At 38.2% G+C, this 115,343-nt stretch carries 111 protein-coding genes (2 of these 111 running past the window's edge); 63 read left to right on the forward strand and 48 right to left on the reverse strand.

The features are described 5' to 3' along the window. Nucleotides 1–143, reverse strand: partial view of a LysR family transcriptional regulator gene (locus tag H9565_RS13425; RefSeq protein WP_215440404.1) — the 5' end (the start) only. It extends 745 nt beyond the left edge of the window; only the first 143 of its 888 coding nucleotides appear in the window; its start codon is at nt 141–143; its stop codon lies beyond the left edge, outside the window. 126 nt (nt 144–269) lie between these two features. Between H9565_RS13425 and H9565_RS13430 the strand changes: the two genes are divergently transcribed. From H9565_RS13430 to H9565_RS13475, 10 genes are all read left to right on the forward strand, one after another. Further along, nucleotides 270–971: an aspartate/glutamate racemase family protein gene (locus H9565_RS13430; RefSeq protein WP_215440405.1), complete on the forward strand. Its 702-nt coding sequence runs from the start codon at nt 270–272 to the stop codon at nt 969–971. A gap of 22 nt (nt 972–993) precedes the next feature. Further along, a complete protein-coding gene (locus H9565_RS13435) occupies nt 994–1,851 on the forward strand; it encodes a LamG domain-containing protein (protein ID WP_215440406.1) in 858 nt (285 codons plus the stop codon). Between the two features lie 270 nt (nt 1,852–2,121). Next, nucleotides 2,122–5,577, forward strand: a complete 3,456-nt coding sequence (locus H9565_RS13440) for an FG-GAP-like repeat-containing protein (RefSeq protein WP_215440407.1) — start codon at nt 2,122–2,124, stop codon at nt 5,575–5,577. Between the two features lie 654 nt (nt 5,578–6,231). Further along, nucleotides 6,232–6,804 carry a Crp/Fnr family transcriptional regulator gene (locus H9565_RS13445; protein WP_215440408.1) on the forward strand — a complete coding sequence of 191 codons (573 nt, stop codon included), beginning with the start codon at nt 6,232–6,234 and terminating at the stop codon, nt 6,802–6,804. Nucleotides 6,805–6,922: 118 nt separating this feature from the next. Next, nucleotides 6,923–7,405, forward strand: a complete 483-nt coding sequence (locus H9565_RS13450) for a cupin domain-containing protein (RefSeq protein WP_215440409.1) — start codon at nt 6,923–6,925, stop codon at nt 7,403–7,405. 33 nt (nt 7,406–7,438) lie between these two features. Then, a complete protein-coding gene (locus tag H9565_RS13455; RefSeq protein ID WP_215440410.1) occupies nt 7,439–8,536 on the forward strand; it encodes an L-dopachrome tautomerase-related protein in 1,098 nt (365 codons plus the stop codon). 133 nt (nt 8,537–8,669) lie between these two features. Beyond that, a complete protein-coding gene (locus H9565_RS13460; protein ID WP_215440411.1) occupies nt 8,670–9,608 on the forward strand; it encodes a cyclase family protein in 939 nt (312 codons plus the stop codon). Between the two features lie 19 nt (nt 9,609–9,627). Next, a complete protein-coding gene (locus tag H9565_RS13465) occupies nt 9,628–10,836 on the forward strand; it encodes an MFS transporter (protein WP_215440412.1) in 1,209 nt (402 codons plus the stop codon). An 8-nt stretch (nt 10,837–10,844) separates the two neighbouring features. Beyond that, nucleotides 10,845–11,786, forward strand: a complete 942-nt coding sequence (locus tag H9565_RS13470; RefSeq protein ID WP_317195443.1) for an aldo/keto reductase — start codon at nt 10,845–10,847, stop codon at nt 11,784–11,786. A 54-nt stretch (nt 11,787–11,840) separates the two neighbouring features. Further along, the gene (locus H9565_RS13475) at nt 11,841–12,800 is read left to right on the forward strand and encodes a TIGR03571 family LLM class oxidoreductase (RefSeq protein ID WP_215440413.1); all 960 of its coding nucleotides are present in this window, start codon (nt 11,841–11,843) and stop codon (nt 12,798–12,800) included. A gap of 1,046 nt (nt 12,801–13,846) precedes the next feature. On the opposite strand, the gene H9565_RS13480 is transcribed toward H9565_RS13475, so the two are convergent. Beyond that, nucleotides 13,847–14,761 (reverse strand): helix-turn-helix domain-containing protein, encoded by a 915-nt coding sequence (locus H9565_RS13480; RefSeq protein WP_073244543.1) that lies wholly within the window; start codon nt 14,759–14,761, stop codon nt 13,847–13,849. A 154-nt stretch (nt 14,762–14,915) separates the two neighbouring features. Here H9565_RS13480 and H9565_RS13485 point away from each other — a divergent pair, with 154 nt between their 5' ends. From H9565_RS13485 to H9565_RS13510, 6 genes are read left to right on the forward strand one after another with little or no spacing between them, the layout of a single operon-like run. Next, entirely contained in the window at nt 14,916–15,698 is a 783-nt protein-coding gene (locus tag H9565_RS13485; protein WP_215440414.1) for a hypothetical protein, read from the forward strand. 36 nt (nt 15,699–15,734) lie between these two features. Next, the gene (locus tag H9565_RS13490; protein WP_215440415.1) at nt 15,735–16,850 is read left to right on the forward strand and encodes an alpha/beta hydrolase; all 1,116 of its coding nucleotides are present in this window, start codon (nt 15,735–15,737) and stop codon (nt 16,848–16,850) included. A 31-nt stretch (nt 16,851–16,881) separates the two neighbouring features. Beyond that, nucleotides 16,882–17,415: a nuclear transport factor 2 family protein gene (locus tag H9565_RS13495; protein WP_084135034.1), complete on the forward strand. Its 534-nt coding sequence runs from the start codon at nt 16,882–16,884 to the stop codon at nt 17,413–17,415. Between the two features lie 20 nt (nt 17,416–17,435). Further along, nucleotides 17,436–17,876, forward strand: a complete 441-nt coding sequence (locus tag H9565_RS13500) for a nuclear transport factor 2 family protein (RefSeq protein WP_215440416.1) — start codon at nt 17,436–17,438, stop codon at nt 17,874–17,876. A gap of 21 nt (nt 17,877–17,897) precedes the next feature. Further along, nucleotides 17,898–18,611, forward strand: coding sequence for a carboxymuconolactone decarboxylase family protein (locus H9565_RS13505; RefSeq protein WP_246560620.1), 714 nt, complete (start codon nt 17,898–17,900; stop codon nt 18,609–18,611). A gap of 13 nt (nt 18,612–18,624) precedes the next feature. After that, entirely contained in the window at nt 18,625–19,098 is a 474-nt protein-coding gene (locus H9565_RS13510) for a cupin domain-containing protein (protein WP_215440418.1), read from the forward strand. A 913-nt stretch (nt 19,099–20,011) separates the two neighbouring features. Here the strand turns inward: H9565_RS13510 and H9565_RS13515 are convergent. The 3 genes from H9565_RS13515 to H9565_RS13525 all read right to left on the reverse strand — a co-directional run bounded on the left by H9565_RS13515 (nt 20,012) and on the right by H9565_RS13525 (nt 21,560). Further along, the gene (locus H9565_RS13515) at nt 20,012–20,335 is read right to left on the reverse strand and encodes a hypothetical protein (protein WP_215440419.1); all 324 of its coding nucleotides are present in this window, start codon (nt 20,333–20,335) and stop codon (nt 20,012–20,014) included. A gap of 131 nt (nt 20,336–20,466) precedes the next feature. Beyond that, nucleotides 20,467–20,805 (reverse strand): hypothetical protein, encoded by a 339-nt coding sequence (locus H9565_RS13520; RefSeq protein ID WP_215440420.1) that lies wholly within the window; start codon nt 20,803–20,805, stop codon nt 20,467–20,469. 428 nt (nt 20,806–21,233) lie between these two features. Further along, the gene (locus tag H9565_RS13525) at nt 21,234–21,560 is read right to left on the reverse strand and encodes a hypothetical protein (RefSeq protein WP_215440421.1); all 327 of its coding nucleotides are present in this window, start codon (nt 21,558–21,560) and stop codon (nt 21,234–21,236) included. Nucleotides 21,561–21,702: 142 nt separating this feature from the next. Here H9565_RS13525 and H9565_RS13530 point away from each other — a divergent pair, with 142 nt between their 5' ends. Together H9565_RS13530 and H9565_RS13535 are read left to right on the forward strand one after the other, a co-directional pair. Next, nucleotides 21,703–22,224, forward strand: coding sequence for a YceI family protein (locus H9565_RS13530; RefSeq protein WP_215440422.1), 522 nt, complete (start codon nt 21,703–21,705; stop codon nt 22,222–22,224). Nucleotides 22,225–22,329: 105 nt separating this feature from the next. Next, nucleotides 22,330–23,292 carry a TerC family protein gene (locus H9565_RS13535; protein WP_215440423.1) on the forward strand — a complete coding sequence of 321 codons (963 nt, stop codon included), beginning with the start codon at nt 22,330–22,332 and terminating at the stop codon, nt 23,290–23,292. 23 nt (nt 23,293–23,315) lie between these two features. Here the strand turns inward: H9565_RS13535 and H9565_RS13540 are convergent, their stop codons facing one another. The 11 genes from H9565_RS13540 to H9565_RS13590 form a co-directional block, all read right to left on the reverse strand. After that, complete coding sequence (locus tag H9565_RS13540; protein WP_215440424.1) at nt 23,316–23,747, reverse strand: hypothetical protein; 432 nt, start codon at nt 23,745–23,747, stop codon at nt 23,316–23,318. A 1-nt stretch (nt 23,748) separates the two neighbouring features. Continuing rightward, nucleotides 23,749–24,003 carry a phosphopantetheine-binding protein gene (locus tag H9565_RS13545; RefSeq protein WP_215440425.1) on the reverse strand — a complete coding sequence of 85 codons (255 nt, stop codon included), beginning with the start codon at nt 24,001–24,003 and terminating at the stop codon, nt 23,749–23,751. Between the two features lie 36 nt (nt 24,004–24,039). Further along, nucleotides 24,040–25,314, reverse strand: coding sequence for a beta-ketoacyl-[acyl-carrier-protein] synthase family protein (locus tag H9565_RS13550; RefSeq protein WP_215440426.1), 1,275 nt, complete (start codon nt 25,312–25,314; stop codon nt 24,040–24,042). After that, complete coding sequence (locus H9565_RS13555; RefSeq protein WP_215440427.1) at nt 25,307–25,759, reverse strand: 3-hydroxyacyl-ACP dehydratase FabZ family protein; 453 nt, start codon at nt 25,757–25,759, stop codon at nt 25,307–25,309. The genes H9565_RS13550 and H9565_RS13555 overlap by 8 nt, the downstream gene beginning before the upstream one ends. Before the next feature lie 13 nt (nt 25,760–25,772). Beyond that, nucleotides 25,773–26,552 carry an SDR family oxidoreductase gene (locus H9565_RS13560; RefSeq protein ID WP_215440428.1) on the reverse strand — a complete coding sequence of 260 codons (780 nt, stop codon included), beginning with the start codon at nt 26,550–26,552 and terminating at the stop codon, nt 25,773–25,775. Between the two features lie 20 nt (nt 26,553–26,572). Further along, on the reverse strand, nt 26,573–27,628 hold the full coding sequence (locus H9565_RS13565) for a type III polyketide synthase (RefSeq protein ID WP_215440429.1): 1,056 nt from the start codon (nt 27,626–27,628) through the stop codon (nt 26,573–26,575). Nucleotides 27,629–27,644: 16 nt separating this feature from the next. Further along, nucleotides 27,645–28,349 (reverse strand): methyltransferase domain-containing protein, encoded by a 705-nt coding sequence (locus H9565_RS13570; protein ID WP_215440430.1) that lies wholly within the window; start codon nt 28,347–28,349, stop codon nt 27,645–27,647. Further along, a complete protein-coding gene (locus tag H9565_RS13575) occupies nt 28,349–29,473 on the reverse strand; it encodes an NAD(P)/FAD-dependent oxidoreductase (protein ID WP_215440431.1) in 1,125 nt (374 codons plus the stop codon). The genes H9565_RS13570 and H9565_RS13575 overlap by 1 nt, the downstream gene beginning before the upstream one ends. Before the next feature lie 85 nt (nt 29,474–29,558). Beyond that, nucleotides 29,559–30,254, reverse strand: coding sequence for an OmpA family protein (locus H9565_RS13580; protein WP_215440432.1), 696 nt, complete (start codon nt 30,252–30,254; stop codon nt 29,559–29,561). Nucleotides 30,255–30,261: 7 nt separating this feature from the next. Continuing rightward, a complete protein-coding gene (locus H9565_RS13585; protein WP_215440433.1) occupies nt 30,262–30,744 on the reverse strand; it encodes a lipocalin family protein in 483 nt (160 codons plus the stop codon). Nucleotides 30,745–30,887: 143 nt separating this feature from the next. After that, entirely contained in the window at nt 30,888–32,864 is a 1,977-nt protein-coding gene (locus H9565_RS13590) for an alpha-ketoacid dehydrogenase subunit alpha/beta (RefSeq protein ID WP_215440702.1), read from the reverse strand. Between the two features lie 129 nt (nt 32,865–32,993). Between H9565_RS13590 and H9565_RS13595 the strand changes: the two genes are divergently transcribed. The 7 genes from H9565_RS13595 to H9565_RS13625 all read left to right on the forward strand — a co-directional run bounded on the left by H9565_RS13595 (nt 32,994) and on the right by H9565_RS13625 (nt 39,772). Continuing rightward, nucleotides 32,994–33,944, forward strand: coding sequence for an isopenicillin N synthase family dioxygenase (locus H9565_RS13595; RefSeq protein WP_215440434.1), 951 nt, complete (start codon nt 32,994–32,996; stop codon nt 33,942–33,944). Nucleotides 33,945–33,946: 2 nt separating this feature from the next. After that, nucleotides 33,947–34,276 (forward strand): translation initiation factor, encoded by a 330-nt coding sequence (locus tag H9565_RS13600; protein ID WP_215440435.1) that lies wholly within the window; start codon nt 33,947–33,949, stop codon nt 34,274–34,276. 119 nt (nt 34,277–34,395) lie between these two features. After that, entirely contained in the window at nt 34,396–35,328 is a 933-nt protein-coding gene (locus tag H9565_RS13605) for a DUF1835 domain-containing protein (RefSeq protein ID WP_215440436.1), read from the forward strand. A gap of 4 nt (nt 35,329–35,332) precedes the next feature. Further along, the gene (locus H9565_RS13610; RefSeq protein ID WP_215440437.1) at nt 35,333–36,205 is read left to right on the forward strand and encodes a nucleoside phosphorylase; all 873 of its coding nucleotides are present in this window, start codon (nt 35,333–35,335) and stop codon (nt 36,203–36,205) included. Nucleotides 36,206–36,260: 55 nt separating this feature from the next. After that, nucleotides 36,261–38,333, forward strand: a complete 2,073-nt coding sequence (ppk1, locus tag H9565_RS13615) for a polyphosphate kinase 1 (RefSeq protein WP_215440438.1) — start codon at nt 36,261–36,263, stop codon at nt 38,331–38,333. Nucleotides 38,334–38,404: 71 nt separating this feature from the next. Then, nucleotides 38,405–39,262 carry a substrate-binding domain-containing protein gene (locus tag H9565_RS13620; RefSeq protein ID WP_215440439.1) on the forward strand — a complete coding sequence of 286 codons (858 nt, stop codon included), beginning with the start codon at nt 38,405–38,407 and terminating at the stop codon, nt 39,260–39,262. Between the two features lie 78 nt (nt 39,263–39,340). Next, nucleotides 39,341–39,772 carry a hypothetical protein gene (locus H9565_RS13625; RefSeq protein WP_215440440.1) on the forward strand — a complete coding sequence of 144 codons (432 nt, stop codon included), beginning with the start codon at nt 39,341–39,343 and terminating at the stop codon, nt 39,770–39,772. Here the strand turns inward: H9565_RS13625 and H9565_RS13630 are convergent. Beyond that, nucleotides 39,762–40,427: a uracil-DNA glycosylase gene (locus tag H9565_RS13630; protein ID WP_215440441.1), complete on the reverse strand. Its 666-nt coding sequence runs from the start codon at nt 40,425–40,427 to the stop codon at nt 39,762–39,764. The genes H9565_RS13625 and H9565_RS13630 overlap by 11 nt on opposite strands. Before the next feature lie 126 nt (nt 40,428–40,553). Between H9565_RS13630 and H9565_RS13635 the strand changes: the two genes are divergently transcribed. The 4 genes from H9565_RS13635 (at nt 40,554) to H9565_RS13650 (ending at nt 44,690) form a co-directional block, all read left to right on the forward strand. Further along, the gene (locus tag H9565_RS13635; protein WP_215440442.1) at nt 40,554–41,066 is read left to right on the forward strand and encodes a DUF3124 domain-containing protein; all 513 of its coding nucleotides are present in this window, start codon (nt 40,554–40,556) and stop codon (nt 41,064–41,066) included. Between the two features lie 79 nt (nt 41,067–41,145). Continuing rightward, nucleotides 41,146–43,320 carry an endonuclease MutS2 gene (locus H9565_RS13640; protein WP_215440443.1) on the forward strand — a complete coding sequence of 725 codons (2,175 nt, stop codon included), beginning with the start codon at nt 41,146–41,148 and terminating at the stop codon, nt 43,318–43,320. A gap of 77 nt (nt 43,321–43,397) precedes the next feature. Continuing rightward, nucleotides 43,398–43,805 carry a thiol-disulfide oxidoreductase DCC family protein gene (locus H9565_RS13645; protein WP_215440444.1) on the forward strand — a complete coding sequence of 136 codons (408 nt, stop codon included), beginning with the start codon at nt 43,398–43,400 and terminating at the stop codon, nt 43,803–43,805. A gap of 99 nt (nt 43,806–43,904) precedes the next feature. Further along, complete coding sequence (locus tag H9565_RS13650; protein ID WP_215440445.1) at nt 43,905–44,690, forward strand: DUF1206 domain-containing protein; 786 nt, start codon at nt 43,905–43,907, stop codon at nt 44,688–44,690. Nucleotides 44,691–44,702: 12 nt separating this feature from the next. Here the strand turns inward: H9565_RS13650 and H9565_RS13655 are convergent, their stop codons facing one another. Next, the gene (locus H9565_RS13655) at nt 44,703–46,028 is read right to left on the reverse strand and encodes a dicarboxylate/amino acid:cation symporter (protein WP_215440446.1); all 1,326 of its coding nucleotides are present in this window, start codon (nt 46,026–46,028) and stop codon (nt 44,703–44,705) included. A gap of 99 nt (nt 46,029–46,127) precedes the next feature. Beyond that, on the reverse strand, nt 46,128–47,198 hold the full coding sequence (gene aroC / locus H9565_RS13660) for a chorismate synthase (RefSeq protein ID WP_215440447.1): 1,071 nt from the start codon (nt 47,196–47,198) through the stop codon (nt 46,128–46,130). Nucleotides 47,199–47,548: 350 nt separating this feature from the next. Between aroC and H9565_RS13665 the strand changes: the two genes are divergently transcribed. Beyond that, nucleotides 47,549–48,412 (forward strand): UDP-2,3-diacylglucosamine diphosphatase, encoded by an 864-nt coding sequence (locus H9565_RS13665; protein ID WP_215440448.1) that lies wholly within the window; start codon nt 47,549–47,551, stop codon nt 48,410–48,412. Between the two features lie 4 nt (nt 48,413–48,416). Here H9565_RS13665 and H9565_RS13670 read toward each other — a convergent pair whose 3' ends face one another. After that, nucleotides 48,417–51,329 carry an FAD-binding and (Fe-S)-binding domain-containing protein gene (locus H9565_RS13670; protein WP_215440449.1) on the reverse strand — a complete coding sequence of 971 codons (2,913 nt, stop codon included), beginning with the start codon at nt 51,327–51,329 and terminating at the stop codon, nt 48,417–48,419. Between the two features lie 87 nt (nt 51,330–51,416). Between H9565_RS13670 and H9565_RS13675 the strand changes: the two genes are divergently transcribed. Both H9565_RS13675 and H9565_RS13680 read left to right on the forward strand, forming a co-directional pair. Further along, complete coding sequence (locus H9565_RS13675; protein ID WP_215440450.1) at nt 51,417–51,935, forward strand: hypothetical protein; 519 nt, start codon at nt 51,417–51,419, stop codon at nt 51,933–51,935. 104 nt (nt 51,936–52,039) lie between these two features. Then, a complete protein-coding gene (locus H9565_RS13680; RefSeq protein ID WP_215440451.1) occupies nt 52,040–53,170 on the forward strand; it encodes a TlpA disulfide reductase family protein in 1,131 nt (376 codons plus the stop codon). 72 nt (nt 53,171–53,242) lie between these two features. Here the strand turns inward: H9565_RS13680 and H9565_RS13685 are convergent, their stop codons facing one another. Next, nucleotides 53,243–54,883 (reverse strand): LVIVD repeat-containing protein, encoded by a 1,641-nt coding sequence (locus H9565_RS13685; RefSeq protein ID WP_215440452.1) that lies wholly within the window; start codon nt 54,881–54,883, stop codon nt 53,243–53,245. 181 nt (nt 54,884–55,064) lie between these two features. After that, entirely contained in the window at nt 55,065–55,715 is a 651-nt protein-coding gene (locus H9565_RS13690; RefSeq protein WP_215440453.1) for a rhomboid family intramembrane serine protease, read from the reverse strand. Between the two features lie 57 nt (nt 55,716–55,772). On the opposite strand from H9565_RS13690, the gene H9565_RS13695 reads away from it, so the two are divergent. After that, entirely contained in the window at nt 55,773–56,660 is an 888-nt protein-coding gene (locus H9565_RS13695) for a lysophospholipid acyltransferase family protein (protein ID WP_215440454.1), read from the forward strand. 274 nt (nt 56,661–56,934) lie between these two features. Here H9565_RS13695 and glmM read toward each other — a convergent pair whose 3' ends face one another. Continuing rightward, nucleotides 56,935–58,323, reverse strand: coding sequence for a phosphoglucosamine mutase (glmM, locus tag H9565_RS13700; protein WP_215440455.1), 1,389 nt, complete (start codon nt 58,321–58,323; stop codon nt 56,935–56,937). A gap of 74 nt (nt 58,324–58,397) precedes the next feature. On the opposite strand from glmM, the gene H9565_RS13705 reads away from it, so the two are divergent. The 3 genes from H9565_RS13705 to H9565_RS13715 are packed head-to-tail and all read left to right on the forward strand — an operon-like array spanning nt 58,398 to nt 61,467. After that, a complete protein-coding gene (locus tag H9565_RS13705; RefSeq protein WP_215440456.1) occupies nt 58,398–58,982 on the forward strand; it encodes an acyl carrier protein phosphodiesterase in 585 nt (194 codons plus the stop codon). Nucleotides 58,983–59,037: 55 nt separating this feature from the next. Continuing rightward, nucleotides 59,038–60,741, forward strand: coding sequence for a gamma-glutamyltransferase (ggt, locus tag H9565_RS13710; RefSeq protein ID WP_215440457.1), 1,704 nt, complete (start codon nt 59,038–59,040; stop codon nt 60,739–60,741). 9 nt (nt 60,742–60,750) lie between these two features. Next, nucleotides 60,751–61,467, forward strand: a complete 717-nt coding sequence (locus H9565_RS13715; protein WP_215440458.1) for a hypothetical protein — start codon at nt 60,751–60,753, stop codon at nt 61,465–61,467. A gap of 6 nt (nt 61,468–61,473) precedes the next feature. On the opposite strand, the gene H9565_RS13720 is transcribed toward H9565_RS13715, so the two are convergent. The 12 genes from H9565_RS13720 to H9565_RS13775 form a co-directional block, all read right to left on the reverse strand. Beyond that, nucleotides 61,474–62,607: an MBL fold metallo-hydrolase gene (locus H9565_RS13720; RefSeq protein ID WP_215440459.1), complete on the reverse strand. Its 1,134-nt coding sequence runs from the start codon at nt 62,605–62,607 to the stop codon at nt 61,474–61,476. Between the two features lie 58 nt (nt 62,608–62,665). After that, complete coding sequence (locus tag H9565_RS13725; protein WP_215440460.1) at nt 62,666–63,112, reverse strand: hypothetical protein; 447 nt, start codon at nt 63,110–63,112, stop codon at nt 62,666–62,668. A gap of 73 nt (nt 63,113–63,185) precedes the next feature. After that, nucleotides 63,186–63,563: a PH domain-containing protein gene (locus H9565_RS13730; RefSeq protein ID WP_215440461.1), complete on the reverse strand. Its 378-nt coding sequence runs from the start codon at nt 63,561–63,563 to the stop codon at nt 63,186–63,188. 11 nt (nt 63,564–63,574) lie between these two features. Then, nucleotides 63,575–64,117 carry a DinB family protein gene (locus H9565_RS13735; protein WP_215440462.1) on the reverse strand — a complete coding sequence of 181 codons (543 nt, stop codon included), beginning with the start codon at nt 64,115–64,117 and terminating at the stop codon, nt 63,575–63,577. A gap of 5 nt (nt 64,118–64,122) precedes the next feature. Beyond that, nucleotides 64,123–64,494 (reverse strand): iron chaperone, encoded by a 372-nt coding sequence (locus H9565_RS13740; protein ID WP_215440463.1) that lies wholly within the window; start codon nt 64,492–64,494, stop codon nt 64,123–64,125. Nucleotides 64,495–64,580: 86 nt separating this feature from the next. Beyond that, entirely contained in the window at nt 64,581–66,296 is a 1,716-nt protein-coding gene (locus tag H9565_RS13745; protein WP_215440464.1) for an amidohydrolase, read from the reverse strand. A 467-nt stretch (nt 66,297–66,763) separates the two neighbouring features. Next, nucleotides 66,764–67,879: a DUF418 domain-containing protein gene (locus H9565_RS13750; RefSeq protein ID WP_215440465.1), complete on the reverse strand. Its 1,116-nt coding sequence runs from the start codon at nt 67,877–67,879 to the stop codon at nt 66,764–66,766. 652 nt (nt 67,880–68,531) lie between these two features. Further along, nucleotides 68,532–68,834: a hypothetical protein gene (locus H9565_RS13755; protein ID WP_215440466.1), complete on the reverse strand. Its 303-nt coding sequence runs from the start codon at nt 68,832–68,834 to the stop codon at nt 68,532–68,534. A 54-nt stretch (nt 68,835–68,888) separates the two neighbouring features. Further along, complete coding sequence (locus tag H9565_RS13760; RefSeq protein WP_215440467.1) at nt 68,889–69,188, reverse strand: hypothetical protein; 300 nt, start codon at nt 69,186–69,188, stop codon at nt 68,889–68,891. 218 nt (nt 69,189–69,406) lie between these two features. Continuing rightward, nucleotides 69,407–69,856, reverse strand: coding sequence for a DUF3997 domain-containing protein (locus tag H9565_RS13765; protein WP_215440468.1), 450 nt, complete (start codon nt 69,854–69,856; stop codon nt 69,407–69,409). Nucleotides 69,857–70,001: 145 nt separating this feature from the next. Further along, nucleotides 70,002–70,880 (reverse strand): DUF5677 domain-containing protein, encoded by an 879-nt coding sequence (locus H9565_RS13770; protein WP_215440469.1) that lies wholly within the window; start codon nt 70,878–70,880, stop codon nt 70,002–70,004. 201 nt (nt 70,881–71,081) lie between these two features. Beyond that, on the reverse strand, nt 71,082–71,879 hold the full coding sequence (locus H9565_RS13775; protein WP_215440470.1) for a GIY-YIG nuclease family protein: 798 nt from the start codon (nt 71,877–71,879) through the stop codon (nt 71,082–71,084). Nucleotides 71,880–72,166: 287 nt separating this feature from the next. Here H9565_RS13775 and H9565_RS13780 point away from each other — a divergent pair, with 287 nt between their 5' ends. Further along, nucleotides 72,167–72,610, forward strand: coding sequence for an META domain-containing protein (locus tag H9565_RS13780; RefSeq protein WP_215440471.1), 444 nt, complete (start codon nt 72,167–72,169; stop codon nt 72,608–72,610). A 133-nt stretch (nt 72,611–72,743) separates the two neighbouring features. Here H9565_RS13780 and H9565_RS13785 read toward each other — a convergent pair whose 3' ends face one another. Then, complete coding sequence (locus H9565_RS13785; RefSeq protein ID WP_215440472.1) at nt 72,744–74,027, reverse strand: serine hydrolase domain-containing protein; 1,284 nt, start codon at nt 74,025–74,027, stop codon at nt 72,744–72,746. A 228-nt stretch (nt 74,028–74,255) separates the two neighbouring features. On the opposite strand from H9565_RS13785, the gene H9565_RS13790 reads away from it, so the two are divergent. The 4 genes from H9565_RS13790 (at nt 74,256) to H9565_RS13805 (ending at nt 77,205) form a co-directional block, all read left to right on the forward strand. Next, nucleotides 74,256–75,467 carry a winged helix-turn-helix domain-containing protein gene (locus H9565_RS13790; protein WP_215440473.1) on the forward strand — a complete coding sequence of 404 codons (1,212 nt, stop codon included), beginning with the start codon at nt 74,256–74,258 and terminating at the stop codon, nt 75,465–75,467. 165 nt (nt 75,468–75,632) lie between these two features. Next, nucleotides 75,633–76,247, forward strand: a complete 615-nt coding sequence (locus H9565_RS13795) for a MarC family protein (protein ID WP_215440474.1) — start codon at nt 75,633–75,635, stop codon at nt 76,245–76,247. Between the two features lie 39 nt (nt 76,248–76,286). After that, nucleotides 76,287–76,664, forward strand: coding sequence for a nuclear transport factor 2 family protein (locus H9565_RS13800; protein WP_215440475.1), 378 nt, complete (start codon nt 76,287–76,289; stop codon nt 76,662–76,664). Between the two features lie 106 nt (nt 76,665–76,770). Beyond that, nucleotides 76,771–77,205, forward strand: a complete 435-nt coding sequence (locus H9565_RS13805) for a GNAT family N-acetyltransferase (RefSeq protein ID WP_215440476.1) — start codon at nt 76,771–76,773, stop codon at nt 77,203–77,205. Between the two features lie 6 nt (nt 77,206–77,211). Here H9565_RS13805 and H9565_RS13810 read toward each other — a convergent pair whose 3' ends face one another. Further along, complete coding sequence (locus H9565_RS13810) at nt 77,212–77,976, reverse strand: XRE family transcriptional regulator (RefSeq protein WP_215440477.1); 765 nt, start codon at nt 77,974–77,976, stop codon at nt 77,212–77,214. 159 nt (nt 77,977–78,135) lie between these two features. Between H9565_RS13810 and H9565_RS13815 the strand changes: the two genes are divergently transcribed. The 7 genes from H9565_RS13815 (at nt 78,136) to H9565_RS13845 (ending at nt 90,046) form a co-directional block, all read left to right on the forward strand. Continuing rightward, complete coding sequence (locus H9565_RS13815) at nt 78,136–79,404, forward strand: putative DNA modification/repair radical SAM protein (RefSeq protein ID WP_215440478.1); 1,269 nt, start codon at nt 78,136–78,138, stop codon at nt 79,402–79,404. Between the two features lie 47 nt (nt 79,405–79,451). Then, nucleotides 79,452–80,225, forward strand: a complete 774-nt coding sequence (locus H9565_RS13820) for a TIGR03915 family putative DNA repair protein (RefSeq protein WP_215440479.1) — start codon at nt 79,452–79,454, stop codon at nt 80,223–80,225. A gap of 188 nt (nt 80,226–80,413) precedes the next feature. Continuing rightward, on the forward strand, nt 80,414–83,254 hold the full coding sequence (gene uvrA, locus H9565_RS13825) for an excinuclease ABC subunit UvrA (protein ID WP_215440480.1): 2,841 nt from the start codon (nt 80,414–80,416) through the stop codon (nt 83,252–83,254). A gap of 170 nt (nt 83,255–83,424) precedes the next feature. Continuing rightward, complete coding sequence (locus tag H9565_RS13830) at nt 83,425–84,111, forward strand: LOG family protein (RefSeq protein ID WP_215440481.1); 687 nt, start codon at nt 83,425–83,427, stop codon at nt 84,109–84,111. An 8-nt stretch (nt 84,112–84,119) separates the two neighbouring features. Next, nucleotides 84,120–86,975, forward strand: coding sequence for a gluzincin family metallopeptidase (locus tag H9565_RS13835; protein ID WP_246560622.1), 2,856 nt, complete (start codon nt 84,120–84,122; stop codon nt 86,973–86,975). A 164-nt stretch (nt 86,976–87,139) separates the two neighbouring features. Next, the gene (locus H9565_RS13840; RefSeq protein WP_215440482.1) at nt 87,140–89,551 is read left to right on the forward strand and encodes an alpha-ketoacid dehydrogenase subunit alpha/beta; all 2,412 of its coding nucleotides are present in this window, start codon (nt 87,140–87,142) and stop codon (nt 89,549–89,551) included. A 120-nt stretch (nt 89,552–89,671) separates the two neighbouring features. After that, nucleotides 89,672–90,046 carry a DoxX family protein gene (locus H9565_RS13845; protein ID WP_215440483.1) on the forward strand — a complete coding sequence of 125 codons (375 nt, stop codon included), beginning with the start codon at nt 89,672–89,674 and terminating at the stop codon, nt 90,044–90,046. 1 nt (nt 90,047) lies between these two features. Here the strand turns inward: H9565_RS13845 and holA are convergent, their stop codons facing one another. Further along, a complete protein-coding gene (holA, locus tag H9565_RS13850; protein WP_215440484.1) occupies nt 90,048–91,049 on the reverse strand; it encodes a DNA polymerase III subunit delta in 1,002 nt (333 codons plus the stop codon). A gap of 26 nt (nt 91,050–91,075) precedes the next feature. Here holA and H9565_RS13855 point away from each other — a divergent pair, with 26 nt between their 5' ends. The 3 genes from H9565_RS13855 to H9565_RS13865 all read left to right on the forward strand — a co-directional run bounded on the left by H9565_RS13855 (nt 91,076) and on the right by H9565_RS13865 (nt 93,492). Next, nucleotides 91,076–91,522: a type I restriction enzyme HsdR N-terminal domain-containing protein gene (locus tag H9565_RS13855; RefSeq protein ID WP_215440485.1), complete on the forward strand. Its 447-nt coding sequence runs from the start codon at nt 91,076–91,078 to the stop codon at nt 91,520–91,522. A 12-nt stretch (nt 91,523–91,534) separates the two neighbouring features. Further along, on the forward strand, nt 91,535–92,536 hold the full coding sequence (locus H9565_RS13860; protein WP_215440486.1) for a glycosyltransferase family 2 protein: 1,002 nt from the start codon (nt 91,535–91,537) through the stop codon (nt 92,534–92,536). 101 nt (nt 92,537–92,637) lie between these two features. Continuing rightward, nucleotides 92,638–93,492, forward strand: coding sequence for an OmpA/MotB family protein (locus tag H9565_RS13865; protein ID WP_215440487.1), 855 nt, complete (start codon nt 92,638–92,640; stop codon nt 93,490–93,492). Nucleotides 93,493–93,575: 83 nt separating this feature from the next. Here the strand turns inward: H9565_RS13865 and H9565_RS13870 are convergent, their stop codons facing one another. Further along, entirely contained in the window at nt 93,576–94,196 is a 621-nt protein-coding gene (locus tag H9565_RS13870) for an L-threonylcarbamoyladenylate synthase (protein WP_215440488.1), read from the reverse strand. A 186-nt stretch (nt 94,197–94,382) separates the two neighbouring features. On the opposite strand from H9565_RS13870, the gene H9565_RS13875 reads away from it, so the two are divergent. After that, a complete protein-coding gene (locus tag H9565_RS13875) occupies nt 94,383–96,308 on the forward strand; it encodes a DUF5018 domain-containing protein (protein ID WP_215440491.1) in 1,926 nt (641 codons plus the stop codon). 125 nt (nt 96,309–96,433) lie between these two features. Here the strand turns inward: H9565_RS13875 and H9565_RS13880 are convergent, their stop codons facing one another. The 3 genes from H9565_RS13880 to H9565_RS13890 form a co-directional block, all read right to left on the reverse strand. Continuing rightward, nucleotides 96,434–98,761: an ATP-dependent helicase gene (locus H9565_RS13880; RefSeq protein WP_215440493.1), complete on the reverse strand. Its 2,328-nt coding sequence runs from the start codon at nt 98,759–98,761 to the stop codon at nt 96,434–96,436. Between the two features lie 195 nt (nt 98,762–98,956). Further along, a complete protein-coding gene (gene ychF, locus H9565_RS13885) occupies nt 98,957–100,051 on the reverse strand; it encodes a redox-regulated ATPase YchF (RefSeq protein WP_215440495.1) in 1,095 nt (364 codons plus the stop codon). Between the two features lie 176 nt (nt 100,052–100,227). Then, entirely contained in the window at nt 100,228–100,581 is a 354-nt protein-coding gene (locus tag H9565_RS13890; RefSeq protein WP_215440497.1) for a 4Fe-4S dicluster domain-containing protein, read from the reverse strand. Between the two features lie 131 nt (nt 100,582–100,712). Between H9565_RS13890 and H9565_RS13895 the strand changes: the two genes are divergently transcribed. The 9 genes from H9565_RS13895 (at nt 100,713) to H9565_RS13935 (ending at nt 109,152) form a co-directional block, all read left to right on the forward strand. Further along, nucleotides 100,713–101,753: an acyl-CoA reductase gene (locus H9565_RS13895; protein WP_215440499.1), complete on the forward strand. Its 1,041-nt coding sequence runs from the start codon at nt 100,713–100,715 to the stop codon at nt 101,751–101,753. A gap of 75 nt (nt 101,754–101,828) precedes the next feature. Then, nucleotides 101,829–102,893 carry a 3-phosphoserine/phosphohydroxythreonine transaminase gene (gene serC, locus H9565_RS13900; RefSeq protein ID WP_215440501.1) on the forward strand — a complete coding sequence of 355 codons (1,065 nt, stop codon included), beginning with the start codon at nt 101,829–101,831 and terminating at the stop codon, nt 102,891–102,893. 98 nt (nt 102,894–102,991) lie between these two features. Continuing rightward, entirely contained in the window at nt 102,992–103,942 is a 951-nt protein-coding gene (locus H9565_RS13905) for a D-2-hydroxyacid dehydrogenase (RefSeq protein WP_215440502.1), read from the forward strand. A 262-nt stretch (nt 103,943–104,204) separates the two neighbouring features. Beyond that, on the forward strand, nt 104,205–104,837 hold the full coding sequence (locus H9565_RS13910) for a DUF937 domain-containing protein (protein ID WP_215440504.1): 633 nt from the start codon (nt 104,205–104,207) through the stop codon (nt 104,835–104,837). Nucleotides 104,838–104,930: 93 nt separating this feature from the next. After that, on the forward strand, nt 104,931–105,389 hold the full coding sequence (locus H9565_RS13915) for a DUF6146 family protein (RefSeq protein WP_215440506.1): 459 nt from the start codon (nt 104,931–104,933) through the stop codon (nt 105,387–105,389). 30 nt (nt 105,390–105,419) lie between these two features. After that, entirely contained in the window at nt 105,420–105,734 is a 315-nt protein-coding gene (locus H9565_RS13920) for a DUF6787 family protein (RefSeq protein ID WP_215440508.1), read from the forward strand. 58 nt (nt 105,735–105,792) lie between these two features. Next, nucleotides 105,793–106,104: a hypothetical protein gene (locus H9565_RS13925; RefSeq protein ID WP_215440510.1), complete on the forward strand. Its 312-nt coding sequence runs from the start codon at nt 105,793–105,795 to the stop codon at nt 106,102–106,104. A 69-nt stretch (nt 106,105–106,173) separates the two neighbouring features. Then, nucleotides 106,174–108,567 (forward strand): TonB-dependent receptor, encoded by a 2,394-nt coding sequence (locus tag H9565_RS13930; protein ID WP_215440512.1) that lies wholly within the window; start codon nt 106,174–106,176, stop codon nt 108,565–108,567. A gap of 27 nt (nt 108,568–108,594) precedes the next feature. Further along, entirely contained in the window at nt 108,595–109,152 is a 558-nt protein-coding gene (locus H9565_RS13935; protein ID WP_215440513.1) for a type 1 periplasmic binding fold superfamily protein, read from the forward strand. 36 nt (nt 109,153–109,188) lie between these two features. On the opposite strand, the gene H9565_RS13940 is transcribed toward H9565_RS13935, so the two are convergent. The 5 genes from H9565_RS13940 to folE form a co-directional block, all read right to left on the reverse strand. Further along, nucleotides 109,189–110,079, reverse strand: a complete 891-nt coding sequence (locus H9565_RS13940; protein ID WP_215440514.1) for a sterol desaturase family protein — start codon at nt 110,077–110,079, stop codon at nt 109,189–109,191. Nucleotides 110,080–110,118: 39 nt separating this feature from the next. Next, entirely contained in the window at nt 110,119–110,607 is a 489-nt protein-coding gene (locus H9565_RS13945; RefSeq protein WP_215440515.1) for a monoheme cytochrome C, read from the reverse strand. Beyond that, nucleotides 110,608–111,828: a sulfite oxidase gene (locus H9565_RS13950; protein ID WP_215440516.1), complete on the reverse strand. Its 1,221-nt coding sequence runs from the start codon at nt 111,826–111,828 to the stop codon at nt 110,608–110,610. Nucleotides 111,829–112,121: 293 nt separating this feature from the next. Then, complete coding sequence (locus tag H9565_RS13955) at nt 112,122–112,427, reverse strand: hypothetical protein (protein WP_215440517.1); 306 nt, start codon at nt 112,425–112,427, stop codon at nt 112,122–112,124. Nucleotides 112,428–112,522: 95 nt separating this feature from the next. Further along, nucleotides 112,523–113,122, reverse strand: coding sequence for a GTP cyclohydrolase I FolE (folE, locus tag H9565_RS13960; RefSeq protein ID WP_215440519.1), 600 nt, complete (start codon nt 113,120–113,122; stop codon nt 112,523–112,525). Nucleotides 113,123–113,296: 174 nt separating this feature from the next. Here folE and H9565_RS13965 point away from each other — a divergent pair, with 174 nt between their 5' ends. After that, entirely contained in the window at nt 113,297–113,989 is a 693-nt protein-coding gene (locus H9565_RS13965; protein ID WP_215440520.1) for an ABC transporter ATP-binding protein, read from the forward strand. A 25-nt stretch (nt 113,990–114,014) separates the two neighbouring features. Continuing rightward, nucleotides 114,015–114,779, forward strand: a complete 765-nt coding sequence (locus tag H9565_RS13970; RefSeq protein ID WP_215440522.1) for a TIGR02757 family protein — start codon at nt 114,015–114,017, stop codon at nt 114,777–114,779. A gap of 28 nt (nt 114,780–114,807) precedes the next feature. Here the strand turns inward: H9565_RS13970 and H9565_RS13975 are convergent, their stop codons facing one another. Continuing rightward, a protein-coding gene (locus H9565_RS13975) for an AraC family transcriptional regulator (protein WP_215440524.1) crosses the window boundary here: on the reverse strand, nt 114,808–115,343 show its 3' portion. Its footprint extends 337 nt past the window's final position; the window shows 536 of its 873 coding nt (coding positions 338–873); the start codon falls outside the window, past its right edge; it ends in the stop codon at nt 114,808–114,810.

The following is a 115,343-nucleotide window of genomic DNA, read 5'->3' on the forward strand; positions in this document are numbered from 1 at the left end:
AAAACCTTAAAGCCTAATCGCTCCTCTAACTCACGTAATTGATGACTTAAAGCTGACTGCGTTAAAAAGAGGCGTTCAGTAGCATTGGCAAGACTACCTTCTTCTGCAATGGTTTTTATTAATCTGAAATATTTTAATTCCATAGGTCAAAGATACAAGACTATTTAGAGCAATGTAGTTGAGAAAATTTCAACCATAACCTCAAAAGTATTCAAATTACTTTCTTATTCAGTGTTTATCATCTAGTTAGTTTTGTCCAAAAGACAGGTATGAAAACAATAGGATTAATAGGTGGTATGAGTTGGGAATCCTCAAAACTGTATTATGAGTTTTTAAATATTAATGTAAAAGATTTATTAGGAGGCTCACATTCAGCAAAAGTTATTATGGTATCTGTAGATTTTTCAGAAATTGAAAAGTTAACGTTTCAAGGTGATTGGAAGGCTATTGGAGAACTTATGAAACTAGCGGCGCAACAGCTAGAAAGGGCCGGAGCAGATATTATTCTACTTTGTACGAATACCATACATTTAGTAAGTCATTATATCACCCAAAATATTACTATTCCTTTTTTACATATCGCTACCACTACTGGTGAGGCTATATGCGACTTAGATTTAAACAAAGTAGGTTTATTAGGCACAAAATTTACTATGGAAAAGGACTTTTATACCAAGACCTTAATAAATGATTTTGGACTTGAAGTCATAATTCCTGAAACAAATGACAGGCAGGTAGTACATGAAATTATTTATAATGAATTGGTAAAAGGACAATTCACAAAAGCTTCAAAACAAAAAGTTATTGAGATTATAAATAAAATTCAAGTTCAGGGCGCAGAAGGTGTTATTCTTGGCTGTACAGAACTGCCAATTCTAGTTTCAGAAATAGATTCTCCAATTCCCACATTTGATACTGGAAAGATTCATGCATATAAAGCTAGTGAATGGAGTGTAAAAAATTTAGTATGAATTTTATAATGAACAAAATAGTATGAAAACAAAGCGTCTTTTATCCGCAGTAGGGTTATTATTTTTACTAGTCACCAACACCACTTTTTCGCAAAATAGTGCTTTAAAGGAGCATGTCCTTTTTTACAGTTCTTTTGATGGTAAAGCAGCTGCAACTATTGCCGTTGGTGATGCAAATATATATACAGCTGAAAATTATAAAGAAGAAGTAAACACTATAAAAGGTTTAAACGATGCTAATGTTGTAATAGCAAAGGGGAAAGGACTTTTTGGAGATGCAATGCACTTTAAAGCAGCAAAAACTTCTGCTGTATTTTATAAGGCCTATAAAAATGTAGGCTACAACAATACATCATGGAGCGGCACTATATCTTTTTGGTTACGATTAGACCCCAATAAAGAACTTCCGCCTCATTATTGTGATCCTATTTGTATTACAGATTCTAAATGGAGTGATGCAGGCTTGTGGGTAGATTTCACAGATCATAATCCAAGACAGTTTAGATACGGAGCCATGGGTGATTTGGTGGTGTGGGACCCTAATAATGATAGTGATGAAACTGATTGGAATAAGCGCACAGTTACAGTAAACCCATCTCCGTTTCAGTCAAAAAATTGGACGCACGTTGCAATGGTTTTTTCCAAGGTAAATACAAAAACAGAGTCTGAATTTAAATTATACTTAAACGGTAAGTTACAAGGTGAAATAAAAGCTATTAATGATCCTTTCACTTGGGACCCTGAAAAAGGTAAAATAATGATGGGTCTTGGTTATATTGGCTTTATGGATGAGCTTGTAATTTTTAATAAACCCCTAGAAGTTAACGAGGTGAACTCTGTTTTCCAGCTGAAAGATGGAATAAAAACTTTATTCAAATAAGAATATAAGCAATGGTCTGTCTTTAAATAATTACTTAAATCCGACGATAGAAGGGGAGGGTAATGTGTGTATGGAACGGGATACTACATTAACTATATCAAAACTAAGAATCAAATTAAATTCATCCTAAGTTTATACTAGTTCGTCGTATATGTAACTAATTATCAATAGCACCCATATATATTTTCTATTTTAGTGGCAATCGAGATTGTCAATTTTAATCGAAAATTTCTTTTTGAAGTCAATTTCAAAAAGTGTTTACTATGCCTAATGAAAAGATTCTTACTCTCCTTTAGTTTTATTTTTTTATTATTATCTCATTCCATTTCACAGACCAATCAAGAGTTTGTTGTTTCGTCTTTGAATCCAACTAATTGTTCTTCCGATGATGGTCGAATTGCGATTAATTTACGTTCATTAGGATCAACCTGCGAAGATATTTTTAATTATCAATCCATTCTAAAGTCTACTACTAAAATAACCGCATATACTACAGCAGATATTAATCAAGATGGGAAGCTAGATATATTATATGCCAACGCCGAAAAGATTGCGGTTCTTTTTAATATTGGTAATGGTCAGTATAATGAAATAATTATTGATGATTCAATTACACGAACTAGTAAAATTGGTTTTTCTGATATTGATGATGACGGCGATATTGACGTAGTTGCTAAACAAAGTTCTTGGAGTTTTTACTATTTGTTAGAAAACGAAACATTCACAGAGTTTGCCCTATATGCTTCAGATGAATACTTTGTCGAGGTTTCGTCTATATTGGCTTCTCCGAAATTTGAAAAAATTGACATTGAAAATGATGGTGATATAGATCGTCTTAGAATAACTACTAACAATTTTGATGATGAACTTGTAGAATTAAGAGAAAACGATGGTTCTGGAAATTATACAGATAGGATACTTTTAGATTTTATAAATAGAGATATTATAGACATTAAAGTCTTTGACTATGAAGGCGATGGGGATGAAGATATATTTCTTTTGTATCGACAAGGCACTACAACTAGTGGAGTGGAGTTTCATTTAAATGACGGTTTTGGAAACTTCGAACGCATAACGGTTTATCGTGAAACAAACCTATATTTTTATGAATTAAAGATTGTTGATTATAATATAGACGGTAAAATTGATATCATCGGAGCAGGCCCAAGCAATATGACCTATATAAATGATATAAATAACACCTTTATACGAAAGGAACTAAAGCCCGTAGAAGGCGTAACCCGTTATTTTGAAATATTTGATGTCGATTTGGACGGTGTTAATGAACCTGTTTATTTTGATGATTATAATATTTATTGGTTTACAGCTATTTGTAGTTCCCGATCCAATAAGTTTAAGTATGAATTTTCTATTGATGGAGGCATTACCTTCCAAGAGAGCAATGTATTTAATCAATTAGGTATTGGCCAATATCAAGTAGTAGCTCGGGAAATATCAAATTCATCTACAATTGGCTACGCTAATAATCCAATTAATTTGACGGAAAATAAGCCCAGTGTAATTAGTATTGATATTACGGACTCCGAATTTTGTGATGACGGCAATGGTAAAATTGCAGTCAATGCTACAAGTTTAAAAAGAACCGATTCTGTGTTTGATGAAGTATTTCACATTGGTGATTATGCATCTAATTATACTGATTTTGATAATGATGGTGATATTGATATTATTGGCATAGATGATAGTCGAGATAACGATGTTGTGTATTGGTACGAAAATCTAGGAAATGGTCAATTTTTTAGACACTTTTTAACTTCTTTACCATGGTTTGATGAAAGTATAGAAAGTGTATTTCCAATGGATATTGATAATGATAAAGACAATGATTTAGTTATAAATCTTGGTGATGGGGAGTATGTAGTTGTCAATGATGGAGAATTCAATTTCGAGAAAAGAGAAATGAATCTTGTAGGCGCCTTTGACAGCCCCATGCCAATTTCAGTGGATATAGATTTAGATGGTGATTTAGATATAATTACAGAAGCAAGTCAATATAATGAATTGGCTTGGCATGAAAACACACTAGATTTTTCATTAGGTTATTTCCATTTCACTAGACATAAGATTTTTACCGGTATATCTGAAATTACAAAAGTAATTCCGATTGATTTTGACAATGACAATGATATAGATTTTGTAGTTTCAACGGAGAATAGAGGAAGTGATGATGTCTTGGGTGGTATTTATTGGTTTGAAAATGATGGAAATCAAAATTTTGAAAGTCATCTCTTAATTTCTGATATTGATGTAACCTTCTTTTTGGTTGAAGATTATCAAGAAGATAATGACTATGATATTTTTTATTCTGCGCCTGACCTAGAAGAAATTAGAATTTTAAAAAATGATGGCAATTTAAATTTTACTGATATTTTAATCAAAGAAATAGATATCACATATTTTGATGTTGATGATTATGATATGGATGGAGATTTGGATATTATTTTAAACCCAAAACAAAACGTGTCTATTCTTCAAAATCAAGAGAATCAGTTGTTTGAATTTATGGTTATTTCGCAAAATGAAAGTGAGTTTTTAAATTTGAGTTTTTGGAATAATACCCTAGTAATGTCTGAAGATTTAGATCATGATGGAGATAAGGATATTTTATTCAATACCAATTATATTTTAAATGAAAGCACATTCACTGAGAGCGATGATGAACTAAGTTATTCAATTGATGGTGGTATTACTTTTCAAAATAATTCAATCTTCAATAACTTGGCCCCTTCGTCTTATAATCTAATTATTAAAAACAATGATTGCTCTTTTGAATATGAAACCCCAATAGTAATTAGCAAGATAGGCGATGTCTGCGATAATAGTGAATCTTTAATCGCTACGGCAACATTAGTAAATTCAATTAGTTGTAATGGATTGACTGATGCCATTATTGAAGGGAAAGCAATAGGCGGAACAGCTCCCTATACGTATAATCTGTTAGATTCAAATAACACATTAGTTAAGACACAATTACAAGGTACCTTTAATGATATTGCTGCTGGTGTTTATAGCCTTCTTATCGTCGATGATAATTCAAAAGAGGCAACTGCAACGGGCATAACAGTAAATCAGCCTAATGTGCTAACTCTCAATATTTCAAAAACCGATGTTTCTTGTAAAGGGGCAAATGATGGTAGTCTAGAAATTATTGTTTCTGGGGGTACAGCACCTTATGAATTCAGCATAAACAGCTCTGCTTTTATTTCTAATAACATATTTGATACCCTAGGTCCATCCGAAAATTCAATCATAGTAAAGGATGCTAACGGATGTACAGAAGAAAGAAAAATTATTATTGTAGAGCTTGATACAGCTGATTTTGATAATGATGGTTTTGGAGATATATGTGATGATGATATTGATGGCGATGGGGTTGAAAATACGATTGACATTTGCTCGGAAACACCCCTTGGGAGTACTGTTGAACCTGATGGTTGTCTCAAAACACCAAATATAGATAGCAGTGTAATACTATTTCCAAACCCTATAGAAAGCGGAGATATTACGATTGCCCTTCCAACTCCATATTCTGGTAATGCACAGTTAGTACTGTTTTCCAATATAGGTACACTCTTAACTAGTTTAACTGTTGAAGTAGTTAATGGCAATCTTATGTTAAATATGGACGGATGGGCATCTGGTGTTTACTCCGTTCGTATAGAAACTACAGAAGAATTATATAATCAAAGAATTATAAAGAAGTAGAGGACATTCTGTGAAAATTTGCAATAACTTATCGCTAATTGATTTAATGACGGATTATAGAACGTTTTTTTCATAATGTACCGCGTTATGTAACTTGAGCTTTGGTTGCAACATACTAATGAAGATTAAAAATCTTTATTATTTCAGCGAGATGGTGCGCGAGCAAAGTTGTTACAATTTTTATTTATTTTTTTCTAAAAACCTTCTTCTCAGAAGGCAATGAAACCGAGGTACGAGGTTCATGAACTCCTTTAAAAGCAATAAACAAGCATCGAGAATAATTATAGTTTACGAATATGAAGAAACATTCCAGTAAAACGGCTTTGACATAATATCAAATACAAGCATGCGCCGTTTTACGACATATACCAATCTGTACTATAATGTTCCGCGTTATGTAACTTGAGCTTTGGTTAAAAGCGAAAGTTATTTTCTAAAGCTTTCTTTATTTTTTTCTTTCTAAAAATTTTCTTCTCAAAAGGTAATGCAACACTTATTAACTGACCGACGATAGGAGGGAGGGCAATGTGTGTGGAATGAAAATGTAATTTTAATGACTGTGTAAAGTAAATTTATGCTCTTTAACTGGTTGTCTATCTAATATAAAATGCAACAATAAATAACATTTCAAATAAAGAAAAGTATTTTTACACTATGGAAGACAAGTTGCAGTTATTAAGACAACATTTTGAAGAAATCGTTTCTTTAACTGATGAGGAGTGGAATTTTGTAAAATCGCACTTTGAATTTAAAAGTCTAAAAAAACACCAATTCTTAATACAAGTTGGGCAGCCTGTAGACTTTGAATATTGGATTATCAAAGGCTTAGTAAAAGCGTATTCCATAGACGAAAAAGGCAAAGAACACATTCTTCAATTTGCCATGGAAGACTATTGGGTAAGCGACCATTGTGCTTTTCAACATCAAGAACTTGGGACTATTTTTGTGGATTGTCTTGAAGATTCTGAGTTCTTCTGTTTGTCTTTAGAGAACAGGGAAAAGATTTGTTTTGAAGTCCCTGCCGTTGCCAATTTCTTCAGGATTAAATCGAACCACGGTTACATCAATCTGCAACAAAGAATCCTGTCATTGCTTACAATGTCCGCAGAAAGTAGGTATGAATATCTTTTAAACAAACTTCCAAAATTAATACAACGCGTTCCTAAAAAACTAATTGCTTCCTATTTAGGCGTATCCAGAGAGACCTTAAGTCGTTTTAACAGCTAAAAGTGACCTAAATCACTTTTCAAGATTGATATACATCACAAAAAATCCGTGATGTATGTCCTCGCACACCCCTTGGTTTTCATAGAATTTTGTATCAAACAATTAAATACAATGTACTATGAAAACTACAAGAACACTTTTTCTATTATTCACAGTAATTGCCATAGGTTTTAACGCCTATGCGCAAGAAGACAAAAGACCATTAATGGGTAACGCCTACGGTATTATCAATATTGATGAATACGTAACGCTACTTCCTAAAAGTCATAATGGTATCATCAAAGACATTAGATTAATAGACCGTGAACACGCAGGTGTAAGAATCTTTAGGTTGTATGACGAAGTGCCTATGCACTACCACGCAAAATCTGATGCTTACCTCTACATTTTAAATGGCAAAGCAGAATTTTTTGTTGCCGATAAAGGTCCTGTTGTTGCAGGAAAAGGCGACTTACTTTTTTGGGGCAAAGGTACAGCACACGGAAACGGAAAAATTTTAGAAGGTCCGTTAGACGTACTCGTTTTTGATGCCATTGCCAGAGACCCAAGCGATGTTATCTGGATAGACCCATCAACCCAAAAGAAATTCTTAGGTAACTAATAAAATCATATTCACTTTTTAAAAACAATAACGATGAAAACAATAACAATTATAAAAACAGTCTTGTTCGCACTTGTAATGAATTTTACACTATTAGCACAAGCACAATTAGAAACGATAACAACATTTCCAGAATCAAGACCAGGAAATATAACCGTCTCTAACGACGGAAGAATATTTGTAACAATGAGCGCCTTAAGTGCTTCAAAATATATGGTGAAAGAAATTTTGCCTAATGGAGAAGCTATTCCGTTTGGAGATAAAGAATGGATAGTAAAACCAGAAAACGGAAGTATAAAAGGTATCAATTCAACCATCGGAATTCAAGCAGATGCTAACGGTATCCTTTGGGTGTTGGATATGGGTAATGTAAAACAAAATCAGGCTCCAAAATTGGTGGGTTTTGATTTGGTAACCGGAAACGTAACAAAAGTTTTTCCTATTCCGAATACGGTATTATCAACAAAACCTTTTTTACAAGATTTTGTGATTGATGTGAAAAACAACACTGCTGTAATTGCCGATATGACCGATGCTATAAATCCGCCAATTGCACCTGCTTTTGTCGTGATTAACTTAGAAACGGGTTATATGAGACGTGTTCTGGAAGGAAATGTATCATTTTTACCTGCTGATGAACCAGTAAAAATTCACGGTAGATTGGTTTCCCACAAAAGAAAAGACGGTACTACCATTCAACCAAGATATCCTTTAAACCCAATTTCTATAGATGACGAAAACAATTTCATCTACTATGGTGCAATGGGAAACACCAAAATTTACTGCATACCTTCTGCTGTTTTAGCGGATGAAAGTAAGCAAGATAGCGACCTGAATAAGTACATTGAGTTTTATGCCAACAAACCAAAATCTGACGGATTTAAAGTAGGTGCAAACGGAAAAGTATATGTAACCGATGTTGAAAATTCAGCCATTGTAGAAAGTACGCCTGCTGGAATGAAAACCATTGCACAGTCTAAAAAGGACCTGTCTTGGCCCGATGGTGTTGCCATACACGGAAACTACTTGTATATCGTAGCAAATCAGCTTCATAATCTTCCTTTATTAAATGAAGGAAAAGATGCCAGTAAACCACCTTACTTGGTGCTCAAAATGAAGCTTCAAGATTAAATAAAATTAAAAGTAAAGTGATGTATGAGCAGTATTAAGTGTGACATAAATCACTTTAAAATGGTGATGTACATCCTCGCACACCCCTTGCATTAATTAGAAATTTGTATAAGAAATTTAAAAACATATTAAAATGAAAACAATAGTAAATACATTAAAAAAAATGACATTGGCAGCTACACTTTTTACTGCTTTAAGTACAAACGCACAACAAGTACCAACGTCACCTTATGGGGCAGACGATGAAATTGGAGCGCTAAACCTTTTGAATGAGGAAACGGTTTTGGATGCCGTAAAATTGGTTAAAAAAGGAAAAGTATACCGCTTAGGAATGGTGGTAAATGCAGAAACTGCAGCCTTCCGCCACAGATACTTTCATATTGAAACGTTACAACCAGAAACTGCTGCTGCAGGTTCTAACAAATTTACTTACGTAGATGACCAGTTAATTGGTTGGACAGGTGTTGGGTCTCAAATAAACGGATTGGCACATTACGGTAGAGACAATGTGCACTACAACGGACATAAAGTTGAAGATTTTTTAACCGTTTCTGGTGTAAAAAAATTAGGTCTAGAAAAATTACCCCCAATTGTTACTAGAGGTGTTGTGTTAGATATGCGCTCTTACTACAATCAAGATATTGTAAAAGAAGGCACTGTTTTTACAGTAGAAGACATTGAAAAAGTAGCCAAAAAACAAGGCATTGAAATCCGTAAAGGTGATGTGGTTTTGTTTTATACAGGATGGACAAAACTAATGGGTAAAGATGATAAACGCTATTTAGCTGGCGGACCTGGGATTGGTACTGAAGCTGCACATTATTTAGGTAAAAAAGGAATTGTAGCAGCAGGTTCAGACAACTGGTCTTTTGAAGCAGTACCACACGAAAATAGCGCACTTTCTTTCCCTGTAAATCAAATGATGGCAACCGAATACGGTGTGCAAGTATTGGAAAACATTCTTGTAGATGAATTGGTTGAGGATAAAGCTTGGGAATTCCTTTTTGTATTGGGTCATCCTTTATATGAAGGCTCTACGCAAGTACAAATAAACCCTGTTGCCATTAAATAACAAAAAACAATTAGAAATTATGGAAACATCAACAATACATAGAGATACCACGGTAGCCAAAAAGAAGAGTCTACCAGCAGCATTATGGGCATTGACCATAAGTGCATTTGCCATAGGAACAACGGAATTTGTAATTGTAGGTTTATTATCTACAGTTGCAAACGACCTAGGCACATCATTAACATCAGCAGGATTATTAGTTAGTTTATATGCTATTGGTGTAGCCATTGGAGCACCCATTTTAACTGCCTTAACAGGTAAAATTCCTAGAAAACAATTACTAATGGGGATTATGTTATTATTTATAATTGGTAACGGATTAGCAGCTATTTCACCAAGCTTTGAGTTGTTGCTATTATCTAGAGTCGTGACAGGTTTTGCACACGGTGTATTTTTCTCTATCGGGTCTACCATTGCAGCTAGTTTGGTGCCTAAAGATAAAAGAGCAACTGCCATTTCTATAATGTTTGCTGGTCTTACTGTAGCTATTGTAACTGGTGTGCCTTTAGGAACATATATCGGTCAGAATTTTGGATGGAGAGCAACCTTTATTGGTGTTGCCCTTTTAGGATTAGTAGGTGCAATAGCTAGTTTGGCTTTGGTTCCTAAAAACATTAAACAATCAGCGCCATTACGTCTTATAGACCAATTAAAAGTGATTAAGAATTCGTCTATTTTATTGGTGCTAGCCATTACCGCATTTGGTTATGGTGGTACGTTTGTCACCTTTACTTATTTAACACCGCTATTGGAAGAAGTAACCGGTTTTTCTTCGGATATGACTAGTGTATTCCTTCTAATTTATGGTATTGCCATCGCGATTGGGAATATCATAGGTGGTAAAGTCTCTAACAACAAACCAGGAAAAGCATTATTGGTAATGTTTGCTTTACAAGCCATAGTGTTGTTTGTGTTATACTTCACCGCTTCTAGTCAGGTTTTTGCCATAGTTACCTTGTTTTTTATGGGAATACTTGCTTTTTCAAACGTACCAGCATTACAATTATATGTCGTAAAAATGGCCGAAAAATATCTTCCTGGAACAGAAGACGTAGCATCTGCTTTAAACATTGCAGCTTTTAACGTCGGTATTGCTATTGGTGCTTATGTAGGCGGAATGGTGGTAGAATCGAGCTTAGGTATTGAAGCAACACCTTGGGTAGGAGGTATTCTAGTAATCGTGGGATTCTTATTGACCTTAGTTTTATTCAAAAAAGAAAAAATATAAATAATATAATGATGACTACATTAAAATTTAGAAATAACGACGAAATGCCAATTTTAGGCTTAGGAACTTTTAGATCTGAACCTAATGAAGTGTACAATGCTGTACTTTCGGCTATTAAAATAGGATACAGACATATAGATTGTGCTGCAGCTTACGGAAACGAAAAAGAAGTAGGTAATGCCATTGCCGATGCGATAAAACAAGGTTTGGTTACGCGTGAAGATTTATGGGTGACTTCCAAATTATGGAATGCTTCTCACGGTGAAGATAATGTGATTCCTGCACTGAACCAGACTTTAGAAGATTTACAGCTAGAGTATCTAGACCTGTATCTTATCCACTGGCCTGTCGCTCTTAAAAAAGGAACGGAAATGCCAGAAAAAGCATCTGATTTTGTTCCATTATCAGAAGTGCCATTAACCAATACTTGGAAAGGGATGGAAGCTGTTTTAGAGCAAGGACTTGCAAAGCATATTGGCGTGAGCAATTTCAATGAGAATCAGTTGAAAGAAATAATAGCGACTGCAGTGCACCAACCAGAGATGAATCAAGTAGAAATGCATCCGTTTTTACAACAGAAAGAATTAAAAGCATTATGCTCGCATTTTGATATGCATCTAACGGCATATGCACCATTAGGTTCGCTTGTAGATAAAAATTCCAAACTACGTTTGTTGGAAAATGAAACCATAAAAACCATTGCCGAGGAAAGACATATGTCGCCTGCACAAGTAGCATTGGCATATACAATGCAACGAGGCATTGCAGTCATTCCTAAATCTACAAATGAAGCACGATTACTTCAGAACCTAGAGACGTTAAACCATACGCTTACAGAAGAAGATATGGCTTTGCTGAAGGCTTTAGATAAAGGACACCGTTTTATAGATGGTAAATTTTGGGAAGTTGAAAACGGACCCTACACTGCAGATAGTATCTGGAATGCTTAATCACATTGTTCATCAGGTGTCTTAACGGATACCTGATGAATTTACACACACACTATGAATCCATTTGATAGACTATACAAGCCAGGTAAAATGACACTTGGCATAGAATTTCCTTTAGATAATGATTGGTCAACCGAAGGAAATCGCAAACGCTTGGAAGACAACAGACCTTTTGGAGTACCCGATATTTCCAATCATTTAGCATTGGCAAAGCAAATTGATGAAGCAGGATTCTCCGCTTTATGGATGCGCGATGTTCCGGTGTACGACCCTAACTTTGGCGATGGTGCACAATTGTTCGATACACTTCCATATTTGGGCTATTTATCTGCCGCTACCAAAAACATTTTGTTAGGTACTGCTGCAATTGTATTACCACTACAGCAGCCTATAAAATTAGCAAAAGCTGCTGCCACCATAGAAAATTTAAGTGATGGTAGACTCTTGTTGGGTTTAGGTTTGGGCGATAGACCTGTGGAGTTCCCAATTTACAATATAGACTATAACAGAAGACCTGAAATCTTTAGAAAAAATCTTGATATCATTAAAGAAGCTTGGAAAACAAACAGTAATTTAAAATCTAAATACGATTTTTTAACTAACGGTATAGAAGTTTATCCTAAACCGAAAAATGACATTCCGCTTGTAATAGCAGGTCATTCCGGACAAAGCATTAATTGGATAGCAAAAAACGCACAAGCTTGGTTTAATTACCCAAGACCGGTTGCCGAAACTTTAGAAAACAGAAAATACTGGTGTAATGCTTTGTACGATGAAGACCAAGCAGCAAAGCCTTATATTTCGGCTATACATTTAAACCTATCTAAAAACGACAATGTGACTTTTAAACCACAGCGCTTTGGTGGCACTGTGGGCATCAACCATCTTACCGAATATTTAAAAGCATATGAAAATGTCGGAGTCAACCATATGGCAATAAACCTTAGAAAATCTGAAACGCCAGTTAGTGAAGCTATTGCTAAAATTAAAGATGTTGTATTAAGGGAGTTTTAGTATTAAAATGAAAACGGCCTAAGAGAATTTTGGTAAAACAGGGCCGAGCGTTAAGAAAAGGTCTAGTAGACCTTTTTAGCGAAGGAGCCAGCCGGCTCGTGGGCCTTTTATCTAAATACTCTATTAAAATGACCAAACAAATAGGGTAGGGGTTTATTAAGAGTTACAATGGATCCTAAAATTTAGCGACCGACCCGTACATTGTTTCCAAAATTATCTGTAAGCCTTGATTTTTTTGTTTCTTTTTTTATCAAGAAAAAAAGATAAATAAAAACCTTGCTGGTTAGCATGTTGAATTCTATTTGACATAATGTTAGAAGTACCTAAAGAAAAGATAAAACAAGACGGGAGGTTAGCAAGGGCTAAGAATTTTGCTCGCAGAGAAAATTTTAGCTGTTGCGGCTAACTGACGAGAATGTCGTAGAAAAAAATCTTGCAGAGATTTCCTCGAATACACGAATTTTAAACAAACCTAAAAGGCAAGCTTTTAAATGGCGTTGGCAAGTGGCGGGAAATTGTGTTTAAATTTAAAATGCGATTAAGCATTTTAGAATTTAAAAAGCAATCGAGCGCTTGGTAGCGGCTATTTTACATAACGGCAAATTATGAGTACAGACGAAAGGTTTGTCGTGAGGGTTGCGGAATTTCTAAGTTTGGAATACATTTTCTTTTGTGTGCAAAATTTTCTTGTAGCGTAAATTAAACAGGTTGACGACCCTGTTGGTAATTCGCTTAAAAGCTACAAATGTGAGGGATATTTTACATAATAGAATTATGACTTACGTTTTTCATTAAACCTTTACGGTATGTTGGCAGCCGCATCATCTTTCTTGAATATTGCTTCAGCTTTTGGGCTAAACCAATATTACAAAATGTATCATAATGTCTTGCGTTATGTAACTTGAGCTTTGATTAAAAGCGAAAGTTGTTACATTCTCTCCATTTTTTTCTTTCTAAAAGCTTTCTTCTCGAAAGATAATGGAACACTTATTAACTGACCGACGGCAGGAGGGAAAGCAATGTGTGTGGAATGATTTTAACCTCAATTAATTAATAGAGGCCCTAAATTCTTTAGGCGAATGCCCTACCTTTTGTTTGAATAGACGACTAAAATGCTGTGGATATTTAAAACCCAATTCATATGCTATTTCACTTACAGATTTGTTAGGGTCAAAGATTTTTTCTTTGCCCACATCAATAAGTTTTATCTGTATATATTCTTGGGCAGATATTCCAGTTTGCTTTTTGACCAAATCACCAAAGTAATTTGAGGACAGATGTAATTGGCCTGCGAAATAGCCAACAGAGGGTAAGCCGTTAGTTTTAGGTTTATCTGATAAAAAATAATCCCTCAATAGCGTATCAAACTTTTCTAAAGCGCCTTTATTGACAACTTCGCGGGTAATAAATTGGCGGTCATAAAATCGTAGGCAGTAATCTAAAAACAACTCTATATTGGTTACGATTAGTTTCTTGCTGTGTTTGTCTATCGGCTGCTCCAATTCAAACTGAATTTTTTCCAACAAACTTAAAATCACTTTTCGTTCTTTAGCCGATAAATGCAAAGCTTCATTACTAGAATAGGTAAAGAAATTAAACTCCTGAATCTTTTTAGCCAAATTAGTGCCCAATAGTAGGTCTGGGTGAAAGAGTAATGCATAGCCTTTGGGAACATAATCTGGGGCGAACCCGCCAAATTCAATGGTTTGGTTAGGTGCCATAAAGACCAATGTCCCTTCATCATAATCATAAGCATTCCCGCCATACATCAATTTACACCCAACAGCATCTTTTAGGAAGATGGCATAGCAACTATAATGAAAACCGTCGTAAGGCATATTGGTGTATCCGCTTTTACTTACGTTGTCAAAATCTACAATACCCACCAACGGATGTAGCACTTCACAATTTCGCAGTTTAAAGTAATCTGCAATGGTTTTTATCTCTAAAATATTCTTCACGACCAATTGAATTTAAAATAAAGATAACCTATTGACTACCATGTAGTCAAACCCTGATCTTAAAATCTGTAATTATGGTATAAACATCCGTTATTTGGGTATTACTCAGCCTTCTTTCTTATCCTAATTTTGTTCTGAAAGAAATTAACCCCTTATGAATAAAGTAGTTACGTTAGTAGTGTCCCTTTTGTTATCAACCATGTACGCACAAGAAAGTGGTTCTGAAAATCACCCTAAATTTCTAGATGATTTTAGGGCTACTGCAAGTATTACCCATAATGGCGTATCATTGGTTCCTTCTTTTTCTTTAGGTAACCCTGCTTTGTTGTTCGATTTAAAGTTTACCAAGGGAAAGCTAAGTTTTGAACCCGATATGCGCTTTTCACTAGAAGGCAAACCATGGACCATGTTGTTTTGGTTACGCTATAAGGCAATTGAAAAAGAAAAGTTCTCGCTTAGAGTAGGCGCACACCCTGGACTCAATTTTAGAACGGTCAATGTAATTCGCAATGGGCAGAATGAGGAACTGTTAGAATCAAGAAGATATATAGGCGCAGAAGTGGTACCCAATTATAAAATAACAGAGCGATTTAGCGTAGGTATATATTATTTATATGGGCGTGGTCTAGATGAAGGTGTAAAAGAGACCAATTTCTTGGTAGTAAATGCTTCCTTTACACAAATACCCCTTTCAAAAACTGTATTTATGAATTTTACGCCACAAGTTTACTATCTTACTTCAGACAAATTAACCGGTTATTATACTTCTGCATTTTTGACCTTGGCGAAAAGAAATTGTCCCTTTTCTTTAACAGCGGTGGTAAACAAAGGAATCAGCACACAAATCTTGCCCGATGACGATTTTACATGGAGCGTGTTGTTGAATTATAGCTTTCCATCATCAGGAAAAGCTAGGAATTTGAAGAGAAAAATATAAAGTATCGATTAAAGATTCCCCAAAAAAAAGTAAATCATGATAAAGCTAAACTATCTATTTGTACTTGGAAGCACATTACTTCTTATTGGCTGTACCGAACAAAGCAAACAGGTAACTCAAAAACCTATAAAGTCTAATGATGTTATCTCTATTCAACAACAGGGTACTTTTGCCGTTGGCGGTACGGTTAAGAAAAGCCCAGGGGAATTTGACCCTATTGCTCACGGAGCATTCAATCCTTCAAATCAAAGTAATGTGGGACAAACGCTTCACGGGGACCATGCTTCGGTTTTATATCAAATTCCTACAGAACCACGTAATCTCCCATTAGTATTTTGGCATGGTTACGGTCAGTCTATGCGTACATGGCAAAGCACCCCAGATGGTAGAGAAGGCTTTCAAAGTATTTTTCTAAAAAAACGTTTCCCTGTATATTTATTAGATCAGCCCAGAAGGGGACTGGCAGGACAAAGTTCAGCACCAAAAACAATTGAGGCAAGAACCGAGGATCAACTATGGTTCGGTATATTTAGAATGGGAGAGGGAGTTAATTTTTATCCAGACATTCAGTTTTCGAAGGATCCCGAAGCTCTAAATCAATTTTTCCGTCGCAGTACTCCAGATACGGGACCTTTAAGTATCAATCTCAATATTGACGCTGTTACCGCATTGTTTGAAAAAATTGGTGAAGGAATACTTGTTACCCATTCCCACAGTGGCGGACAAGGTTGGAGTACCGCTCTAAAGAATGACCACATAAAAGCTATTGTAGCTTACGAACCTGGTAGTAATTTTATTTTTCCTGACAATGACATTCCAGACCCTATCGCTTATGTGGGCGGAACATTAAGTGCCAAAGGTATTCCGGCGGAAGAATTTAAAAAACTGACCAAAATCCCCATTGTAATCTATTATGGGGATTACATTCCTGAAACTGAAGTCGAAAATCCTGGTCAAGATCAATGGCGTGCTGCACTTCGTATGGCAAAGAAGTGGACCAAAGCAGTTAATGATGCCGGAGGAGATGTAAGCTTAGTGGTATTACCTGAAATTGGCATTAAAGGCAATACACACTTCCCCATGTCCGATTTAAACAATCAACAAATAGCCGATTTAATGTATGACTGGCTTAAAGAAAAAGAATTGAATTAAATAATTTAAAGCATAGCTAACACTAAATATTATGAAAAATATAAAGAGAATCACCCTTATTTTAGCCCTCATAGGAACTACTTTTTCAATTGCACAGGAGTCCATTATCCCGAAAGATAAACTAGTAGATACCGTACACGAGAATGAAACGGAATATGATTCCTTAAAAAATACAGATACTATTAAAAAAGAGCTTTTAAAATTATCAAAATACAAATGGCAATGGATGGCAGACAAGGATGTTGATAAATTGGCTGTGCTTTTCCACGACAAATCCAAATTTGTACATATGAGCGGTTCTTGGAAAAAGGACAGGGAACTTGAAATTATTGAATCGGGCAGCATTTGGTATAAAAACGCAGCGGTTCATGATGTTGCTGTGGAAGTATTTGGAGACGATACCGCTGTACTCTGGAATAGAATCACCTTAACTGCCCACGTTCGTGGCAACGATGTTTCTAATGAATTTACAGTAACCGAAGTCTATAAAAAAGAAGCTAATGATTGGAAGCTGCTTGATTTAACCTTTAGCAGTGTGCGCGATACACACAAAATAGAACATTAATAACATAAAAATCAAAAACGATGAACACCAAAATAATTTTAATTGCACTTCTTTCTGTATTCAGCATTGGGCTAACCTTCTCACAAACCTTGGTTGAGCAGGAAATTAAAGAGCTCTCGAAAAACAAATGGCAATGGATGGCAGATAAGGACACCGAAAAACTGGGCCAACTATTTCATGAAAATGCCCAATATGTACATATGGGCGGATATTGGGGCACCGAGCGTGAATTGGGAATTATTAAAAGTGGCGGTATATGGTATAAAGAAGCGATTGTTAAAGATGCTACTGTAGCTGTAACAGGTGATACTGCGATACTTCTTAACACCATTACCCTGGTGGCAGAAGTAGGCGGTAACGAAGTGACCAACCCGTTTGTAGTGACCGAAGTATACCAAAAAATAGGGGGGAGCTGGAAACTGCTAAACCTCTCTTTTGTAAAACAGATGGTTAGGGAATAAAAGAAAGATAAAAGTATGAAAATGAGACTTATAATGTGTTTATTTATTGTTCTTGGATATCAATTGAACGCTCAAAATACTGAAGTAGCTACGGTTCGTTTATCAGAACAAGAAAAGGGTATCATTTTAATTGCTAGTTATACGGCACAGGGCAAGTTGGTAAACCTGAGGGATGCTCTAAACGAAGGCTTGAACAACGGACTTACAATCAACGAAATCAAAGAGGTTTTGGTGCATTTGTATGCCTATGCCGGTTTTCCAAGAAGTATACGTGGGTTGCAAACTTTTTTGGGAGTTTTGGATGACCGAAAAAGCAAAGGAATAATAGATGAAAGAGGAGTGGAAGCATCTCCGATTTCCGAAACACAAGACAAATATGATATAGGCAAGAAAATTTTAGAAAGCCTGGTAGATAGGTCTTTAGACGGACCAAAGCCTGCATATCAAGAATTCTCACCAGAGGTGGACCGATTCTTAAAAGAACATTTATTTGCCGATATTTTTGAGCGCGATGTGCTTAGCCATAAACAGCGTGAATTGGTAACCATATCGGTAATTGCAAGTTTGGGAACCTTAGAGCCCATGTTAAAAAGCCATTTAAATCTTTCGTTAAACGTTGGTTGGCAACAAGAACAATTGCTTCAGTTCACCAAAGTACTAGAAGGAACTACGACGACCGAGAACGCAAAAGCAGCAAAAATTGTACTTAAAGAAGTACTTGATAATCGAAAATAATAATAGTGAAGAGATGAAAATTAATCCCCTATATAGTATATTTTTTATTTTAGCCCTGTTGATTGGTTGCAATGAAGCAAAAGAAATTCATAAGGATGCTGCCTTGTTTTCGAAAGGTGAAAAAATCACCAATGAAAATTTTACGGGCACCGCGTGGCTAAATATGTTGGCTACACCAGATAGTTTAAACACCATGTATGCCGGCTTGGTCACTTTTGAATCTGGCGCACGTACTAACTGGCATTCGCATCCTGCGGGACAAATTCTCATTGTTACCAAAGGTGAAGGCTATTACCAAGAAGAAGGAAAAAGTAAACGTGTGCTTCGCCAAGGCGAAACCATAAAATGCCTGCCCAACATAAAACATTGGCATGGGGCTAGCCAAAATTCCAAATTTGCTCATATAGCAATTTCAAGTCGCGATAAAGGACCCGCGCAGTGGTTTAAACCGGTTTTAGACGAAGAATATAATGGTAAATCTGAATAATTTTCTATTCAAACGTAGTTTCTTAAAATGTTGGTTTTTGAAGTAAACGTTAGGGCCTAAGAGAATTTTGGCAAAACAATAGGCGAGGGGAGCGACCATATTCTAGAGGGTTGTTAATAAGGCTTGTTGCCCAGTATAATGTTTCAAGTAGTTCAAAGCGGTCTTAAGGTTTACAATGCTTTCTAGAATATAGCGCCTGAGCCGTACATTGTTTCCAAAATTATCTGTTTGCCTTGATTTTTTTATTTCTTTTTTTATCAAGAAAAAAAGATAAATAGAAACCTTACTGGTTATAGTGTTGAATTCTATTTGACATAATATTATAAGTACCTAAAGAAAAGCTTCAAACAAGACGTGAGGTTAGCAAGGGCTAAGAATTTTGCTCGCAGAGAAAATTTTTGCTGTTGCGACAATCTGACGAGAATGCTGTAGAAAAAAATCTTGCACATATTTCCTCGAATACTTAAATTTTAAACAAACCTAAAAGGCTAGCTTTTAAATGGCGTTGGCAAGCGGTGGCAAATTGTGTTTAAATTTAAAATGCGTTTTTCAGCATTTTGGAATTTAAAAAGCAATCGAGTGTTTGGCAGCGGCTATTTTACATAACGGCAAATTATAGATACAGCTACGAGGTTGTCGCTGGGGTTCTGAGAATTTGAAATTTTCTGAAAAGTTTATTCTATATTCAAATATTGAAGCTACGTAAATTAAACAAGTTGATGACCCTGTTAGTAATTCTCTTAAAAGCTATGAGCTTAAGGGATATTTTACATAATGTAATTATAGCCTACAGCTATGTGGTTGGTTTCAAATCTAAACATACCAATCTGTACTATAATTTATATTATGTAAAATAGAATATTTTAAACACCACTATCCTCTCGTTCAAACCTCTTGCAACCAAAATATAATGTTATACGCTCTTTACGTAACGGTCCACGTCATTTACGAACACGTCAAAGCCTTGTACGTAGTTTAAGAAGAGACGGTAACAACGCGCTGAGGCATTGGGGTCTTGACGTAACTTTTGGCTAATGTTTTTGTTGGTATCCCGTAAGATTCGGGCTTCGGCTTTTAAATCATCTAAACGCATGAACTGGTCATACGTTTGTGGTTCACACGTATAAGAACATAATTTGGCGTAAAGCTGTGCTACAACCTTTAAATTTCGTTCTAATCTTTGTAATTGTAGTTCCGTGGTTTGAATGTCTTCTTGCCTCGTAAATATTCCTTCCATATCAAACCTAATCTATAGTGTATCCTTGATTTTACCGTCGTCAAAGATACACTACAAACAGGCAGATAAATACTACAAACAATTAATTAACTTAACATTTACATTTGCTTAAAAATCAACCACATAGAGAATTAGTGGCTGGTGCAAATGTCCAGGTATTCGGCCACACCGTCATTTAATCTTCTAAACTCCGTAAGCTGTCTTTTAGCGCGTTCCAAATGAACATTTACGGTTTTACGGGTGTCTTTTAAGGAGTTAATGATTTCACGGTTAGAATGGGTTAAGGAATCCATTGTAGTCCGTAAGGTTTCTATTCGTTCATAAAGCGAATAGGTTTTTGGTTCGCAACGGTAAGAATTGAGCTTGGTGCGTAATTGCACCAAATCTTTTTGGTTGCGTTCGAGTCTTACGACAATAGCATTTTTGTCATTTTCCTCTACTCTTGATGCGGGCTGTTGAGTTGTTGTCATAGGTGCAGGATTTTGGGTTGTTGAGATAAACTGTGTTACTCTAAGTTATAAAAAAAATCCTACAATTTTAGACTTAACTATCATATAATCAGACTTTAACATTAAATTAATGTTCTTTGCTATACTATGTCCTCAGTCCAATTTCAGTTTTTATCCAAAAGTTATTAACAGCTAAACTACTGGTTTCTAGTTGTTCATGACCGTCTTTCGGCAATAAAAATTAACAAATAGCATGGTTTGCTCAAAATCGCATTTTTCAATGCTGAAAGTGTTAAAATTTCATTTCAGACCAAAAGGGACTCAATTTTCACTTCTGGAACTAGCTAAAATTCAGCTTAAAAGGTCAAAAAAGTGAAGTGAACAGCAAAAAATACCCTCATAAAGCAGTGCGCTCCATGAAGGTATTCTAGTTTAGGTGGTTTTTACTCTTAATCTTCGTCTTCAAATTCAATTTCGGCCATGGTCCGGTTCAACCGGTTAGAAAATGGCTCGGTGATCAAATCTTCAAGCAATCGTTGTCTTTTTCGTTCGGAAATATCCAATGTATCTAATATTTCACGTCTACGTTCTGTTTTAGCAATCCGTTCTTCCCTTAATTTCATACGCTCCTCTACGGTTAGGATGGCTTTGGGCTCAAAACGCTCCATAACGGTGTATTTCGTAATCTCAGATTTTTTTTCTTTGATCTCTTGTGCAGACAATCCGCATGTACCTACAAGAACGCAGGCAGCTATCATAAAAAGGGGGTTTTTCATAATTACTTCATATTAGTTCTTTTATAAAGATAGTGATTTACCCAAAACAGTACTATTTTGCACCTCAGATTCCGTTTACAGCGATAAATTTGTTCATATTATCGGTAATTTATACTAACTTATTTTCCAAACCTAGAATATCATGCGTGTCAAATTCATACTACTCCTTGTTGTTGGTCTCTTATTTTTTAATGGTTCGCTTCAGGCACAGGACCAGGTTTCCATCGCTTCGGCAAAAATCAACTTTCATTTTATTTCAAAGGATGTTGAAGGCAGTTTGTCCGGGTTTGAATCTTCTTCCAAAATCTATCCGGAGCGTATAACGGAATCCAGTTTTAAAGGCGCCGTAAAAGTGGAAACCATTAAAACAGGGAATTTCCTCAGGGATTGGTCCTTAAAGAGCGGAAAATATTTTGATGCGGACACCTATCCCACTATTACTTTTGAAAGTACCCAAATTACCAAAACTAGCAACGGGTTTACCGTTACCGGAACACTTACCTTAAAAGGAACCGCTAAAACCATTAGCTTCAACTTTACGGAACAGGCCTCCAAACTCGCGGGGACCACTACTCTATTTTCATCGGATTTTGGAATTGATATTAAAAAGGAGCGCCAAGATAATAAGGTAGATGTGACCTTAACTCTTGATTTGAGCAACTAAATCATTCTAAACTCCGCTTCTTTTGAATTGAATCAAAGGCTTTTGCAAATGCGCCTGAAACGAGTGTGAAAATGAAGTATCTTCGCAGGCGTAAAAATGCATTATATGTGGGTCTGGATTCTTTTTATTGCTTTGATCATTGTTTTTCTTGCGCTGGATTTAGGCGTTTTTAACAAGAACGAACACGTTATTAAAACCAAGGAAGCCGCTATTTGGACTACCGTTTGGGTGTCCGTGGCCATGGCGTTCAGTGGAGTCATTTACTGGCTCTTTAGTCAAGGTCTGGTGGAAAACCCTACCAATCTAACCCCCAATAATGCGGTTCTAAAATACGTTACGGGTTACCTTATAGAACTGTCCCTGAGCATAGACAACGTATTTGTTATTGCGGTTATATTTTCCGCGTTTAAAATTCCCGCATTGTACCAACACCGAGTGCTTTTTTGGGGTATTCTTGGGGCCATAGTTTTTAGAGGGTTGATGATTCTCTTTGGCGTGGCGCTGATTACCAAATTTGAGTGGATTATTTATGTCTTTGGGGTGTTCCTATTATGGACGGCTTTTAAGATGCTTAAGGGCGATGACGAAAACTTTAAACCTAAGGATTCATGGATATTCAAGCAAATTGGAAAAATTTACCCGATAACATCTGACTTTCACGGACATGACTTTTTTGTAAGACTGAAAGGTTTACGTGCCGCTACTCCCCTTTTCGTGGCCTTAGTGGTTATTGAGCTTACGGATGTATTGTTCGCTTTGGACAGTATTCCCGCTATTTTAGCCATCACAGCCGACCCATTTATTGTTTTTAGCTCCAATATTTTGGCCATTCTAGGCCTGCGGTCCATGTATTTTTTGATTTCTAGAATGTTGGAAAAATTCCGTTATATCAATTATAGTTTGGTGGTTATTTTAGCCTTTGTGGGACTTAAAATGTTGTTCTCCCATCAAGTGGAATTGCCGGAATGGTTATCCCTTGCGGTAATATCGGTAGCGTTGCTTTCCGGGATTGCAGCCTCATTATTGATTCCTGAAAAGAAAAAGAAAGGAATAGAACCGGAAAATTAATCAAGAAAGGTTTCAATTGAATATTAAGACCGCTTAAACAGGTTTTTGTACAGCTTTTCTACGGCCCAATTGCCCAAAGGAAAATACAGGGCAAAGAACAATGCCATGCCTAAACTAAAGTTCCGGATACCAAAGAACTGGTCCATAAGATTGTTTGGGTAGGCATACGAAGTTTCAAAATAATACCCACCAAATTCCAGAAAACCCATAGCCACAAGTCCGTAAGCATATTGGATATGAAAAGGGAGATTCCTAAGCAATAAAGAAATGGGAACCATATATAAAATGTAGCAAGTGATTACTTGCCACCAATAGGTGAATTTGGCAATTTCTACCGTGGCTCCAAACCAGTTCATGACCATTCCCCAACTGAAATAAGCAATACAATACAACGCAATTAATCGCTTGTCTGCTAATAATTTAGGTTTCGCCCAATTCCAGAAATCAGATATCATTTTACTTGGTTTCTAGTTTTGCGTCAATAATGGAAAGTGCATCCTTTACCGTTTGCATTTGGTCCATATCGTCATTTTCGAGCATGATATCAAACTCGTCCTCAACGTCCAGAACAATGTCCACCAAATTAGCGGAATTTATATTGAGTTCACTTATGAAATTGCTCTCTAAAGTAATGGCATCTACCGAAACATCTTCGGGCAGATACACCTTTATAATATCCTTGAGTTTATTGTATTTTGTTTCTTCGTTCATGTTGTTAGGTCGATAAAACTGTGTGGACTTCTGGTTTTAGGAATTAAATCGTTTAAAAATAACACAAGCATTTACATCTCCAAAACCGAAACTTGCTTTTGCTAAAACGGTAGGTTGATGTGGAATGGTTTTCTGTGGAATACAATCAGAAGCTATCAGGTCCGTAATTTCCGGGTGTAAGTCCGTACAGTTCACATTTCCAAAGGTTTGAGAGGTGTTAAACTGAAGCAATGCAGCTACACATTCAATACTCCCCGCCGCCGATAAGCAATGCCCGAACATTCCTTTAAATGAATTGATAAAGGGAAAATCACTACCAGAGCGCTCCAAAGCCGTACTCCAGTTGGCAATTTCCAGCGCATCTTTACTCGTAGCCGTCAAATGCCCATTGATCACATCTATATCAGAATTTTGAATGCCAGAATTCCGTACCGCTTGACCAATACAACGTTGTACGGCTTCGCTATTGGGAGCGGTCATAGTACCATCGCCACGTTGGCCGCCACTGTTTACGGCTCCCCCTAATATTTCGGCATAAATCTTTGCGCCACGGGCTTGAGCGCTTTCTAGAGATTCTAGAACTAAGGCCCCTGCCCCACTTCCAGGAACAAATCCTGCAGCACTAGCACTCAAAGGTCTGCTGGCCGCTTCCGGGTTATCGTTATAATTTCTGGGAAGAATACGCATGGCGTCAAAACCTGCCCAGACGTAAGGACCGCTATCGCTACAGCTTCCTACTAACATGCGTTCTGCCTGTCCGTTTGCGATACGCTCATACCCCAATAAAACCCCTTCCGTACCTGTTGTACAAGCGGAAGAGTTGGTGGTAACCTGATTTCCACAGCCCAAAATACCACCCAAATAGGCGCTTACGCCACTTGCCATAGTTTGAACAACGCTAGTACTTCCCAAACGCCGAACGTTTTTGGCATCAATCTGATAAATGGCTTCACGGAATTTATCCACACCCAAGGTGCCGGAACCAAAAATGATACCACTGTCCCAATCTGCTTGCTCCTTTTCAGCAATGTCCAGACCGGCATCTTTCCAAGCATCGGTTCCTGCAATAACCCCGTATATAATACCCGTAGCGCTGAGCCCGCGTAGTTGCAGGGGTGTAAAGTAATGGGATAGAAGTTCATCGCTTACCTCCGGTTTCCCCGCAATCTGACAACCGAACCCCAGCTGTTCCAACTCCGGTTGAAACCGAATGCCACTTTGGCCCGTGGCCATTGCTTCGGTAAAAGCAGCTAATCCAGTTCCGTTGGGAGCACAAACGCCCAGCCCTGTTATAACCACTCTTCTACGCATGGGCACTGGTTTTAAACATTCCGGATATTTCGCCTGTACAGACCAATTTCCCTTCCGTATTATGCATTTTTACAGAACACTTTAATTTATTGAACCTAAAGTATATTTTTTTTGAGGTCACGATTACTTTTTCATTCGGTTTAACCGGTAATAGAAATTCCATTTGTGTACTACTCATACCTATTTGCATTTCTGTTGGTGGCAATTTGGTTTCGTTTTGTAAAAGATAAATTCCCAAGCATACGACTCCTATTTGCGCACAACATTCCGTTAGAATTACACCGGGTGTTACGGGAGCGTCTTTAAAATGCCCTTTATAAAAATATGAATCCTCAAGAAAGGTATAAGTCCCGACCACTCCATTTTCGGTAACCTCTGTCAGTTCATCAACGAACAAAAAAGGTTCTGTGTACGGCAAAACATTGGTTATGTGGTCATAGTTCATAATCTGTCAATTTCTATTGCAAGCTTTCTCCTCCATCAACCTTAATTATAGTTCCGGTGATCCATTTGGCTTCATCCCTGCTTAGCAAATAAACGGCATTGGCCACATCTTCAGGGGTAGTTAAACGATTATGGGGATTACGCTCTAACGCACTTTTTCTTAAGGTTTCACTATTGGGAATCATGGCGAAAGCCTTTGTTTCCGTGGTTCCCGCTTGAATACAGTTGGCCTTTATCCCCTTTGAAGCATATTCCAACGCAATGCTTCGCGTGAGCGCCTCAAGAGTAGCTTTTGCTGCGGAAACAGCGGCATATCCTTCCCATGCCTTGGCACTTCCCTCACTGGTAAAAGCAACGATACGGGCATCATCATCGAATAAATCGGCTTCAAAAATAGCTTTTGTCCAATCATAAAGACTCAATGCCATAGCGTTTAAAGTGATTTCAAAATCTTGATGATTCAAGGTTGTGCTATCATCCGATACCATAGGTTTTAAACTTCCCTTGGCTATGCTATGAACCATCATTTTTATCTTTCCTTTAGTAGAAAGTGCAGTCTTTATGGCATCAATGGTTTCGTTTCTTTTCTCCGCATTTATAGCATCGATATTGAAACTTAGCAATTTAACTCCCCTTGAAGTGATTTCTTGAAAATTAGCGTTAATCTTCTTTAAATCAGACCTTCTATCTCTATGAGCTATAATAATATGAAATCCATGACTTGCCATTTTTTTGGCAGTTGCCAAACCCAGACCACTGCTTCCGCCAAGAATAAGAACCCATTGTTTTGCCATGTTTGATTTTTAAAATTCGTTTACCATTCCAATAGAACACGCTGCGCCGAAAAACCCGGGCCAAAGCTAAGAATGAGTCCTTGGTCGCCTTCCTTAATATCTTTTTCCATAAAGCGTTCCAAGACATACAGAACAGTAGCACTGCTCATATTTCCATACTGACGCAATACTTCCCGGGTATCGTCTATATTTTTTCCCATTGCCCCAAATAGTTCTTCCACCGTTTGCACAATTTTTTTCCCTCCAGGGTGAAAAATCAGATGGTCCACCGCCTCAATGGAGGTACCGTGCTTTTCCAAAAAAGGATGTACAATGTTAGGAAAATGAGCCGAAATAGTCTCCGGTACGGTAACATCCAAAATCATCTTGAGTCCGTGATTGGTCAAATCAAAGCCCATCATGTGCGTGGCATCCGTAAAATGGTACATTTCCCCTCCTTTTATTTTTGGACCTCTGGCATTTTCCTCTGAGGATAAAAGGACACAGGAGGCGCCATCGCCAAAAATAGCGGCACTGACCATGTTCACCATGGAAAAATCATTAAGCTGAAAAGTTGCCGTGGGACTTTCAACTGCGATTACAGCAGCGCGTTTACCTGGATTGGACCTTAAAAAGTTCTGTGCATATATCAATCCTGAAACTCCGGCCGCACAACCCATCTCCGTTACCGGAAGTCGCACTACATCTTGCCTAAGCCCTACATCGTTTATTAAATACGCATCCAACGACGGAATCATAATGCCCGTGCAGCTAACGGTAATGATATAATCCAGTGAATCCGCTGCCCAATCACCGGCTTTTAAAGCCTTTTCCAAGACCTTTTTTCCCAGTTTTTTGACCTCACGCATGTAAATGGTATTTTTTTCCTCAAACGAGGTTGCCGTAAAAACCTCCTCCGGTTTCATAATGCTGTAGCGCTTATCAACCGCCGCTCCTTCAAATATTTTAACGACTTTTCTACGGAAACGGTCTTCTTGACCCGAAAGCCAAAGGTTCACCAAGGGTATTATTTCTTCGGTAGGCTTGCAATAATCGGGCAATTGCTTGACCGTTTTTACTATTCGTACTTCGCTCATATATTTTAGTCGGTCGTTAATGTTGCGCTACCCATACAATTCTAAAAGCCCATTTTTTAGTTATGCTATGTTTCATTTTTGGTAATTCTACTGCAATTGCCTGTAATTCCTTTTTAAGAAATCCACTTTTAATGGAGGTAAGTCCGTCTTTTTTGGCAATATTCGTTCGTATAAAAATAGTGCTAAACAGTTTAAAAAGTTGATATGAAAGTGCACTTCGTTGCAAATCGTTAATAATAAAACCGATTCGGCTCAATTTTGAAAACTGATTTAGAAATTGTGGAATTTCATGGTTTTTAAAGTGATGCATGGTTAAGGTGCAAAGCAAAATATCACACTGTAACTCATCTTGCTTCAGTTCTAAAATATCTTGTTTAACATATTGAATTTCTGGAAATTTAAGGGATTGCTCCCGTGCAATTTCTAGACTCTTTTCATTTAGGTCCACTCCAATACACTCCAAATTAAAATGATGCTTTCGTGACCAAAGAACTAACGTTCTGAGCATGCTTCCATTGCCGCAACCCATATCTAAAATCGTATATGATTTTTTGTTTTTATCCTGTATTAGGCTGTGTACGGCCTGAACAGTTAAATTATTACCATTTAAAAATGAATTGGCACGGTCAATATCCAATAAAACCTTTTTAAGCTCTGTCTGATCTAGGGACAGGTCGTCCATCAACTCGGTTTCAGTACTTCTTTTAGAAAAATCACCCATTATTGAATTGGTTTACCGTGCGTGTTCTTAATCAGTTGTCTCAAAAGCCAAGGTTGTTTTGCAACCAATGTTATGGCCCAATCTGCCAAAGTAGGATTTAGCAATACCAATTGAAGTCGTCTACCCCACCATAATCTTCTTTTAAAAGTACGGTTCCATGCTTTAACATAAGCACGTTCCATTTTCAGACTATCAGTTTCTTTTCCCGTTAAAAAATCATGAATCAGTTCCGAGGCAATTTTAGCGCTATGGATAGCCATGGCCATACCATTACCGCAGAGCGGATGAATTAAGCCCGCTGTGTCTCCACACATAAGCACATGGTCATCTACCTGGTTTTTAGACCGAAAGGAAATTTGGGCAATGGTTAGCGGTTTTTCAAAAAGTGGTTCGGCTTTGCTTAAGAAGTTCTCTATAATGGGATTCTCCCTGACTACCTGTTTATTAAAACGCTCAATATCCTTTTCTTGCTGAAAACTTTTGTACGACGCCAAATAACAGAAATTTACTGCTCCGGATTCGGTTTTGGAGAGTCCACCATAACCACCTTTAAAATTGTGTAAACCGACTTTATCTTCAGGAAAATCATTGAGCTGGTAATGGCATTTAACTGCTAGCCAAGATGATTTTTGTTGTATAAAGTTTCGATTCAATTGCTTATCCAAAGTACTTCTTTTACCATATGCACCAATCGCTATTTTTGAAGTAAAGGTTTTGCTTCTTGATGTAACTATTTTAAATACAGGTTTTTGAAAAATCACAGAAGTTGCGCTCTCAAAAACAAATTCAACTCCTAGTTCCGTTGCTCTTTTATACAACATAGCATCAAATGCATAACGACTGATTCCCGTTCCACCTAAAGGTAATTTAGCTTTTAGCACGGTTCCCATAACCGTCGAAAATTCTAAAGTTTCAATTGAAACCGCCCCAGATTGCTTTAAATCAATTCCTAGACTTTTTAGATACGGAAGCACTTCGTTGGAAACATATTCGCCACATACTTTATGATGTGGATAGGGTTCCTTTTCAATAACCAAAACGCTATGGTCCGCTTTCGCTAAATGAATAGCGGCTGTTAAACCCGCTAAACCACCTCCAACTATAATAACATCATACTGCTCCACTAGGGGAAGATAGTTAATTAAACAAAAAAAATACCGACATGAACTGCCGGTATTTTTATAAAATTATAGGTGAGGGTATCTAATATTAGCCCTTAACTTTTTGTTTTGCTTCTTGTTTCAAAGCTTCACTGGCAACAATAGCAAGTTCTACCCTACGGTTTTTAGCTTTTCCTTCTTTGGTAGTGTTATCTCCTACAGGTTGCATTTCGCCATACCATTTCGTTTCCAAACGGCTTTTATCTATTCCCTGGGAAATTAGGTAATTGGTAACCGATGTAGCTCTTTGCTCGGATAAAGTCATATTATAATCATCCGGTCCGGCACTGTCCGTATGACCTTCTACCAATACGTTAGATTTTGGATAATCCTTCAAGATTTCTGCCAAACTGTTCAATGTAGTTTGCGAAGTACCTTTTACATCGGATTTGTTGGTGTCAAAATAAACACCTGCATCTTCGTTAAAGGTTACATTAATACCTTCACCAACACGGCTCACCTCTGCTCCTGGAATTTCCTCTTCAATACGTTCCGCTTGGCGATCCATTCGGTCTCCAATATAACCACCGGCAACTCCACCAATGGCAGCGCCAAGAATGGCTCCCAATACCGTATTGTTACCGTTACCCACATTATTTCCGATAACGCCACCAATAGCAGCACCACTACCTGCACCTATTACAGCTCCTCTTTGTTTGTTGTTTGAATTTTGTATGGTTTTACAACCTACTACCATGGTCAACGCCATGACGATATATGCTAATCTTAGAATTACTTTCTTCATAATTATTTTATTGTTTTGCAAAATTATATATAACGGAAACCGGACTTCCATCCACGTTTACATCGGACTTTAACGTCATTTGAGAAGGGGTCAATGAAAGAATCTCCAATCGGTATCCTGTTCTTCCGTACAGGTCTTTTTTCTTTTCATCAATGTATTTGAACTGCAATTGATCGTTCCCGTTTTCGTTTTCCAGAACGGACCATCTAATATTTCTTACACCTCCAGCGCACGCACTATTTGAGGTAGGGATGGTGTAACTTCCGGTGCTGTTGTTTTCCAGAAAATACCACGTACTTCCCTCAAAACAGAACCCGTTGGCATCATTAAAAAGCATGGATTTAAAAGAACCTTCACTAGCTTCATAACCTACATTTTCCAGTACCCAGTTACCATTAATGGTCTTGCGTTGTTCGCGCACGTTCTTAGAAAGAGAACAGGAAGTCAAAACTAGTGCGCAAACGAACAGTGCAATACTATTCTTCATCATAATTTTAATTTAAGTTTTGTCTATATACGAGTGGAAATCCTTAAATGTTTCCAACAAACCGTTAAACAAATATTAATACGGACAAAGTTGCTGCATTACAGTTGTTTGGGTTGATGGGAAAAATAAAGATGTTTGCTCAATGACTAATACGCAAGAAGTTCTTTAAGGGCTGTAAGGAATCTTTCTTTGGGTAAGTAATCGTCTTCAAGCTTTTTAGCAAAAGGGATTGGGGTTTCCATACTGGCCACACGCTTTACGGGACCATCTAGATATTGGAACCTATTTTCCATGACCAATGCAGAAATATCACTGGCAATACCTCCAAATAAGCTGTCCTCTTGAAGTATAATCAGTTTTCCTGTCTTTTCTACGGAAGAATACACTGATTCCATATCCAAAGGGGCCAACGTACGAAGGTCAATTAGGTCCGCCGAAACATCAGGACTCTTTTCAAGAGCATCCAATGCCCAATGAACACCTGCGCCATAAGAAACAATGGTTATATCATTTCCTTCTTTTAATAGTGCCGCTTTACCAAAGGGCAATGTATAGTAATCTGCAGGTATGTTCTGGTATACACTACGGTACAAAGCCTTGTGCTCAAAAAAGAGTACCGGATTGGGGTCATTAATAGCTGTAGCCAATAATCCCTTGGCATCGTATGGAAAAGCCGGATAGGCCACTTTTAGTCCCGGGGTCTTGGTAAACCACGCTTCATTAGTCTGGGAATGAAAAGGACCGGCCCCTACATCTCCTCCGCAAGGCATACGGATGACTACATCGGCTTTTTCATTCCAGCGGTAGTGGGATTTGGCCAAATAATTTACAACGGGATTAAAACCGCTACTTACAAAATCGGCAAATTGCATTTCAACAACGGCTTTCATTCCGTTTATGGAAAGCCCCATGGCCGCCGAAACAATTCCTGACTCACAAATAGGAGTGTTCCGAACACGTTCCTTACCAAAAGCATCCATAAAGCCTTCGGTAATTTTAAATACACCGCCATAATCGGCTACATCTTGTCCCATAATGACCAAATTGGAATGTTTCTCCATAGATTGCCGCAATCCTTTAGAAATAGCATCTACCAATCTAATGTGTTCCACCACTTTGCCCGGTTTGGTTTCTTCATATTTAAAAGGAGCGTATACATCCAATAACTCTTGAGCAGGTTCGGATTCAACTTCCTCTTCATCAAAAGCAAGTTTGAGATTTTCGTTTATCTCTGATTCGATTTCATTGCGTAAGGCTTCAATTTTTTCCGAGGTTAGAATACCTTCTTTTAAAAGAAAAGTTTCATAGTTGGCAATGGGGTCTTTCTTGCCCCATTCCGTCATTAATTCCTCGGGTACGTATTTGGTGCCACTAGCTTCTTCGTGTCCACGCATTCGGAAAGTCTTGAATTCCACCAGAACCGGACGCGGATTTTCCCTAAGGTCCGTTGCGATCTCGTTCAATTTGGTGTAAACTTCTAAAATATGATTACCATCAATCGTATACGATTCTATGCCGTAACCCAGTCCCCTATCGGATAGGTTCTTGCAGTTGTATTGTTCCCTTGTGGGTGTTGAAAGTCCGTATCCGTTATTTTCGATACAGAAAATAACGGGCAAATCCCATACAGATGCAATGTTCAGGGCTTCATGAAAATCGCCCTCGCTCGTTCCGCCTTCACCTGTAAAAACTGCCGTGACCGCTTTGTTATTTTTAAGCTTTTCGGCCAGTGCAATTCCGTCTGCTACACCCAATTGCGGACCGAGGTGACTGATCATTCCTATAATTTTATAGTCTTGGGTGCCAAAATGAAAACTACGGTCACGCCCTTTGGTAAATCCGTTCAATTTTCCCTGCCATTGGGAGAAAAGGCGATGCAATGGTATACCGCGTGTTGTAAAAACGGCCAAGTTTCTATGCATAGGAAGAATGTATTCATCATTTTTCAGGGCATTGGTAACCCCCACCGAAATGGCTTCTTGGCCAATACCACTAAACCATTTGGAAATTTTTCCTTGACGTAAGAGAATCAACATTTTCTCTTCTATCATACGCGGCCGCAGAAGGTCCTTGTATAGTTTAAACAAGGTCTCTTCGCTTAAATTCCTTTTATCGTATTGCATAAAATTCTTAAGGTGAAATTGCATTTTGGAAGATAAAAGTAGCAAAAATACCACATCTAGTGTCTGGATTGTTATATTTAATAGTTGGGCATATTTTACTAACTTTGATAAAATTTATAAAGCAACATCATGAGTGCAATACCTAGTGTAGATTTACAGGATTTTGTTTCGGATAGTCCCGAAAGAAAAGAGAAATTCATAAAAGAAATCGGTTCCGCTTTTGAGAATATTGGTTTCGTAGCCCTAAGTGGCCATTTTTTATCAGATGATTTGGTAAAGAACCTTTATGATGAAATTAAAAAGTTTTTCAGCCTTCCACAAGAAGTAAAGGATAGCTACGAGATTGAAGGAATAGGTGGCCAACGCGGGTATACTTCGTTTGGAAAAGAACATGCCAAAGGAAAAAAAGAAGGAGACCTAAAGGAATTCTGGCACTTTGGACAATATGTACAGGATAATCCAAAATTGGAAGCGGAATATCCGGATAATGTTATAGTTAGTGAGTTGCCAACATTTAATGCGGTTGGTAAGGAAACATACCAGATGTTGGAAAAAACGGCTAAATACGTGCTTAGGGCATTGGCCATTCATTTGGATTTGGAGGAAACTTATTTTGATGATTACATAAAGAACGGGAACTCAATTTTACGCCCCATTCATTATCCACCTATAACTTCCGAGCCTAAAAATGCAGTACGTGCCGCCGCCCATGGCGATATTAACCTTATCACCTTGCTTATGGGAGCACACGGTCGTGGACTTCAAGTTAAAAACCATAAAGGCGAATGGGTTGACGCCATTGCCAGGCCCGACCAACTGATGATTAATGTTGGTGACATGCTATCTAGACTTACCAACAACAAATTAAAGTCTACCATACACCAAGTGGTGAACCCTCCAAAGGAGCTTTGGGGCACTTCTAGATACTCCATTCCATTTTTCATGCACCCTATTAGTGAAATGCCGTTAAATTGCCTTGATAATTGTGTTGATGATGCCCATCCAAAACAATTTGAAGATATTACGGCAGGCGAGTTCCTTCATGAGCGTTTAATTGAATTAGGACTTATTAAGGCATAATCATGGATTTACAAGATCAGCTCAAAAACCTTTTTCCAGACCATGAGCCGGAAGAAACGGAAGCTACTCCCCAAGAGAAAAATACTATTTGGCTGCAGGATGACCCCATTATTTGTAAATACGAGAAACGAAAAGGGAAGCCTATTACCATTTTAGAGGGTTATAACGGAGCGGACAGTGATTTTAAAAAACTGGCCAAAGAACTTAAAACCAAATTAAGTGTAGGAGGGTCATTTAAAAACGGTCAAATCATAATACAAGGCGATTATAGAGATAAAATTATGGCGTTGTTAAAAGAAAAAGGATTTGCAGTAAAACGAGTTGGAGGATAACCGGTTTAAATACAGTGTTTTACAATAGAATCAAGACAATTTCGTTATTGTGTTAATTATTTTTGGTTTTTTTTTAATTATAAGTACTTTTAATCTCTAGAACCTAATTCACATCCTACATGAGTTCCCTTTTACACATCACCAACGGAGATAGTTTTACGGAGAGAATAAAATCATTAAAGCTCAAAGGAGATATTATTACCTGGCGCGAGATGCTTTGCGAGGGTAAAACCTTGACCAATGTGGGAAGCGAATCTTTCTGGAAAGCCCGTTTTGAATTCTTAAACAAAAACTACAAGGTGTCCAAGTCATGGTTTATTGAAAAAACCTTGAAAGAATACAGATCCCTTTGTAATCACAAACAACAAGATGAGATTGTGCTCTGGTTTGAGTACGATCTCTTTTGTCAAGTAAACATGATTGCCGTACTCAGTTGGTTGAAGACCAACCGCAAATATGCCCAGATTTCTTTGGTCTGTAGCGGTAAAGAAGACGATACTGATAAAATGTACAGTCTTAATGACTTAACCGATGAGCAATTGCTTAAATTATACAGCAACAAAATTGAGCTATCACAAGACGATATTGAATATGCGGACTATGTATGGCAACTCTATTGTAGTGACAACCCTATAAGATTAGAGAATCTGTCCGATTTTGGCGAATTTCAGTTCAATTATTTGGGGGATGCGGTTCGAACGCACTTACACCGTTTTCCGAGTATTAAAAACGGACTTAATGAAATGGAAAATACCATCCTAAGGCTGGCCGTAGACAAAAAGCCTACCTCAAAAGGTGCTTTTGTTTCTGAAATTCTTCAAAATCAGGGTTTATTGGGCTTCGCCGATACGCAGTATGATAGAGCCTTAGGAAGACTTAAACCTTTATTTTCCTCTTTCAATCCAGTAAGACTCACCAAAAAAGGAAAAGAGATACTGGAGAACAAAACCAGTTACTACTCTTGCATTCAAGACAATGATGTTTATCTAGGCGGTGCCTTAAAATACAATTTCCTTTACAACACCGAAGCTAGTAGAATTTTAAAGCTGTAATAGCATGCAATTAAGCCCCTCTGAGCTTATCCTAAATGCCGACAAGAGCATTTATCACCTTAATTTATTACCAGAAGACATAGCAGAAACCATAATCACCGTTGGCGATCCTGACCGTGTAAGTGATGTTTCCCGTTTTTTTGACACTATAGAAGTGAAAAAAGGGAAACGAGAGTTTCATACCCACACCGGAACGTTAAACGGTAAGCGAATTTCTGTAATCTCCACAGGCATTGGTACGGATAATATTGATATTGTTTTTAATGAATTGGACGCTCTTGTCAATATTGATTTTGAGACGCGTACCTTAAAACCGAACAGAACCGTTTTGGATATTGTTAGAATAGGCACCTCCGGTGCCATTCGTTCGGATATTCCAATCGATTCTTTCTTAATGAGTGAATATGCTATGGGCTTTGATGGTCTTTTGCATTTTTATGACAGTGACTCGGTTCAGGAGCCAGAGGTATCCAAAGCTTTTGTTGAACACACCAATTGGTCCGCTAACAAATCAGTGCCCTATGTAGTGAAATACGACAAAAACCTTGGTGATAAGCTATTTTCAAATCGTATACGATTAGGGGTCACTGTTACCAATATAGGCTTTTACGGACCTCAAAGTAGAGTATTGAGACTAAAACTGAGTGATGAAGGGCTTCAAGATAAATTAGCCTCATTTGAGCACGATGGTATTAAAATCACCAACTTGGAAATGGAAACTTCAGGAATCTACGGCCTGGCAAAATTGTTAGGGCACCGTGCGGTTTCTATGAACTGTATCCTGGCCAACCGGGCTAATGGTGAATTTAGTGCCAATCCTTCCCAATCGGTAAAAGAACTGATTCAATATACCCTGGAAAAGCTAACAAAAGCTTAACTACTTAACACTAAATTTAGATTCTTGAGATAACGATTGGTTATTTTTGTTTTCTATGGAAAACGGAAATTACAAACATCGAGATGTAAATTGGCTATATTTTAATGAAAGGGTGCTGCTGGAAGCTGCAGATCCCACTACTCCCCTTTTAGAACGTTTACGATTCTTGGCCATCTTCTCTTCCAACCTTGATGAATTTTTTAAGGTACGGGTGTCACAGTTACGGCAGTTAAAATCTGTAGATAAAGAATTAAGGCGAAAACTCGTTCTAAAGTCCAATAAGCGACTCAAGAAGATTCTTCGCATCATCGATAAACAACAGCAACGGTTCGGAATTATCATGGAGGCTATATTTAAGGAACTCCATAAGCAGGATATTCATTTTTTAACCGATACTACCTACACATCGGAACAGACTGCCTACCTCAATGCTTATTTTAATAGTATTTCTGCGGATTGTACTCTTTATGAGGCACAAGAAAACCCTAAACTGACAGATGGAGGCTTATATTTTTTTGTGGCTTTGGCCAATGAAACATATTATTTTGTAAAAGTACCGACGGATAGTCATGAACGTTTTATTAAAGTGCCCGGAAAAGGTCATTCATATGTTTTTTTGGATGATGTGGTTCGTATGCATCTGAATCATTTATTTCCGCAAAGCAAAGTGATAGCTAGTCATTCCATAAAGCTATCCCGAGACGCCGAGCTCTACTTGGAGGATGATTTTGGTGATACCCCCTTGGCCGACCAAATTTATGATGCGCTTCACCAACGGCAATCCGGACAACCCACACGATTGCTTTATGACGCGCAAATGCCTGAATCGCATAAGGAAATCATTCAAGAGGTCTTAGGCATTGGTACAATTGATTTGTTTCCCGGTGGGCGGTATCATAATCTTTCGGATTTTTTCAGTTTTGAAAACCCCGTTGAGAATCAAAATTTGACTTACAAGGCTCAACCTGCCTTACCGCACCCGGTTTTATCAACTACCAACGATTTTTTCGGTGCCATTGCAGAGAGAGATCGACTGGTTCATTTCCCATATCAGAGTTTTAGTGTTGTGGAGAATTTTATCGCTGCAGCGGCAAAAGACAATACGGTCACACATATCAAAATTTCCCTTTACCGAATCGCTAAAGCCTCAGTACTTACAGATGCATTGCTCTTAGCGCTAAAGAATGGAAAAAAGGTGACCATTTTTGTGGAGGCCAAAGCGCGGTTTGACGAAAAAAATAACATTGAATGGGGTAAAACATTCGAAGATCATGGAGCTAAAGTTTTCTTTAGTGTCGCCAACATTAAAGTACATTCCAAAATCGCTTTAATTGAGCGTACGGAAAATGACAAGCTTAAACGATATGCATACATTGGTACAGGTAACTTTAATGCCAAGACTTCAAGAATTTATTGTGATCACGGACTTTTTACTGCTCACAATCAGACAACTGAAGATTTGAGTCAAGTTTTCCTAACACTGGAAAGACATTTGATTATCCCTAAACTAAAACGCTTGTTGGTATCACCTTTTAACACTAGAAATGTATTTCTACAATCAATTGAAACCGAAATAAAAAACAGCAAAAAAGGACTGCCCGCCAAAATTACGGCAAAGATGAACAGCCTTGAAGACCGGACCATGATAGATGCACTGTATCGTGCTAGCGAAGCAGGAGTTGAAGTGCGCCTTATAGTCCGTGGGTTTTGTTGTCTTGTTGCAAGACCGGAGAATGAGCTTCCATCTGGGGCTAAACCAATAATAGTGACCAGTATAGTGGATCGTTATCTAGAACATGGCCGCATCTATCTGTTCCACAACAATGGCGAGGAAAAAATGTATATGGGCTCTGCAGATTGGATGACCAGAAACTTAGATAGACGTATTGAAGTACTGACACCCATTTTGGATGAAACCGTTTTTAATCAACTAAAGACTATTTTAGAGTTTCAGATAAACGATACGGTAAAAGCGCGTTTTCAAGATGCGAACGATACAAACAAGCGTGTAGCATCGCAACAAGAAATTCCAATTCGCTCACAATACGCTATTTATGATTATTTAAAAAACGTAAGTGGTTCTGGGACCTTGGTGAACACTCCCCTCGCCTCAACAAACAAGACCTAACCATACTTTTTTACATAGGTCGATGACTTACTTTTTCTTAATTTTACGAATACAAGCACAATCCTTACCATATGAAAACAGTACGAATAATAGGCGTTCCGGAACATTTTAACCTACCATGGCACATGGCTATAGAAGAAGGCGCTTTTGAAGAAAGAGGCATTGACCTTCAGTGGACGGATGTACCGGAAGGCACAGGTAGAATGTGCCAAATGCTTCAAAATGATGAAACGGACTTAGCCATTATTCTTACCGAAGGTCTTGTAAAGAGTGTTACGGAAGGAAATCCTGCTAAAATTGTTCAAGAATACATTTCCACTCCTTTACAATGGGGAATTCACGTGGGTGCTGAAAGCCAATACAAGTCCATAGCCGATTTAAAAGGAACAAAGGCTGCCATTAGCCGTATGGGCAGTGGTAGTCACTTAATGGCCTTTGTAAACGCTCAAAACGAAGGTTGGAGCACAAATGCGCTTCAATTTGAAATTATAAATAATCTGGACGGAGCGGTAACAGCTTTGACCGAGGGGCAAGCCGATTATTTTATGTGGGAACATTTCACCACTAAACCTTTGGTGGATCAAGGTGTTTTTAGACGTCTAGGAGATTGCCCTACACCATGGCCTTGCTTTGTGATTGCCGCAACGCAAAAATTCCTAAACGAGGAAGAGGCCATTTTAAAGCACATTTTAGAGGTTATTAATACGTACACGGTGGAGTTCAAACAAATACCGAGCATAGACCGCAATCTGGCCAATAGGTACGGACAACAGTTGGAAGATATTAAAGAATGGTTAAAAATAACCCACTGGGGACAAACCCAAATAAATACACAAACCATTGAAAGAGTGCAAGATACACTCATCGACTTAAAGTTGATTGATAAAAAACTTAAGACAGACGAACTTTTACAAAGTTTTAGCAGTTAATTACTTGACAGGCAGTTGTATGTGTTTTAATTTTATAAGGAATTGCCGAAACTAAAGTTGAATTAATTCCTAATGAAAATGAAAACAAAACTACGTAGTACAACTCAATTTCTGTCTGTGGTATTATTTTTCTGGGGTGTTCATTTTGCCCAGGCACAGACCTATTACGCTCTACAAATAGACCGGAATATCCGTATGAAAGCAGAGGATATTACAGCTGAATATCAACCTAGTTTGGTCATGGGTACGGAACAGGCTCTGGAATTTCGGAATACCGTGGCCAAATACATAATCAAGAAAAGGTCGGTTGAAAACAATCCTGATATCACAAACGGGCAAAGACGTTATCGCCTAAAACTGTTGTCCAGTCATGAAAGTTCTGAAATGGCCAATGTACTCTACCCCTATCAATGGCAGGAATATTTACGGGTTAAACCCGAAATTCAGCCTTTACCCAATGAAGAGTCCCGATTTGATGATGCTATCGCGGATAATCAGTCTACCAATTAATAGGCTCAAGACCTTCCTTTTTTAGAATTTCGTTGACTTGACTAAAATGCCGGTTTCCAAACCAGTAACCACGATTGGCGCTTAATGGAGAAGGATGTCCGGAGGTTAAAATATGGTGCTTATTTTCATCTATCAACTTGGCTTTCTTTTTGGCAAAACCGCCCCAAAGCAGGAAAATGAGGTCTTGTTTTTCGTTGGATAGCTTTTTGATTACCGCATCTGTAAAGGTTTCCCATCCTTTTTTTTGATGACTACCGGCCTCGTGGGCCCGTACGGTAAGCGTAGCATTGAGCAAAAGCACCCCTTGGTCTGCCCAACGCTCTAAATTTCCGCTTTGTGGATAAGGTTTGCCTAAATCCGTTTCAATTTCCTTAAAGATATTGATTAAAGATGGAGGGTGCGGAATACCATCCTTAACCGAAAAACTGAGTCCGTTTGCTTGATTAGGGCCATGATAAGGGTCTTGGCCAATGATGACCACCTTGGTTTTGTCAAAAGGGCTATGGTCAAAAGCGGCAAAAATGTCCTTTCCCTTGGGATAACACGTGTTTTGAGTATATTCAGCCTTTACAAATTCTATGAGCTGTTTAAAATAAGGGGCGTCAAATTCTTGAGAAAGCGGTGGTATCCAGCTTTTATGTATTTGTACTGTCATTTATTATGATCATTTTTGTATTGTAACGGTAAATAAACTTGTGGCAAGTAGATTTCGCCGTTTTCAAAAATACTTAAAAATTAGAGTGCAAAGACTACGGAAAGTCGGCTTTAAATATCCAGAAAAATGAAAAAGTGTGTTTTATCGCTATTGGTTGTGTCGTTACTATTGAGTTGTATTGAGGATAAAAAGGAAATCAGCTCTATTAATCCTGAAAACTGGTCTAAGCGCAAAATAGATATTAGCGCGAAAGATTCGCTGGAATACGGTAAATCATATTTGTCCGTTTACTCCCAGATTTATAGCATGACAGAGCATAAAACACACAATTTGACCGCCATGGCGAGTTTGCGAAACACAAGTGATAAAGACACAATTTACTTGACCAAGGCCGAATATTTTGATACGCACGGAAAATCGCTTCGCACTTATTTTTCACATCCCATTTACTTGGCCCCAATGGAAACTACCGCCATTATTATTGATGAAATAGATGTTGAAGGTGGTACGGGTTCCAATTTTTTAATCGAATGGAAAATACCAAAAAACTGCCCAGAACCTCTTTTTGAGGGAGTTATGAACTCTACCATGTCCCAACAAGGTCTTTCGTTCACTACACAGGCCAAACGTATTGAATAACAAAGCTTATATATGGCCAAGTCAATAGATTTCACATCTCGCTGCCATTGACTACCTTTGCCGTCGCAATTAAACAAGAATGGCAAATATTCACCCTAAAACGGTACAAGATCTTGAATTTCCCACAGTTTTAAAGCAGGTTTCTGCCCGATGCTCCACGGAATTGGGAAAAGAACGTGCTTTGGAAATAACTCCGATGACGGACAAGGAAACGGTAGAAAATGTCTTGGGACAGACCGCAGAATACTTATCCTCTTTCGTTAACGAAAACCGAATACCACCTCATGGTTTTGATGCAATAAACAAAGAACTACAACTCCTTCGTATTGAAAATACAACGCTTGAGGTGTCTAGTTTTAAGAAAATTGCCACTATCTGTACTACGGTGGCAACCCAGAAAAAGTTCCTCAAAAAATTTAAGGAATACTATCCACTGCTTTTTGAGGTATCCGAAAAAATTCAGCTGAATACGGATATTCCTAAGGAGATAGATGTGGTTATAGACCGATTTGGAGAAGTAAAAGACCGCGCATCGAACAAACTTTTTGATATACGCCGCCAAATGAACCAGGTAAAAGGAAAAATCGGACAGAGCTTTGCTTCTGCCCTGAATACTTACCACGGTTCTGATTATTTGGATGATATACGGGAGTCCGTTGTGGAGAACCGCCGTGTTCTGGCGGTAAAGGCCATGTACCGTAGAAAAGTAAAGGGAACGGTTATGGGTACCTCCAAAACCGGAAGTATTGTTTACATTGAGCCGGAAGCCACTTTAAAATATAGCCGAGAGCTGAACAATTTGGAGTACGATGAAAAAGAGGAGATTCAGCGCATTCTAAATGAACTCACTAACCAGATTCGCCCTTTTGCTTGGCTATTGGCCGAGTATCAAGAGTTTTTGGCCCATATGGATATTACCTCGGCCAAGGCTTCTTACGCAAGGGAAACCAATTCGTTACTCCCCAAAATAAACGATGAGAAACGATTATTTTTACGCGATGCGTATCATCCGTTGCTCTATCTGAGCAACAAATTGCAACGTAAAGAGACTTATCCGCAGACTATAGAACTGCACTTAGAAAACCGAATTATTGTCATTAGCGGCCCTAATGCCGGCGGTAAAAGTATCACCCTAAAAACGATAGGATTACTTCAAGTAATGCTTCAATCAGGACTCCTAATTCCCGTTCATGAAAGAAGTTCCGTTTGTTTGTTCGATACGATTTTAACCGATATAGGAGACAATCAATCTATAGAAAACCATTTGAGTACCTACAGTTATCGTCTTAAGAACATGAAGAACTTTTTGCGAATCTGTAATGATGAAACGCTTTTTCTTATTGACGAGTTTGGTACCGGAAGTGATCCAGAATTGGGTGGTGCTCTAGCGGAAGCGTTTTTAGAAGTCTTTTATGAGCGCGGCGCATATGGGGTCATAACCACGCATTACGCCAACTTAAAGGCTTTGGCGGACGAGTTGCCCCACACTACAAACGCCAACATGGTCTTTAATAGTAAAACTTTGGAACCCACCTTTCAATTGGTTCTAGGGGAAGCCGGTAGCTCCTTTACATTTGAAGTGGCTCAAAAGAATGGAATCCCCTACAGCTTGATAAACAAGGCAAAGAAGAAGGTAGAACGAGGCAAAGTGCGTTTTGATGCCACGATAGCCAAACTTCAGAAAGAACGCAGCAAAATGGCTAAAACAGGCTCTAGACTTCAAGAAGAGGAGTCCAAAGCGCGTGAAGAAGCCGCTCGTTTGGAAAAACTGAACGCCAAGGTCAAGAGTAAATTGGAGAATTACCAAGAATTGTACGATCACGACCAGCGTATGGTGCAGTTGGGCAATAAAGTAGATAAGGCCGCTGACCGATACTTCATTGACAAAAAGAAGCGCCCGTTGGTATCCGAGCTTTTACGAATTGTGGAGACCGAGAACAGCAAACGCAAGAAAAAGACCGCCAAGGAAGCCAAAGTTGAGCGTGCGAAAAAAGCACAGGTAGTTCAAGAGGTGCAAAAGGAGGTCAAGGTAATACGGGAGAAAAAGATAGTTGAGAAGAAAAAGGCGATTATCAAAGAAAAGAACAAACCACGCCCCATTTTTAAGGTAGGCGACCGTGTACGTATGCAAGACGGGAAATCCGTGGGTACCATAGATAATCTTGAAAAGAACAAGGCTATCGTGAACTACGGCATTTTTACGACTAATGTGAGTGTTGATCAGCTGGAGTTGGTGGAACGGGTTAAAAAGTAATTCCGAACCTTAATTACGGTTTGAAAACAAGGAGTTGTAAATTGAAATATATGCCCTGGTCTTCGTAACTTTACACCGTGAAAAATTCAAAACAAATCATTCTTTTTGATGGCGTTTGCAATCTTTGTAATGGGGCCGTTCAGTTTATCATTAAACGGGACGAAAAGGATGTCTTCCGTTATGCGGCATTGCAAAGCGACCTTGGCAAGCAGTTAATGTCCGAGCGAAATATTGATGCTTCGCAGATAGATTCCATTATTTTAATAGATCCGGGAGTGGCTTTTTACATTAAATCCGATGCCGCACTAGAAATAGGAAAACAACTTAGTGGTTATGGCGTCATTTCGTCTGTTTTACTATGGATTCCTAGCAGTATACGCAATATCGTATACGATTTTATAGCGCGCAATCGCTATAAATGGTACGGCAAAAAAGAAGAGTGTATGATTCCTACGCCCGAGTTGAAAGCCAAATTCCTCTCATAGGAATCGCAAACCCTTCTTATCTCATTCGTTTAAAACTTATTGTAATCGGGCTAATTGCTAATGAAAGTTTAAATTATCATTAGCGAACTTCAATACGCCATGAACAATAAAATAAAACAAGTAGCCTATGTTGGCTTTGTAGCCAAGGGCTCCGTATACCCCATTACTGGAATATTAGCTTTTCTTGCAGCTTTTAATTTGGGAGGTCAAAAAGCGGGGAAATTACAGATTATTGAATTTCTGGAAAAGCAGCCTTTTGGCAAGTTCTTACTAGCCGCTCTTGGGGTTGGTTTAATTTGCTATGCATTGTGGCGCTTTATCCAAAGTATTCAGGACCCGGAAAATATGGGTACTGATGGCAAAGCCCTGGTAAAAAGGGTTAGCTTTTTTATTAGTGGTCTAATTTATTTGGGGCTGGGTATTTTTGCAATTGTGGATATCTTTTATGAACCAGATTCTGGCTCTGGAGGGTCGAGTTCTTTTCTAACCGGAGATATTAGGACCTATTGCTTTATTATCATTGGTATCGCTTTGGCTGGAAAAGGTATTTATCAATTCATAAAAGTATACAAGGGAAATTTCCTTAAGAAATTTAACCTAGCATCCCTTTCCGATGCAACTCAACGCAAGTTCATAAAAAACGTGGGCTATATTGGACTCATGGCTAGAGGTATAATGACAAGCATTATATCTTACTTCTTTTTAAAAGCAGGATTTAGCTTAGCTGGAAGTGATTCGTCCAGCATGAAGGGCACTACGGAAGCCTTTCAGTTTATTCAACAAAACTCATCTGGCCCATGGTTAATGGGTATAGTGGCAACGGGACTAGTTTGCTATGGAGTATATATGTTCACCAAGGCACGGTATCGTCAGTTTAGTAATTAAGATTATCACCGTTTATTTGACTTTGTCGTAGTTATCGTCCCAGTTCTTCACTTTGGGCTTGCCTAATTTTCCAACGGACTTAGCAACCATCATAGCAACACAGGCATCACCCGTAACATTTACCACGGTTCGTAGCATGTCTAACGGTCTGTCCACCGCAAAAATAAGAGCTAAGCCTATCGCCAGTTTATCTTGAGGAAAACCAATTGCTTCCAGAACAATTACCAGCATTACCATACCTGCACCAGGAACCGCTGCCGAACCTATAGAGGCCAATAAGGCGGTAAGTACAATGGTAAGCTGTCCGGAAAAGGATAAATCAAAACCTAGCGCCTGTGCAATAAAGACCGCGGCAACACCTTGATAAAGGCTTGTACCGTCCATATTTATTGTTGCGCCTACAGGAAGCACAAAGCTGGAAACCTCCTTATCTACACCAATATGCTCTTCTACCCTTTCCATAGTAACCGGTAAAGTGGCCGCACTAGAACTTGTGGAAAATGCTAAAAGCTGTGCTGGGCTCATTTTACTCAAGAAAGTCCATGGGTTGTAGCGTGTAAAAGTTCCAACTATCAAGCTATAGAAAACAATCATTAAAATCAAACCAAGTGTGACTACGCCAGCATATTTTAAAAGAGCTAGCAAAAGGTCCGAATCTCCGGAAGAGACCACAACGTTTGCCAAAAGCGCAAATACTGCTATGGGAGCCGTAAGCATGATTAAATCCACCATTTTCAATACCACATCATTTAGTGAATCAAAAAAATCCTTTAAGGGCTTGGCTTTTTCCTCGCCTATAAGCAACATAGAAATACCCATAAATATGGTAAAGAAAATCACCTGAAGCATTAGGCTGTTGTTGCTCAAAGCATTAAATGCATTGTCCGGAACCATATCCTCTAGAAACTGTAACGGGCCGCTATCTTTTTGCCTTGAAGCTTCCTCTAGTTTGGAAGTAACTCCGCTATCATTGGAATATGTTTCGGTTAACTTGGTAATGGTATCTTCGGATATGCCTTCGCCCGGTTTGAGCAAATTGACTAAAATAAGACCTATGGATATGGCAATTACCGTAGTACCAATGTAGATAGCAATAGTTCGTAAACCAATATTCCTGAACTTTGAGATATCCTTTAAATCGGAAATTCCCTTTATCAGCGAAGCTAAAATAAGCGGAATTGCAATTAGTTTTAGAAGTTTAACGAAGATGGTCCCTAACGGGTTTATCCAATCTAGGACAAAATCTTTGCCCCAATCCACATAAGTCATTCCGAAACCAAAGAGAATACCCAAAACCATTCCGATTAGGATCCTCCAGTGTAATTCCAATTTTTGCATGCATCAAAAGTTTAAGCAAGTAATATACTGCTTTTGATTTGAAAGCAGAAAAACAACCTACAAATCGCCTTTGGATTTAATGAATTGCCAATAAATTGATTATGAATTTGCCTTAATAGTACGATTTAGCAAGCTAAAATCCGCCATTACCAATGCGGCCATAGCTTCTACAATAGGAACGGCACGTGGTACCACACATGGATCATGACGTCCTTTTCCTTTGGTCTGCACAAAATTACCTTCCTTGTCTATGGTTTGATAAGGCTGAATGATAGTTGCCACAGGTTTGAACGCTACATTAAAGTAGATATCCATTCCGTTACTGATACCACCTTGTATACCTCCGCTAAAGTTGGTTTTTGTGGTACCGTCTTGATTGAACTGATCATTATGCTCGCTACCTTTCATAGCAACACCTGCAAATCCGCTTCCGTACTCAAAACCTTTTACGGCATTTATGGAGAGCATAGCTTTGCCCAATTCTGCGTGAAGTTTGTCAAAAGCAGGTTCTCCTAGGCCAATAGGTACATTTTGTATCACACAGCTAATGACGCCACCAACGGTATCCCCTTCTTTACGAATATCCTTAATGTAATCTTCCATTTTGGCGGCTATTTCTGGGTCTGGACAGCGCACAGGATTCGCTTCAATTTGATTAAAGTCCAAATCTTGATACGGGGTTTCCATCTTCATGTTCCCTACTTGAGAAACATAAGCGTTTATTTTCATTTCGCCCAAAAACTGCTTGGCAATAGCTCCTGCCACTACCCTGCTGGCCGTTTCCCTTGCTGAACTGCGGCCACCACCGCGATAGTCCCTAAAACCATACTTCTGGTCATACACGTAATCTGCATGCGAAGGGCGGTATGAGTCTTTAATATGTGTGTAGTCGTGAGATTTCTGATTGGTATTATGAATGGCAAAACCAATGGGCGTTCCCGTGGTCTTCCCTTCAAAAATACCGGAATAGAACTCAACCGTATCCGGTTCTTTTCTTTGGGTAACAATAGCAGATTGCCCTGGTTTTCTTCGGTTCAGTTCATTTTGAATGGCTTCAAAATCGATTTCTATTCCTGATGGACATCCATCTAAAACGCCTCCTATTGCTACACCATGAGATTCTCCAAACGTTGAGAGTTTAAATAGGTTTCCAAAAGAGTTTCCTGCCATTCTAAAATATTAAAATTAATTGTTGCTAAACCGTATGTAGCCAAAACTATAAAACTGAACCATATATGGGGGTTGCAGTGGTTTTGGCTAGCGGTAAAGATAAATCTTAAATCAATGACCGCAAAATTAGGTGTTGGGTATTCACGAATAAGATGTGTATTGTGGTTCTTAATGTTTATTTAATGGTTTCAAAATCAATTGATATTGCCAATTTCACATTGGTTTTACATAGGTGTGGTTAATTTGGATATCCTTTTAAAAGTCAGAGAAAAACAACTACTCCCCTATGTTCTTTCATTGACTCCTTGGAACCCTCAAAAAGGTGTTTAACAGAGTTTATAAAATCTTGGATGAAAAAACGAAAAGTAGATATCGCTGTAATTTCGGACGTTCATTTGGGTACCTATGAATGCCACGCCGATGAGCTATTAACCTATTTGAGCAGTATTCAGCCCAAAACACTTATACTAAATGGGGATATTTTAGATATAAGACGATTCAATAAAAGTTATTTCCCAACGGAACACAGTAAGGTTTTACGAAAAATAATTACCCTGTCCATGAAGGGTACAGAGGTGTATTACATTACGGGAAACCATGATGATATGATGCGTAGGTTTTCTGGGATTTCATTGGGCAACTTGCATATTGTAAATAAATTGATTCTGAATCTACATGGCAAGAAAGCCTGGTTTTTTCATGGCGATGTGTTTGATATTTCAATACGAAATGCCAAATGGTTCGCAAAATTGGGCGGATACGGATACGCACTACTCTTTTTTGCCAACCGAGCCCTAAACTGGTCATTGCGAAAGCGAGGAAAGGACAAATATTCCCTTTCCAAGAGAATTAAGAAAAACGGTAACAGAAGCTTAACCTATATTGCAAACTTTGAAAAGTCGGCCACGGACATTGCCATTGAAAATGGACATGACTACGTAATTTGCGGTCACATACACCAACCTAAGAAAATCAGGCATGAAACGGATAAAGGTTCTTGCACCTATTTAAATTCGGGAGATTGGGTGGAAAACCTGACCGCATTGGAGTATTCCTTAAAACGGTGGAAAGTTTACCGTTACAATCACGATAAACTTTCCCCTTTTTTTATGGATGAGGAATTAAAGAACATGAACATGCAAGACTTGGTGAATTCTATTGCCGTAGCAAAGCAAAAACCTTCAAAAGAAGGCCAAGCTCCACTTGATAATTAAAGCTTTAAGCCAAAAGCGCATTCTTTAAAATGGTTACAGGGTGAAGCGCCTCACGTTTGGTACCGTCGTAAATCTGGTGTCTACAACTAGTTCCGTTTGCTGAAATAATGGTGTCTTCTGGTGATTTTCTAACCGATGGAAAAAGCTTTAGTTCACCCACCTTCATACTCACCTCATAATGCTCCTTTTCATACCCAAACGAACCGGCCATGCCACAACAACCAGAACTTATAATGGAAACCTTATAATTTTCAGGAAGGTTCAACACATCAAAAGTCACCTTTTGGTTACTCAATGATTTTTGGTGACAGTGCGCATGTATTTTTACCGTTTTGGCTTCTGTTGTAAATAAATCCGCCGTGATTTCCTTTTTAAGTATTTCCGCAGCAAGAAACTCCTCAAGAAGGTAAGTGTTCATTGCTATGGCATTGGTTGTTTCTGGATCTTGGGAAAAGCGTTTGTACTCATCACGGAACGTAAGCACTGCTGAGGGCTCCAAACCAACCACAGGAATACCCTCGTCCGCAAACCTTTTTAGTTTGGGAATATTTGCCAGCGCCAATTTCTTAGCTTGCTTCAGGAAACCTTTAGATAAGTAGGTTCTTCCGCTTTCGCCATAAAAAAGTTGTACGTCATACCCCAATTTCGTTAGCACTTCAATAGCATCCTTTCCTAGCTCAATATCTAAATACCGACTAAATTCATCAATATATAAAACTACTTTTTGTTTTGTTGCAGTATGTTGATTTTTAAATGATTGAAGATATTTATTAAAATCAAAACTATAAACCTTTGGAAGACTTCTTTCAGGAGCGACACCCGAAGATTTCTTTAATAAACCTCCTAAAAATTTAGAGTCATAAACGGCATTGGTCAACCCTGGGACTTTACTGCCCAGTTTGTTCAGCTTGGTGTTGTAGGCAAATAATTTGCTGCGCATGGGGTAACCGTTCGCCTCTTGATATTGATACAGAAACTCGGCTTTTAAGGTAGCTACATCTACATTACTTGGGCATTCCGTAGCACATGCTTTACAACTCAAACAAAGATCAAAAACCTCCTTTAGTTCCTTTTGGTCAAAGTTGTTCTTCTTCTGTCCTGTAGTTAAATATTCCCGAAGCGCGTTTGCCCTACCCCTTGTTGTATGCTGTTCATCTCGGGTAGCGTGAAAACTTGGACACATGGCTCCAGCGGCTTGTTCCGTTTTTCTACAGTCACCACCACCGTTACATTTCTCGGTAGCTTTTAAAATTCCTTCACTATCCGAAAAATCAAGTAAGGTTTTAATCTCAGGCTCTTGGCGGTCCACTTCATAGCGAAGCGACTCGTCCATGGGGTATGCATCAACTATTTTTCCTGGGTTAAAAATACCTTCTGGGTCAAAAAAGGATTTCACCCTTCTCAATAACTGATAGTTCTCTTCCCCGATCATGATCGGAATAAACTCCGCCCGGACAATACCATCTCCATGTTCACCACTAAAAGAACCTTTGTATTTTTTGGTCAAATGCGCTACGTCCGTAGTAATATCCCGGAACATAACCACATCATCTTTCTTCTTTAGGTTCAATATGGGTCGTAAATGCAATTCTCCCGCCCCAGCATGGGCGTAATACACCGCAGATTGTTTATAGCGGTCCATAATCTGGGTGAATTCACCTATAAAATCCTTTAAATCGGCCACAGCAACCGCTGTATCCTCTATACAGGCCACAGCTTTACGGTCTCCCACCATATTACCAAGTAAGCCCAGCCCCGCTTTTCGCAGCACTACGGCCTTATTTACATCATTACCTCTTAATACAGCTTCGGAGTAACTAAGTCCCGAAGCTTTTACCGTACCTAGAAGTTCATTAATTTGTCTTTGTAGATCTTCTTCGGTATGCGCTTTCACCTCTAACATTAAAAGTGCTGCCGGATCACCTTCAACAAAAAACCGATTCTTTAATTGCTCCCTATTATTTTTTGTACAATCCAGAATAACCTTATCCATCATCTCGCAAAGGTGCAGGTCGTGTTCCATTACCGGAGCAACATCAGACAAGCAGTCTTCTAAAGATTTGTAGTGCGTTACCACCATTGCAGATAGCTTGGGAGGCAACTCGTCTAGCTGAAAAGTTATTTCGGTAGTAAATGCCAACGTACCTTCGCTTCCACTTAAGAGCTTACATACATTTATTTTTTCATCGGTATCACCAAATACATTGGTATTCAATAATTCGTCTACCGCATAACCTGTATTTCTCCTGTGGATTTCCGGTTTTGGAAACTCATTAAAAATACGCTCCTGTACTTCTTTTGGGGATAATTCTTTATAAATCTCCCTATATATAGTCCCTTCAAGGGTATTTAGACTTCTTTTTTCTTCAAACTCACTTGTGGTAAGCGCTTTGAATTCTACTTCGCTTCCATCGGACAATATAGTTTTTAGCGAAACAATTTTTTCGCGCGTAATACCGTATTTAATTGATGTTGTTCCAGAGGAATTATTCCCTACCATTCCCCCTACCATACAACGGTTGGCCGTAGACGTATTGGGTCCAAAAAACAGACCGAAGGGTAATAAATATTGGTTCAGTTCATCACGAATTACTCCAGGTTGTACCGTTACCTGTTTGTTTTTTTCATCAAGACTAACAATTTTTGTAAAGTGTTTGGATGTATCCACAACAATGCCCTCACCAACTACCTGTCCGGCCAGGGAGGTTCCTGCCGTACGAGGAATAAGTCCAACTTTATGTTGGTTTGCAAAGTGTACTAGGGTCTGGAGGTCTTTGGTCGTCTCCGGAAAAGCAACAGCTGTAGGAATTTTTCTATATACCGAAGCATCCGTAGCATATAGCGTTTTGGTTAAACTATCCGATAAAACACGACCTTGCAGTGAATTAGCTAATTCTTGAAGTAAATTTTTATTCAACGGTAAACAATTTAGAACGCTAAATTAAGTTTTTATGCTTGAAAGGCGAACGTAAAACGCCTTTTTAGAACCAAAAATCACAAGAATATGAAAAAATGGAAATTTTTATTTTTTATTTGCCTTAGCTCCACCGCACTTTCCCTTCAGGCCCAAGAAATAGCAGACAACGCCCTAGGTTTAAGGCTTGGTGACAGTGATGGTTTTGGAGCCGAAATCTCTTACCAAAGGTCTCTAGGCCGCTATACCCGTGCCGAGTTGGACCTTGGTTACCGGGATAGCCGTGAATTTGATGCCGTGAAGCTAACCGGCGTATACCAGTGGATATATGAGATTAAACAAGGGTTCAACTGGTTCTACGGTGCCGGTGGAGGTCTCGGAAGCGTAGATTTCGCCCCCGTACCCAACAGAAATAACCCTACCATTGCCGAAGACCCAGATGGCGGACTCTTTGTTTTTATTGCCGGTGATGTGGGTATAGAATACAATCCTGACCTGCCTATTGTTGTCTCTTTGGATTTTAGACCAGAACTGGGTTTGATAGGTTTTAAAAACTTTGATAACAAGTTTAATTTTGACATTGCTCTAGGTATTCGTTACCAGTTCTAAAAACAAAATAACCATAAAACGCTTTTAAGCTCTTGACTCGTAATGTTAAGGGCTTTTTTTTGTTCCGATATATACCTACATTTACCTGATCTTAAACAAAAAGAATGAAAAAAGTAGTATTATCAGTCTGTATCTTACTAGGTGTAATAGCCTGTAACCAAAAGCCCGAAGGGTATAACTTTAAAGGAAACATAACCGGAGAAGTTGAAAATGGAACTAAAGTGTTTCTAAGAGCTATGGGTGAAAATGGCCAACCTGTAGATATTGACACTACCATTGTTGAAAACGGAAGCTTTGTTTTTACAGGTACTGCAGATTCTCCTGAGATGCACTATGTTTTTGTTGACAAGCTCATGGGATACACCGCGGTTATTTTAGAAAATGGCGATATAGAGCTTAGTGCCCAAAAAGATAGCTTAGGTTTTGCCAAAGTAAAGGGTTCAAAGCAAAATGAGGTGTTCATGGATTACATGGACCAGTCTAAGAAAATAACGGCACAGGCACAATCTATCCAACAGGATATGCAAAAAGCCCAACAATCTGCTGATGAAGCTACAGCTAATTCACTCCGTGACGAAATGATGGAGCTTCAAGAAGAATACAAAGATTTTGAGCTTACCTATATTAAAGAACACCCAGAAGCACTTATTTCGGTTCTTTTGATCGATAGGGCTATTGGAGCACGTGCGGTAACTGCCGAAGAAGCACAAAGTTTGTATGACGGACTTTCACCTGAAATAAAGGAAACAAAGGCGGCCGCTTTAATTACTGAAAAATTGGATGCTCAAAAGAAAGCTGAGGAAAGCCAAAAAAGTACTGCTATAGGCGCTAAGGCCCCTGCTTTTACCGCTCCTACCCCTGACGGAAAAGAATTGGCACTTGCCGATGCTTTAGGGAAAGTTACTTTAATAGATTTCTGGGCCGCTTGGTGCAAGCCATGCCGTGCCGAGAATCCTAATGTGGTAAATGTGTATAAAAAATACCATGATAAAGGGTTGAACATTATAGGTGTGTCTTTGGATAAAACAGAAGACGCTTGGAAAAAGGCCATTGCCGATGACGGCCTAACCTGGAACCAAGTTTCTAACTTGGCCTACTTTAATGACCCAATTGCCAAGTTATACAATGTAGATGCTATACCTGCCGCTTTTCTATTGGATGAAAATGGCGTAATTATAGCTAAGAACCTAAGAGGTCCCGCTTTGGAACAAAAGGTTGCAGAGTTACTGCAGTAAAATATATTTTTATATAACTAAAAAGCCCCGAACGGAAATCCGTTCGGGGCTTTTTGTATATCTACAAGTATCTTAGAACTTGTTTCTTACATCTCTAAACGTACCTATTACGGTTGCGCTTCCTAATTTTTTAACGCTACCAAATACATTTGCAACGGAGTCGTCTCCAATAAACTCAAGAGTAGCTCCATCGTTAAGAATGATATCTCCATAAACTGTTAGGTTTCCTTCAATTCTTAGTTTGGCATCCTTGTTAACGGTAATGTTCTTTCGTTTGTTGTTTCTTCCAATGTACAATGTACCGTTCATTTCAAACAAACCATTACTGTTTATATAACTGCTGTTGTTTACTGCCCAAGTTCCGCATAACAACAATGAACCGTTTACGTTAACCGAGTTAAAGTACTTAGAACCTTTAAACTCTTTGGTCTCACCTTGGTTTACGGATAAGTTGGAACTTCCGTAGTAGTATGATAATTCTGCACAACGGCTTTCTAAACTCTGATCAGGTCTGTTCAACTTTACAATTTGAAGTCCAGCTTTACCCGAAGCAGCAAAAATATAATCACCTTTAGAAGCTACATAGTTAATAGAACCATCTAAATCTACCACCCCAATAATATTGGTCTGTCCGTCTTTATCTTCCGATAAACATAGACCGGCACCACCATTGGCCATAAGTAGAACATCTTCATTAATGGCAACAGCATTGGTTACAATATTTTGAGTTTCTGTTCCCTCTGGATTTAAAAGAATTGGAATATGTTCCAGTAAATCGCCACTGGTCATATTATAAACACCAGCTCCTTTAGATCCTTCTGAAACGTATATTTTTTCACCTGAAAAATCAAGGGTTCTTTTACTATTGTCCCCAAAATCCGAACTAATGGCAATTGTTTTGCTTACCGTAAAGCTTTTGTCCATGATGCTAACACCTTGGCTCGCATCTAGTACGGCAATAGTTCCATTGTTTTGTGCTACAGAACGTAAATCGGAAAAAGAAGCATCGTTCTGTGTAGAAAGATCCGAGATTTTATAAGACGTTAACAAACCATCTTTCCCACTCGTTACCAATACCCCATCTGAAGTTACTTTAACATCGTTTGCAGTAAAACCTTCTTGAAAACCGTAGATTAACTCTCCGCTTACATCTAATTTACCACTAGAAGCAGGTATTTTTACCACAAATGAATTTGAAGAAGCTCTAACTGATTTTTCGGAATCCACACCACCAACGGCATACACATAGCCATTAGCATAAGCTATAGAATTGATATCAGCATTGGAATAGTACAGTCTAGAAGAGACTTGAGGGTTGTTAGGGTCACTAACATTTATAATGTCTATACCACCCGCATAACCGTCTTCAACAGTATTATAGGATACGTAAGCGTAATCTCCATCCACATCCACATGAGATGCGGTAAGATTTTCTGCTCCGCTATAAGAAGGTGGGTCTACTCGGGCAATAAGGGTTAATGGGTAATCTCCCGCCATTTCTTCTCCACTTTTGGAAGTTTTTCCGCTAGCACTGCCATCTTCTTTCAAAATTTCTAACACACCAGCATCATCATAAAGAATACTGTTCTCTAAAACAGACTCTTTTGCTTCAATTGAAATATTGTCTTCGGTGTCGGTAAAAACTGTAGTCTCATCGCTACAAGATGTAGCAAATGCAACAGCCGCTAATGCGGCAAGTGAAAGTCTTTTCATTATAAGTAGGTTTAAAAGCTATTAGATTTGGGTTCTAACAGAACGTAAAACTACGGTGAAGTGTATACCAAGCTCAACTATTTTCGATGAATTACCTATATAAGGGGCTTTTCTTGCCTTTTTAACGAAAATTTTATGCGTTAACTAGGAACTTTAATAAGGAAGATCGATGAACGGTAACTTATAATTTACCCATCTTGGCCATAATTAGAAGTATTATTATAGGTAATGCCAATAAGCCAACCATAAGGGGCTCGTTCACCAATAATTGGGGCATAAACAGAAGTGTGCTAACATAGCCCCCGATAGCGCCACCAAAATGAGCGGTGTGGCCAATATTGCCCAATCGGCTTTTCATCCCATAAATAGAATACAATAGGTATCCAATACCAAAAACATAGGCTGGTACCGGTAACGGTATGAACATAATACCCAACTGCATATTAGGCTGAAGCTGTATAGCAGCGTACAGTACTCCGGTTACAGCTCCACTTGCACCTACGGCACTATAATACGGCTCGTTCTTATGAAAAAACATGGCCAATAAACTTCCGGCCAACAAACTAATAAAATAGACACCTAAAAATTTACCTGATCCAAACCAATTGACCACAACAGGTGCAAAGAAGTATAGGGTAAACATATTAAAGAAGAGGTGTGCAATGTCTACATGCAAAAAACCGGAAGTAAGCATTCGGTCTTTCTGTCCTGCCTGAATCTGGCCAATGCCAAACTTGTAACGTTCAAAAAAAGCGGTATCGTTAAATCCTTTTAAGGAGACTAAAACATTAGCAGCAATTACCACGATTGTGGCAATATCCAGGTTGTTCATAGGGTGCAGTTAATTTCGGTTCAAATATAGTTATATTTGTCTACTTAAAATGTCTTGATGCAGTTGCTTGTTTTTATTTTAGTGTATCCATTGCTGTGGATAATCTCTATACTTCCCTATCGCCTTTTTTACGGATTTTCGGATTTTGTATTCTTTTGGGTCTATCGTGTTGTGGGCTATAGAAAGAACGTGGTACAGCAAAACTTGGAGTTGGTCTTTCCTGACAAAACGGAATCAGAAATAAAGGACATACAGAAAAAGTTTTACCACCATATGTGCGATATGTTCCTGGAAATGGTAAAAACCATGAGTCTTTCCAAAGCGGCAGTTAAAAAGCGCTATGATGTTCAGAATATTGAAGTTCTACAAGAAATTGAAAAGGAAAAAAGCATATTGGTTGTTTGTTCGCATTACGCGAACTGGGAGTGGAACGTTAGCATGAACAATTATGTCAACTCCAAAGGTTATGCAGTTTACCAAAAAATAAGCAACACCTATTTTGACCGATGGGTAAAAAAAGTCCGTGCGCGTTGGAACACAACACTTATTACCAAAGAGGAAACGGCCAAAACCGTATTGGTCAACTATAAAAACAACATAAAGGGAATTTTTGGTATGGTAAGCGACCAATCTCCACAACGTAGCCGCGCGCATTATTGGACCGAATTTATGGGCGTAAAAGTGCCAGTGATTAACGGTGCGGAAACTTTAGCCCGAAAAATGGATTTGGCCGTAGTTTTTTTAAAAGTGTCCAAAGTTAAAAGAGGCTATTACAAAGCGGAATTAATACCTATTACCACTTCAGGAGCCTCTACCGAAAAAAATGAAATAACGGATACCTTTTTAAGACTCGCCGAGCAACAGATAAAAGAACAACCGGAATACTACTTGTGGACACATAGACGCTGGAAACACAGAAATAGTGTTCCTGTGGAGTTTCAGTAATCCTCTCCCTTCGACTGCGCTCAGGAAGGTATTACTTCAACTGAGAGAGAAACTTTTTGGCCGGCTGTGCTCAGGAAGGTATTGCTTATTAATATAAATCATTTAAAATAGGATTGTGCTGAGTAATATAAGGCTTAGAGCAGACTAGCTCCGGGAAAAATATTTCTTGATTAAACATGAAAACGCTCGGAATGAAAATGAGAAGAAACTCAATCATTTCGAGCGTTTTATTATGAAGCACCATCCTTAGACTGCACTCAGGAAGGTGCTGATTTTACAAACCTGCCACAGTTTTTATCTCTCCAATTATACGATCGGCAAGTTCGTCTGCTTGTGACTGACTCTTAGCTTCGGTATAAATACGGATAATTGGTTCTGTATTTGATTTTCTAAGGTGTACCCAATTTTCGGCAAAATCTATTTTTACACCATCAATGGTAGATATTTCTTCGTTTTTATACTTTTCGGCCATGGCCTTAAGAATACCATCTACATCTAGACCCGGTGTTAACTGTATTTTCTTTTTGCTCATAAAGTACGAAGGGTAGCTTGCGCGAAGTTCTGCAACTGTTCCACCTTTTTCGGCCATAAGCATTAAGAATAAAGCAGTACCCACCAAAGAATCACGGCCGTAGTGACTTTCAGGATAAATGATACCCCCGTTACCTTCACCACCAATAATGGCATTGTTCGCTTTCATTTTCGTAACCACATTAACCTCGCCCACTGCTGCAGCTTCATAAGTGCCGCCATGCTTTTGGGTAATGTCCCGTAATGCACGTGAAGAAGAAAGGTTAGAAACCGTGTTTCCTTTGGTCTTGCCCAAAACGTAATCTGCACAGGCCACTAAAGTGTATTCTTCACCAAACATTTCGCCAGTGTTATCAATAAAAGCCAAACGGTCTACATCTGGGTCTACCACGATACCAAAATCGGCTTTTTCTTTTACCACCAATTCACAGATATCCCCTAAATGTTCTGTTAAAGGCTCTGGGTTATGCGGAAAATGACCTGTTGGGTCACAATATAGTTTTACAACTTCAACACCAAGTTCTTCCAGTAGTTTTGGAATGGCAATTCCCCCTGTGGAATTTACCCCGTCTACTACTACCTTAAATTTTGCCTTGCGAATAGTATCTGCATCTACCAAAGATAAATCTAGAACTTCGTCAATATGAATGTCTATGTACGAATCGTTTTTGGTAATACTCCCTAGGTCATCAACCTCGGAGAAATCAAAATCTTCCTTTTCGGCTATATCCAAAATTTTAGCACCTTGGGCCGCATCTAAAAATTCGCCTTTTTCATTAAGAAGTTTAAGGGCGTTCCATTGTTTTGGATTGTGGCTGGCGGTTAAAATAATTCCACCATCGGCTTTTTCCAAAGGCACTGCTATTTCCACCGTAGGTGTAGTGGACAAATCTAAATCAACAACATCTATTCCAAGACCTACTAAAGTAGATACTACAAGGTTTTGGATCATTTCACCTGAAAGGCGGGCATCTCTACCAATAACTACTTTTAATTTTTCTTTTTTAGAATACGCTTTTAACCAAATACCATATGCTGCAGCAAATTTAACCGCATCTATAGGGGTTAAGTTATCTCCCGGGCTACCTCCAATAGTGCCTCGTATTCCTGAAATCGATTTTATTAATGTCATATTTTTTAAAATAGTTTCTGCAAATATACAGGTCTAAGGCCAATACTATGTTTGCAATTTGTAAATTCGAGCTTATGAACTTTTTAGCACACATTTATCTCTCTTTTGACGACCCAGAAATTACTTTGGGAAATTTTATTGCGGACAGTATACGGGGCAATAAATTTAAGCACCTGCCGGAAAGGGTTCAAAAGGGAATTCTATTGCACCGGGAAATTGATACGTTTACGGATACACATGAAATTCCTAAAATCAGTAGCAAGCGTTTGCATAAAAATTACAGCCACTATAGCCGGGTGATCGTAGATATTTTTTACGACCATTACCTTGCCAAGAACTGGAATACATATAGTAAAACACCTTTGGATGCCTATGTTGAGAATTTCTATGATCTACTGGAGGACAATTACCCTATTCTACCGGTGGGCGTACAACGCATGATGCCTTATATGATTTCGGATAATTGGATATATAACTATTCCAAAATGGAGGGAATAGCAAAGGTATTGAAAGGCATGAACCGTAGGACCAACAATAAATCCAAAATGAATTTTGCTATTTTGGATCTGGAGGAACATTATGAAAAGTTTGAAGAAGAGTTTGCTGCTTTTTTTGATGAACTCATGGTGTTTTCAAAACAAAAATTTATTTCACTTTAATATCAAGGCAGATAGAAATTAATAAAAAAAGTACAATCCTTTAAACCGACCGCGTATGAAACCAACACGTCTAATTCTATTGAAGACCCTTGTTCTCCTTCTTTTTGTCAATTGTAAAACCGAACCTCCAAAACCGGCAAAACCCACGGGTGTAGTCGCTGAGAAGGCTATGGTAGTTTCTGCTCGCGAAGAGGCGTCTACCATAGGTGCTACAATTTTAAAACAAGGAGGAAATGCTTTTGACGCCATGGTTGCTACGGAGTTGGCACTGGTAGTATCCTATCCGTTCGCCGGAAATATAGGCGGTGGTGGTTTTATGGTATATCGCAAAGCGGATGGTTCTATAGGAGCATTGGATTACCGAGAAAAAGCACCATTATCCGCTACAAAAGATATGTATTTAGATTCTCTGGGTAATGTTATTCCGGGTATGAGTACCAAGGGCGCTACCGCAGTTGGTGTTCCCGGAACGGTAGCCGGCATTGTAGAAGTACACAAGAAGTTCGGTTCTATGCCTTTAGAAGATATCCTTGCCCCTGTTATTGCTTTGGCAGATGAAGGTGTTATCATAACAGAGAAGCAAGCCGAAAGGTTCGCCAACTATAAAGAGATAATTCTTGAGGTTAACGATAGTGTTACAACCTTCCCGATAGGCTGTAAAGCTGGCGATTTGGTAAAATACCCTGCATTGGCAAATACACTCAGGCGCATAGCTAAAGATGGCAGGGACGGTTTCTACAAAGGGGAAACCGCAAAAATATTAGCGTCTTTCATTCAGGAAAAAGGTGGATTTGTCACCGAAGAAGATTTGGAGCAATATGAGGCCCGCTGGCGCGAACCTGTCGTTTTTGATTACAAAGACCTTCACATTATATCTATGAGTCCGCCTAGCAGCGGAGGTATGACCATCAACCAAATTTTGAGGATGATGGAACCGTATGACGTTGCCAAATTTGGGCACAATTCCGAAAAGACCGTTCAATTGTTTACAGAAGCTGCGCGCCGTGCCTATGCTGACCGTAACTACTGGTTGGGCGACCCTGATTTTGTGAGCATCCCAATGGACCAACTTCTAAGTCCCGAATATCTGGATGAACGCATGGCCGATTTTTCTTTTGATAAAGCAACAAAATCCGAGGACATTCGTGAAGGTAACTTTCAAATGGCCGAAAGTATGGAAACTACCCACTACTCCATTGTAGATGCGGAGGGCAATGCGGTTTCCGTAACTACCACTTTAAATGGAGCTTATGGTTCAAAGCTGTATTGTGATGAACTTGGCTTTTTCTTGAACAATGAAATGGACGATTTTAGTGCCAAGGCCGGTGTACCCAATATGTTCGGTCTGGTTGGTGCCGAGGCCAATGCCATTGCACCAGGTAAGCGTATGCTTAGCAGTATGACCCCTACCATTGTAGAAAAGGATGGTAAACTTTGGATGGTAGTTGGTACGCCCGGAGGTTCTACAATAATTACTGCAGTGGCCCAGACCATTCTAAACGGATATGAGTTTAATATGAGCATGCAAGAGGCGGTAAACGCCCCTCGTTTTCACCACCAATGGTTACCGGACGTGGTTATATTTGAGCCCGAAGGCTTTTCGGAAGAACTTAAAGAGAATTTAAAAGCTAAGGGTTACCATATTAATGAAGACCGTACCCCTATAATTGGAAAGGTAGACGCCATACGTGTATTGCCCGATGGAACTTTAGAAGGTGGAGCGGATAAACGAGGTGATGATACCGCGGTAGGATTTTAGAGCATTTAGATGATAAAAAGAATATTGAAGGTTGTGGGGAAGGGAATCTTAATCCTTTCCGCCATTTTGCTTATTGGATTTGGAATTGTTTATTTAATCTATAATAAACCTCTACCAAAAGGGATTTCCGGTACAGAGGCCGATGCCTTGGCCGAAAAAATGCTAAAGGCTGCTAATAACGAAGCGTATAAGAACACCAACTATTTAGAATGGAGTTTTGCCAATGGTGCACATTCCTATAAGTGGGACAAGATAAACGGAGAGGTGGATGTAAAATGGGATGCCTATCGCATACTATTGAACCTAAAACACCCCAACAAAAGCAAGGTGTTTGAAAATGAAGCCGAGGTTATTGGCAACTCCCGAAAAGAACTTATTACCAAGGCCGAAGGTTATTTCAATAATGATTCCTTTTGGTTAGTGGCCCCGTTTAAAGTTTTTGACCAAGGCACACAACGTAGTGTGGTACACTTAAAAGACGGTACCAAAGCACTTATGATTACCTATTCTTCTGGTGGTAGTACACCCGGAGATTCTTATCTCTGGCATTTAGGACCTAACGGATTACCCGAAAGCTACCAAATGTGGGTGAGCATTATTCCGATAGGCGGACTTAAAGCGACATGGGATGACTGGAAGATTATGGAAACCGGTGCTTTCTTACCAACTTCCCATAAACTAGGACCCATGACTTTGGATATGGGTGAGGTTAGAGGGTATAATTAATACTCATCAAAGGTTTTTCCACCAATTGGCATAGGTGCTAACGGAATCCGAAACTATAATTTCTTGCCCTATTTGTGGTGCAATTACCTTTAGGTTCAACTCTAAAGCTTTTGCCTCAACCCGTTTAATAGGGTCTTTCCAATCGTGAAGTGCCAATTTGAAACCTCCCCAATGTATGGGCATTATTTTTTCGGCTTTTACATCCAATCCCGCTTGTGCCGTTTCTTCGGGCATCATATGTATATCCGGCCACATTTCGTCATATTGTCCGCATTCCATTAACGCCAAATCAAAAGGGCCATATTTCTCGCCTATTTCTTTAAAGTGCGGTGCATAACCACTGTCTCCACTAAAATAAATATTTTCATCTAAAGATTGTACGACCCAAGAACTCCAAAGTGTACTTTGGCTGTTGTCTAATTTTCTTCCAGAAAAATGCTGGGCCGGCGTACAGACCAATGTTATGTTCTGCAATTGTTTTTCCTCCCACCAATCCATCTCTGTTATCTTATCTGCAGGAATTCCCCATGCTTCCAAATGAACCCCTAGCCCAAGTGGTACAAAATAGTGGTCAGTTTTATCCTTTATCGCTAAAATGGTCTCATAATCCAAATGGTCATAATGGTCATGGGAGAAAATGACCGCATCAATGGTGGGCAACTTTTGTACGTCCAAAGGCATTTCTCTATTAAAGCGCTCATCTCCCAGCCATGGGTGTGGCGCAGGAACCATACCGAACATGGGATCCAGAAGAATGTTCTTGCCCTCCATTTGCAACAAAAATGAGGAATGTCCAAACCACACTAATCTGGCTTTACTCCTATAATCGGCTACTTGGACGGAATCTAGTTTCTCAACTTTTAAATCTTCCTTAGGTCTGCCATTTGGAACGTTGGCCGTAAAAAAGGTATAAGCAAGACTCAAGGTTTCCCCTAGGCTTAAATCTTTTGGAACGGCTTTGACATTAATGAACTTTCCGTCTTTAAACTGATTTGAGTTCTCGTACACCACTTGCCTTTCTTGGCCAACATCACCACCAAAACTTGGATAAAAACTATTGAACAATAGGTATGCAATTACCAATACGCCAATTCCTATTAGAACTGCAAATACCACCTTCTTCAAAATTTTTATCAGCATATTGAATCAAATATTTTTGCAAAAATAGGGTTTGCCCGAAATATACTAGACCCATAACTTAATTCAATTTTCTATAAACCTCAATATTCTTAAAAACGGTATCGTTGCGCTCATAAGTATTTATCTGCTTATAAGTGTTGTTACTGCGTTCTATGGGAATTACATACGTATTTACATCACTCTGCATAGACTTGGACATTGAAGTCAGGGTTTCTGTAATAGTATCATTTTTAAAAGTGTAGGTACCATAGCCATGCCATTCAGATGCATCCGCAGCTGGGTCCGTATTCCAGATAACATGTCCGTCTAAATAGATTTTATGTTGCACTTTACTGGTGTCAACACTTAGCGTATCTCCGTTACCTAGGTTATAGAAATGGCTTAATTCCCACACACCATCAATCGGGCTGGAATTTACAGAAGGCTTATTCACGCGAGATGTACAGCAAGTGAATAGAAATACTATAGCAAAAAGTAACGCCTTAACAGGGATTTGCTTTTTCATGATTGGAGGTGGGTGGTTAACAGGTTAGGTATTCTCGTGGGCTCTTCCCACGAAAATGGTATCACCCATAAAGTTAACCTAAAAGTTTTTCACTTAGGAATTTTCCCACCTTTTTAATGTTTAGTGATTTTCTGAATTTGATTTCAAATACCCCTACTCCGCTCACCCAAATCTTAAAATCACTATCGCCATCAAAAGTGCCGGCAGTTTCAACTGAAAACGAGCTTATTTTTGAGTAAGGGAAAGACTTAAACTCCTTCTTACTTCCGGTAAGTCCATGAACATCCATAGCTATGATTCTTTTAGAGGTAAACCAAACTTTGTCACGAACATGGGAATAGGCCAATTCTATTTCTTCGTTGTCTATAAGAATGTCCGCTACTTTGGCCCTACTGGCTTCTAAATTATCTTCTTTGGTAACGCTAAAAGTTACTAGTAAATCAATTTTCATAGGGTGTTTGTTTATTGAAAAAGAACGTATCTAGGCGGCGTAAGTCCATTTAAACGCATAGAAACAAGCATTTGTGCTCTGTGATGGGTGATGTGATCTGCAAGCAACATCAAAATTTGCCGTTTATTCCTATTAAGACCAAAGTAGTCCAAATGGTCATCTAATTGAGTGGTATCAAACTCACCTATTAACTTAATGGTTTCATCAAATGTGCTATTAATTAGTGCTATCATTTCAGCTTTGGACTTTGAACTAACTTTAAAAATGGTGTCCGTTTGCCAGTCTCTGGATGCCCTGCCTCCTAACAAAGATTGACTGTGCCAATCCATGGCATAGCCAATATGCAGCAAATTCTCTGCAAAACTTAGGGATTCCGGTGTGGCCTTAAAACTATACTTGTTTTCCGGCATGGTTTCCGCTACCAGAACTATGTATTTACGCGAATTTTCCAACCGTTCCAAATAGTCATTTATATAGCTGTCTCCTTGCGCAAAAAGAGGTGGTGTTGCCAGACCAAAGAATATTAAGACCGCACAAATCATTAGGTTCTTCATGGTTTCTAATTTTTTAATAATTCAACCCGGTACTTTACCATTCGTATGATAAGTTCTTTGGGTAAAGGTTTGTTTAATGGAAACTGAACCGAACCTTTAGCACGTTTGTATTCGGTCAATTCCGAGTCGAATTTTTCTATGGTTGTCGGGTGCGGATAAAACCCAACGTGCTTCTTATAGCCCGCAATCATAATCTGTTGTTCACGCTTCCCATTTTCGATTAAAGCATAAGCCGGAATGTTGTAGTTAAGCAATTCCGTTGCATTGGGTTCTGCTTTTAGAATACAGGTTTTTAGTTCCAAAAGCATGTTTTTTACGTTCTCCGGTTGAGCGTCAAAATATGCATCCACATTTTTAAATTCTACTTTTTCACTCATTTGTAGGCCTGTTTTATGACTTATCAATGCTCTGTAGAATGGTTACTGGTGTTGTACACAGTTATTGATTCAGTTTAAAAGTATATTCACCTAACTTTTTCATCATCAAAAACTACTTCTCCTCCAATAACTGTCATAGCGACCTTGGTTTCTAAGATTTGATTTTCGGGAATTGTCATTATATTTTTGTCAAGTATAGTGAAATCTGCCCATTTTCCAACTTCTATACTCCCTTTGTCATTTTCTTGAAATGCAGCGTAAGCGGCATCCAATGTATAAGATTTTAGTGCTTGATTTCTTGTCATTTTCTGTAGCGGCTCGTAACCACCATCAGGCATGCCTTTTAGAGTTTTTCTGGATACTGACGCATAAAAGCCAGCCATAGGATCAATGGGTTCTACGGGTGCATCGGTTCCGTTCACAATCTTTGCTCCAGACTTTAATAAGGTCTGCCATATATAGGCACCTTCTGTAACACGTTTCTCTCCTAGACGATCAATGGCCCAAGGTCTATCCGATGACATATGGATAGCCTGCATTGCAAGAATAACATCCAATTCAGCAACCCTAACAATGTCCGCTGGATCAAAATGTTGGGCATGTTCTATTCTAAATCTTGCATCTTTTGGACTATTTGTAGATTCAGTCCTAAATGTGTTCTCATAAATATCCAAAACCTCACGAGTTGCCCTGTCTCCTATGGCATGTATACCCACTTGAAAACCATTTTTGTAGGCATTATTGACAATTTTATTAATATCCTCTAACGGAGTAACATTATGACCATGCTCTCCCGGCGCATCTGTATATTCTTCCAATAACCAGGCACCTCTAGAGCCTAAAGCCCCATCTGCCATTAGTTTAATAGATCTGATGGTTAGTTGATTGTCATATAAGTTCTCTTGAATACCTTTCTTAAAACAATATTCCAAAAGTTCAGGTTGTGTTCCGCGAAGCATAACATACAGCCTTAGTTTAATTAGGTTTTGTGAGGCCATTTCTTCATAAAGGGTTACCATATAGCCCCCCGAACCTGCATCATGAAATCCGGTGATACCATTTTTATAGCACTCTTCTAAAGCTAGAATTAATGTCTCTTTTACATCTTCCTTTGTAGGTTCAGGTAAAAACTTGAACACTAAATCTCCTGCAGTTTCATTAAGAATTCCGGTGGGTTCACCATTTGAATCTAAAACTATTTCGCCGCCATCCGGTTGAGGTGTCTTTGAATTTATACCTGCAATATCCATCGCTTTATGGTTTATAATTATGATATGTCCAGAAGCATGTACAAGAATAACAGGATGATCTGGTACGGCAGCAGATAGTAACTTATTTGTAGGATACCCATTAACTAATGTAGGTTTTGTAATCCACTTATCATGATGCCATCCGTTAGCTATAATCCATTCTCCTTTTGGCGTGCTTTTTGCTTTTTCAGCAACTTTTTTAATGGCCTCCTCATAACTCGTAGTTCCACTCAAGTCAACTTCCAATAAATTAAGACCAATACCATACAAATGGGCATGCCCCTCTATTAAACCAGGAACCATGGTCTTGCCTTTTAAATCAAAAAGTTGGGTTTTATCCCCTTTTAACTTCATGATATCTTCCTTACTTCCCACAGACAGAATTGAATCGGCTTTTACGGCCACAGCTTCCACCATAGGGCTGTTATCGTTCATGGTATAAATCTCTCCATTAAAATAAATTTGATCTGCCAATGTGCCAAGTTCACTGGTTTGTGCCTTTGAGATTACGGTAATAAGTAAAAAGAAAATAAGTAATTGCGTTGATTTCATTTTGTGTTTGTTTGGAGTCCAAGATTATTAGACTTGTTTAAAGTTTGGTTATAAATTTTAAATTGTGCCTAACAGTCCGGGGGGATATTTTCCGTAAGACGCAGCCTACCGAGGGAAAGATTGCTGTGACTTCTAGAGTATATGACAGTTGTGTGTGGTTGTCTAAAGTAGGTAGTAAAGTTGATAAAAGCAATAGAGCCCTAATTAATATAGCGGCATACGCGGACCGTTTTGGAAAATAAGTGCTACGGGACACGTGAAAAAGAGGCTATTTATGCAGTATGTGTTTTTTTGCAGCGGAGTAACATGGCCTTCTGGTCATCTCCCTAACGGTTAGCATAAGTATAGTAGCCGACTGCGTGGTGCTTACTTTACAAGTTGCAAGAAAGTTGAAGTGGGCTACAAACCTTGAATTTACTACTATTTAGGCTATTATTTTAATACATTATTACCATGGGTTAATGCCATCATTTGGCTAAATAGTTATTTGAATAACGGATATCTATCCTTTTTTTATAGGTCAGGCTACGCCAAATCCATTCCAAGGGGCCAAATTTGAAATGCCTTAACCAGATATGGCTAAGAATAATTTGCGATACCAAAATAAGAATAGCAATACCTGATGTATGGAGTAAACCGATTTTACCAATTAAGTTAAATCCAAAATTGTAAAATATAATTATCATGATCAAAGTCTGAAACAGGTAATTGCTCAGAGCCATTCTCCCCACAGGAATTAAATATTTAAATGCTCTTTTACCTATAGAAGTTTCAACAATTTTAGATATAGAAGTTATATAGAAAATGCACATAAATATTTGGCCGGCTAATACTAAGAACTTATAAAGCATATTTAATGGAGTTGATGGGAACATATAGGAACTTCCACCAATTATTTTAGCTGAAAAAGTAGCCAAAAGACCTACGATTAAACTGGTTATTACTAATGATGATTTTGTTTTTTTTGTAAACAATTCAATTGAAGCGAAATAGTAACCAAGAAGAAAAATTCCAAGGAATTTAAAATACCCCCCTGATGGAATATAACCTAAGAATTTCCAGACAAGATTATGAATGTTTAAAAAAAATAGGTCTACAATTGAACCATTCTGGAATGTACTTATAACTGCTTCAACGGTCATATCCGGATATTGAACATGGGCCAGGATAGCCGTTTTTTCAGGACTAGCAGAACTTAAAGCCTCGGAAAATGGCAAGAGACATAAATCGATTACAAGTGGAAATAGCAGGAAAAATATCGACCAGAGAATAAGATTTTTTGACTTGACATTCCGGAATAAAATGAGGATAAAACCAAATATCGAATAGACAAGTAAAATGTCTCCAAACCAAATTAAACTGTGCAAAAATCCTATCAACAAAAGAAAAAATAGTCTTCTTCTATATGTTTTTAAAAAATTAATGGAATCTTCTTTGTTCTTTTCATATTGAATATAGAACCCTACGGCAAAAAGAAGTGAGAAGAGGGTGTAAAACTTTCCTGTGACTATGACATCTAAAAACGAATATAATTTTTCATCCAATTGAAAGTCAGTTATTTGTTCAAGGTCATCAAAGGGCATAAAAACGTATCCGCTAAAAAATCCCATGTTCATGAAAATGATTCCAAGTAAAGCGAAACCCCTTAGGATGTCTAGAATTTCAATTCTTTGTTTAGGTTCTATTGGTTGGTTAGAGGTCATTGGTTCAATATTTTATTTGAGAGAGAAACTATATTCTTGGCAAAACTTTCAATAACGTGATTTTGACCTTAATGCAAGGTAACAGTCCGGGGGGATATCTTCCGGAAGACGCAGGCTACCGAGGGAAAGATTGCTGTGACTTCTAGAGTATATGACAGTTGTGTGTGGTTTTCTAAAGTAGGTAGTAAAGTTGATAAAAGCAATAGGGCCCTAGTTAAAATAGCGGAATACGCGGACCGTTTTGTGAAATGGGTACTACGGGAGATGCGAAAAAGAGGCTATTTATGCAGTATGTATTTTTTTGCAGCGGAGTAACATGCCTTTAGGTCATCTCCCTCAATGTTTTAGCTGTGAACAGTTAGGGGAACGCCGTCTGAGACAGCAGCTGGCTGGTGGCGCGCTGGCCATTTTACGTCTAAGTAATAAAACTAAAACCTATTGTTTAGTTCTATTTTTCTTGTCAAAGCTAAACTCATACGATGCAACGACTGGGTAAATATACATAGACCTCAGAGTTCAAAGCCCGTATTTTTTATAGGTTTTGTTGTGCTTTCGTTATTTCCGCTCGCAATTCATTTCCGATATTTACCCATTCCGTTTTGTCCGTCAATTCGAGTATAACAGAACATTCAGTTTTAATAATACTTAAAATATGCAAATACCATTCTAAATAACTCCAGTCCGTTGGTTTTGGCGAGTAAAGAGTTTTTTTGTCCTTATCCCAATGAACTTCAGTTGCCGACCGGTAAATCATTGGATAAGTTGTTGAATAAGGTCTAATGTTTAATTTACCTTTCTCATCAATTTCAACGAATAATATTTTATCTCTACACATTATTCCTTGAACTTGAACGAAATATGCAGAGTTGCTAAATTCATCGACTCCAACTTATGTATAGTATTCAGATAGGCATTTACTACAAACAATTTTGTCAAATACAGGAAATCCACCATCTTTCGATTTTTGCGACAAACCAATGTTGTAATGTTTCTTCAATCCTTCATATTCTTGTTCGCTTATATTTTCCGTTTTACCTGTCCAACTATTTTCGATTTGGACTTTATAATTCAGTTTTAACTTATTTTCACAGGATAAACAATCGAAATCGTAGAATTCAATCTTGTCCTTTTTTCCTGTTACAAAATCAGGATTCTTAATATATGTTGGTTTTAAAATTTCCTCTTTCATTTTTTTATAATGAAGCACAACGCTTGAGCTATGAACAGTACGGGAGCAAACTAGCGTTTACTTTCCGCCATGTATATAGCGAAATCTTTTTGTTTGATTTATTTTTTCCTGTCCAAAGCAAAATCCAAAAGATTTTGCGGACTTCATAAAAATACGCAAACCCTGCGACAAAGTAATAAGCCCGTATTGTTTATAGGTTTTGTTGTGCAACGTATTTTTTAGTTCGGATTTTCAGGATAAGTTTGGTCAAAAGCAACTTTTTCAATATTCAATTCCAACACCTTTTCTTTGAAAACTTTTTCGTTTAAAGGTCCAATTACTCTATTCCTATTTTCACGAACGTTTGATTTTATGTCTACAATAAAACAATTTGTGATAGAGGTATCGACTTCGTAACCATTTTCAAATCCTTTAGTAGGATGCTGTTTGGCTATTATGTAATCTTTATCGTGTCCAACAGCAAAAACGTATTCGAAAACTAGGGTTTCGCAAAGTTCAGGGTATTTTTTAGGAGTTTTACATATACTACGAGTATTATGCATATCAATCCATTGTATCTTGTAATCTCCTATAATTTGGTCTGAACCATTATCAAATAAACCGCAAGAGTTTATTAGAAACAATCCTATTACTATTAATAATAATTTTGATATTTGAGGTCTTTCCATATGTTGCACAACGTGTTTGTATATGGTTTGTTGCGTCGTTTAGCTCGTAATTCAGCAAATAAAAACCGAAAAGAAAATCCGCGAGGATTTTCGTAAGTAAGCTAGAACCAAGCAATAAATTATATATAGTGTTAGTAGCTGTACTTTATTCAGTTGCAAATTTATTCCAAAACTCAATTGTAAATATTAAATGTTCATCTAGTTTTTGATAGGCTTCATTCGTACACTCGAATTTTTCTTTTAATAACATTATACAAACACAATTTATCATTCGTATATTACTTAAGGATGTTATTGTTGTTGAAATATTAAATGGGTCGTGTATTCCTAGCTTTCCTTCATTTATTTGAATGACTGAAATAAATTCAGAATGAGCATAGTTTGAGTATAAAGAATAAACTTTTGAGAATAAATCACTTTTTAATTTACTTTCCGAAATCAAATTTGACCAACTAAGTATTCTCGGAAGTCCAAATCGGTCTAACTTCCATTCTTGTTTTTTCAAAGTTTTGTAATAAGGACTTTTTTTTATTTCAGTTTTCAGTTGTTCTATTTCCTTTCTTTCTCTTTCTAGTTTTTCTTCAAATTCTTTATTTAAATTCTCCGAGAAATTTTGACGAGTCATAAAACCAGAGGTTCTCCAAAGATTATATCTGAAAATTTGTTCTTCTCTTTTTAAATCATTGAAATATAAGTATTCTAAAGTAAGAAATGCTTCCATTATACTTCTAGTCAAAACATAAAGCGAAGAACGGTCAATCGTTTCATTAATTTTTGGGTGTTTCAAAGTGGACATTTCTGAACCTTTTGAAAGTTGAAGTGCACTTTTTGAAGCAAAGATTAATTTAATAATTAGTGTTTCTAAATAAACTTCTCCTTTTCCTAACTCAGGCCTTGTTTCGTAAATTGATTGTATTATATCTCCGTGAGCTTTTAAAATAATATCTAAACTTTCATATAAAGATTCAAGATTTAGGCTATTTGCTTCTTTTAGAATTGCTTGTATTTTTTCTTCTTCGCTCAATTTGTGGTATTGCTACTAACGTTAAATATATGGCAAGCTGGGCAGAAAATAAGCGATTATTTTCGGTTTAACCACAAGCCAAATCTTTTGTGTTTTGTTTTAATTTTTCTCTTTAATACCAAATCAAAAGATTTGGCGACTTTGCAAATAGACAATAACCTTTCGATTAAACACTAATTGCCCAATTTGCTATATATAGTGTTAACTGCTTTTTATTTTTTCACTCATATATTCTTCAATTTCTTTTAAGTCTTTTAAAGATAATCTGAACCATTCTCCTCGAATTCGTTTTTCTATGAATTTATTGTGTAATTCTTTCTCAATGTTTTTATCACAACACCATTTTGCAATTAAATTGACACTGGGTTCTTTAGAGTGTAATGTTCTTTCTCTATACTTAGGGTCTTTACTTCTTCCTATTTTGATTAATGAAGTGTCAGTATTAACCATTAGATAGACATATTCAGAATTTTCTTTGGTTTCTAAATCACAATTATTATGAAAGAAGTCTTTATAAAACGAAACTTTTTCAATAAATCGTAGCTTTATAATTCCTCTTTTAGCCGACGAAAGCATAAGTGCATTTTGTCCTTTAAATTCTTTAAGCTCAATATTTGTTACAGTGAAAAAGCCTAGTTTTTCAAGAAAACCTCTAATTTGTTTTTGAAAAGTGTTGTAAGAATCTATAGCGTCAATTCCAGAATAATCATCTGCAAGTAGCGTACAGAATTTTAATAAAAGTTGATAATAGTCTTTGTCGTTTATATCAATCTTAATTAAGTCTCCTTTTAGTAAATTATCATTGTTTATGTAGAATAACTCAGCTGTCAAGCCAATTTTATCATCAAATATTTGTGAACCAAAGCAATGTTTATTTATTCCTGCTATTACATTATAAATAGGTCCATTATCTTTTTTGTCAAAATGATTTATGTCATCACTAGATAAGGTAAAACAACATTTATTGAATTTATCAATTAATATATCAGTGTCAGTCATTTTATTGCAGTTAACAATTGTATATAGCAACTAGTTGCTATATACCTCTCTATATAAATATAAAGCAACTAAGATACACCCATTAACAAATAGTACCTTACAGATTAGCGTAAGGTTTTTAACAAAAACGTTAACAACAATACTCTAGAAATAGGAAACCAAAATTAACAAAGTCTTTGCTCAGGAGTTTTTTCTGTTCTATTTTATTGGTTTAATTTTCGTTCTTAAATAATTGCCTGCCAGTGGTTTTCAATCCACAGGAAAGGCTTAACGGATAATTAAATCTCATGAAAACAGGTATCTCTATTCTATTGCTAACAATAGCCTTAATATTTACTTCCTGTTCCACTACTAAAAAAGTTGCAGATACCCCATTGTACGGTACACTTTGGGAACTGGAATACCTTTCCGGACCACGCATTGCGTTTCAAGGGCTCTACCCCGACCGGAAACCACAAATTACTTTTATGGAGGATACAGGCCGTGTACAGGGTACGAACAGTTGCAATGGCTACTCGGCGCCGTTTACTGTAAAGGGTAAAGAAATTTCTTTTGGAGAGCCCGGCCCTACTACCCTAATGTTCTGTGGCCAAGGCGAAAAATTCTTTTTGAATACGATTAAAAAAATAGACGCCTATAAAATAGATGAGGACGGCAAGCTGGTTCTTTTAATGGACGGTGTTGCCATGATGCGTTTTAAAGCCATGAAAACAGAGGGTCAGAGCAATTAAATTTAAGAATGCTAAAAGAATGGGATATAGTTCTAGCATGCCATGCCCTTAACCAAAGGTATGTGCCCCAAATAGCATTTTTTCAACTGTGGTGTAGCTTTATGCTCTTTTGCTAAAATAGCCCAACAAGAACTTAGAGCATTTTACGGGCAGTAACATCATCCTTTTGATAAACCTCCTTAACAATTTGGTACAAATCAGGAATGACGGTCTTGGCCACGGGAGACATATTGTTCAGCAATACGCAAATACCTAGATCCGCCTCTGGGTAAATAGCTATTTCGTTTCGGTAATTGTTAACGCTTCCACCATGGTGCCAGATGGTTTTCTCAAAATTGCTATCGTCTTCCGTAAACTTATGAATGCGCCATCCAAACCCGTAATAGGACCTGGTGTGACCCGGCCAACGCTGGTAGTATTTGCTGTGCCCGGAAATTTCAATAAACGGATTAAACGCTTCGTTAATGGCAGAGCTCTCCATAATCTCTGGGTTGTGGCCCAATAGAAACCGCATCCAACGGCCCATGTCATGCGCATTTGAACTGATTCCGCCCGCCGCAACAGCGTTGTAATAGTTATCACGAATATGTGCCGCTCTCCAGCCGTTTCTGATTCTAACGTGGGGCATGGCAATATTCAATTCGTGTGTCAAGGTTTCAAAGTCCGTTGTAGTCGTACACATTTCCAAAGGCTTAAAAAACCGATCGTCCAAAAGTGTATTAATCTTTTTTCCCGTTGCTTTTTTCATCATCTCACCACAAAGTGCGAACATAGCATTTTGGTAGCTGTACATGATTCCAGGTTTGCTAATGGGCATAACCTCTTTAAAACGTTTGGCAATATCCGTTAGGGGAATTCCCGCTTCTACCAAATTGGTGTAGCTGTGGTAAGGTGTTCCAGAAGTGTGCGAAAGAATATTGGCCAGGGTTACATTTTTTGTATTGGTACCGTCGCCCAACTCAAACTCGGGAAGGTAATCACTTACCCTATCCGTCCAATCTAACTTTCCTTCATCCTTAATATTGGCGGCCAACATTCCGGCAAATCCCTTGGACAGGGAACCTAGCCTAAATACAGTTTCACCATTTACAGTACTGCTCTCCACACTATTTTTTCTCCCGAACCCTTCGGAAATCATAATAGAATCGCCTTTAACGATACTTACAGCGGCCCCAACTACATCTCCCTTGGCAATGGCTTTCTTAAAATAGGCGTTTAATGCAGTGTGTAATTCTTTTTGTCTTGAAGCGTAAAGATGCGCTTCTTTTTTATTTCGGGGAGTTTTTTCTACGTTGGTAACAGCGGTTTCCGCTTTTTGGGGAGTATCGGTAGTTTCAGAATGAAATACTCGGGAAGTAAGCGCTGATAAGGTAAAAACGATAAGCGCAGATGCGATCAGTATTTTATATCTCTGCATTGATGAAAGGGTTCTTGGTTGTTTGAGATGAACGAAAATAGGATGAATTGCTTAAATAACGGATGAAATACACTTTTTCTTGTGTTTTTTGAGCTCTTTTTATAATGTTTTTAACATTATTCATTAAATGGGCTACTTTTTAAGCATATCTAATAGTCTTTGCCCTAAAAAATAGTAGAGATGTTAGTATTTTTACTTTCTTATCAAAGCTGGCCCTGAATTATTTAGATGAATTTAGAAAAAGAAAAACTTTCACTTCGCGAAGCCCAAAAACTAGTCTTATTATCTCAGCGACTACCGGGCACAAAAGCAACAGGTTCTTCCGTAAATGCAACACTGGAAGCTATAGAGCATTTAGGTTATGTTCAGATTGATACCATTTCGGTAATAGAACGGGCACATCACCATACCTTATATAATCGGAATCCACGCTACCAATCCTCACATTTAGATGCGTTGGTAGCCGATAAAAAAGTTTTTGAATATTGGTCCCATGCCGCTGCCTACCTTCCCATGGAAGAATATCGTTTTAGCCTACCCCGTAAGCACTCCATTTCTACGGGGAAACAAAAACACTGGTTTAAACAGGATACTGCCGTTATGCAATGGGTTTTGGACCGTATTAAAGCCGAAGGTCCGCTAATGGCCAAAGATTTTGATAAAAAGGGAGTGAAACATGGGGAATGGAAAACGGCTCCCAAAAAGCAAGCGTTGGAAAATTTATTTATGCAGGGCGATTTAATGATTTCCGAACGGGTGAATTTTCATAAAGTGTACGACCTAACCGAAAGGGTACTGCCGCTAACCGTAAACACTACCCTTCCAACAGAAATGGAACATGCCCGTTTCCTTGTGAAAAAATATTTGCAGACCAATGGATTGGGAAGACTTTCCGAGATGACGTACCTACTTAAGAATGTGAAAGGTACAGTTGCCAAAGCGTTGGACCTAATGTTTAAGGATGGCGAAATACAAAAAGTACAGGTTTCCAAGACCGATTATTTTGTTTTACCGGAGTCGCTTGAATTATTGAACAGACCGTTAGCTCGAAAAAAACTCAAAATTTTATCACCCTTCGATAATTTGCTCATCCAACGAAAACGAACGCAGGAGATTTTTGGATTTGATTACCTGCTGGAATGTTATGTGCCCCAGCACAAACGAAAACATGGTTATTTTACCTTGCCTATTTTATGGAATGGAAAGCTAGTGGCCCGGATGGACAGCAAAGGCGATAGAAAGAAAGGCATATTGAATATTCTTCAGCTGACCTTGGAACCCGATTTAAAAAAAATAGAAGAATTCTCCAGTGCTTTGAACAAAGAGTTACAAGCATTCATGAAATTCAATAGTTGTAAAAGTATCCGCCTACACAAAACAATTCCGTTAGGCTTTAAAAAGGAATTTGAACGTAGTTATCCACCCCTGTTTAGAGTCTAATCTTTTGTTATATTCCATTTATAATAATCTCTTTTATTGCGTATACAAGGTGCCATTTATTTTAACTAACTTGTAAATCCTATCCTTAGATGGGGAACTAAGAGAGTTAAATGTCATGTGCAAAAGAGTGACATTAGCTTTCTTTTAAAGAAATTAGAATTTTTAATGGACAACCTTCTTACCTTTTCAATTACTGTGTTCACTGGTTTTTTCGCCATAATGAATCCACTTTCCAACATGCCTATTTTTTTATCCTTGGTTGAAGGAGCGGATAGAAAAACACAACGGAACATTAGCAAAAGAGCCACATTTACGGCTTTCATTATTGTAACCGTATTTCTTGTTTTAGGAAAGTTTATCTTTCTTCTTTTCGGTATTACCATACCTGCATTTAAAATTACAGGAGGTATTTTGGTTTTTGTAGTTGGGTTTGATATGCTGCAATCCAAAAAATCCAATGTAAAGCATTTAAAAGAAACGAATATTGATGAAAACATTGCCATTTCACCTCTTGCCATACCCATTTTAGCAGGCCCCGGGACTATAGTGACCGGCATGAACTTTGTTTCCAACGCGGGCTACATTAAAATAGGAATGGTCATACTTATTTTCGGACTCTTATGTTTTATGACCTATTTTACTTTTATGTTAAGTGAATGGTTTATCAAAAAAATCGGGAACAACGTTATATCCGTAATCGGGAAAATCATGGGTTTGATCATAGCTATCATAGGAACGGATATGATTATCCAAGGTATTAAAATATCGTTCTCCCTCTAGCTAAGGGTTATATACTTTTCAACTTAAATTTTGGGGAATATGAACACTAAAAGAAACAAACAAAATGCCATAGCTTTTTATAAGATGGCCTACGAAGGAAACCCCAAAGCTGCTATTGAAACTTATTGCGGGGGTACTTATATTCAACATAATCCGCATGTTGCCAATGGCCCACAGGGGTTCATTGATTATTTTGAAAGAATGCAACGGGAATACCCTGAGAAATCTATTGAATTTGTACGCGCCGTTGCCGAAGGAAATTTAGTAGCCCTGCACACTCACCAAATTTGGCCGGATAATGATCAGTACGTCACCATGGATTTTTTTCGTTTTGACGATTACGGAAAAATATGTGAACACTGGGATTCCATTCAGCAAATTCCAAAAACATCGGCCAATCCTAACACCATGTATTAATACGGAGCTCTATTGAAACGAGCTTATTTTGTGTCAATTTTAAGAATAGCGAATACCTTTATCACCAATATATTCTTAGTTTTATCTTACTAAAACACTACAACACATGACCATTGAAATATTACACAAGTACAACCTTAACGACCAAGTACAAGTTGAAATTCAGAATTTGTATAAACAACTGAATGACAAGAACAAACAAAGGCCATTGCATCAAATACTTCAAGATGACAATCATGTGATTTTAGCGGCTTGCAAAGACGAAGGTCATATTGTGGGCATTGCTCTATTGGCTACCTACAAGGTAATTTCCGGTTATCGCGGATTGGTTGAAGATGTAGTTGTGGACAGTGAATACCGTGGAAAAGGCATCGGTAGAAAATTGATGGAAAAACTATTGGGAGAAGCCAAGCATCTGAATCTTGATGAGATTATTTTGTTTTCGGGCCACCATAGAACCCCGGCAATTTCGCTCTATAAAAGCCTTGGTTTTACGTTAAGGAATAGCGGTGTTTACAATCTTAAAATAGCAGAATCTTAGATTTGCTTACACTTTTTTAACATGGCGAAGTTGACTTTTTAGTTCGTCCATAGATTCTTGCAATTGTCTTAATAAACCTTTTTCCGTGGTAGCGTCTTCGCCAAAAGTAATTCTACTGCTTACTTCCCAAATTTCCTGAATTTGAAACGGTTTAATATCATAAGGTGGATAAGTTTCATTGAGTGAAACCAAGGTTACATTGTTGGAATTAGGTCTCCTTTCTACTTTTTTAACCAAGACGGCGTCTTCTAGCACCACAACATACATTTTATTTTGACTCACATCATCTATGTGTTCCACGGCCTTGGCCAACACCCACTCCCCTGACCTAAGATTGGGCAACATACTATCTCCATCTACCTGAAACCCGCGATATGTAGCATTTCTAAATTCCGGAATGGGCAAATCAAACGCAGGAAGCTGTTCGTACCAACTTGTATCTTGAATGTTTTGTGGATAACCTGCTGCAGCTTTCGCATTGACCAAAACCATATTATCGTTTCCGGTATTATCTACGGTTACCACTTTTGGAATTACACTTACCTTGGAAGTCTCCAAATATTGGTTTTCGCTATCACCAAACAACCATAGCGGATTGATTTTAAACTGTTTTAGAAGTTCCATCACTACTTTTCCTGAAAGCTTGGTCCGCCCACGTTCAATATCCGCCGTGGTACTGGACACCCCCAAAAGTTTGGCAAACTCGGCTTGCGTATAACCTAATTCTCGTCTAACATCGGTAAAACGCTTTAAAGTGATTTCATTTTCCATACAATTCTGAATTATCAATGATTGAAGAAAAGATTAGAACTCGGCCACAACCTTTCCCCTTCAAATATACACAATTTGGACATACTCCAAAATATTATTTGGATTATATCCATAATATGGAATTTTTCCATAAATTTGGATTAAATACAAAATTCATTTATGTCTTTATCTTTTGATAGAATCAAGGAAAAATTGAACATCCTGGCAGATGCCGCTAAATATGATGTTTCCTGCTCCAGTAGTGGGAGCGTCCGCAAAAACAGCACCCAAGGCCTTGGAGATAGCAGTGGTATGGGTATATGTCACAGCTATACCGAAGATGGCCGCTGTGTTTCACTTTTGAAAATATTACTTACCAATCACTGCATTTTTGACTGTGCCTATTGCGTTACCCGCAAAAGTAATGATGTTAAGCGGGCTGCTTTCAAAATTCAAGAGGTGGTAGATTTGACCATCAATTTTTATAGACGCAATTATATAGAAGGTCTTTTTCTGAGCTCGGGCATTTTCAAAAGCCCAGATTATACTATGGAAAGATTGGTTGCCGTGGCCAAAAAGTTAAGGTTGGAGGAGAATTTTAATGGGTACATCCACTTAAAATCCATTCCCGGTGCCAGTGATGAACTTATGCGGGAAGCCGGTTTGTATGCAGATAGACTCTCCGTTAATATTGAGGTCCCTACCATTTCAGGGTTAAAACTATTGGCTCCCGACAAGAAGCATGAAGACTTCACAAAACCTATGCTAAAGGTCAAAAATGAGATTATACAATATAAATCCGAGAAGAAAATAATTAAAAGCACGCCCAAGTATGCCCCTGCAGGACAAAGCACCCAAATGATTGTTGGTGCAACCGGGGAATCGGATAAGGATATTATGTACTCTGCTACCCATTATTATAAAAATTACGATATGAAGCGGGTCTATTATTCCGGTTATGTTCCTGTTGCCGAGGATAGCAGGCTTCCGGCTATTGGAACCCAAGTGCCCATGCTCCGTGAAAACCGTTTATACCAAACCGATTGGCTTTTGCGCTTTTACGGATTTGGTGTTCAGGAAATTCTAAATAACGACCACCCTAATCTAGATATGGATGTAGACCCCAAATTAGGCTGGGCCCTACGAAATATGCAATATTTTCCTGTAGATATCAATAAAGCTGATAAGAACGTATTGGCCCGTGTGCCAGGTTTAGGAATGAAATCGGTACATAAAATTATTCATGCGCGTCGTTTCAGAAAGCTAAACTGGGACCATTTAAAGAAAATAGGTGTGGCCTTGAACAGGGCGAAGTACTTTATTGTTTGTGACTCCAATAGATGGGAGCACAAGGATATGGAAGGAGCCAAAATAAAGGGACTTATACTCCAAAACTCCGTTGGAAAGTTTAGAAGGGAATATAGTAATCAATTGCAGTTATTCAGTTGATTTTTGGTTGACAGAAACAGTTTACGAACAGAACAAAATATAGAACTATGAATGCTACAAAAACTTTAATTTACGATGGAAGTTTCAACGGATTTTTGACAGCTATTTTTGTAGCTTTTGATGAAAAAGTTCAAATAGCGGATATTCAAAAGAACACAGCTTCACAAAGCGGACTCTTTTCGGAAACTGAGACTATTTTTACCCAAATGGACAAGGCAAAACGGGTCTGGAACGGTATTGACAAAAAGAGCCATACCGCTATTAAAGATGTCTATTTTGCTTTCTTAAGCGAAACCAAAGGAATTGAGCTGTTATTGTACCGTTATATTCGAAAGTTATTTGCTTCCGATAGTTCTGTAGCGTCTGATTATTCGGATGGGGTTGTTCTAAAAATTAGTCAAACTGCAAGGTCCGTTGGTCGCGAAAAGCACCGCATGGAAGCTTTCGTTCGGTTTCAGTTGACAAAGGACGGCATCTATTTCTCCAACATAGAGCCGGATTTTGATGTATTGCCATTAATCTCAAAACACTTCCGGTCCCGTTACGCTGATCAACAATGGTTAATTTATGATGTAAAGCGTAAGTATGGTATTTTTTATGATTTGAACAAAGTAGAAGTTGTGTCTTTGGATTTAGAGGACATCTACACAAATAGCCTAAAAAAGAGTGCTCATTTTACTGATAGTGAGTATGATTACCAAGACCTTTGGAATAATTACTTCAAGAGCACAAATATTAAATCACGCATCAATTTAAAGTTGCACAAACAACATGTTCCCAAACGTTACTGGAAATATTTAAGCGAGAAAAAAGCGGTCTAATTACACGTTCCAATTTCTCAAATGAGAGTAGCTAATGAAATTGGATTCTATCCAATAAAATTTTGCTCCATTTACCTATTATCACCCGCAACTGCACGTTTTTCAGTGGTTTCCTTAACATAGATATAAGTAACGGGACTTTCTTTGTTAAAGGTCAAAAACGTACCTTTGCAACTTTGCTATAGAAAATGATAGATTACGAAGAAAATATTGAGGTTCAGGGCGCTCGGGTCCATAACCTTAAAAATATAGATGTTACCATACCTAGGGAGAAACTGGTGGTTATAACCGGTCTTTCGGGAAGTGGGAAGTCCTCACTTGCTTTTGATACGATTTATGCCGAAGGGCAACGGCGTTACATTGAAACGTTCTCGGCCTACGCCAGACAGTTTCTAGGTGGCCTGGAAAGACCCGATGTGGATAAAATTGATGGTCTATCTCCCGTTATCGCCATTGAACAGAAGACCACATCAAAATCTCCCCGTTCCACAGTAGGTACAATTACCGAAATTTACGATTTCCTCCGCTTACTTTTTGCACGTGCCGGAGATGCTTACAGCTATAATACCGGAGAAAAAATGGTGAGTTATAGTGATGAGCAAATAAAGGAGCTGATCAAAAAAGATTACAACGGTAAAAAGATAAATGTCCTGGCTCCGGTCATTAAATCCAGAAAAGGGCACTATAGAGAGCTTTTTGAGCAGATTGCCAAACAAGGTTTTGTAAAGGTTAGAGTTGATGGCGAAGTAAAGGATATTATCAAAGGGATGAAAGTGGATCGGTACAAGACCCACGACATTGAAATTGTGATAGACCGTCTTAAAGTAATCGATTCCGAAGAGATGGATAAACGTCTCTCCGAAACCCTAAACACCGCCATGTATAGCGGTGACAATGTGCTTATGGTGCTGGAAGAAGGGGAATCTGTGGCGCGGTATTTCAGCAGGGACCTCATGTGCCCCTCAACCGGTATATCCTATCCAGTTCCTGAACCGAACACTTTTTCTTTTAATTCACCAAAAGGTATGTGCCCCAACTGCAACGGATTGGGCCATGTCTACGAAGTAAACGAGAAAAAGATTTTCCCCAATAAAAAGTTATCCATAAAGTCCGGGGGAATTGCTCCGTTAGGGGATTATAAAAAATCATGGGCCTTTAAGCAGATAGAGACCATTGCCCAACGGTACGGATTTGAACTTACGGATCCCATTTCCAAAATTTCGGATCAAGCTATTAATATATTGCTTCATGGAGGGCATGAAAGTTTTGAGGTAGACTCTAAGACGTTGGGAGTTAAACGAAACTATAAAATTGACTACGAAGGTATTGCCAATTTTATCAAAAACCAATATGAAGAGGCCGGTACAACAGCTCTAAAGCGTTGGGCCAAGGAATATATGGATAAAGTTTCTTGTCCTGTATGCGAAGGCACCCGCTTGCGTAAGGAATCACTTTATTTTAAAGTTGATGAAAAGAATATAGCTCAATTGGCCCATTTGGATATTGCCGAACTAGCCCTTTTCTTTAAAGGGTTGGAGAAAAAACTGGAAGGTAACCAACTGAAGATTGCCGAGGAAATCATCAAAGAAATCAAGACCCGAATTCAGTTTCTTTTAGATGTAGGCCTAGATTATCTTTCCTTGAATCGAAGTTCAAAATCCCTTTCGGGAGGGGAAGCACAACGTATACGATTGGCTACCCAGATTGGTTCCCAATTGGTGGGTGTCCTCTATATTTTAGACGAACCTAGCATTGGTCTGCATCAACGGGACAACACCCGTTTAATTCAATCGCTAGAAGCACTAAGAGATATTGGCAACTCGGTAATTGTTGTGGAACATGACCGTGATATGATAGAGTGTGCCGATCATGTTATAGATATTGGCCCAAGGGCAGGAAAACATGGAGGGGAAATTATATCCCAAGGTACCCCGGAAGGCCTTAAAAACGAAAATACACTCACAGCGGACTACATAACTGGAAAAAAACAGATTGCTGTTCCCGAAAAACGCAGAAAAGGAAACGGAAAGAAAATTACACTTTCCGGATGCACGGGGAACAATCTTAAGAATGTATCCATATCACTACCACTAGGGCAAATGATAGGTGTTACCGGAGTCTCGGGCAGTGGAAAATCCACTTTAATAAACGAAACCCTCTACCCTATTATGAACGCCCACTATTTTAACGGGGTAAAAAAACCTATGCCTTATAAAAAAATAACGGGCCTAGAACATATAGACAAGGTAATTGATATTAACCAGTCGCCAATAGGAAGGACTCCTAGGTCAAACCCAGCCACCTATACAGGTGTATTCGGTGAAATCAGGTCCTTGTTCGCGAAAACACCCGAAGCTGCCATACGAGGTTATAAACCTGGTAGGTTTAGTTTCAACGTAAAAGGTGGTAGATGCGAAACATGTCAAGGTGGTGGTCTACGGGTAATTGAAATGAATTTTTTGCCGGACGTTTATGTAGAATGCGAAACCTGTAACGGGAAACGTTTCAATAGGGAAACCTTAGAAATACGTTACAAAGGCAAGTCCATAGCAGACGTTTTGGAAATGACCATTAACGAAGCCGTTGATTTTTTTGAGCTCATTCCAAAAATTCATAGAAAATTAAAAACCATTCAAGATGTGGGTCTTGGCTACATCTCTTTAGGCCAGCAATCCACTACACTTTCAGGGGGTGAGGCGCAACGGATTAAGTTGGCTACGGAACTCTCAAAACGGGACACCGGTAATACATTTTATATTTTGGACGAGCCTACTACAGGTCTTCATTTTGAAGATATTCGTGTTTTAATGGAAGTTTTGACCAAATTAGTAGACAAAGGAAATACCATATTGGTAATTGAGCACAATATGGATGTCATTAAAATGGCCGATTTCATCATCGATATTGGTTACGAAGGTGGTCGCGGCGGTGGAAAAGTCGTAGCAAAGGGAACTCCTGAAGAAGTGGCACAAGACAAAAAAAGCTACACGGCAAAATACTTAAGACCCGAGCTAAATATCCCCGATTAAGGGAAGATTCAATTATAATTGAGCCTAGTTTACGTAGAATGAAATAAAAGCAATAAATTCATTCGCTGTAATAAAAAGAAGAAATAAAAATAACATACACTTAAATCTCTATCAAAACCGTTAGCTGTTTTGTGAAGTGGATTATTTTAGATAAATAATAGGAATTATACATGAGAAAAGAACAACACCATAAAGGTTGGAACGAAATAAAAACTAACGATTCTTGGGCCATATTTAAGATAATGGGCGAGTTTGTAATGGGATTTGAAAAGATGGGGAACATAGGTCCCTGTGTTTCCATTTTTGGTTCCGCTCGTACCAAGGAAGGCGATAAATATTATGAATTGGCCGTTAGTATTGCTAAAAGTATAGCCGAAGCCGGATATGGTGTAATTACTGGAGGTGGTCCCGGTATTATGGAAGCAGGGAACAAAGGAGCCCATTTGGCAGGAGGTACTTCAGTAGGTTTGAACATAGACCTTCCTTTTGAACAGCATGACAACCCATTTATTGATTCTGACAAGAGTCTGGATTTTGACTATTTTTTTGTTAGAAAGGTCATGTTCGTAAAATACTCACAAGGCTTCGTGGTAATGCCCGGTGGTTTTGGAACCTTAGATGAGCTGTTTGAGGCCATAACGCTTATCCAAACCAATAAAATTGAAAAGTTCCCTATTATTCTTGTTGGAAGTGAATTTTGGACGGGTCTTATGGACTGGATTAAAAACACAATGTTGGAACTAAAAAACATAAGTGCCTATGACCTGGACCTTATTAAAATTGCCGACACTGAAGATGAAGTTGTAGATATTATTGATGCATTCTACAAGGGCCGAAACTTGAGTCCTAATTTTTAATAGTATACTTGAAAATCAAATCCCTCATATTTTATTTTTGCTTTGGAACCGTTTTGTTTAATGGTTGTCAACAATTGGCGGCACAGCATGAAAATGTCCTGACCGCCACTCTTGACGGAGAAAGCAAAGAAATACAAATTCAACAGGAATTTACGTATAAGAACAATTCCAATGTAACGTTGAGCACCTTGTATTTTAATGACTGGGCCCATGCTTATGCCAGTAAAAATACAGGCTTGGCCAAGCGCTTTTCTGAGGAATTCAAGAAAAGCCTTCACTTAGCCAAAAAAGAGGAAAGAGGATACACGAGCATCATGAGTGCTGTGGACGATGAATACAGAGGTCTTCATTGGAAACGCACTACTGGTGAGGACATTTTAAAAATTGATTTAAACAGCCCACTACCTCCCGGTGAATCTGCAAAACTCTTTTTAACGTATACGATTAAACTTCCCGAAAACAAGTTTACGCCCTACGGGTATGACAAGAGAAAAAATAGCTACTACTTAAAAGATTGGTATTTAACACCAGCCTATTTTGATGGAGCTTGGCATTTGTACTCCAATAAAAATTTGGAGGACCTATATACCGGTGTAACAGAAACCACAGTAAATTTTGTATACCCAAGAAACTTGAACTTGGCTTCTAATTTCACCGTATTGGGCAACAACTCCATTTCAAACGGACAAATGGCCCAATTGACTGCAGAACAGCAAAAAAACTGCGAAATTTTGCTTAGCCCGGAGAAGCGATTTATGACTCACGTTACTCCACAAATAACTGTAATTACCGATATTGAAGCGGTGAAGTACGAGGATGTTTTTAAGGGGCTGTCCATTAACAGGGTTACTGAGTTTATAGAGAATAATTTAGGACAATACCCTCATCGTCAGCTTTTGGTAAGCCAGCTTGATTATGAGAAAAATCCACTTTACGGTATCAATCAATTACCGTCGTTTATTCGCCCTTATGAAGAGCAGTTTCAATTTGAAATGAAGTTCTTAAAAACGGCGCTTATCAACATTTTGGAAGAGACTCTTTTCTTAGACCCAAGAAAAGAGCAATGGTTAAGTGATGCTATTGCCAACTATCTTATGATAGAATTTGTAGAGCAGTATTACCCGGACCAAAAATTACTTGGAAAATTATCCAAAATTTGGGGCATACGGAGCTTCAATCTAGCTAAAATGGATTTCAACGAGCAGTATCCGTTCTTATACATGCTTACCGCACGTACCAATTTAGACCAACCGTTAAGTACTAGTAACGATTCCCTTATCAAATTCAATCAAAAAATAGCCAATAAATATAAAGCTGGGCTTGGTCTCGCCTATTTGGCCAGTTATATAGGAAAAGATAAAGTAGATAAAAGTATAAAGACTTTTTACAAGCACTATAGGCTTAGTCAAGTAAAAACGTTGGATTTCGAATCCATCCTAAAAAGGGCCTCGGAAAAAGATATTGACTGGTTTTTTAAGGATTATGTAACCACGGACCGTAAAATAGATTTTAAGATTAAAAAAGTAGAGAAAACCGAAGACTCTTTGCGCGTAACCATAAAGAATAAAAAAGGCACAAATGTACCTATTTCTCTGTTCGGGCTTAAGAACGATTCTGTAGTGTCTAAATATTGGTTTTCGGATATTGGCGATATCAAGACCGTTACCATTCCTAAAAATGAGGAAAAACGTCTTGTTCTAAACTACGACCAGAAAATTCCGGAGTTCAACCAGAGGGATAACTGGAAATCTTTAGGAGGCTTTTTCTCGGGGAATAAAAAGCTGAAGTTTACTTTCTTTAGGGATTCTGAAAACCCGTATTACAATCAGGTTTTTTATGTTCCAATTCTAAACTTCAACATTTATGATGGCTGGACTCCAGGGATGCGCCTGTATAACAAAACATTACTGGAACGCCCTTTCGTATACGATTTCGCCCCCTCCTATTCTTTTAGGGAAAAGTCTTTTGTAGGTTCGGGAAGAGTTTCATACCGTAAATATCTTAGCAAAAGCGGGCTTTATCTAGCCAATTACAGCCTAGGAGGTTCAACGTATCATTTTCAAGAAAACTCCAGGTATTCTACCATAACCCCTTCCATCACTTTTGGGTGGAGACCGGCAAACTTGATTTCCAATAAGCGGGAGTTTCTACGTTTTAGATATGTGAATGTTCTGCGGGATAAGGCCGAAGAATTAGGTGACTTTGAAACTCCGCCGGATTATAGCATTCTTAACGTAAGGTACACCAATAGAAACCCTGGGATTATTGACTATGTTTCTTGGTTTGCAGATGCCCAGCATGCCAGTGATTTTACAAAAGTAGCCTTTGAATTAGAGTACCGTAAACTGTTTGAAAACAACCGACAGTTCAACTTTCGTTTTTATGCCGGTAAATTTATACGTAATAAAACAACGGATTATGCAGACCCTAATTACTATAGTTTTGCGCTAGACCGTCCTACGGATTATTTATTCGATTATGGTTATTTGGGCCGATCGGAAGACTCAGGAATCTATAGCCAGCAAATAATTATTGCCGAGGGTGGTTTTAAATCCTTTCTCCCTGAAGAATATAGGTTTGCCAATGACTATCTAACTACCATAAACACTAGTGTTAATCTTTGGAAATGGATTGAGGTTTATGGAGATTTAGGTTATGTTAAAAACAAAGGTCTTAGCGGAAAGTTCGTTTATGATTCAGGGGTTCGTTTAAACCTTCTAACCGATTATTTTGAACTTTACTTCCCTTTATATTCCAATAATGGCTGGGAAGTATCCCAACCATTGTATGGGGAGAAAATTAGATTTATTGTTACCGTAAGTCCAAAAACTCTAATTGGCCTATTTACCCGAAAATGGTTTTAGTATTTGATTGTTGAATTCTTAATATAATCTTATTTTATCAAACTTCAATTATCAATATACTATTGGTTTCCTTCCTTTTTTAAATATATTTTGATCAACTAAGTTCTGTAAGCATTGTAAAAATGCTAGCAGTTTGCTATTTTTGTAAAAACTCATACAGCTTAATGGATACATCGCCTAAAACCAGTAATGATATTACGTTTGATGATTTCAAGACCCAAATTATAAGCGATTACAAAATTGCTGTTCTTAGTAGAACATGTAGCTTATTGGGTAGGAAAGAAGTTTTGACCGGAAAAGCAAAATTCGGAATCTTTGGAGATGGTAAGGAACTACCACAGTTGGCCATGGCCCGATCTTTCAAGGACGGAGATTTTAGAAGCGGCTATTACCGTGACCAGACGTTTATGATGGCACTGGGCCTTCTTACTCCAAAAGACATTTTTCACGGACTTTACGCCACTACGGATATTGAAAAGGAACCTATGAGTGCCGGTAGGCAAATGGGTGGGCATTATGTAACGCATAGCCTTAATGAGGATGGAAGCTGGAAAAATCTAACCGAACAGAAAAATAGTAGTGCAGATATTTCCTGTACGGCAGGACAAATGCCCAGATTACTTGGCCTAGCACAAGCTTCTAAAATGTATAGGAACCTGAACAATGTAGACGCCACTAACTTTTCCAACAACGGCAATGAAGTAGCTTGGGGCACCATTGGAAACGCAAGTACCAGTGAAGGAATGTTTCTAGAGACCATTAATGCCGCAGGAGTGCTTCAAGTACCTATGGTAATCAGCATTTGGGACGATGATTATGGTATTTCCGTACCTGCGGAATATCACACTACAAAAGAGGATATTTCCGAAATCCTAAGTGGTTTTAAGCGAACCGAAGAACAGGAAGGCTATGAGCTGTTAAAAGTTAAAGGGTGGGATTACACTGCCCTGATGCATGCCTATGAAAATGCTTCGGACATAGCACGAGAGGAACATGTACCCGTTATTATTCATGTAACCGAGCTTACCCAACCGCAGGGACATTCTTCTTCCGGTTCTCACGAACGTTACAAAGACAAAGCCCGACTGGAATGGGAAAAAGAGAATGATTGCAACAAGCGTTTCCGCGAATGGATTTTAGAAACAGGCATTACAACGGATGATGAGCTTAAGGCTATTGAAAAAGCCATTGTACGAGAAGTTAGATCTGCTAAAAGAGAAGCCTGGTCAGAATACTTGGAAAGTCACAAAACCCTTAAAAAACAATTGGTAGCTATACTCGACAGGGCATCGGCAAAAAGTCAGAATAAAAATTTTATAGCCAAAGTAAAGAATGACCTCATAGCGATAGAAGAGCCCATTAAAAAGGATTTAGCCGTTAGTTCAAGAAAAGCGCTCAGATATCTCATAGGCGAGTCTTTTCCAGAGAAACAAGAACTTGTAGAATGGACGAATACCTTTCTTGCCGAAACACAACCCTTATATAGTGCCGACCTATATAATGATGGGCCTACAGGGGCGTTAAGCGTAGCCGAAGTAAAACCTAAGTATGCGGACAACACCGAAAATGTTGACGGCCGTATTATTCTCCGGGACAATTTTGATAAAATATTTGAGAAATACCCAAACGCCATAGTTTTTGGTGAGGACAGCGGAGCCATTGGAGACGTAAACCAAGGTCTTGAGGGTTTACAGGAAAAATATGGTAAGTTTCGCGTTGCGGATACCGGTATACGGGAAACAACTATTATAGGACAAGGTACAGGCATGGCTCTAAGAGGACTTCGCCCTATAGCTGAGATTCAATATTTGGATTACATATTCTATGCACTGGCAACCTTAACGGATGATGTGGCCTGCTTACGCTACAGAACCTTTGGAAAGCAAAAGGCACCTTTAATTGTACGTACAAGAGGGCATCGCTTAGAAGGTATTTGGCATTCGGGCTCTCCTATGGGAACATTGATACATTCACTTCGCGGTATGTACATTTTATCTCCTAGAAACATGACCCAAGCGGCCGGTTTCTATAATACACTGTTAAAGACCGATGAGCCTGCTCTAGTAATTGAAAGTCTTAACGGCTATAGGCTTAAAGAACCAAAACCGATTAATTTAGGGGAATTCTATACGCCAATAGGAAAAGTTGAAACCATAAAACAAGGAACCGATATTACCATTGTTTCTTATGGATCTACGCTAAGACTTGTGTTAAAAGCTGCAGAAGAACTAAAAGAAGTTGGGATTGATGCAGAGGTTATAGATGCACAAACACTGTTGCCCTTTGACATGTATCATGATACCCTAGAGAGCATAAAGAAGACCAATAGGGTTCTAGTGGTAGACGAGGATGTACCAGGAGGATGCTCCGCTTATATACTCAATGAAATCATAGAAAAACAAGGGGCATATGCTTATTTGGATTCTGCGCCACAAACGCTTAGCGCGCAGGCTCACAGACCCGCTTATGGTACGGACGGTGACTATTTTTCAAAACCCAATATAGAGGACGTTTTTGAAAAAGTATACGCCATAATGAATGAGCTGGACCCTGAAAGCTTTCCTAAATTACGCTAACCTATTCGTAATCAACAGAATTCAAATGTGACGTGTTTTGACAAAAATATTTGTTGCAAATGTATTTGGGCTAATTCATAAAAAAGAATACTTTTATCTTTAATGTAAACTCAAAATAACATGTCAAATTCACTTTTGAAAGATATTGGCTTAGCTCTATTACGAATTGCAGCGTCTGCCATGATGGCTGTTCACGGATATGGAAAATTGCAAATGTTGATCAACGGTGTGGAATTTGGCGATCCAATAGGAATGGGCTCCACTCCTTCTTTATTTTTAGCTGTACTAGCAGAATTGGTTTGTCCTATATTAATCATTTTTGGTTTTAAGACCAGATGGGCTGCAATTCCAACGGCAATTACTATGGCTGTCGCCGCATTTATCGTACACGGTGCGGACCCTTTCCAAAAGAAAGAGCTGGCCCTTATTTACTTTGTAATCTTTGTGGCCATTACCTTATTAGGCCCTGGAAAATACAGTGTAGACAAAAGATAATTTAGATAATCTTTACCAGAAGTTCTTTCAGTAGGTCTTCCTGAGAATTAACATTGGCCCCTACCCCTTTGGCCTTTAAATCCATTTCTCTTAAAGCTGAAACGATACCACTCACCTTTTTCATAGGATAGTTACGTGCGGCTGTCTGAAATTCGCCCACAAAATAAGGATTAATACGCAAAGCACTTGCTACACTTTTGGGCGAATGATCCTTTAACCCGTGATACTGTAAAAGCTGAGAGAAAAAAGTATGCAACAAAGTAACGGTCAACACAAAAGGGTTGTCTTTTGGATTTTGAGCAAAGTAATTTATAATACGTGTTGCTTTAAGCACATTTCTTTCGCCAATGGCTTTTTTCAGCTCAAAATTGTTATAGTCTTTGCTTATACCAATATGAGCTTCAATTTCGGCAGGCGTAATTTCACTCTGCTTTGGTAATACCAACTGTAACTTTTCTATTTCGTTGTTTATTCTACTTAAATCCGTTCCTAGATATTCAGTAAGTAATATGGCCGCCTTGTGAGAAATACTATATCCTCTACCCTGCAAGTTTTTCCTTATCCAATCGGAAACTTGGTTTTCGTACAGCTTCTTGCTTTCAAAAAGAACACCTGCCTTTTGTACGGATTTATATAATTTTTTCCGCTTGTCCAGTTTCTTATATTTATAACAAACCACCAATACCGTTGTCATTTGGGGGTTATCTACATAAGCCGTTAAATTCTCTATGGTGCGCACAAGATGCTGTGCTTCCTTAACGATAACGACTTGCCGCTCCGCCATCATAGGATACCGCTTTGCATTTGAAACAATATCGTCTATAGTAACGTCCTTACCGTACAGGACCATTTGGTTAAAACCTTTTTCTTCTTCAGCTAGAACATTTTTCTCAATGTACGAGGCAATGGCATCAATATAATAGGGTTCTTCCCCAAATAAAAAATAAATGGGTTTGATCGTACCGTTCTTAATATCGCTAACTATTTGTTTTGCTTCATCCATCCAAAAAAAATCATCAAATTTGCTATATGGAACCCCTTAATTTTCCGGAGTATAAATTCCGTTTCAAAAGTAGCGAAAATAACGTGCTTATTTTTGACAGTATACGCAAAAAATTTGTTGTGCTACAACCAGAAGAATGGGTAAGGCAACACGTTGTTAATCATTTGCTCTTTGAGAAAAAGTATCCTATCAGCCTTATAAACGTTGAAAAACAACTCATTATTAATAATATTAAGAAGAGGTATGACATTGTTGTTTTTAACTCTGACGGAAGTATTCACATTTTAGTGGAATGCAAAGCGCCTAAAATTACCATAGACCAAACTACCTTTGATCAAATAGCACGCTATAACCTGCAACTTAAAGCAGATTACCTAATGGTAACCAACGGGCTCAACCATTTTTATTGTAAAATGGATTTTACTTCAGAAAAATATTCGTTTCTCAGGGATATTCCTGATTTTAGCCGTTAATTTGCCATCGTTTTGCGCATTGCCATAGTCATATTAAACTGGAACGGAGAGGTACTTCTTGAAAGATACCTTCCCTCTGTTATGCAGTATTCTCAGGGAGCTGACGTTTATGTTGTAGATAACGCTTCTACAGATGATTCCGTGGCGTTTATAAAAGCAAACTATCCTACCATACAAATTGTTCAGAACAAAGAAAATGGTGGGTTTACCAAAGGGTATAACATTGGACTAAAAAATATAGATGCTGATGTTTATTGTCTTCTAAACTCCGATGTAGAGGTAACCGAAAATTGGTTGCCCCCAATATTGGAAGTTTTTTCGAAAAACAAGGATGCTGCAATCATACAACCCAAAATTTTGGATATGATGCGTCCGGAATATTTTGAGTATGCCGGAGCGGCAGGAGGTTTTATAGATAAGTTGGGATACCCTTTTTGCAGGGGACGCATATTTCAGGAATTGGAAAAAGACAACGGGCAGTATGATGATGTTTTAGAAATATTTTGGGCCACAGGGGCATGCATGTTCATTAGAAAAGAGGTCTTTTGGTCTGTTAACGGTTTTGATGAACACTATTTTGCCCACCAAGAAGAAATAGATTTATGTTGGAGAGCCAAAAACAAAGGTCACAAGGTATTTTATGTTGGTGCTTCTAAAGTTTATCATTTGGGCGGATCTACTTTAAGCAATATGAACCCAAAAAAAACCTATCTGAACTTTAGAAACTCCCTTTTTTCCATAACAAAGAATTTACCTCGGAAAAAAGCCCTGACTATTATAGGATTTCGTCTCTTACTGGACGGAATTGCAGCATTACGTTTCATTTTTCAGTTTAAGTTTAACCACTGCTTTGCAATTCTAAGAGCTCATTTAAGTTTCTATAGGAATTTTGGAAAGATGTATAAAGTGAGGGAAAAAGCTAATTTTATCCCAAAGTATTACCTTACGAAGTCCATAGTATGGCAGCATTTCGTACATCATGTAAAGAATTTTAACGATTTAGTAAAACATTAACTAATTTTACAAATACTAAATTTGGCGATTATCTAATTTTGTCGCTTATTGACACTAATTAAAATCAAATAACAATCATTAAATACTTAGTAACTCTCATTATGAAAAAATTAATTTTAGGCTGTTTAGGAGTGACCTTGTTGTTGTCTTCATGCGTATCACAAAAGAAGTATTCGGATTTAGAATCAAAACATAAAGAAGCACAAGATCTTTTGAATTCCGCAACGGTTAAATTGAACGATTGTTTAGAGGAAAAGGCAACTGCCAGTTCTCGTCTAAAAACATTACAAGACCAAAATTCATTCTTAAAAGCTAACAACCAAGAGTTGATCAATAATATGGGCAACTTAACTACTCTGACTTCAAAAGGTGCAGAGAACCTTGAGAAGTCTTTGGAAAGCTTAAAAGAAAAGGATCTTACTATTCGTAAATTACAAGACGCAATCACTAGAAGAGATTCTGTAAACCTTTCATTGGTTCAGAGCTTAAAAGGTGTGTTGGGTAACTTAGATGACGAAGACATTGAAATTAGCGTTGAAAAAGGCGTTGTCTTTGTTTCTATCTCAGATAAGTTATTATTCAGCAGCGGTAGCTACAATGTTACTAGCAGAGCTAAGGAAATCCTTGGTAAAGTTGCACAAGTTGTGAACAACAAGCCAGATTTTGAATTTATGGTAGAAGGTCATACTGATGATGTACCTTACGGAAGACACGGTGTTCTTTTAGACAACTGGGATTTAAGTGTTAAGCGTGCTACAGCAGTTGTAAGAATTCTTCAAAATGATTACAATGTTGATCCTAAGCGTATGACAGCGGCCGGTAGATCAGAATATGTTCCTGTTTCTACTACTGAAAAATCAAAGAACAGAAGAACTCGTATTGTTGTTCTTCCTAAAATTGATCAGTTCTACAGCATGATCGAAGAAGGCATGAACGATCCTGCCATCAATAACTAAACAGTTAATATTAGAGATACAAAAACCGCAACTTTAGAAGTTGCGGTTTTTTTTATATCCTTTTTGTAGTTTCGATTAAATATTTAGAAGATATCCAAACTTCCTTTTCCCTCCCTTAAAACAGTAGGTTCCCCGTCTGACAAGTCTATTACCGTAGATGCCACGTTATCTCCATAACCACCGTCAATTACTACATCAACTAAATTATCCCATTTCTCATAAATAAGTTCTGGATCCGTAGTATATTCCAACAAATCGTCATCATCCCTAATAGATGTAGATACAATGGGGTTACCTAGACCTTCTACGAGCGCTTTTGCTATTGAATTATCTGGAACCCTTATACCTACCGTTTTTTTCTTTTTAAAGTCTTTAGGCAGATTAGTATTTCCAGGCAGAATAAATGTGTAGGGGCCCGGAAGCGCTCTTTTCAAAATTTTAAAGGTGGCCGTATCTATTTGTCTGACATAATCGGATAGATTGCTTAAATCAGCACAGATAAAGGACCAATTGGCCTTAGCAAGTTTAATACCTTTAATACGTGCAATTTTCTCCAAGGCCCTAGAATTGGTAATATCACACCCAAGACCATATACTGTATCCGTAGGGTAAATGACCAACCCTCCTTTACGCAAAACATCAACAACCCTCTGTATTTCCTTTGGATTGGGATTTTCCTCATATATTCTTATAAATTCCGCCATAGTCTATCACCTTTCGTTCACTCCGAAATTAATACATTTTTTTTTATCCTATTAGCTATCCTGCTTTACATGAGCGCTCTATTAAAAAGCAGCCAAAATACAGAAAACCGTTGGTCGAATTATTTCAATAAAATCTTTATAACATCGTTCAGGGATTTGACAGATTTACATAAAAAACATAAGTGTATGAAATTTTCCTCCCTAATTGCCCTATCTGCATGTTTTCTGCTATTTTTTGTTTCCTGTTCCAAAGATTCCGATGAGACCGAAGAAACACAATCAAAAAGCGACAAGAATGAACTTCTAGAATTTAGCATAAGTATTCAAGACACAAAAAATCAACTGATAATCAATTCTAACGAAATTCGTCACGCATTCCCTTCTACTGTTGACCTTACGAGTTTAACTCCTGAAATCACCATTTCTGAAAAAGCTACAATTTCCCCGAAATCAGGTGTTGCTCAAGATTTTTCCAAGGAAGTAGTTTATACGGTTACCGCCGAAGACGGGTCTACTAACAGCTACAAGGTTAATCTTAAGAATGAAGACGAAGCAGCAGAAAATACACATGTAGCTTTTAGTTTCACGAATCTGCCTGAAGGTAGAAGTAATTTTAATCATGTTAAACAACCGGAAGCTGAGGCTGACTCTATTCAATTTCGTATTCCGTACCTAAGCAATATTCCTGCGTTGAAGCTTCATCTTAATCTGCCTGAAGGAGCCACTAGTGTTCCTGAGTCTGATGAAACCTTAGATTTTACCAAACCAGTTACTTATACCGTTACTTTTAACTCAGGAGACACTAAAAAATATATTGTTAGCGTAGACAATCGTCTTGATCAGGTTGAATTGCCTCCTTTTAGTATAAATATGTTTGCCGATAAAGCACCTGGCGAAACCATTACTTTTAATGCCTATCCTACTAATCCAGTTTTGGACAGTGTTAAGGTCAATTTGATAAACAGCCATACCCGTGAAAGCATACCGTTAAGTGTTGAAAAAATTGAAAATATATCCTACAAAAGTGATGCCGTCACAGCAAGGTTGCCAGAATCATATTTAAATGGAAGGTATGAGATTGAAATTTTTATAGAACATGATAATAGCACAGAAACCAATGATAGCGACCTTCGTTTTACCAAAGGAACACCTAATTTTAGCTATGCTAGTGTTAACGGCGAATTGGACAGGGTTATAAGCCGACCTGGCGCTCACATTTCTGCAAATTTATACTTAGATCACTCTCGCTTAGAAGAATACACTTTTAGCCTCAAAAAAGATGGTATAGTCTATGAATTTACGAACGCAACTTATAGCTCTGGGTCTGGTAATGAGAGTTTTGTTCTTACCCTTCCTGACTTAGATTCTGCAGATGCTCCCAATGGTATGGATTACAAATTTGCTATTCATCTAGATGGAGAAACATATGAGTACGATCTTATTGACTACTGGGGAGAAGCTATACCAGTGGTTTCCGGAGGAAATCCAAAAAATACATCCATTAATAAAACCATTTACACAAAAGGTGATATGCTAACCGTTACCGGTGAAAACCTATATTTTGAGAATAAGGGGGAATATATATTTAGAGAACTATCTGAAATTGTTTTAATATCTACAGAAGCTAGCGGAAAAGACCTTTTATATCGTTTAGGAACAGAATCAACTAGCGAAAATAGCCTGAGCGTTCGGATTCCGGACGAACTTCAAAGTGGAAGTTATGAACTTAGATTAAGAAATAATCTAATTGGATACAATAACCATAACGATGCTGAGACCGGTATAGAAATTGAAGTATTACAACCTGCATCAACACATCCTACTCTAGTTATTACCGAAGCTATAATAGGGATTAAATCCGATAAAGCATTCTACAAACAAGCAAATATAACGTTCAACCAAAATATTGAAGGGCTCCAGGTTAATGAAATTCTTTTTGTAGAAAACTCATTGAGCGTCAAAAACTTCCTTACCCACCCCAACTCAATAGTTACTGGTCAAATAGAAGATCAATACCTAAGTCAAATGGACGATAAAAGTGATGGTAAGGTCTTGGTTACGGATAATGGAGTAACCTATGAAATCCCTTTCTCAATTGTTTTTCAACATTAACATACCCCATTCACATATACATCCATAACAAATAGAAAAGCCCTAAAAATTGACTTTTAGGGCTTTTTATTTATTCTAAATTACCTCAGGGCATTTAATCTCAAATATCAAAAAATGATTAAAAATCAACCTACCACCTCCAACTTAGCAAAGCGAAGCAACAATTTTTTTATATCTCCTTTTACAAACTGTATTTCAGCTTTTCGGTCATTACCCATTCCTTCAATCTTTAACACTTTACCTTGACCAAAACGCGTATGGTTAACAATACTGCCTTCGGCTAAATTAGGATCTACCGAATTTGTATTGCCAACAGGCGTAGCTAGTTCTGGTTTTAGCTTTCTTAACTTCCTAAGCTGACTTTCATTAGGCCCTTTCCGGCTAGGAGGTGTACCCCCCACAGGTTTAACCTGCCGTAACTTACTTTTGTCAACTTCACCAAAAATATCACTGTCCACCAGAGGTTTATACCTATAACCCGTATCTATTGGAGTAAGGTTTTCTACATATTTCTCATCAATCTCCTCAAGAAAACGGCTTGGTTCCGCATCTATTAATTTCCCCCATCTATATCGGTTCTGTGTATAGGTTAGGTAGGCTTGCTTTTCGGCACGCGTAAGTGCTACATAAAACAACCTTCGCTCCTCCTCTAGCTCACTACGGGTATTCATACTCATACCGGAAGGAAAAAGGTCCTCTTCCATCCCAACTATATATACATACGGGAACTCAAGCCCCTTAGCTAGGTGAATTGTCATTAGGGCCACACGGTCATCATCACCTTTATCATTGTCCAAATCGGTAGCCAAGGCTACGTCCTCTAGAAATTCACTTATACTTCCCGTGGCGTCGGCAATTTCTTTTTGTCCTTCAACAAAATCCTTTATACCGTTCAAAAGCTCTTCTATATTCTCCATCTTACCAATACCTTCCGGCGTCCCGTCCTTTTTAAACTCTAAAAGGAGACCGGACTTTTTAGCAACATGTTCGGCCAGAGCGAAAGCATCGGTGGTTTCGTTCATGATCTGAAAACTTTGAATCATGGTCGTAAAATCCTGAAGCTTTCTTTGCGTACCCGCGTTGATTTTTAAATTAATTTTGTCCAAATTCTGGATTACCTCAAAAATAGACCGGTTGTAATGATTGGCGGCAACGGTCAACTTGTCCAAAGTGGTTTGCCCAATACCTCTTGCCGGAAAATTAATGATTCGCTTAAGAGCTTCCTCATCTTTAGGGTTTATGACTAAACGCAGATAACTTAATACATCCTTGATTTCTTTTCTTTGATAGAATGACAGTCCGCCATAGATACGGTACGGAATATCCCGTTTTCTCAAAGCATCTTCAATAGCCCTGGATTGGGAGTTGGTACGGTAAAGTACCGCAAATTCACCATTACCCAATTGTTCGTTCATCTTATGGTCCCAAATGGAACCTGCCACGAACCTGCCTTCTTCGGCATCCGTAGTACTCCTATGTATTTTTATGCTACCCCCATCGTCATTGGAAGTCCAAACCACTTTTTCTAACTGCTCTTTATTGTTGGCAATAATGGAGTTGGCAGCGTTTACAATATTTCGGGTAGAGCGGTAATTTTGCTCAAGACGGTACATACCCACATTATCATAATCTTTCTGAAAATTAAGGATGTTGCTAATGTTCGCTCCGCGGAAAGAATAAATACTCTGCGCATCATCCCCTACCACACAGATATTATGATAGCGATCTGCAAGAGCCTTTACAATTAAATATTGCGAATGGTTGGTATCTTGGTACTCATCTACCAAAATATACCTGAAACGGTCTTGGTACTTGGCCAAAACCTCTGGAAAACGGTTTAAAAGTTCATTGGTACGGAGTAAAAGGTCATCAAAATCCATTGCACCGGCCTTAAAGCACCGGTCTACATAATTTTGGTATATCTCCCCCATTCTTGGGCGTTTGGCCATAGCATCGGCCTCTACCAAATCTGGGTCGTTTAGATACGCCTTAACCGTAATCAAGCTATTTTTAAAGGAAGATATACGGTTCTGTACTTGTTTGTATTTATAAATATCCTTGTCTAGTCCCATTTCCTTAATAATGGAAGCCAACAAACGCTGTGAATCCTGAGTATCATAAATCGTGAAATTACTTGGAAAGCCAAGTTTGTCCCCATCATACCGTAGCAATTTGGCAAAAACGGAATGAAACGTTCCCATCCAAAGATTTTTGGTCTCCGATCTACCTGCAATTTTAGCGATACGCTCCTTCATTTCACGTGCCGCCTTATTGGTAAAGGTAAGCGCCAAAATATTAAAGGGGTCTACCCCTTGCTGCATTAAATAGGCAATCCTAAAGGTAAGCACCCTTGTTTTACCGGACCCAGCTCCTGCAATAACCATTAATGGCCCATCTTTATGTAGAACCGGTGCTCTTTGGGCATCGTTCAATTCATCTATAAAATTCTTCAATGTACTAGAGTGTTTTTTAGAGTCGTGAATTTAACCATAAATAGGCTTATCCTAAAATGATGTTGATTTCTTTTATAAACAAGAAGTTCTGTTATCTTCTAAAATTGATAAAGACCACATAAGGCATACCCATGTGGTCTTAAAATCATTGCTGCCCCTAAAGGATTGGCAACATTATTTCTTAATGTCTTAGAACTATACGTTGAACCTAAAGTGCATGACATCGCCATCTTTAACGATGTACTCCTTACCTTCAACACGCATTTTACCGGCTTCTTTTACTTTTGCTTCACTACCATACTGTACGTAGTCATTATAGGCAATAACTTCCGCACGAATAAATCCTTTTTCAAAATCGGTATGAATAACACCGGCGGCCTGTGGGGCGGTTGCACCAACAGGAATGGTCCATGCACGAACTTCCTTAACACCCGCGGTAAAATAGGTTTCCAAATTCAGTAACTTATAAGCTCCACGTATTAACTTGGCAGAACCTGGCTCGTCCAACCCAAGGTCTTCTAAAAACATTTGGCGTTCCTCATAGGTTTCCAATTCGGTAATATCCGCCTCTGTTCCTACGGCCAACACAATTACCTCTGCATTTTCTTGGGCAACGGCAGCTTTTACTTTTTCCACATAATCGTTTCCTGTAGCGGCAGCACCCTCGTCTACGTTACAAACGTACATTACGGGCTTGTCCGTTATGAATTGTAATGGCCTTACAAATTCATCCCTTTCATCATCAGATATATCTATGGCCCGTACAGAAGTTCCGGCTTCTAAGCCTTCTTTTAACTTTAAAAGAACAGCTTCTTCCTTTTGCGCTTCTTTATTTCCGGTTTTTGCAGCGCGTTTTACCTTATCTAATTTCTTCTCAACAGTTTCAAGGTCTTTTAACTGCAGCTCCATATCTATGGTTTCCTTATCCCTAATAGGGTCTACGGAACCATCTACATGAACAATATTATCATCGTTAAAACAACGTAATACATGAAGAATAGCATCGGTTTCACGAATGTTTCCTAGAAACTGGTTTCCCAACCCTTCGCCTTTACTTGCTCCTTTTACCAAACCGGCAATATCAACAATTTCTACAGTTGCCGGTAGAACGCGCTCTGGATCTACTAAGGATTCTAATTTCTGTAATCTAGAGTCGGGTACATTTACAACACCTATATTAGGCTCTATAGTACAAAAGGGGAAATTGGCACTTTGTGCCTTAGCGTTGGAGAGACAATTAAAAAGGGTTGATTTTCCTACGTTTGGCAACCCTACTATACCTGCTTTCATGTATTTTAACGTTAAATTTTAGACGCTATGGATTTGTTCGGTCTTTTATTTTTTCTTTTTCAGGATGCAAAGATAACGTATAAAGCCATATATAGACCCCAAAAGTTAAGAAACAAAAAACCCGGACTATGTCCGGGTTTTCATTTACGATCCTAAGACCAATACGTTTTTACGTATTAACCATCTGGGTGCATGAATTTTTGCTTGGCCAAAAGGGTCTCTTCAGACTCTACATGGTCCTCATCCGGCACACAACAGTCTACAGGACATACTGCGGCACATTGGGGTTCTTCATGAAAGCCCATACATTCCGTACATTTATCAGGTGCAATGTAATATATCTCATCACTGATCGGTTCTTGAACTTCATCAGCGTTTACCGCTTTCCCATCAGGAAGCACTACATCGCCCTCTAGAGAAGTTCCGTCATTATAGCGCCATTCATCGGCTCCTTCATAAATTGCAGTATTCGGACATTCCGGCTCGCAAGCTCCACAATTAATACATTCATCCGTTATAACTATTGCCATATTATTCAATTTAAGCTGAACAGGTCTAAAAGCTGTTCGTTATATTTTCATTTCGTATTCAAAAAGAAAAATCAATTCAGTATTCTTACTTTTGCACAAAGGTACTTCGGAATACAATTTTGAACAAATATATGAACGACCATCATAAAACTTTTATTGCATTTGTTAAACTGGGCCACTTTCTTAGAGAGTTTGTTACATTGGAAACACCAAATGACGAATGGTCTCAAAAATTAGCGGACGCCATTGCGCTGTCCAAACATAAAAATGGTTGGTTTACCCGCGAGAACGTAATCCATGCATTGGAAAGCTGGGGGCAACTCTTAACGGAAGAAAAACTTTCCGATTGGTTAAAGCCTTACAACCTGGGCAAAAACAAGCCTAAAAAAGTAGCGCTTATTATGGCAGGTAATATTCCACTGGTTGGTTTTCATGATTTTATGTCCGTTCTAATTACCGGCAATAAAGTCCTTGCTAAATTATCTTCAAATGATAATGTACTTATTTTATTTACAAAGGATTATCTTATTTCAATTGAACCTTTACTTAAAGATTCGATTGAAATTTCAGATGGTAAAATGGAAGGCTTTGATGCCGTTATAGCCACAGGTAGCAACAACACTTCTCGCTATTTTGAGCACTACTTTAGCAAAGTGCCCAATATTATTAGAAAAAACAGAAACTCCATAGCCGTTCTGACAGGAAGGGAATCAAAAGAACAAATCAACGCCCTAGGTGAAGATATTTTTAGGTATTACGGGTTGGGATGCCGCAGTGTTAGCAAAGTTTTTGTGCCCGAAAATTATGATTTTGCTACGCTCTTTGAGGCTGTTTATTCCTATCATCCGATCATAGAGCACGTAAAATATGCCAATAATTATGATTACAATAAAGCAGTTTACCTGATGTCCGAATTTAAAATACTGGACAATGGTTTCCTCATTTTAAAAGAGGACAAGAGTTATAGCTCCCCTATTGCCTCCTTATTTTATGAGCGTTATGACAGTCTATACAATTTAAAAGAACGGTTATCACAAGACACGAACGAGTTACAATGTATTGTAGGCGAAGGTGTTATTGACACTGAAATTGCTTTCGGAAACACTCAACAACCTTCTTTGACAGACTATGCGGACAATGTAGATACTGTTGATTTCTTGTTGAGAACGTAATAGAATTTTTTGTTAATAGGGAGTTACGTTTCCCTTAAATTCAAGACCTTTATCTCTTAATTTTTTACAAACCTTATGAAAAAACATAATTTTAGTGCCGGCCCCTGTATATTACCTCAAGAAGTATTGTTGAAATCTTCTGAAGCATTAATGGATTTTAATGGTTCCGGTCTTTCCCTTATTGAGATATCTCATAGAAGCAAAGACTTTGTAGAAGTAATGGAAAAGGCGCGCAGCTTGGCCCTTGAACTTTTAGGTCTAGAAGGAAAAGGTTATTCCGCTCTTTTTCTTCAAGGAGGTGCCAGTATGGAATTTCTTATGGTTGCCTATAACTTTCTAGAGAACAAAGCGGGATACCTGAATACAGGTACTTGGAGTGAAAAGGCTATTAAGGAAGCTAAAATATTTGGCGATGTTATTGAAGTTGGCTCTTCAAAGGATAAAAACTTTAATTACATTCCCAAAGGATATACGGTGCCTAACGACTTGGATTACCTTCACCTTACCTCCAACAATACCATTTTTGGAACCCAGGTAAAGGAATTTCCAAGAACCAATGTACCGTTGATATGTGATATGAGTTCCGATATCTTTTCTCGTCAACTTGATTTTTCTCAGTTTGATTTGATTTATGCCGGAGCACAAAAAAATATGGGCCCTGCCGGAACAACCCTTGTGGTCGTAAAAGATGATGTACTTGGAAAGGTATCCAGAAAGATTCCTAGCATGCTAGATTACCAAGTGCATATTTCAAAGGATAGTATGTTCAATACCCCACCTGTATTTGCCGTTTACACCTCTATGCTAACATTGGAGTGGCTTAAAAATTTAGGAGGGATATCCGCTATTGAAGAAGTTAACGAAAAGAAAGCTCGGTTACTGTATTCTGAGATTGATTTAAACCCTGTTTTCAACGGGTTTGCCAACAAGGAGGATCGTTCTAACATGAATGCTACCTTCAATTTAGCCGATGATCGATTAAAAGATACTTTTGACGCACTTTGGAAAGAAGCGGGTATTAACGGCCTTAACGGTCACCGTTCAGTTGGTGGGTACAGAGCATCTATGTACAATGCCCTTTCATTGGAAAGCGTAGGCGTGCTTGTAGATGTAATGAGCGAAATGGAAAGAAAAGGGTAACCTGTCCAATTCATTAACCATAAGAATTCGTCCGTTGGCCAACCGCTAACGGACGCTATTTTAATATACTATTGTACTAAATAAATTTTCCGAATAGAATGAAAATACTTGCAAATGACGGATTGGCCCAATCAGGAATAAAAGCGCTTGAAAACTCTGGTTTTGAAGTGATAACTACACGGGTTGCCCAAGAACAGTTACAGAATTTCATAAACGAAAACGGAATAACCGGATTATTAGTAAGAAGTGCTACCCAGGTAAGAAAGGAGCTTATAGATAATTGCCCCAGCCTTAAACTCATTGGAAGAGGCGGTGTTGGCATGGACAACATAGATGTGGTACATGCCAAAGAAAAAGGTTTACACGTAATAAATACCCCTGCAGCCTCATCATCTTCAGTGGCCGAACTGGTTTTTGCCCACCTTTTTGGAGGGGTTCGCTATTTACATGATGCCAACAGAAATATGCCACTTGAAGGAGATAGCAATTTTAAACAACTAAAAAAAACATACGGGTCCGGAACCGAGCTTCGCGGAAAGACTTTAGGTATAATCGGTTTTGGAAGAATTGGCCAAGCAACCGCAAAAATTGCCCTAGGTGTTGGTATGAAAGTTATTTACCACGACCCCAACCTAGATAAAGCTTCAATTGAAGTTCCTTTTTTTGATGGACGATCCATAACTTTTGATTTTGAATCGGAAAGCAAAGAAACGTTGGTTTCCACATCGGACTTTATTACGCTTCACGTGCCCTCACAAAAGAACTATATTTTAGGAAAAGATGAGTTTGAAAAGATGAAACCGGGTGTAGGTATCATAAATGCTGCCCGTGGCGGTGTTCTTGATGAAGTTGCCCTAGTTGATGCCCTAGAGAACGGAAACGTAATTTTTGCGGGGCTTGATGTATACGAATCTGAGCCTAAACCGGAAATTAGAATTCTTATGCACCCCAATATTTCATTAACTCCACATATTGGCGCAGCTACCGGTGAAGCACAAAACCGCATAGGAACGGAATTAGCGGAACAGATTATCACACTTTTAAAGTAGCCTTACTTTATAACCATATCAAAACCTCGTTGAGCAGATAGTTGCACAACGAGGTTTTTTGTTTTTTATATCTGCACACAAACTTGTTTCGTTTTAATTAAAAAATTTACATAAAAACATATAACAAACTGTAAGTTAGCAACGTAACACTAAATCAATTTGTTTTTTTATTGCGCTATTAAGCGGTTCTTTTTTAATAGCTTCTCCGTTTTGACCGAATCTTTTTTGTAAATTGTTGTCCAATTATAAAACACTAAACATTATGTCAGGATTATTAGACCTACTAGGCAGCCCAATGGGCAAACAATTAATAAGTGGTGTAGCTGGCCAGACCGGTAATTCTACCGATCAAACCGGAAGCGTATTAAGCATGGCCTTGCCTATCTTAATGGGTGCAATGAAGAAAAATGCAGCAACACCAGAAGGAGCCCAAGGGCTAATGAGTGCTTTATCAGGAAAACATGACGGTAGCATCTTGGATAACCTAGGCGGACTTTTTAACGGAGGAGTTGACCAATCCGTTATGGATGACGGCGCTGGAATACTAGGTCACGTTTTAGGCGGAAAACAGGCTACCGTAGAAAATGCACTAAGTCAGAAATCAGGAATGGATGCAGGTTCTATTTCTACCATATTAAAAGTAGCGGCCCCTATTCTTTTAGGATATTTGGGCAAGCAAACCAAAGAACAAAATGTTAGCGACTCTAACGGAATAGGTAATCTTCTTGGCGGTCTTATGGGTGGCGGCGATTCCGGCAACCAACAACAATCCCTTATAGAATCTTTCTTGGATTCAGATGGAGACGGCAGCATTCTTGATGACGTAGCCTCTATGGCCCTTGGCGGTAACAAAGGAGGTATTGGCGGTCTTCTAGGGGGCTTATTTGGCAAATAGAATCCTGATTACAAAATAGTATACCTAAGCCGCTTGTTGATTCAAGCGGCTTTTTTTTGTAAATTGGAATAACAGGTCTCAATAGCTATGAAAATGAAAAGAATATATACCATATGCAGTGCAATCGTGCTTGTAGCGACTGTAATAGCCAGTAGTTGTTCCAGTACAAAAGAAACGGTTACTATTTCGGAAGATGAAAAATCAGCTTTTCATCAAAAAGAGGGAGATACCGTAAAAATTGCGAGTGATGAAACGGAGTACGAAATAATAATTATTGAGCCAGGCTTTAATTTTTGGCTCCAAAGCATAGCCAGACCCCGTAATTTCTATTCGCAATCGTATATGGAGAACCGAAATCAAATTTTTGTCACCAATTATAACCAAAGAGTGATGCAACCTTTAAGATATAACCACGACCTTTATGAACTGCAAATTAACTATGACCCCCACACGGACTATGGTTATGAGGTAAACTACAAACTTTACAACTACTTCATTTATTTTCAACGAAAATACAATCAACGCTTAGGACCTTTTGTACCCCGCATATAAAAAGTATATTTGCCGAATTCAATAATTACCATGCAGAAATTAAAAGAGCGCTGGGACGTTACCAGCAATTTTCAGTTGATTATCATCTTTATCGTTTTCGCCATTACCGGCTCTTCTTCCGTATATGTAGCAAAACCCTTTTTAAATTTAATTGGCTTACATCAAGCAAATTTCTCCGATTCTTGGTGGGGAAGCACACTTTATTGGATTTTACGAATTCTACTTATTTTCCCCTTTTATCAAGTGTTATTGGTAATTTATGGCTGGTTGTTCGGGCAATTTAAGTTTTTTTGGGCCTTTGAAAAAAAGATGCTTAAGAGAATTGGGCTTGGTTTTCTATTTTAAATAGTTTTGTTAGGTCTTATTTAACACTCAGTTCTACTTCTTTTAGTATTTTTGCGCCGTGAAGAGTTCAGTATTTAAATATTTCTCTGTACTTGTATTGTTTAGCCTTATACTTGTTAAGGTTACTTCTTTTCACGTCTACGTTCACCAAGATGACCCGGCCGATACTATAGAAAACTGTAGTATTTGCGATGTGGCCATTCAGAATCAAAATTCTGAATTCACTTTCGCCCCCACTTTCTTGGTACTGATTCTTTTACCCCTCATCATTCATACAGATAAAAAAATTTCGTCTTTAGTTTCTTCTAAGACTTCTTCATTTTACGTTCCGTATACCCGTTTTGGCAGGCCTCCTCCTTGTCAAGGCTAAACGCCACATCCTTACAAAACAAATCGATTTATAGTCTGAATCGATATCTTTTTCGTGCAAAACTTATATATGAAGTATTATTTATTTGTTTTCGCAATCTTTTGCAGTTCAATTATTTACGCACAAGATTGCAATTCAATATTACTAGGAGAAATAGTTGATTTCCATGACAACAGTCCGTTGAGTGGCGCAACTATTTCTATCACTGGAAAAAACGTTTCCACTGTATCCGGAGATAACGGAAAGTTCAGCTTTAAAAATCTCTGTGATGGTGTGTTGGAATTGGAAATATCTCACCCAGAATGTACCACAAAATTTCATGTGGTTACCGTAAGTGGCGATACCTATTCAGAGATTAGACTTGAACATCATTTAGAGGAGCTAAAGGAAGTAAAAGTAGTAGGCAATGTGCCCAAAAACACAAACTCCGGTCAAGAAAACACCCTTTCCCAAAAAGATGTTGAACGTAACAGTGGTAATAGTTTAGGTGATGCCCTAAAAAAGATTTCCGGGGTATCTACCTTAAATACCGGTGGCAACATTGTTAAACCTGTCATACAGGGGTTAAACGGTAGTAGAATCTTGATTCTGAACAATAACGTTAGAATGCAGGATATGGAATGGGGAGAAGAACATGCTCCCAATGTAGATGTAAACGCAAACCAGAACATCAGTGTAATAAAAGGTGCGGCCGCCATTGAGTATGGTGGTGATGCCATTGGTGGGGTTATTGTTTTAGAACCCTTACCCATTATTAGAACCGATTCTTTATTTGGAAAAACACAACTGAACCTTTTCTCCAATGGTCGTGGCGGTAATATCACATCGTCCATTACAAAGTCTTTTGAATCCGGTCTCTACATAAAGGCGCAAGGCTCTTACAAGAAACTGGGAGACTTAGAAGCTCCGGACTACCTTTTATCCAATACGGGCATAAGGGAAAGTGGATTCTCCCTAAACATCGGAAAACGAGATTTTGTACAGGGTTGGGAAGGGTATTACTCCTATTTTAATTCTGAAATAGGAATCTTAAGAGCTTCCCATATTGGCAATGTAGATGATTTAATATTATCCATAAATAGCCAGACACCCAGTATTGTAAACGATTTCACTTATAATATAACCCATCCCAACCAAGAGGTAAGCCATCATTTGGCAAAACTAAATTACTATAGAAGGTTTGAAGGTTTTGGTAAATGGACCGTTCAATATGATTTTCAAAAAAACAGAAGATTTGAGTATGACATTCGCGTAGGAGACGATGCGGACAAAGCTTCGTTAGATCTCCAACTAACCACACACTCTGTTTTATCCAACTTAAAGCTGGATGCAAAACAAGGTTTAGATGTAAAAGTTGGGGTCATGGGAAGGTTTCAATCCAATTTTGCAAATCCGGATACCGGAGTTAGAAGATTGATTCCTGATTATGATAAATATGATTTTGGATTATTTGCCATTGGAAGCTATGAACTAAATACCGATTGGACCTTAGATGCGGGAGCACGTTACGATTTTAGTCGGATTGATGCAAAAAAATTCTATAGGGAATCTCGTTGGCAAGAAAGAAGTTATGATTTAGATTTTGCCGATATAGTACTAGAAGATCTAGGAACCCAGTTGCTTACCAATCCGGTATTTGATTATCATAATTTTTCGGGTACGGCAGGTTTTCACTATGAAATTAACCAAAAAGACCATTTACGGTTTAATTACGCTTTTTCACAAAGAGCTCCCAACCCATCCGAACTATTTAGTGATGGCTTGCATCATTCCGCTGCTCGTATAGAACTTGGCGACCTTAGAATCAAAAGTGAAACATCATCCAAGCTCTCAGCCTCTTTGGAAAGAAACACGGACAAATGGGGATACACTTTAGCACCTTACTTGAATAGCATTAGTGATTTTATATTATTAGAGCCTACAGGGGTTGAATTCACAATTAGAGGAGCATTCCCAGTATGGAGTTATCGGCAAACCAATGCCGTATTGGTAGGAATTGATGCGTTCTTATACAACAATTGGTCGTCCTATATAAGAACGGACCATAAATTTGCCTGGGTAAAGGGTACGGATAAAGAAAAGGACATCCCCCTAATAAACATACCTGCTGCCAATTTCACTAACAGTATTAGCTATACAAATCCTAAATGGAACAATTTTTTGGTGAGCTTAGAGAGCCAATTTGTATTTGAGCAAACTAGGTTCCCACCTAACATAGAGGTGTTTTCACCACAACAACAGGAAAATGTGGTTCTAGATATAAACACCCCTCCAGATGCTTATCATCTACTGTCTTTAAATACAGAGGCATCTTTTACTCTTAAAAACACAAACGATTTAACCGTAGGCTTAAGTGCCGCCAACCTTTTGAATACCAAGTATCGTGATTACTTAAATCGCCAACGATATTTTGTGGACGATATGGGCAGAAACATAAGCCTGCGCCTAATTTTCAACTATTAATATAATTTAAACCAAAAAGTAACAACTATGAAAAGTAAAAACGTATTAAAAACAGTTCTAGCACTAAGCTTAATGGCATCAGTAATGACATCATGTTCTAGTGATGACAACAACCCGGATGCCGTAGATGAAGAAGAGGTAATTACCACAATAAAGGTGGCCCTTTCAAGCGAAGGTGGAGACACTGCCTCGCTTCAATCTCAAGATTTAGACGGAGACGGCCCAAACCCTCCAGTAATTACAGTGGATAATCTAATGGCAAACACCACTTACACGGGTACCATAGAATTATTGAACGAAACGGAAACACCTGCAGAGGATATTACCGCTGAAGTAAATGAAGAGGCAGATGACCATCAGTTTTTCTTTGATGTAGACGGATCTATTACATCAACTTCATATGGAGATACTGACGAAGATGGAAACCCACTTGGCCTTTCTTTTACCCTAATGACTGGTAATGCCGGTGAAGGAACCTTGCAGATTACATTGCGTCACGAGCCTAAAAAACCAAACGATGGTACTTTGGCCGATGCTGGTGGGGAAACTGATATTGCACAGACCTTTACTGTAACGGTAGAGTAAGACACTTTCATCAAAACAAAAAAGCCTTTAGATCAATCAATCTAAAGGCTTTTTCTTTTTGTACCTAAAACCATGAACCATTTGCCCTAGAAAGGTTTTAGGCATTTTAGTATCACCTTTATACCCCAGTGGAACAAGACCGCTATCTTCAGGAATATAGTCGGTTTTAAAAAGGTAATCCCACATACTGAGACTAATACCATAATTTACCCCGTTCTTTCTGTCTTCAGGAAGCTCATAGGCATGATGGTACAAATGCATTACAGGATTGTTGAAAATATATTTTAATGGTCCCCAAGTTAATTTGATGTTGGCATGATTTAAATGACCAATGGCAATTGCAAAAAAATGGACAATATAAGCCTGCTCAGGCTCAAATCCTCCTAAAACCATTACAGCAAATGTTTTTAGCGGTTTGTAAAAAATATTTTCCATCCAATGGTATCGCATGTGCGCGGCAAAACCCATTTCCTTTACACTGTGGTGCACTTTATGAAACTCCCATAAAAATGCATATCTATGAAGTAACATGTGGGTGAACCACTGTACAAAATCCAAGAGCACAAAAAACACGAACAATTGTAAAATAGATGGCCATTCCGATAGGTTTATAAAAGCTAAAGAATGTATTGAAACATTAAACTCTAAAAACAACAATTCCAAACACTTATAAAATCCACTTATGGCAATTGTGAACAGGAAAAAATTAAAAAATATATAGAACGCATCCAACCAAAAATCTTTTCTAAAAATAGCTTGATTTTTTCGCCACGGGAACGCTATTTCCAAAAACCATACTATTAGTGAAAGTAAAATTATACCATAAAAATAATTGGTATACCAAGGAACTTCAAACACTATAGATTTATGGGTCCAACTTAATGTACCCATAAAGGAATCTACAAATGCATCAAAGTATTTTTCCATTACTCTCTAGCTTGCCAAACATTGGTCGGCAAAAAGTATTTAATCTTTCAACTCATACCAATCAATATCGGTCAGAACTTCCCTTCTACCCTTCTTCTTTGGAGGATAATTGGTAACGAGATAGTCAATAATGACATCTTCGTTCGCTCCCAAATCCCAAAGGTTTTGGGTTTCTTGCATCCATTTTATAGTGGTTTTCCACCTTTCTTTGTTCATACGGTTCTGCATAACCAATTTAGCGGAATGACAATTGGTGCAGTTTTGAACGGTTTCCATCATCCCTGGAGCATCAATAAAACCGGTACGTACGTGAATTCCATTTTCTACTTTATCATAGTCATCATCATCAACTGGCACAGCAACCAGTTCCGTATCCGTTTTTTTACTTTTAAAAGAAGTTAAATTAGGGTCTACCATTAGGTAAACCATGGCTACGGAAAAAAGAGCTACGATTACACAGGAAAGGACCAGTATTCTGTAGAACCCCCGAAACTCATGCTTCAGTTTGTCGTGATTTTCCTTTTTCATCTATGCAATTTTTACGGCTATCCTATGACATGCATTGTTTAAATATCCTTTAGGGTTCCAGCCGGGCAATAACATAGGCTGAGCAAAACCGTTGGAATCCGTGGCCTTTGCCCAAACCTCGTAATAACCTTCTTGAGGAAAGTCTACTTCTGCAGAAAAATGCTGCCATGCCAAGCGATTTACTGGCTTTTCTAGTTTACAGGTTTTCCAAGTGGAACCAAAATCTATGGAATACTCCATTTTAACTACTTCCAACTCACCTGCCCAAGCGTGTCCTCTAATTTTTAATTTTTTTCCTTTGGGAATCGTTGCTCCGGATTTTGGATAAGTAATAAGGGATTTTACCGGCATAGACTCTATAATGCACATATCTTCGTCTGCCACTTTTTCCCCTGGAGCCACAGGTTTACAAGGCACCCTGTAGGCAGTACCCGTCATTTTAGTGCCGTCGTGCACTATATTTCTAATACTTATGCGTTGCAACCACTTACCGGATACCGAAGCAGGCCAGCCACCAGCAATTACACGAAGCGGATAACCATGTGCCAAAGGAATATCCTCTCCGTTCATCTTAAACGCCAATATCGTTTCATCTTGAAGCGCTTTTGCCATTGGAGCTCCCCTGGATATAGGTTCTTTAGAAGGGTCCCTACTCAAATGAATATCTGCCGCGTGGTAACCAAAATAAACGGCATCATCCTTTATCCCCACATCTTCTAGAACATCCCTAAGTCGTATCCCTGTCCAAGTTGCACAATATACCGCACCAACCGTCCACTGGTTTCCTTTTGCAGGTGGATCAAACTCACTTCTGCCGTTGCCACCACATTCTAACGTTAACTGGTATGTATGTTGTTTGAATTTTGACTTAAGCTCTTCTAAAGTATAGGTCTTTTTTTGTTTAACGGATTCACCATCTATAGTAAGCGTCCAGTTTTTTACATCTATTTCTTCCGGTATGAGTCCATTGTTACGAACAAAAATGTATTTGTTGGGCGTAACCTTATCATCCAATAAATGAGCTTGGGCCTCCATATTCCATGGTTTATCATTTAAGACAACCATTTCCTTGTCCTTATTAAATAATTTGAATGGATCAGGGTCTTGTAGAGCTAACGGAATATAATTAGCTGACATTTTGGAGCCATAAACAATATCGGCTCCTACAATACTGGCCAGAGAGGCAAGTGCAGCTTTTCCAATAAACTTTCTTCTTTGCATAAAATTTTGGTCTGGGTTTAAACCAAAGTTAGAGATATTTGATGTACTCCTCTATGCTATTTTATGAATTTAATTTTTTTTTAAGGGTTTGGTTGGTAAATTTACAATAAAGCTTAAACAAAATTATGAAGTAAGGCTAAGCCCTTTAAACAAAGGGTTTCCCAGCATAGCCGGGGCGCTTCAGCTTAAACTACTAGAAATGAGATTTGTAGAAAATCCCTACTAATTCTATAGATTTTTAAGACCATTCTTGTTCCGTAGAATCAAGGCCCTTGTTTATCTTTTAAGATAAATTAAACATTTACCTCTATGGTATCCGTTTCACTGGATTTTTTAAAAACATAGGTATACAACCACATTAAAGTAAAAGTGGGTATTATATCTAATCCAGGCACAATTTCCTCCAAAAAAGTAATAAGTCCGGCGCCCTGCCCAATTTTGCCCTTATACATACGGGTCATAAGCCAACCGGCCAGTGGTGCCCACACAATATCCGAAAATTCACCTACAAACGGAATAGCAAAAGAAAGCATGCCTATTCCATCAAAAAGCAAACCTAGAAATAGTTTTTTATATTTATCGTCTTTAGTTTTTGACATAATGAAAAGTATTTATTCCTACTATCAAAAGCAATAAGAATGCCAAAAACAATCCAAAAAGTACCGTTTTGCAGAAACCGATAAAAAGAAGCCTCTTACGATAGGTCCGAACTGATTAACTTAAGGAATTCATTCCTAGTTTCCTGTTTCTCAAACTGCCCCCTAAATCCAGAGGTTGTTGTAACCGAATTCTGCTTTTGAACCCCACGCATCATCATGCACATGTGCGACGCTTCAATGACCACAGCAACACCTTTTGGTTTTAACGTATTATTGATACATTCCAAAATATCATGTGTTAAACGCTCCTGTACCTGTAAACGACGAGCAAAAACATCTACCACACGCGGAATTTTACTTAACCCTACAATATGCCCATTGGGAATATAAGCTACGTGGGCTTTTCCAAAAAACGGCAACATATGATGTTCACAAAGCGAATACAGTTCAATATCCTTTATGATAACCATATCATCATAATCTTCCTTGAACATGGCTCCTTTAAGTATCTCTACCGCATCTTGCTGATAGCCCTGTGTAAGAAAGAGCATAGCCTTGGCCGCTCTCTCTGGTGTTTTTACCAACCCTTCGCGAGTAACGTCCTCCCCTATTCCATCAATAATTTTTGAAAATCGGTCTTTTACCTCTGTGGTAATTTCCAAATTGTACTCTTCTAAATTTCTATAGGGTGCCATAAAGCTATCTTGTTTATTATAATGGTAAAAATAGTGAACAAAAGTACGGTTTTCTGTACCAAACCGCCAATTTAATCTTTTTGGACCAGAAAATGGTTTTTCCTACTATCGGTTCGTAAACATCAATTTTCATTACTTTTACGATTCATAAATTTCTTGAACAAGATTCGATATATGATTAAAGCCAATAATATTAAAAAGTTTTACGGTGATTTGGAGGTGCTTAAAGGTGTTGATCTTCATATTAAAAAAGGCGAGGTCATTTCAATAGTGGGTGCTTCCGGAGCGGGAAAAACCACTTTACTGCAAATATTGGGAACGTTAGATGTGCAATCCAACCCATCCGATAGTAGTCTTTTGATAAATGATACCGAAGTAACGCAATTGTCCGATAAGAACTTGGCCAAGTTCAGAAATGAACATATTGGTTTTATTTTTCAGTTCCATCAACTACTACCGGAATTTACAGCTCTGGAAAATGTATGTATTCCTGCTTTTATTAAAAATACACCAAAGGCCCAAGCTGAAACAAAGGCTAAAAAATTATTGGACTTTTTAGGACTTTCTGCCCGTTACAACCATAAGCCCAGTGAACTTTCCGGTGGAGAACAACAACGTGTGGCCGTAGCCAGGGCCCTTGTAAACGACCCATCCATTATTTTTGCCGATGAGCCCAGTGGAAATTTAGATTCCGAAAGTGCGGATAACCTTCATAAATTGTTTTTTGAGCTTCGGGATGAATTTGGACAGACCTTTGTTATCGTTACCCACAACGAGCAATTGGCCGATATGGCAGACCGTAAACTAACCATGGTAGACGGTCTTATAGTTAACAAAGAAGTAGTTATTGATACTTTGGAACACTAAGAATTTATCTTTCAATCCATATTTGATGAATCGCACAGAACTAAAGCAGTTTTTAGACGCCAAGGTATTGGAATATGAACACCCAAAATTCTTGGAAACCGACCCGATTCAGATTCCTCATAAATTTTCCCGAAAAGAAGATATTGAAATCAGTGCTTTTCTTACGGCAACCATTGCTTGGGGCAACAGAAAGAGTATCATTAACAACGCCAATAAGTTAATGGAGCTCTTGGGCAACTCACCTTATAATTACGTTTTGGAGTATACTGAGAATAATAATGAAGAGCTCTCGACCTTCGTACACCGGACATTTAATGGTGAAGATCTAAGCTATTTTATACGAAGCTTGCAAAATATTTATGTTAACCATGGTGGATTGGAAGCTGTTTTTGCAAAGCATGCCCAAGAGCAATCTATGCAACTTGCTATATCGGCCTTTAAAAAAGTTTTTTTTGAGCTTTCCCACCCATCACGCACGCAAAAGCATGTAAGTGATCCTTTAAAAGGTTCTGCTGCAAAGCGTATAAATATGTTCTTGCGATGGATGGTACGTTCCAACGCTACTTCAGTAGATTTTGGTATCTGGGAGCGAATTTCTCCCAGTCAATTATCCTGCCCTTTGGATGTGCATTCCGGAAATGTAGGTAGAAAATTAAAATTACTTACTAGAAAACAAAACGACGCAAAGGCACTGGCCGAACTGGATAAAAATTTACGCAAACTAGACCCCAACGACCCGGTAAAATATGATTTTGCCTTATTTGGCCTTGGCGTTTTTGAGAAGTTTTAGGCTTCTCTTTTTATCAAACTTAAACTCCCTATAAATAGCGTTTCTTAAACTCTAAAGGGGTGGTTTGGTTTTTTGCCTTAAATACCCTTGAAAAATAGGCGTAATCTTCGTAACCCAATGATTCCGCAACTCGGGACAAGGGATTTTCTGAGTGTACAATAAGTCGTTTTGCTTCTAAAAGAATACGTTCCGTTATCAGTTCAGTAGTAGTTTTTCCTAGGGTTGTTTGTGTTACGCGGTTTAAATGTTTCGTTGTAATATTCAGCTTATCCGCATAAAAATGTGCTTTTTTTTCAGTTTTATAATAGCGTTCAATAGTATGTTCCAAATCTGAAAGGATTTTTAAATAGGTAGACGAAAGTGTATTTTCAGAGACATCAAAAGCGTACAACCTACTCAAATCTATGTAAGTCAGATTGATAAGACTGACCAGCTTTTGCTTTTTGTAAACCCCATTACCTTGGTATTCTACATTAATTTCCTTAAACCTAGTTGCTATTTTTCCCTGTTCCGAAGTTGATAAATTTAGATGCGGAGGATTCTTATAGGAGTAATAGAATGGAA

The sequence above is a fragment of the Zobellia russellii genome, assembly GCF_018728565.1.
Taxonomy (GTDB): Bacteria; Bacteroidota; Bacteroidia; order Flavobacteriales; family Flavobacteriaceae; genus Zobellia; species Zobellia russellii.

Coding starts and splice junctions, on each gene's coding strand:
- H9565_RS13430 (WP_215440405.1), top strand. CDS start 270: ATGAAAACAATAGGATTAATAGGTGGTATGAGTTGGGAATCCTCAAAA.
- H9565_RS13435 (WP_215440406.1), top strand. CDS start 994: ATGAAAACAAAGCGTCTTTTATCCGCAGTAGGGTTATTATTTTTACTA.
- H9565_RS13440 (WP_215440407.1), top strand. CDS start 2,122: ATGAAAAGATTCTTACTCTCCTTTAGTTTTATTTTTTTATTATTATCT.
- H9565_RS13445 (WP_215440408.1), top strand. CDS start 6,232: ATGGAAGACAAGTTGCAGTTATTAAGACAACATTTTGAAGAAATCGTT.
- H9565_RS13450 (WP_215440409.1), top strand. CDS start 6,923: ATGAAAACTACAAGAACACTTTTTCTATTATTCACAGTAATTGCCATA.
- H9565_RS13455 (WP_215440410.1), top strand. CDS start 7,439: ATGAAAACAATAACAATTATAAAAACAGTCTTGTTCGCACTTGTAATG.
- H9565_RS13460 (WP_215440411.1), top strand. CDS start 8,670: ATGAAAACAATAGTAAATACATTAAAAAAAATGACATTGGCAGCTACA.
- H9565_RS13465 (WP_215440412.1), top strand. CDS start 9,628: ATGGAAACATCAACAATACATAGAGATACCACGGTAGCCAAAAAGAAG.
- H9565_RS13470 (WP_317195443.1), top strand. CDS start 10,845: ATGATGACTACATTAAAATTTAGAAATAACGACGAAATGCCAATTTTA.
- H9565_RS13475 (WP_215440413.1), top strand. CDS start 11,841: ATGAATCCATTTGATAGACTATACAAGCCAGGTAAAATGACACTTGGC.
- H9565_RS13485 (WP_215440414.1), top strand. CDS start 14,916: ATGAATAAAGTAGTTACGTTAGTAGTGTCCCTTTTGTTATCAACCATG.
- H9565_RS13490 (WP_215440415.1), top strand. CDS start 15,735: ATGATAAAGCTAAACTATCTATTTGTACTTGGAAGCACATTACTTCTT.
- H9565_RS13495 (WP_084135034.1), top strand. CDS start 16,882: ATGAAAAATATAAAGAGAATCACCCTTATTTTAGCCCTCATAGGAACT.
- H9565_RS13500 (WP_215440416.1), top strand. CDS start 17,436: ATGAACACCAAAATAATTTTAATTGCACTTCTTTCTGTATTCAGCATT.
- H9565_RS13505 (WP_246560620.1), top strand. CDS start 17,898: ATGAGACTTATAATGTGTTTATTTATTGTTCTTGGATATCAATTGAAC.
- H9565_RS13510 (WP_215440418.1), top strand. CDS start 18,625: ATGAAAATTAATCCCCTATATAGTATATTTTTTATTTTAGCCCTGTTG.
- H9565_RS13515 (WP_215440419.1), bottom strand. CDS start 20,335: ATGGAAGGAATATTTACGAGGCAAGAAGACATTCAAACCACGGAACTA.
- H9565_RS13520 (WP_215440420.1), bottom strand. CDS start 20,805: ATGACAACAACTCAACAGCCCGCATCAAGAGTAGAGGAAAATGACAAA.
- H9565_RS13525 (WP_215440421.1), bottom strand. CDS start 21,560: ATGAAAAACCCCCTTTTTATGATAGCTGCCTGCGTTCTTGTAGGTACA.
- H9565_RS13530 (WP_215440422.1), top strand. CDS start 21,703: ATGCGTGTCAAATTCATACTACTCCTTGTTGTTGGTCTCTTATTTTTT.
- H9565_RS13535 (WP_215440423.1), top strand. CDS start 22,330: ATGTGGGTCTGGATTCTTTTTATTGCTTTGATCATTGTTTTTCTTGCG.
- H9565_RS13540 (WP_215440424.1), bottom strand. CDS start 23,747: ATGATATCTGATTTCTGGAATTGGGCGAAACCTAAATTATTAGCAGAC.
- H9565_RS13545 (WP_215440425.1), bottom strand. CDS start 24,003: ATGAACGAAGAAACAAAATACAATAAACTCAAGGATATTATAAAGGTG.
- H9565_RS13550 (WP_215440426.1), bottom strand. CDS start 25,314: ATGCGTAGAAGAGTGGTTATAACAGGGCTGGGCGTTTGTGCTCCCAAC.
- H9565_RS13555 (WP_215440427.1), bottom strand. CDS start 25,759: ATGAACTATGACCACATAACCAATGTTTTGCCGTACACAGAACCTTTT.
- H9565_RS13560 (WP_215440428.1), bottom strand. CDS start 26,552: ATGGCAAAACAATGGGTTCTTATTCTTGGCGGAAGCAGTGGTCTGGGT.
- H9565_RS13565 (WP_215440429.1), bottom strand. CDS start 27,628: ATGAGCGAAGTACGAATAGTAAAAACGGTCAAGCAATTGCCCGATTAT.
- H9565_RS13570 (WP_215440430.1), bottom strand. CDS start 28,349: ATGGGTGATTTTTCTAAAAGAAGTACTGAAACCGAGTTGATGGACGAC.
- H9565_RS13580 (WP_215440432.1), bottom strand. CDS start 30,254: ATGAAGAAAGTAATTCTAAGATTAGCATATATCGTCATGGCGTTGACC.
- H9565_RS13585 (WP_215440433.1), bottom strand. CDS start 30,744: ATGATGAAGAATAGTATTGCACTGTTCGTTTGCGCACTAGTTTTGACT.
- H9565_RS13590 (WP_215440702.1), bottom strand. CDS start 32,864: ATGCAATACGATAAAAGGAATTTAAGCGAAGAGACCTTGTTTAAACTA.
- H9565_RS13595 (WP_215440434.1), top strand. CDS start 32,994: ATGAGTGCAATACCTAGTGTAGATTTACAGGATTTTGTTTCGGATAGT.
- H9565_RS13600 (WP_215440435.1), top strand. CDS start 33,947: ATGGATTTACAAGATCAGCTCAAAAACCTTTTTCCAGACCATGAGCCG.
- H9565_RS13605 (WP_215440436.1), top strand. CDS start 34,396: ATGAGTTCCCTTTTACACATCACCAACGGAGATAGTTTTACGGAGAGA.
- H9565_RS13610 (WP_215440437.1), top strand. CDS start 35,333: ATGCAATTAAGCCCCTCTGAGCTTATCCTAAATGCCGACAAGAGCATT.
- ppk1 (WP_215440438.1), top strand. CDS start 36,261: ATGGAAAACGGAAATTACAAACATCGAGATGTAAATTGGCTATATTTT.
- H9565_RS13620 (WP_215440439.1), top strand. CDS start 38,405: ATGAAAACAGTACGAATAATAGGCGTTCCGGAACATTTTAACCTACCA.
- H9565_RS13625 (WP_215440440.1), top strand. CDS start 39,341: ATGAAAACAAAACTACGTAGTACAACTCAATTTCTGTCTGTGGTATTA.
- H9565_RS13630 (WP_215440441.1), bottom strand. CDS start 40,427: ATGACAGTACAAATACATAAAAGCTGGATACCACCGCTTTCTCAAGAA.
- H9565_RS13635 (WP_215440442.1), top strand. CDS start 40,554: ATGAAAAAGTGTGTTTTATCGCTATTGGTTGTGTCGTTACTATTGAGT.
- H9565_RS13640 (WP_215440443.1), top strand. CDS start 41,146: ATGGCAAATATTCACCCTAAAACGGTACAAGATCTTGAATTTCCCACA.
- H9565_RS13650 (WP_215440445.1), top strand. CDS start 43,905: ATGAACAATAAAATAAAACAAGTAGCCTATGTTGGCTTTGTAGCCAAG.
- H9565_RS13655 (WP_215440446.1), bottom strand. CDS start 46,028: ATGCAAAAATTGGAATTACACTGGAGGATCCTAATCGGAATGGTTTTG.
- aroC (WP_215440447.1), bottom strand. CDS start 47,198: ATGGCAGGAAACTCTTTTGGAAACCTATTTAAACTCTCAACGTTTGGA.
- H9565_RS13665 (WP_215440448.1), top strand. CDS start 47,549: ATGAAAAAACGAAAAGTAGATATCGCTGTAATTTCGGACGTTCATTTG.
- H9565_RS13675 (WP_215440450.1), top strand. CDS start 51,417: ATGAAAAAATGGAAATTTTTATTTTTTATTTGCCTTAGCTCCACCGCA.
- H9565_RS13680 (WP_215440451.1), top strand. CDS start 52,040: ATGAAAAAAGTAGTATTATCAGTCTGTATCTTACTAGGTGTAATAGCC.
- H9565_RS13685 (WP_215440452.1), bottom strand. CDS start 54,883: ATGAAAAGACTTTCACTTGCCGCATTAGCGGCTGTTGCATTTGCTACA.
- H9565_RS13690 (WP_215440453.1), bottom strand. CDS start 55,715: ATGAACAACCTGGATATTGCCACAATCGTGGTAATTGCTGCTAATGTT.
- H9565_RS13695 (WP_215440454.1), top strand. CDS start 55,773: ATGCAGTTGCTTGTTTTTATTTTAGTGTATCCATTGCTGTGGATAATC.
- glmM (WP_215440455.1), bottom strand. CDS start 58,323: ATGACATTAATAAAATCGATTTCAGGAATACGAGGCACTATTGGAGGT.
- H9565_RS13705 (WP_215440456.1), top strand. CDS start 58,398: ATGAACTTTTTAGCACACATTTATCTCTCTTTTGACGACCCAGAAATT.
- ggt (WP_215440457.1), top strand. CDS start 59,038: ATGAAACCAACACGTCTAATTCTATTGAAGACCCTTGTTCTCCTTCTT.
- H9565_RS13715 (WP_215440458.1), top strand. CDS start 60,751: ATGATAAAAAGAATATTGAAGGTTGTGGGGAAGGGAATCTTAATCCTT.
- H9565_RS13720 (WP_215440459.1), bottom strand. CDS start 62,607: ATGCTGATAAAAATTTTGAAGAAGGTGGTATTTGCAGTTCTAATAGGA.
- H9565_RS13725 (WP_215440460.1), bottom strand. CDS start 63,112: ATGAAAAAGCAAATCCCTGTTAAGGCGTTACTTTTTGCTATAGTATTT.
- H9565_RS13730 (WP_215440461.1), bottom strand. CDS start 63,563: ATGAAAATTGATTTACTAGTAACTTTTAGCGTTACCAAAGAAGATAAT.
- H9565_RS13735 (WP_215440462.1), bottom strand. CDS start 64,117: ATGAAGAACCTAATGATTTGTGCGGTCTTAATATTCTTTGGTCTGGCA.
- H9565_RS13740 (WP_215440463.1), bottom strand. CDS start 64,494: ATGAGTGAAAAAGTAGAATTTAAAAATGTGGATGCATATTTTGACGCT.
- H9565_RS13745 (WP_215440464.1), bottom strand. CDS start 66,296: ATGAAATCAACGCAATTACTTATTTTCTTTTTACTTATTACCGTAATC.
- H9565_RS13750 (WP_215440465.1), bottom strand. CDS start 67,879: ATGCCCTTTGATGACCTTGAACAAATAACTGACTTTCAATTGGATGAA.
- H9565_RS13755 (WP_215440466.1), bottom strand. CDS start 68,834: ATGTGTAGAGATAAAATATTATTCGTTGAAATTGATGAGAAAGGTAAA.
- H9565_RS13760 (WP_215440467.1), bottom strand. CDS start 69,188: ATGAAAGAGGAAATTTTAAAACCAACATATATTAAGAATCCTGATTTT.
- H9565_RS13765 (WP_215440468.1), bottom strand. CDS start 69,856: ATGGAAAGACCTCAAATATCAAAATTATTATTAATAGTAATAGGATTG.
- H9565_RS13775 (WP_215440470.1), bottom strand. CDS start 71,879: ATGACTGACACTGATATATTAATTGATAAATTCAATAAATGTTGTTTT.
- H9565_RS13780 (WP_215440471.1), top strand. CDS start 72,167: ATGAAAACAGGTATCTCTATTCTATTGCTAACAATAGCCTTAATATTT.
- H9565_RS13785 (WP_215440472.1), bottom strand. CDS start 74,027: ATGCAGAGATATAAAATACTGATCGCATCTGCGCTTATCGTTTTTACC.
- H9565_RS13790 (WP_215440473.1), top strand. CDS start 74,256: ATGAATTTAGAAAAAGAAAAACTTTCACTTCGCGAAGCCCAAAAACTA.
- H9565_RS13795 (WP_215440474.1), top strand. CDS start 75,633: ATGGACAACCTTCTTACCTTTTCAATTACTGTGTTCACTGGTTTTTTC.
- H9565_RS13800 (WP_215440475.1), top strand. CDS start 76,287: ATGAACACTAAAAGAAACAAACAAAATGCCATAGCTTTTTATAAGATG.
- H9565_RS13805 (WP_215440476.1), top strand. CDS start 76,771: ATGACCATTGAAATATTACACAAGTACAACCTTAACGACCAAGTACAA.
- H9565_RS13810 (WP_215440477.1), bottom strand. CDS start 77,976: ATGGAAAATGAAATCACTTTAAAGCGTTTTACCGATGTTAGACGAGAA.
- H9565_RS13815 (WP_215440478.1), top strand. CDS start 78,136: ATGTCTTTATCTTTTGATAGAATCAAGGAAAAATTGAACATCCTGGCA.
- H9565_RS13820 (WP_215440479.1), top strand. CDS start 79,452: ATGAATGCTACAAAAACTTTAATTTACGATGGAAGTTTCAACGGATTT.
- uvrA (WP_215440480.1), top strand. CDS start 80,414: ATGATAGATTACGAAGAAAATATTGAGGTTCAGGGCGCTCGGGTCCAT.
- H9565_RS13830 (WP_215440481.1), top strand. CDS start 83,425: ATGAGAAAAGAACAACACCATAAAGGTTGGAACGAAATAAAAACTAAC.
- H9565_RS13840 (WP_215440482.1), top strand. CDS start 87,140: ATGGATACATCGCCTAAAACCAGTAATGATATTACGTTTGATGATTTC.
- H9565_RS13845 (WP_215440483.1), top strand. CDS start 89,672: ATGTCAAATTCACTTTTGAAAGATATTGGCTTAGCTCTATTACGAATT.
- holA (WP_215440484.1), bottom strand. CDS start 91,049: ATGGATGAAGCAAAACAAATAGTTAGCGATATTAAGAACGGTACGATC.
- H9565_RS13855 (WP_215440485.1), top strand. CDS start 91,076: ATGGAACCCCTTAATTTTCCGGAGTATAAATTCCGTTTCAAAAGTAGC.
- H9565_RS13865 (WP_215440487.1), top strand. CDS start 92,638: ATGAAAAAATTAATTTTAGGCTGTTTAGGAGTGACCTTGTTGTTGTCT.
- H9565_RS13870 (WP_215440488.1), bottom strand. CDS start 94,196: ATGGCGGAATTTATAAGAATATATGAGGAAAATCCCAATCCAAAGGAA.
- H9565_RS13875 (WP_215440491.1), top strand. CDS start 94,383: ATGAAATTTTCCTCCCTAATTGCCCTATCTGCATGTTTTCTGCTATTT.
- ychF (WP_215440495.1), bottom strand. CDS start 100,051: ATGAAAGCAGGTATAGTAGGGTTGCCAAACGTAGGAAAATCAACCCTT.
- H9565_RS13890 (WP_215440497.1), bottom strand. CDS start 100,581: ATGGCAATAGTTATAACGGATGAATGTATTAATTGTGGAGCTTGCGAG.
- H9565_RS13895 (WP_215440499.1), top strand. CDS start 100,713: ATGAACGACCATCATAAAACTTTTATTGCATTTGTTAAACTGGGCCAC.
- serC (WP_215440501.1), top strand. CDS start 101,829: ATGAAAAAACATAATTTTAGTGCCGGCCCCTGTATATTACCTCAAGAA.
- H9565_RS13905 (WP_215440502.1), top strand. CDS start 102,992: ATGAAAATACTTGCAAATGACGGATTGGCCCAATCAGGAATAAAAGCG.
- H9565_RS13910 (WP_215440504.1), top strand. CDS start 104,205: ATGTCAGGATTATTAGACCTACTAGGCAGCCCAATGGGCAAACAATTA.
- H9565_RS13915 (WP_215440506.1), top strand. CDS start 104,931: ATGAAAAGAATATATACCATATGCAGTGCAATCGTGCTTGTAGCGACT.
- H9565_RS13920 (WP_215440508.1), top strand. CDS start 105,420: ATGCAGAAATTAAAAGAGCGCTGGGACGTTACCAGCAATTTTCAGTTG.
- H9565_RS13930 (WP_215440512.1), top strand. CDS start 106,174: ATGAAGTATTATTTATTTGTTTTCGCAATCTTTTGCAGTTCAATTATT.
- H9565_RS13935 (WP_215440513.1), top strand. CDS start 108,595: ATGAAAAGTAAAAACGTATTAAAAACAGTTCTAGCACTAAGCTTAATG.
- H9565_RS13940 (WP_215440514.1), bottom strand. CDS start 110,079: ATGGAAAAATACTTTGATGCATTTGTAGATTCCTTTATGGGTACATTA.
- H9565_RS13945 (WP_215440515.1), bottom strand. CDS start 110,607: ATGAAAAAGGAAAATCACGACAAACTGAAGCATGAGTTTCGGGGGTTC.
- H9565_RS13950 (WP_215440516.1), bottom strand. CDS start 111,828: ATGCAAAGAAGAAAGTTTATTGGAAAAGCTGCACTTGCCTCTCTGGCC.
- H9565_RS13955 (WP_215440517.1), bottom strand. CDS start 112,427: ATGTCAAAAACTAAAGACGATAAATATAAAAAACTATTTCTAGGTTTG.
- folE (WP_215440519.1), bottom strand. CDS start 113,122: ATGGCACCCTATAGAAATTTAGAAGAGTACAATTTGGAAATTACCACA.
- H9565_RS13965 (WP_215440520.1), top strand. CDS start 113,297: ATGATTAAAGCCAATAATATTAAAAAGTTTTACGGTGATTTGGAGGTG.
- H9565_RS13970 (WP_215440522.1), top strand. CDS start 114,015: ATGAATCGCACAGAACTAAAGCAGTTTTTAGACGCCAAGGTATTGGAA.